Origin of the sequence: Asticcacaulis sp. (genome assembly GCF_051954415.1) — a bacterium.
Lineage (GTDB): Bacteria > Pseudomonadota > Alphaproteobacteria > Caulobacterales > Caulobacteraceae > Asticcacaulis.
The window spans coordinates 1-111476 of record NZ_JBQCHT010000022.1 but is presented as its reverse complement, the minus strand read 5'-3'; the positions used below and the strand labels follow the sequence as shown (position 1 = coordinate 111476).

Sequence of the window (111476 nt, the reverse complement as noted above, 5' to 3'; positions counted from 1 at the left end):
ATGGCCCCTTTGGGCTGAATTTAAAGCAAGAAATCCCACCACCCTCGCGCAAGGGCGCGACGGTCCCCCTCCCCAACAAGTTGGGGAGGTATAAGAACGGGGCGGTTTCCCTTGTACCTCCCCGGCTATGCCGGGGAGGGGGACCGCGCCCGCAGGGCGTGGTGGTGGGGTTTCTTGCTTATCGAAGAGAAAAAATCAGGCTTCCGGCTCGGACTTGTCTGCGTTTGGGGCGTCCATGGCAGCGACGGTTTCGGACACGACCGAACCGGGGCCGACATGCTGGATGCCGCTGACAATAATGCGTTCGCCGTCCTTGAGGCCAGAGGTGACGATGCGCAGGCCATTGGCCGTACCGCCGAGCGTCACTTCACGATAAGCGACCTTGTGATCGGTGCCGACCACATAGACGAAGCGCTTGCTTTGGTCCGTGCCGACCGCCAGTTCCGAGACCAGCAGGGCCGGCTTTTCCTGCGCCGCGCCCATATGGACACGGACGAACTGGCCGGGGATCAGCTTGCCTTCGGGGTTCTGGAAGACGGCGCGGGCGCGTAGGGTGCCGCTGGTGCCATCGAACTGGTTGTCGATCAGTTGCAGGTGGCCGGAGATCGGCTCGCCGCCATCGGCTTCCACGGTGACCGGGATGGTTTCGAGCGAGGTCGAGCCCAGATCGGCGAGGGTGTTGTGGATGACCTCTTCGTCTGCATCGAAACTGGCATAGATCGGGCTGACCGACACGAGCGTCGTCAGGATCGCCGCCTGCGGGCCTGAGCCGACCAGATTGCCGACCGTCACTTCAATGCGGCCGACCCGTCCGGACACCGGTGCGCGGACCTGGGTATAGCTGAGGTTCAGGTTGGCCGATTGCAGCGAGGCGCGGGCGGCGTCGAGATTAGCCTGCGCCGCCTTCAGGTCGTTGGTGCGGCTTTCCAGTTCCGACTGGGCGATGGCGTGATCGGCCCACAGACGCTGGGCGCGCGCCTGTTCGGACGTGGCGAGGGTCAGGCGGGCATTGGCGGCGGAAACTTCGGCTTGCGCTCTGGCGGCTTCTGCCTGGAAGGGCGCGGGATCGATGGTGACCAGCAGGTCGCCGGCTTTTACGAGTGCGCCTTCACGGAAGTGAATGGCCTTGATGGCGCCGGCGACGCGCGGACGAATTTCAACACGATCGACTGCTTCAAGATGGCCGGAAAAGTCGGTCCACTGGGCGACGTTTTGCAGGGATACAACGGAAACGGTTACAGGCGTGGGCGCGCTGGCGGCGGGCTGGTTGGCGGCCTGGGTGCTCAGGGCGGTGCCGATGCCGACGGCGGCCAGGACGGTCAGCGACACGGCGCCGGCGACGAGCATCTTGCGGTAACGCTCAAGCTTCAGGGAGGAAACAACGGGATCGAACATGACGATATCCTTTGGGGAGTAAAGGAACGGGAGGAGGAACGCATACGGTTGGGCAAAAAATTTGGCTGGCGTTTCTCGGTCGCTTCGGCTAATTTAATGCGGCGTCGCATTTAAATAGTCCCGCCATGTCATTTTGTAAACATATTTTTATGCGACATCGCAAATAAATATGTTAATGTCCCTGCAAGCGACCATTTGCCCCAGCGTTTTGGGCTTTGCTCGGCAGGGAAAAATGCTTAGACTGACAGTCTGCCAGAAACTGGCAACTGCCAGATTCTGGTAAGGAGTGTTTGTCTTGGATGACCTGAAGACGATAGACCTGCCTGACGTGACCTGCGGCGGGCAGGCGGCCGATCCGCAAGCCTGTGCCTGTGAAACGCCGCGCAAGCGAGGCCGTCCGCGTGCCTTCGATCCGGATGCTGTACTGGAAACGGTGCTGGAAATGTTCTGGATGCGCGGGTTCGCCAATACCTCGCTCGATGATATCTCCGCCGCCACCGGCGTCAGCCGGCCTTCGCTGGCGGCCACCTTCGGCGACAAGGAAGCGCTTTATCTCAAGGCGATGGAACGCTACCGCAACGGCATTTCCACCAAGCTCGATACGGTGCTGCAATGCACCGGCCGGGACGGCAGCCTGCGGGATATCATCAATCGCTATTTTGATGTGATGATCTCGTCCTATACCGGCGAGACGGAAGCCAGCGAAACCGAAGAGTGCCTGGGCTGCGCCTTTATGTGTACGGCGCTGAACGAAGCCCCGCGGCATGAATCGATCATGAGTGTGCTCCAGGGCACAATCGAGGAATTTGATGCCCGTTTCGAGCGCTTCTTCACCAGGGCGCAGGAACTGGGCCATATCGGCTCCAATCAGGATCCGAAGGTGATGTCGCAGATGATCACCTCGCTGACCTCCAGCCTGGCCGTGCGCGCCCGCGCCGGCGCCAGCCGTGAAGATTTGCAAAAGATCGTCGACGCCACGACGAGCTTTTTGTTTCCGTAAGTTCTCTCCTCCCCATCTTGATGGGGAGAGGGACCGCGAAGCGGTGGAGGGGCGCCCCTCCGTCATCTCGCTAAAGGCTCGATGCCACCTCCCCATTTAAGAAATGGGGAGGAGAGATTACCCCTCAGCCCACTGACGCATGAGGTTGTGGTAATGCGCGGTCAGGCCCAGGACTTCAGCACTGTCACCCAATTGTGCGCGCAGTTTTCGGATAGTCATATCGAGATCGAACAGCATATGGCGTTGCGTGCCATCGCGCACCAGGCTTTGCAGCCAGAAAAACGAACAGACCCGCGCGCCGCGCGTCACCGGCGTGACCTGATGCAGGCTGGTGGAGGGGTAGAGGATCAGGTCGCCGGCGGGCAGCCTGACCTCGTGCGTGCCGTAGGTATCGACCACCTCCAGTTCGCCGCCGTCATAGTCCTCCGGATCGCACAGGAAGAGAGTGCAGGAGAGATCGGTGCGCAGCCAGCCATCACCCGTTGGCAAGGGCCGCATGGCGCCATCGACATGCAGGCCATAGGTCTCGCCGCCCTCATAGCGGTTGAACAGCGGCGGCACGAACCGCAGCGGCAGGGCGGCGGCGAAGAACAGGTCGCTGGCCTTCACGGCGTCGAGCACGATCTGGCCCAGTTCGCGCGACAGGGCGCCGTGTTCGGGAAGCTGGCGGTTGTTCTTCACCCGCGCGCCCTGCGCCCCTACAGTTGTCTTGCCGTCCAGCCAGTCAGCGGTATCAAGCCGGGCGCGTATCTCACGCACCTGATCGCGGGTCAGGACATTGGGAACATGCAGCATCATGGGGCAATCTCCGGAAAGCCGGAAGCCCCGGCGATATTCACCGGGGCTCGAAGGGAAATAAGTCTAACAATCAGAAGCTGACATGGGCCGTCAGACGGAAGGTTTGTGGCGTGCCCGGCGTATAGCGGTAGCCGGACTTGTTGATCGCCGCCACATACTGTTTGTCCAGCAGATTGTAGGCATTGAGCTGGAGCTGGACGCGCTGTGTAAGCTGATACGTCGCCACGCCATCGAAGACGACATAGCCCTTGACGAAGGCCGGTGTGCCGACCGCGCCATCCCTGCCGCGCTTCATTTCGCCGTTATAGCGGGCGCCGCCGCCAATAGTGAAGCGCTTGCCGGCATAGGTCGTCCACAGGGTGAAGGCGTCGGTCGGGCTGTAGGCCAGGTCGGCTGAGCCGTCGGCGGTGACGACGGTCACATTTTTCACCTTCGTATCCATGACGGTATAGCCGGCGCTGATGTTCCAGTGCGGATTAAGCTGGCCGACCACGCCCAGTTCGATGCCGGAGACGCTCTTCTCGCCGGCATGGTAGAAGGTGCCGTCGGTATCGGTGGCGATCGTGTCGGAATATTGCGTGCGGTAGAGGGCGCCGGTCAGCGACAGGCGTTTGTGCAACAGGTCCCACTTGGTGCCGATTTCCGAAGTTTCGGCCTTTTGCGGGTCGACATTCGGATTATTGGCATTGGCGGCGTCATCGGCGGCCAGGGTGAAGCTGGCGCCGCCCGGCGGTTGCTGGGTGATGGCATAGGAGGCGTAGATACTGCCATTGGCGGCGGGCTTGTAGACCAGGCCGAACTTGCCGGTCAGCAGATCGTCTTCGGCCTTATACGCCGTGACCGCGCCATCAACGGCGACGCTTTTGTAGTCAGTTTTATAGTGATCGAGGCGCAGGCCGGCGCTGACCTGCCAGGCTTCGCTGAAACGGATCGTATCGTTGACATAGAGGCCGATCGTATCGGTCTGGCCATCGCTGTAGGCGCCGCTGTGTTTACGCGTATAGCCGCCAACATTGGCATCTGGATTGTAGACGCTGACGACCGGATAGGCGCCGGCGGTAGTGCTGTCGAAGGCCAGGCTCTTCTGTTCTTCGCTGATCAGCTCCAGGCCGGTACTGAGGCTGTGTTCCAGGCCGCCGGCACGGAAATGCGCCTGCAGATTGGTCTGGTTGGTCAGCATGGTATTGCGAACGTCCTTGTTGTTGACAAGGCGCGTCAGGGTCCAGGTCGACGGATCGGCCGGGTCGGGCGTCAGCAAGGGGCGCGTGCTGGTGGCGGCTTGGCCCATAATGGCGCTGAGCTGGTAATCCTGATCGGTCTGGCTCCAGCGCGTCAGGTTGCTGAAATGCAGGCCGTTATTGAAATCGTGTTCGATGCTGAATGTGACAACATCGGTCTGGATGTCGTCGAAATCATCCTTCGTACCATAGAAGTTCTTCGGATTGACCGGCGCGGCCGTATTCAGAAAATCGCGGCCATCCGGAGCGGAATAGCCCGGCAGGCCGATGGTCGAGACGCCGCCATCGGGCATATTATCCTGATCGACGTGCATATAGTCGAGGAAATAGCGGGTCGAGGTGCCGAGGCCGAAGCCCAGCGAGGCGGCGGCGCCCCAGCGCTTGTTCCTGATCTCGTTACGCCCCGCAATACCGGCATCCTGGGCCATCAGGTTGAGGCGCATGGCGCTGGTTTCGGCCAGCTTCCAGTTTGCATCAGCCGTGGCGCGGGTGCAATCACCGCCGCCCGCGGAAACCGAGGCACTGGCGAAGTCGTGCGGCGCGGCGTGCTTGCTGTAGAGGTTGATGGCGCCGGTGGCCGAACCGCGGCCGACATCGGTGCCCGCCGCGCCTTTCAGGACTTCGACGGACTCGATATTGAAGACATCGCGGGAAACCGAAGCCACGTCGCGCACGCCATCGACGAAGATGCTGCCGGAGGCGTCCGATCCCCGCATGTAGACGGCGTCGCCGGTGGAGGTGCTGCCGTTTTCACCGAGATAGAAGGTGCCGACGCCCGCCGAATTGCGCAGGGCTTCGGTGAGGGTGGTCGCGCCCTGTTCGCGGATGATTTCCTTGCCGATGACCTGGATGGTTTGCGGTGTATCGATCAACTCCGCCGTAGCCTTTTTGCTGGATGAAGAGTCCGCCTTGTAAGGCGCGCGGCGCTCGCCCCTGACCGTCACATGGGTGGAATCGCGGGCCGCATCGGCGGCCGCATCAGCCATGGCTGCTGAGGGTAGTGCCAGGGCGGTGAGGGCCAGGGCGTAGGGATTTACCGCATGTTTGCGGCTGCGAATGGAGGACATGTTTCTTCTCTCAGACTAGGCCGGGGAGGCGGCGTTGCACATTTGTTATTGCGAACCATTCTTAATTGCAAGCTGAATCTTGCGAATAATTTGCATTATTGCCTTTTGGCTGCCGCATTGCCGGGCAAATTGCCGCAGGTTTTTGCGTTTCATGTGCAATCGCTTGACCGGACGGGGGCATAAATGATAATCATTCGCATCATACGAGTGAGCCCTGATGAAACTGACCGACCTGCCCGCCTTTGCCCCTGCCCGTGTGACCGGCGTTATCGATACACATGACGGCGACCTGATCAGCAATCGCCTGCGCGAACTGGGCTTTGTCGATGGCGAGGAGATCCGGGTGGTCGGGCGCGGCCCGATCGGCGCCGACCCTTTGCTGATCCAGATCGGCTTTACGCGGTTTGCCCTGCGGCGTTCGGAAGCGTCACGCGTTTTGGTCGAAAAGGCCGCATAAATGGACGCTCTCACTATCGCGCTTGTCGGCAACCCGAATTGCGGGAAAACGGCCCTGTTCAACCAACTCACCGGGGCGCGCCAGAAGGTGGCCAACTATGCCGGCGTCACGGTCGAGCGCAAGGAAGGCTTTTTCAATGCCCCTTCCGGCCGCAAGGTGCAGGTGCTCGACCTGCCGGGCACCTACAGCCTGGAGGCCATGGGGCCGGACGAAATCATTACCCGCGACATCTGCTTGGGGAGACGTCCGGGCGAGACCATGCCGGACCTGATCGTCTGCGTCGCCGACGCCACCAATCTGCGCCTGCACCTGCGCTTTGTGCTGGAGGTCAAGCGCCTGGGGCGGCCGATGATTCTGGCGCTGAACATGATGGATGCGGCGAAAAAGCGTGGCATCCGGATCGATACCGCCAAACTCGAAGCCGGGCTAGGCGTGAAGGTGATCGAGACCATCGCCGTCAAGGCCGAAGGCACGGCAGCGCTGGTGGCGCACCTCGACGCTAATGTGGCGCCACATGTGCCCGAGGTGAAAGAGACGGGTGACCTGCACAGCGATGTGCGCCGCATTCTCGATGCCTCGGTGGTCATGCCGCAGCGTACCTCCCTTATCGATGACCGGCTGGACGGCATCCTGCTCAATCCCTTCCTCGGCATTCCGATCCTCGTCGCCATCATGTTCGTGGTTTTCCAGGCGGTCTTCACCTGGGCGACGCCGGCCATGGATTTCATCGAGGCCAGCATGGCCTGGCTTGGGGGCGTGGTCACCGAAACCCTGCCGGACGGTCTGCTGAAAAGCTTCATCGCCGATGCCCTGATCGGCGGTTTGGGATCGGTCATCGTCTTCCTGCCGCAGATCATCATCCTGTTCTTCTTCATCCTGATTCTGGAAGAATCCGGCTACCTGCCGCGCGCCGCCTTCCTGCTCGACAAGCTGATGTCCAAAGCCGGCCTGACCGGGCGCTCTTTCATTCCGCTGCTGTCCAGCCACGCCTGCGCCATTCCCGGCATCATGGCCACGCGGTCGATCCACGATATCCGCGACCGCATCACCACCATCATGATCGCGCCGCTGATGACCTGCTCGGCGCGCATTCCGGTTTATACGCTGCTGATCGCCGCCTTCGTGCCGGAACAACAGGTGTTCGGCTTTATCAGCTTCCGCGGCCTGATCCTCTTCGGCATGTACATCATCGGCATTGTCGGCGGGCTGTCGGTGTCGCTGGTCATGTCGGTTTTCCGCCGTGACAAGAGCGAGCATCCGCTGATCATGGAACTGCCGTCCTATCGCCTGCCGCACGCCAGGAACCTGGCCATCGGCCTGGGCGAACGCGCCATGATCTTCATGCGCCGCATCACCGGCATCATCTTTACGGTCAATACCCTGCTGTGGGTCACGACCACCTTCCCTGGCAAGCCCGACGGCGCCACCGGTCCGGCAATCGACTATTCGCTGGCCGGCATGATCGGCCATGCCATCGCGCCCATTTTTGCCCCCATCGGTTTCAACTGGCAGATCTGCGTGGCCCTGATCCCCGGCCTGGCGGCGCGCGAAGTGGCTGTCTCGGCGCTGGGCACGGTCTATGCCGTTTCCGGCAGCGATGACGCCGTGGCGTCGCAACTGGGCTCGCTGATCTCGTCGCAATGGTCGCTGGCCACGGCGCTGTCCCTGATGGCGTGGTATGTTTTCGCGCCGCAGTGCCTTTCTACTTTGGCGGTTATTCGCCGCGAAACCAATTCGTGGAAGATGGTCGGCGTCACGGCGGGCTATCTGTTCGCCCTCGCCTACATCTTCGCGTTCCTGACTTATCAGATCGTATCGAGGCTCTCATGATTTACGCTGTCATTCAGGCCGTTATCATCACAGCGATTGTCGCCTTCTGCGCCGTTCAGATGCTGCGCAGGATGATGCCGAAGCTGAGCCATGATTTGCAGGTAAAAGGCGCTAACGCTCTCAATCGCGTCGGCATGACAGGCATGGCGCAAAAGCTGGAACCGGCCGTGGCGAAGGACGACGGTTGCGGCTCGGGCTGCGGCAGTTGCAAGGGCTGCGCGCTGTCGGAACTGAAGCGGTAAGACTTGCGCCTCCGCCAGTGGAGACACAAGGCATGTCATTCCGCCGGACAGGCGGCACCGGTTTTAGTTTCAGTCAGACGGATATCCGACACAGATATATCAAGCATACCAGCCGTCTCGATACGCGCCACGGTGGGCGTGGCGGCGAGATCCTGCGCCTTAAAGCATGACAGCGGCACGGCAAGCGTGACGTAACCGGCGGAGGCGGTTTTCAGCCAGTTTGTGACCGGCACTGATGCCGATCCGACGCCCAAACGCACGTCACCGGAGGGCGCGGCATTCACGCGGATCGACAGCGCAATCATCATGGCGCCATTGGCTTCGCGGGCGATATCGGACGGCGTGTCGGCGCCGACTTCCAGCGCCGCCTTGCCCTTGCCATTCCATACGGCCTTAACCGCGCCGTCTGCCTGCGGCGAAACGGTCAGTGCCGCCGTGCCATAGAGCGTCGCCTGGCTGCCGACATAGTCCATTCGGTGCTTGTCGTCATCGGCAAGGGTCAGGTGATAGCCGTTCCAGAAGGTGCCCTTACTGAAATAGACGTTTTTTTCGCCATATCGGGTGGTATCGGCCACTTCCGGCAGTTGCGGCGTCTCGGCCGGAGCGGCGTAACTCAGGCCGTAGCCATAGGCGAACTGCGGATCGTAATTTTTGTCCCCGACATTGAGCGGCGTCTGGTCGGGACGTTTCGGCCACGAGAAACTGAGCTTGCCGGTAAAGTCGCGCTTGCCGGTCAGCACATCGGCCACGCCTTCGCCTTCAGACCCCGGCAGCCAGGCGGCGACAAAGGCATCGGCGGCATTGATCTGCGGGTTCACATAGAGCGCCCGGCCCGACAGCATCACCGCCACAACCGGAATGCCCTGTGCCTCTAGCCTTTTAATCAATTCCATAGAGTCGGAATTGTCATGGTGCAGGGCAACATCTGACTGATCGCCCATGAATTCGGCATAAGGGGTTTCGCCGAAGACGACGATGGCGACATCCGGCTTTTGCGGCGCCGTACCATCCGGGCTGTAGAGCGCCTGGCCACCGCCGGCCTCGATCTGAGATTTCAATCCCTCATAGATCGAAGTGGCGCCAGGGAAATCGGCATTGGTGTTGTCGGCGCCCTGCCAGGACAGCGTCCAGCCGCCCGACTGCATGGCGATATTATCGGCGCCATCACCGGCGATCAGGACGCGCGCATCGGCCTTCAGAGGCAAGACACCATTGTTTTTGAGCAGGACCAGCGATTTGGCGACGGCTTCGCGGGCGATGGCGCGGTGCTCCGGCGTACCGATGGGCTTAAAGGTGTCCGGACGGTTGGCCGGCGAGAGCTGATCGAACACCTTCATGCGGAACTTCACGCGCAAAATCCGCCGCACGGCATCATCCAGCCGCGCTTTCGGGATTGTACCGTCATTCACCTGCCTGACCAGGTTGGCGTAGAGTAGTTTCCAGTCCTGTGGCTGGTTGAAGATATCCAGTCCGGCATTGAAAGCGACCGGGCAGTCTGAATTGGTGCAGCCGGGGATCTGGCCATGGGCCAGCCAGTCGCCCATGATGAAGCCGTCAAAGCCCATCCGGCCTTTCAGCACATCGGTCAGCAGGGCCTTATTGGCGTGCATCTTGGTGCCATGCCAGGAATTGTAGGAGGCCATGATCGACTGCGTGCCGGCATTTATGGCGTCGGCATAGGCGGCGCCATGCAGACGGGCGAGGTCGGCCTCGGAGACGGTGGAATTGCCCTGGTCGCGGCCGCCATCGGTCGAGCCATCACCCAGGAAATGTTTGGCGGTGGAGATAACATGGTGGTCGTCGAGGAAGGCCGGGCCCGTACCCTGCACACCTGAAACCATGGCGGCGGCGTATTGTTTGGTGATGGCCGGATCTTCCGAATAGCTCTCATAGGTGCGGCCCCAGCGGTCATCGCGCGCCACAGCGATGGTGGGGGCAAACGACCAGTCCATGCCGGTGGATCGCACCTCGGCGGCGGTCGCCTCGCCGATGCGGCGGATCAGGTCGGGATCGTGCGCGGCGCCCAGGCCGATATTGTGCGGGAACAGCGTGGCGCCATAGACATTGTTATGGCCATGCACGGCATCCGAGGCCCAAATCAGCGGGATGGTCACCTTCTGGCCGGGCGCAACGGATGCCTGGTAATAGGGCTCGATCAGGTCCACCCAGTCTTTCACCGTGGCGTGCTTGTTGCCGTTCGGCACGGCGCCGCCGCCGTTCTCGATCGAGCCGATATGATACTGCGTCACCTCTTCCGGCTTGATCGACTTCCATTCCGGCTGGATGACCTGGCCGACCTTTTCCTCGATCGTCATTTGCGCCAGCATGTCGGTGATGCGTTTTTCGATAACGGGATCGAGGGCGATGGGTGATTTGGCGGCCGGCCACAGCTTGGGATGGACCCTTGCGGGCTTTTCAGCGGCGTAGGCGCCGGCACCGAGAGCCAGCCACAGGGCAACCACGGACGCGGCGGCCCGCAAAAGGGGACGATGGGACATAAGGCGCTTCTTCTCTGCTATATTTTATTTGCCTCTATGGATCACGATGACAGCGTTGTCGTCAAGGGACTATTGACACCGGTGACGAGGCATCCCTATTCAGGTTCACATATAAAAAGGAGCGGAGAGGATACCGGATGCAAACCCAACTCAATCTTGGCGAGGCCGAAGCCCGGCTGGCCATTGACGCCTGCGTGGCCGAACTGAAAAAGCGTGGCAAGGCCGGTGTGGTCGCGGTCGGTGACAGTCATGGCGAACTGCTGGCCCTGTGGCGCACCGATGGCTGCGCCCTGCCGCCGATCGTCATTGCCCAGAACAAGGTCTATACCGCCGCCCGCGTGCGCGGCCCGTCCGGCGACCTGGGCCGCAATGCCCAGGCCGATGGCTCCGATGTCCATTATCACGGCGACAGCCGCTATGTCGGCTGGGATGGCGGCGCACCCGTCATGCACCAGGGCCAGTGCCTCGGCGCGGTGGCGGTCAGCGGCCTGTCCGGCGTCGAGGATCTGGAAATTGCCCAGATCGGCATCGACGCCATCCTGGCCAGCCTTTAGCCGCCCGCTCTTTCGAGCACGGCGTCCAGCTTGTTGAAGCTGCCGCTCCAGCCCACACCGCTGCCGAGCTTGATATGGGCATCACGCATGGTGGCCATGGTGAAGGTTTGGCGCACGATAACGCGCGTGCCGGCGCCTTCGTCGGTGAAGGTGATCAGGGTGCGGATCGGATCGGCGTTATAGTCCTCCGGCCGCCCGCCGGCCTCGACAAAACCGGCCTTGACGGCTTCATGCCAGCCCTCGGAATGACGGCTGGCATCCATGATCATGACCAGGCTTTCGTTCGGCACGATCTCGCCGAAATGGCCGCCGATTGGATAGTCCTCGCCTTCGGGGCTGTGCATGACGAGTGAGATCTCGCCACCTTCGCGCACATCGATATTGACCGTGGCGGTGAAGCCTTCCGGCCCCCACCATTCGGCCAGCATGACCGGATCAACCCAGGCCATGAAGACCAGCGGGCGCGGCGCATCGAAGAAACGCGACAGGACGATATCATTCGCCTCGGTGGCGACATCTGTTTGATAACTCATGCGGAAATCTCCATCGGGAAGGATAGAAGCGTGTGCAGGCGATCGAAGCTCGACCACCAGCCGTCGCCGTGGCCTTCAGCTTCATGCGCCGACAGGAACGGCTGCTGGGTCAGTGTCAAGAGGGTCTGGTGGCCGCGATCCTGGAAGGTAATGACGACCGTATTGGCCTCGCCGCGTTCGCCGGCCTCTTCCCAGACAAAGGTGAAGACCAGCTTTTCCAGTGGCACGACCTCGGTGAAGACGCCGGTCTGCCACAGGGCCTCACCGGTCTCGACCGAGGTCAGGCCATTGCGCCACCGGCCGCCCGGCCGCACATCCATATCGAGATGTGTGGCCGGATAATGCGCCGGTCCCCACCATTGCGACAGCAGGGCCGGATTGGTCCAGGCTTCATAGACGAGGGCCCGCGGCGCATCGAACAGGCGCTCGATCCTGAGGTCACGATCCGTATGAGCGATGTTTCGGCAGGCCCCGTCCCTCATTTCGGCAGTTCCGCTTCGAGGCTGATCATCCACGGCGTGCCATAGCGGTCGGTTACCATGGCGAAGAGCGGCGTCCAGAAGGTCTCCTGCAGTTCCATCTTGACCTCGCCACCGTCTGCGAAGGCGGCATAGATGCGCCGGGCGTCTTCCGGTGCCTTCGGGTTGATCGTCACCATGAAACCGGCCGGCTTGGCGAACATATGCAGCGGCGCATCCGAACCGGCAATTTCATGGTCGCCCACCTGTAATGTGGCGTGCATGATCTTGTCTTTCCATTCCGGACCGAACATGTCCTTCATCGGACTTTCGCCGTGGGTCTGTATGAAGGTGATCTCGCCGCCGAGGGTTTCGGCGTAGAATTTGAAGGCTTCGGCGCAGGTGCCGGGGAAGTTGAGGTAGGGGGTGATTTTCATGGCAGCGTCTCCTTATACTTCTGCTTTTTGGGAAATGATGTAGGCCAGCGCCATATCGATCAGCTTTTCGGTGCCGGTCTTGCGATCTTCCGGCGTCGGGTAGCCGTCGAAATGGACGACCTGTTCGGTCAGTTTGAGGTGCGTGCCCTGGCCGTTCGGGGTGAACTCGATGGTGGCGAGCGAACAGGACAGCCGCTTGTCATTATGGTGCATGTCGTAGCTGTAGACGATGCGCTGGTCCGGCACGATGTCGCGGTATTCGCAGGTGAAATCGCTGACCGTGCCGCTTTGCCAGCGGCCCTTCAGCCGTTCGGTGCCGCCTTCGCGGAAATCGAGGTGGCGCTCGATCAGTTCCCATTTGTCGGCGGGCGCGGTGAACCACTGCGCCTTGGCGTCGGCATTGGCCCAGGCGAAGAAAACCAGGTTGGGCGGCGCGCCTATATCGCGTTCAATGGTGAAGGTATCGTGGTGGCTGGAGCGTTCAGTCATCTTAAGTCTCCTTTGGTTTCAGGGCAGGACCGGTCATTTCGGTCTCGATGGTGAAATGGACCTCATCCCCCACGCCCATGGTGGTGCCCGGCGCCGGGATGCCGTAACCCATGCCGAACTGCGAGCGCCTGAGCGTACCTTTGGCCGAGAAGCCGATGCGGGCATTGGGGTCATAGCCCGCCAGGCCGGGATAGCCGCCATTGAAGGTGACGGCCAGGGTCACCGGATGCGTGACGCCATGCAGGGTCAGATTGCCGGTGACATTGGCGGTATTGGCGCCGGTCATGGCGATATTGGTCGAGGCAAAGGTGATCTTCGGGAAGGCCGCGGCATCGAAGAAAGTCTTGCCCATCAGTTCGTCATGGAAGCCCTTGGGCGGGTTGTTGAGGTCCAGCGATTGCGGATCGATGGCCACGGTCAGCGCCGCCTTTTCGGGATGCGCCGGGTCGAGTTTCAGGCGGGCGTCGATACCGGTAAAGCGCGCGGTGAAATGCGAAAAACTCATGTGGCTGACGCTGAAGGTCAGGGAGGTGTGCGCTGGATCGGTCTTGTACTCGCCGGCCGGAATATTGGCCACCGATGGTGCGGCGGAAGCCGGTGCCGGTTCGGGTTTTTGTTCGGCCTTTTGGGGCGGTGTGCAGGCCAGATTCAGGGCGCAGAAGCTTAAGACCGCGCACGTCGTGAGCAGGCGTTTCATCATTGTCTCCTATAGTTTCAATGGCCCTAAGCGGCTTCCTGTTCGCTCAGGCGTTTCAGGTTTTCCAGCCCGCGTTCAAAATCCTTGCCGATCAGGTCGTCCATGTTCATCACCGTGCTCATCAGCTTGGACATGAAGGGCGATGGCCCGAACATCGCCCAGGTCACCACCGTGCCGTCGCCAGACGGCTGGAGCAGGAACTCGGCGCTATTGGTGGCTGGAATGGGCTTGAAGAAATCGAGATTGATCAGCAGGCGATGCGCGGGCGCAGCTTCTCTAATGGTCATGCGGCCCTTGCCGGCTTTTCCGTTACCGTCCCAGTCATAAACCGCACCAATACCGGAGGTTTCGCCGCTATAGGCGCGCTTGAGGCTGGGGTCGAGCTGCTCCCAGGGTGACCAGTCCTTCCATTTGCGAAAGTCGGCGATATGGTTGTAGACAATCCCGGCCGGCGCCTTGATCGTTATCGAACGCTGCATCCGGAAATTGTTCGGCTTGGTGATGACGACGAGCAGGAAGGTGAGCAGGGCCGCCAGAACCAGAATGACGATCAGCATTATCATTTCGCATTTTCCGGAACTGTGTTGAGATAGGCATCAAGCTTGTCCATCATGTCCCTGGTGCCGCCGATCCGGTCTTCGAGATGATCGACGCCATCGATAAACAGGATCTGCTCGACGAGTTTGAGGTGAGAGCCTGATCCTCTGGTCGAAAACTCCAGCACCTGTTGAGATACGGTGAACAGCCTGCCATCCATCGTCATATTGTACTGATGGATTATGCGCTCATCCGGCAGAATGTCGAGATAAAGCCCGTCATTGGTCATCCACGGCGCGTCGGGATTGGGGCGGCCGCGCCAGTGCTCCCAGCCGCCTACCTCGAAATCCATCGTGTGTCGGGTGACCTCCCAGGTGCCCTCACCGCCGTACCAGGCCCGCTTGGCCTCCAGGCTGGTGAAGGCCCAGAAGAGCAGCGATACGGGATGATCGTAATCGCGTTCGAGCGTAAAAGTTTCGGGCTTCGCGGCCCGGATGGATCCGGGCGTCATCATGATTTGATCCTCGCCAGATAGGTCTCGAGTTGCATGTAGGTGCCGCCAAAGCCCATCTGCATACCGGCATGACCGGCCTTAAAGACGGCGCGCTCTTCGGGCGTGGCGTTGATCGGGAAAGAGCGGCTTTCATAGATCGTCTTACCGTCTTTTTCCGTCAGGGTCTGAATGGCCAGCACCTCCAGCGGCCACAAAGGCGCCATCGGATGGCGTACCGGATCGCCGGCCTCGTTACAGAAGGACACGACATAGGCGATCTTGTCCGGCGCGCTGATTTCGCGGAACACCCACTTGCCCCACATGGTCACACCCGTCGGCATCTGCATCCCGTAAAGGAAGGTTCCGCCGACCTTGAGATCGAGTGATTTGACGATCAGCTTCATGCCGACAGGGCCGAACCAGTTGGCGAGATGTTCAGCCTTTGTCACCACATCCCACAACAAGGCCTTGGAGGCATCGAAGGTGCGGGTGATCTTGAAGACTTCATCTTCGGCGGCGGGGGCTTCCAGGGTCATTATGATTTCCTCAAAGGGTTTGCAGGTGGGCTTCAAGCCGGTCGAAATTCTGTTCGTTGGCGGCTTCAAGAAAGGGGGCAAGACCAGAATCCTGGCCGGGGGCAAAGTTCATGATCCAGGTCAGGTCGGTGGTGTCGTCGTCCACGGCATCGAAGCTCATGGTCATGACGAAATCGTGCATCGGCTCGATATGCTGCATGACGATCCGCTCAGGCGAGACTTCGAGGAATTCCTTGATATTATCAAACTCGCGGTCGTTTTCGTTGACCATGGTGAACAGCCACCGGCCGCCGGCGCGCAGATCGAAGGTGTCGATGCGATTGGTGAAGCCATGCGGCCCCCACCATAGCCTGACCTGCTCCGGGTCGGCAAAGGCGGCATAGACCTTCCCATGCGGGAAAGGCAGCCGGCGGCGGTTGAGTACCTTGTAGGCCGGGGTATCGGTTGTCTCAGTCATGCTTCACTCCCCTGGCTTGCAAGGTTTTCAGATAGGCGGCCAACCGGTCGAGGCGCGCTTCCCAGAGCTGCTTGTAGTATTGCCACCACATACCGGTCTCCATCAAAGATCAATAATTAGTTCGTCGGGCCATCCGGTTTGAGAGTCTTGAGATAGGCATCGAGACGATCTAAACGGGCTTCCCACATCTTGCGGTATTCGCCGATCCAGGCATCGACCTCCTTCAGCGGTTCCGGTTCCAGCTTGCAGGGCCGCCATTGCGCTTCGCGGCCGCGCGAAATCAGCCCGGCCTTTTCCAGCACCTTCAGGTGCTTGGAAACCGCCGGCAGGCTCATATCGAACGGTTCGGCCAGTTCGCTGACCGAGGTTTCGCCCAGCGACAGGCGGGCCAGTATGGCGCGGCGCGTCGGATCGGCCAGGGCGTTCAGGGTTTGCGACAGGCGGTCTTGGGACATGGGGTACTCTACTCAATTTAACCTATTTGTTAAATAACTTATTGGTTAAATATGGTGTGGAGTCAAGCGACTTTTTTTCAAGTCATTTTAAGCTTTGTTTTTCAAGAGATTTTTCCGGTTTTCCCCACTCGTCCCGCGTCTGCCCCCAGATATCGACGGCCATATCGGCGAAGGGATCGGGCAGGTTGGCATGGCCCATCAGATATGAGCCCAGGCTCTTCGCCACGCCGACCGAACCGGCATTGGCTGGGGCGATGGTATGGATCACTTTATCCCACCCCAGGGTATCGAAAGCGAAATCCATGGTGGCGATGGCGGCCTCCCTGGCGTATCCCTTGCCCCAGTAGGGCGAGCGCAGGCCCCACCCGACCTCGCGGTCCGGCCAACCATGCGGATGGATCGGGCCGATCCGCCCGATCCATTCACCCGACGCTTTCTCGATCACCGAGAACATGGAAAAGCCATCGAGCGCCCAGGCACCAGCCATGGCGCGCATATTGCGCCAGACCACAGGCGGCGACACCACGCCGCCCAGATGCGTCATGGTCGCTTCATCGGCGTGAAAGGCGCAGAAGCCATCGAAATCAGCATCAACCGGCGGGCGCAGAATCAGGCGATCGGTTTCCAGTGTGGGGCCGAGCGGAGAGTCATAAGGCAACGTCAAATCAGCGATCCTCGATATCCAGGGTGCGGCCGGTGCGGCGGTCTATATAGACATAGCGGGTGACCGTCGAGGCCCCACCGCCCCAGGCGCTCAGGCCCGCCAGGAAACCGAGATCGTACCAGCGGCCAATATTGGGATAGGCGTACATGCGGATGGTATCGGAAAACAGGCTGATGACGAAGGAGATCGGCGCCAGCAGGCCATCGATAATGCCGCGCACCAGGGCCGGATCATTATGCCCGCCCATCGGCCGGGTGGCGCAGGCGGTCAGCAGGCACAGGCCGGTGAGGGCGGCGATTGTCAGGATGGCTTTTTTCATGGCTTTATCTCCTCGCAAACGACCATGCCCTTGCCGGGTACGGTCCACATGACTTCATCGCCCTTGTTCCAGAATTCATACGCGCCGTCGGGCAGATCGGCGGCATAGCGCGCGCCGGAGGCGCTCTCGCTCTGCGTCAGAACCGCGCTTTTGTCGGCCCATCTGACATAGACCAGCGAACTGGCGCCATTGATAAAGGTTGAGGTCATGTCGCCGCCGGGGCAATGCCAGCCGATCGGCCCGATGCTGACGGCGGTATCGTTGCGCGCCACTGGGTAGCCGGCGCGCAGGTCGCTGATCCGGCCGGCATAGGCATTGAGCAGGCAGGTTTCGCTGCTGTCGGTGGTGGCGCAGGCGTTGCGCTTGTTCAGCCAGCCACCCTGCAGGCGTTGCAGCGCTACACGATCGATGCCAGGCGCCTGACTGATCAGGCCGTAGAGCCGCGTGACCTCGACATCGAGTTGGGCCAGTTCCGCATTGCCGCAGACCATGATCTCGGCCTTGAGGGTCGCTTTCTGGCAATTGAAACTGGGCGTGGCCGCGGCCGCCTGGGCCAGGGGCTGGACGGCCGCGCTGGCCTGTTCGGAGGCTGCGGCGGCACTGCTTTGCGCCTCCGCCTTCTGGCTGGGGGCGCAGGCGGTCATCAGGGTGGCGACGGCCAGGATCGGAATGACGGATTTGAACATGCGAAACTCCTCAGATGAGGCAGCCTAGCATATCTGCAAATAAAAAAGCCGCCCGTTTTCAAGAACAGATTTTTGCCACTTAAAGAAGAATCGTGTCACAGGCGTGCCTATGGGATACTGGCCTCTGCTTATTGTTTCCGGAAACGCAACAAGTCTGTCGCATCTCGAACCTTTCGAGTTTCAGTGCTTGCCGCGCGGTTACGTCCAGCCGATAGTGCTAAACGTCCGCTTCAATGACCATTGCTTCACGACCGGGTTCGATCCGACCAAGCATGATCCGCTGGATATCCTCCCCACGCTTCTGGTTACCAAGACAGAGAAGCGTGTATTTTGTCCGGACCGCTACAACCTGAGTTTTCAGTTACCGGAACTTATCAAAGCATTCTGCGGCAAGCGTATTGCCTCGACACGGGATGGCAATCTTGTCCGCGTGGAAAGCCCGGATGGCCAGAGCTACGCCATTTTCTTCACTATGCGAAAGCAGAGCGCTACCAGGGTGAACCTGTTTGTTGTCAGCGCTTATCCGATTGGGCCGGGCAAAAAGGTCGCCTACACGGGAGAGATGAAATTCGATATCGCCCTGGCAAAAATCCTGCGGGGTGAAAAGGCGAAATTCCCGAACCGATAGAAACGAAAAAGGGTTCCCGAAGGAACCCTTTTAAGCATCTGGCAACCGCTTGGATATCTCGCATTGCGCGTGGACCTGCTGGGGCCGAAGCTTGCACAGGCGGGGGAAGTTATCTCAGCCAGTCAACTTTCCGTATTTCACTTTATATTTGAAAATACGGCAAAAGTCAAGAAAATCGGAACTTAAGTATATAGTTTCCGGTTACGCCAGCGACGGATCGATCGTCTTGCAGGCGGCGATCAGGCCCTGCACGCTTTCAACCGACTTGGCGAACATCGCCTTTTCCTCGTCATTCGTCGAGAACTCGATGATGCGCTCGGCGCCGTCCTTGCCGATCACGGCCGGGACACCGACATAGAGGCCGCGCAGGCCGTATTCACCGTTGAGATACACGGCGCACGGCAGGACGCGCTTCTTGTCGAGCAGGTAGGACTTGGCCATGGCAATGGCCGATTCCGCCGGAGCATAGAAGGCCGAACCCGTCTTCAGCAGGGCGACGATTTCGCCGCCACCGCCACGGGTGCGCTTCACGATGGCGTCCAGTTCTTCCTGGGTGAAGAAGCCCTGGGCCACACATTCCGGCAGGGGCAGACCGCCGATCGTCGAGTGGCGCACCATCGGCACCATGTCGTCGCCGTGACCGCCCAGGGTCCAGGCGTGGATGTCCTCGACCGACACGCCGGTCTTTTCAGCCAGGAAGTAGGCGAAACGGCCCGAGTCGAGCACGCCGGCCATGCCGATAACCTTTTTGTGCGGGAGACCCGAGAACTCGCGCAGCGCCCAGACCATGGCGTCGAGCGGGTTGGTGATGCAGATGACGAAGGCGTTCGGCGCATATTGCTTGATACCTTCGCCAACGGCCTTCATGACCTTCAGGTTGATACCCAGCAGGTCGTCGCGGCTCATGCCCGGCTTGCGCGGTACGCCGGCGGTGACGATGCAGACGTCGGCATCGGCGATGGCCGAATAGTCATTGGCGCCCTTCAGGGCCACGTCCTTGCCGAAAACGGCGGTGGCTTCGGCGATATCCAGCGCCTTGCCTTGCGGCGTGCCTTCCATGATGTCGAACAGGACGACATCGCCCAGTTCTTCACGGGCGGCGATGTGGGCCAGCGTGCCCCCGATCATACCCGAACCAATCAGAGCAATCTTTGCGCGTGCCATGGGAACTCCCTTTGAAAATGCCGCAGTAATGATATTTGCGCTACCGCTTCGCGGCTTGAGCGCGGATCTGCTGGCGTCCTAGTCCTGTTAACGGCTGTGCGCAAGTCCCCTTGAGAACGGTTTGCTGCACAGCAACCGAAAAAGTGATATCCCGGTAATGGACGCATGTTTAAATGGGATTAATGGGGCAAAGAAAGAACCCCCACCACCAAAGCGCAAGAGCGCTTCGGTCCCCCTCCCCATTAAAATGGGGAGGTCTAAAAAGATGCTTAGTATCATACCTCCCCGACTTGTCGGGGAGGGGAACCGCGCCGAAGGCGGGGTGGTGGGGTATCTTACTTGTTCAATTCCCCATCCGGACCTGTGACATGGTGACCGGCGTCTTGACGCCCTTGGGGTCGAGCATATAGCCGCGCCACAACGCATCGCCGCCCTGGGTCAGGTGCAGGAGCGTGGGCGAGCGTGCGCCGCCGGCATAGTAGGTGACTTCCATGTCGCGGCCGGTCATGTTGATATCCGAGACGAAGCCCGAACTGTTCATGCCGAAACCCGCCAGCATGGAGCGCCAGGCGCCTTCGATCCGGCCGCTGACAGCGTTTTCACTGCGCAGTTCCAGGCCGAGGAGCTTCTGGCCATCGGCGCCGGCCACCACCCACGAGCCTTCCATATTGCCGACCTGGCTTTCCTTTGACCGCAGGGCCGACAGCAGGCCGGAATCATAGCTCAGTTCGCGCGAATCTTTCGGACCTTCGTAGTTGCGGCGGTAGGCATCGACACTGACAGCCGCGCTTGACATAGAGGTCTGCGGCGTTGGGGCCGGGGGTGTTGCGTTCGCTACGGCCGGTGCTTGCGGGGTCAGGGCCTGCTCCACCGTGGTGGCTGCGGGCTGGGTATCCGGCAGAAGATCATCCTGGGCGGCGCTCGGCGTCATCAGGGCGGCGGAAAGGATCAGGGCAGAAATCACTAGGCTGTACTCTCTTACTGCGGCAATGTCGGAAGGGGGAAGCTGTGCGCGGGCGATATGAGCTAATCAGGCGCAACTTAAGAAGTTATTCATCAGATAAGCAAACCATAAAAATTTGTCGAAGCTGGGGCGAAATGGGAATCACATCGTCGTGAAGCCCGTTCATGCGGATGCGAAGCGTTCGCGTAAGTGATCTGCAAAAAACGGCTTTTCGTATTGAAAGCTTGATTGACACAGCGCTTTCAGGGTCTAAAAGACCGGCAAGTGTAACGTTCCCGGCTGCGTTTTTCGCGCCGGTACAAGACATGGGTTAAGGCCACACATATGTCTCAGACTCCTCACCGCCCTTTGTCACCCCATTTGCAGGTCTGGCGCTGGCATATCACCATGTTCAGCTCGATCATGCACCGCGTTACCGGCTCGGCTTCGGTCGCCGGGGCGATCCTGGTGGCCGCCTGGCTGGTCGCCCTCGCCATGGGGCGTGAACACTACACCTGTTTTCTGACGCTGGCCTCGTCGCCGCTCGGCCTGCTGGTCTGGTTCGGCCTGTCACTTGCCGGTTTCGTTCACCTGACCGGCGGCCTGCGCCATCTGATCTGGGATACCGGCGCCGGTTTCGAGCCGAAGAAAGCCGACCAGATCGCCCTGTGGACCATGATCCTCGGCGTTGTTCTCACCCTCGTCTTCTGGGCGGTCCTGTTCTCCACCGGCAAGGTGCATTTCTGATGACTACTGATCGCAATGTCGGCGCCAAGAGCGTCAAGTCCTGGAAACAATCGGCCCATCACGGCGCCGGCGAATGGCTGGCCGAACGCGGCACCTCGCTGGTCCTGATCCCGCTCACCCTGTGGGCGGCTTACGCGGCCTTCACCGTTGCCGGCGGCGGCTTCGATGCGGCCGTGGCCTTTGCCCGCGTGCCCCTCAATGCCGGCCTGATCGGCCTGACCATGCTGATCTCGGTGTGGCATATGTATATGGGCATCAAGGTCATCATCGATGACTATCTGCAAGGCGGCCTGCGCGGCTTTACGATGTTTCTCAATATTCTCCTGAGTGCGGCTCTTCTGATTGCCACCGGCTACGCGCTCTTCGTTCTGCACCAGGGGGCGTAAAAATGGCTAAACCCTATAACATCATCAATCACGAATATGACGTGGTCGTGGTCGGCGCCGGCGGGTCCGGCCTGCGGGCCGCGCTTGGTGCCGGGCAAGCCAGCCTGAAAACCGCCTGTATCACCAAGGTCTTCCCGACCCGCTCCCACACCGTGGCCGCCCAAGGTGGCGTCGCCGCCTCGCTCGGCAATATGGGCGAGGACAAGTGGGAATGGCACATGTACGACACCGTCAAGGGGTCGGACTGGCTGGGTGACCAGGACGCCATCGAATACCTCGTGCGCAACGCACCGAAGGCCGTCTACGAACTGGAACACTGGGGCGTGCCCTTCTCGCGCACCGAGGACGGCAAGATCTACCAGCGTCCGTTCGGCGGCATGACCCGCAATTATGGCGAAGGTCCGGTGCAGCGCACCTGCGCCGCCGCCGACCGTACCGGTCACGCCATGCTGCACACGCTGTATGGCCAGTCGGTGCGCAACAATGTCGAGTTCTTCATCGAGCATTTCGCCCTCGACCTGATCATGGATGACGGTGTGTGCCGTGGCGTGACCACCTGGCAGCTCGACAATGGCGACATCCATGTTTTCCGCGCCCACCTCGTCATCCTGGCGACCGGTGGCTATGGCCGCGCCTACTTCTCGGCCACCTCGGCCCACACCTGCACCGGTGACGGCAACGCCATGGTGCTGCGCGCCGGCCTGCCGCTGCAGGACATGGAATTCGTGCAGTTCCACCCCACCGGCATCTACGGCTCCGGCTGCCTGATCACCGAAGGCGCGCGCGGCGAAGGCGGTTACCTGACCAACTCGGCCGGCGAGCGCTTCATGGAACGCTACGCCCCCTCGGCGAAAGACCTGGCCTCGCGTGACGTCGTGTCGCGCTCGATGACCATGGAAATCCGCGAAGGCCGCGGCGTCGGTCCGAAGAAGGACCATATCTTCCTGCACCTCGATCACCTGCCGCCGGAAATCCTGCACAAGCGCCTGCCGGGCATCTCGGAATCGGCCAAGATCTTCGCCGGCGTCGATGTGACCAAGGAGCCGATCCCGGTCATCCCGACCGTCCACTACAATATGGGCGGCATCCCGACCAATTATCACGGCGAAGTCCTGACCCTTAAGGACGGCAATCCGGATACGGTCGTGCCGGGCCTGATGGCTGTCGGCGAAGCGGCCTGCGTGTCGGTACATGGCGCCAACCGCCTCGGTTCCAATTCGCTGATCGATCTTGTGGTTTTCGGCCGCGCCGCCGGCCTGCGCGCCAAGGAACTGGTGCAGCCGGGCGTCGCGCACAAGGATATCGGCAAGACCCAGGTCGACAAGCATCTGGCTCGCCTCGATACATTCCGCAATGCGTCCGGCGCCACGCCGACCGCGAAACTGCGCCTTTCCATGCAGGAAGCCATGCAGAAGGACGCTGCCGTTTTCCGGACCGGCGACACCCTCAAGGAAGGCGTTGCCCGCCTGGCCGAAATCCATGCCGCATCCAAGGATATCGGCATCAAGGATCGCGGCCTGATCTGGAATACCGACCTGGTCGAGGCGCTGGAATATGACAACCTGATCAATCAGGCGGTCGTCACGGTTAATTCGGCCGTCAACCGTGAGGAAAGCCGCGGCGCCCATGCCCGCGAGGACTTCCCGAACCGCGACGACGAAAAGTGGATGAAGCACACCCTGATGTGGATCGATACCGAAACCGGTCAGGTGAAGACGGACTATCGTCCGGTCCATACCTATACCATGACCAACGACATCGCCTACATTCAGCCGAAAGCACGGGTTTACTGATATGGTTGAGCTTACCCTCCCCCGCGATTCCAAGATCAAACAAGGCAAGCGCTTCAAGGCCGCGAAGAAGACCAAGACGACGCGCACCTACAAGATCTACCGCTTCGATCCGGATGCCGGCGAGAACCCGCGTTGGGACACCTATGAGGTGGATTCGGCCGATCACGGCCCGATGCTGCTCGACTCGCTGATCTATATCAAGAATAACGTTGATTCGACCCTGGCCTTCCGTCGCTCCTGCCGTGAAGGCATCTGCGGCTCCTGCGCCATGAATATCGGCGGCCGCAACACACTGGCCTGTACCAAGGGCCACGATGAGTTCAAGGGCGACATCACCATCGCCCCGCTGCCGCACATGCCGGTGGTGAAAGACCTGATCCCGGACCTGTCGGGCTTCTATAACCAGTACGCCTCTATCGAGCCGTGGCTGGAATCGAAGACGCCTGATCCGGAAAAGGAACGCCTGCAAACCCCGGCGAATCGCGACAAGCTCGATGGTCTCTACGAGTGCATCCTGTGCGCCTGCTGCTCGACCTCGTGCCCCAGTTACTGGTGGAACCAAGACAAGTATCTGGGTCCGGCGGCCCTGCTTCAGGCCTATCGCTGGATCGCCGACTCGCGCGACGAAAACACCAAGGCCCGCCTGGAGTCGCTCGAAGATCCGTTCAAGCTCTATCGCTGCCACACCATCATGAACTGCGCGCAGGTCTGCCCGAAGGGTCTCAACCCGGCCAAGGCGATCGCCGAAATCAAGAAGATGATGCCCGCGAAGGGATAAAACCCCTTCTCCTCCCCTGCTTTAGCGGGGGAGGTGGCGCGGCGCTCGCGCAGCGAAGTCCGCGACGGAGGGGGCCGTTCCCCACCGTCTTGAATGCCCCCTCCGGCGGGACAAGCCCGCCACCTCCCCCGTTTCGCCAAGTGGCTCACAGGGGAGGAGGAAAGAAATCATGGCCAAGATCACCTATATCGAACACGACGGCAAAGAACACATCATCGAGGTCAAGCCGGGCCAGAGCGTCATGGAAGGCGCGGTCAAGAACAACATCCCCGGTATCGATGCCGATTGCGGCGGCGCCTGCGCCTGCGCCACCTGCCACGTCTATGTCGATCCGGAATGGGCCGACAAGACCGGCACGGCTTCGGTCATGGAAGAATCCATGCTCGATTTCGCTAACGACCTGCAACCAACCTCGCGGCTATCATGCCAGATTATCGTGTCCGACGCGCTTGATGGTTTGATCGTGCGGATGCCAGAGAATCAACACTAGACTGAATGAAAGTTCAATTATTTGAATCGGAGTCCAGCCTTATGCGTCGGCCGACAAATCTTAGCTAGAGCGATTAAAATAATCGAACTTTCATATTCGACTTGATAGGCTGTTTTGTTCGCAGAGCCATTTTCACTCAGCAAAAGCGCCGATTTCAGTGCGAACCGACATCACCACATTTAAGGCCTGAGCCTCAGAACCCGAGGTACAGCCGGAGCATCGAGGCGCCGACGCAGAGACCGACGACCAGCAGCGGCGGGGTGTGCCATTTTTCGAGAAGCAGAAAGCCGGCAACCGCGATGGCGACATCGTCCGGTCCGAAAACGGCGGATGTCCAGACCGGATTGTAAAGCGCTGCGCCGAGGATGCCAACCACCGCCGCATTAACCCCCGCCAGTGCGGCGCGCGCCACGAGATTATGCCCCAGCCGCGACCAGAATGGATAGACGGCCAGCACCAGCAGGACACCGGGCAGGAACAGCATGACCAGGGCGAGTGCCGCCATCATTGCGGGGCTCCAGGGTGAGGCCACCGCGCCCCCCAGATAGGCGGCGAAGGTAAATAGCGGCCCCGGCATGGCCTGCGCCGCGCCATAACCAGCGAGGAAGGCGTCATCGCCGATCCACCCGGTCGGCACCAGCGCATCGCGCAGCAGGGGCAGCACCACATGTCCGCCGCCGAAAACAAGCGTGCCGCTTTTGAAGAAGATATTGGCCAGCCCCCATTGCGTATGTCCCGGATAGAGGGCGGACGCCAGAGACAGGCTGGCCAGTATGCCGATGAAAACCGCACCGGCGGCGATACCGACGCGCCGGCGCACGGGCGGATGCGCCGCACCGGCAGAGATGTCAGGAATGTCACGGCACAGCCGCAGTCCCAGGAAACCGCCGCCGGCAATGGCCAGAAGCTGCGTCGCCGGTGATGCCACCAGCAGGATAACCAGAAAGGCGGCCAGGGCGATAGCCGCGCGCCGCCGGTCGGGGCAGAGCTTGCTCGCCATGCTCCAGACCGCCTGGGCGACAACCGCCACGGCGACCAGTTTGAGGCCATGGATCGCACTCAGGGCCACCGGACCTTTCAGGCCAGGGGCGAGAACGGAACAGGTGAACATCAAAAGGGCGGATGGCAGGGTAAAGCCCGTCCAGGCGGCCAGGGCGCCCCAGGCACCGGCGCGACGCAGGCCGATCAGCAGGCCCGTCTGGCTGCTGGCGGGACCGGGCAGGAACTGGCAGAGAGCCACTAGGTCGGCATATTCGTCTTCGTTCAGCCATTTTCGCTTCTGCACGAAAGCACGACGGAAATAACCGAGATGGGCGATCGGCCCGCCGAACGAGGTCAGGCCCAGCCACAGAAAGGCCAGCAGGACTTCCAGCGCACGACCGGCTGTGGTTGATTTCGCCGGTGCTGATGTCATGCCCGCTTCCCCCTCCTCTTCTGTCATTCCGCCGCTTAAGCCTTTTCGGCCTCGCCATAGATCCGGCACAGGAGATCGATTACCTGGCCGGCGCCTTCATCGGCCAGGTGATAATAGATGGTCTGGGCATCCCGGCGGGTGCCGACCAGGCCCTCGGCCCGCATCTTTTGCAGGTGCTGCGAGGCCGCGCCCTGGCTTAAGCCCACCAGTTCGGTCAGTTCGCCGGCGCTTTGCTCGCCCTCGCTCAGCCTGCACAGGATCATCAGCCGTTGCTCGCTGGCCATGAGCTTGAGAAGGCGGCTGGCCTTCTGGGCGCTGGCCGCCAGAGTCATGGGAGAAACAGGCTTGTTCATGGGTTACGCCTTACTGTTTTGGGAATCGCCATGCCCGGAATCACCTCGCATAACGACGTAGATGGCAGGAATTACCAGCACGGTCAAAAGCGTGGAAGACAAAAGCCCGAACAGCAGGGAAATCGCCAGCCCCTGGAAGATCGGGTCGGTCAGGATCACCGCCGCGCCGATCATGGCGGCCAGGGCCGTCAGCAGGATCGGCTTGAAGCGCGTGGCGCCGGCATCGAGCAGGATATCCTGCAGGCGGCGCGGATTGCCATTGGCATCCAGCTTGTCGGCATGGCGGATGAAGTCGACAAGCAGGATCGAATTGCGCACGATGATGCCGGCAAGCGCAATGAAACCGATCATCGAGGTGGCGGTGAAGGGCGCACGGAACAGGATGTGGCCGATGACGATGCCGATCAGGGTCAGGGGTACAGGCGTCAGGATGACCAGGGGCAGCTTGAAGCTCTTGAACTGGCCGACGACCAGCACATAGATGCCCAGCAGGGCCACGCCGAAGGCGGCGCCCATGTCACGGAAGGTGACCCAGGTGATTTCCCACTCACCGTCCCACAGGACCGTGGCGCGACTTTCATCGGCGGGCTGGCCGTTGAGCCGGATGGCGGGCGCGGGCAGATTCCCCCAATTGGCGTTCTTGATCGCCTTGTCGACCGCCAGAATGCCGTAGATTGGCGCCTCATACTGCCCGGCCATTTCGCCCAGGACCATGTCAGCGTCACGGCCGTCACGGCGGAAGATATGCGGCGAGGTCAGGCCGGGCTTCGCCGTGGTGACTTCGCCGAGCGACACCAGGCGCGTACCGGCGGCCGAGACCGAGGTCGCTACGGGCATGGATTGCAGGGCCTGGTCATAGGTGCGCTGCGATTGCGGCAGGCGCAGGGATATTTCCAGCGGATCACGGCCATCGCCGCGGTTGGAATAGCCGAGCACCTGTCCGTTCATCAGGGCGCCCAAAGAGGCATAGACCTGGCCGTCGGAGACATTGAGCGCTTCCAGCCGCTGGCGGTTGGCGACGATATCCAGGCGCGGCGCGGCCACGCCATAGCTGTCATCTACATCGACGATATAGGGGACGGACCTGTAGATCGCCTTGACCTTCTCGGCGACGGCGCGCCGCGTGGCGGCATCCGGGCCATAGACTTCGGCCAGCAGGGTGGCCATGACCGGCGGTCCCGGCGGGGCTTCGACAACCTTCAGCACACCATTGGGCGGCAGGGGTATGGCCTTCAGGCGCTGACGCAGGTCGAGCGCGATGGCGTGGCTGGCGCGCGAACGCTCACCCTTGGGCGCCAGCAGGACGTTCAGGTCGCCCTGCTCCGGATTGGTGCGAAAATAATAATGGCGCACCAGACCGTTGAAATTGAAGGGCGTGGCCGTGCCGGCATAGGAATCGATGGCCTCGACCTCCTTCAGTTGCGTGGTGATCTGCGCCGCCTGGTTGAGGATGCGCTGGGTGGTTTCCAGCGAGGTGCCGCGCGGCAGGTCGGCGATGACCTGAAGCTCGGACTTGTTGTCGAACGGCAGGAGCTTGACGGTGACGGCCTTGAAATAGAAGGCAGAACACGCGACCACGGTGGCAATGCCCACCCAGGCAAGGAAGCGACCGGCGCTCTTCTTGTCCCTGATGATGGCGGCAGCGACGCGGCGGTAAATGGCGCCGATAAAGCCTTCATGGTCATGCGAATGGCCGTGTTCGCCGGCTTTCAATGTTTTCCGGGCAAAGCGGATCATCAGCCACGGCGCCAGGATGACGGCGACAAAGAAAGAGAAGATCATCGCCGCCGAGGCATTGACCGGAATGGGCGCCATATAGGGCCCCATCAGGCCGGAGACGAACAGCATGGGCAGGAGGGCCGCCACGACGGTCAGAGTGGCGATCACAGTCGGGTTGCCGACCTCGGCCACGGCGTCGATGGTGGCGGCGGTTCGGCTTCTGCCATCATTCATGCCCCAGTGGCGCGCAATATTCTCGATCATGACGATGGCGTCATCGACCAGTATGCCGATCGAGAAGATCAGGGCAAACAGGCTGACGCGGTTGATCGTATAGCCCATCAGGTTCGAGGCGAACATGGTGAGCAGGATGGTGGTGGGGATGACGACGGCGGTGACGCCGGCCTCGCGCCAGCCGATGGTGAAGCCGATCAGGATAACGATGGAGACGGTGGCCAGCCCTAAGTGAAACAGCAGTTCATTGGCCTTTTCATTGGCGCTTTCGCCATAGTCGCGCGTGATGGAAACCTGCACATTGGCGGGGATCAGCGTGCCTTGCAGGGCCTCGACACGGGCATGGACGGCATGGGACAGCACCACCGCGTTGGCGCCCTTGCGCTTGGCGATGGCCAGGGAAACAGCCGGCGACTGGCCCCAGGTGCCGTCTTTCAGCCGGGCATAACGGAAGACATGCGACTGATCCTCGCGCGGCGCCTGGATGACGGTGGCCACATCGCGGACAAGGACATTCTGGCCCGTCACCGAAGGCAGGGTGATCAGACCGACATCCGTGGCGGTTTGCAGGGTCTGGCCGGCGCCCACCGTCACGGCCTGTCCGGCCTGGCGGATATTGCCCGCCGGGAAGCTGGTATTGGCGGCCTTGACGGCGGTCATCAGGGTTTCCAGCGAGACGCCGCGCGCGCTCATGGCGGCGGCATCGGGCTCGATGCGGATTTCTTCCGGCCGGCCGCCGACGATAAATGTCAGGCCGACATTGTCGACCTTGGCCAGTTCGACGCGAAGGCGCGCCGCCAGGTTATAGAGGGCGGTGTCGCTCAGGGCGTCGCCGCTGCCGGGCTTTGGCGACAGGGTGATGATCATGGCCGGCACGTCATTGATGCCGCGCGTCTGCACCAGCGGCGCGGCGATGCCGACCGGCAAGCGGTCCATATTGGCGTCCAGCTTTTCGCGGATGCGGATGGCGGCATTGTCCGGATCGGTGCCGACCTTGAAGCGCGCCGTTACCAGTACGCGGTCGTCATCGATGAAACTGTAGACATGGTCGACATCATTGACGCTTTTGACGATGGCTTCCAGCGGCTTGGCCACCAGTTGTTCGGCGTCCACGGCCTTCAGGCCGGGCGCGGCGACGGAGATATCGATCATCGGCACGCTGATCTGCGGCTCTTCTTCGCGCGGGATCGACATGACGGCGAGCAGGCCCACCAGAATGGCGACGATCAGGAACAGCGGTGTCAGCGGCGAGGTCAGGGTGGCCTTGGTCAGGCGGCCGGAAAGGCCCAGCTTTGCATCGCTCATTTTTCGGCTCCGAGAGAAGCGCCATAGGGGGCGACGGCATCGCCGGCAGTCAGGCCGCCCAGGATTTCGAGGCGCTGCGGATCACCGGTCGGGGCCGTCTGGACGGTGGTTTCCATGACCGTGCCGTTCTTTTGCACCAGGCGGACATAATCGAGACCGTAGCGCGTGGCGACATAGCTGCGCGGCAGGACGATCGCCGGACGCTGTCCGACGCCGACATAGGCGGTGACCTTCTGCCCGATCACGGCGTTTTCCAGACCTTGCGGCGTGACATCGGCCACCACCTGGCCGGCGGTAACGGAGGGATAGATTTCACTGATGACGCCTGTGCTGCGTACGCCATTGGCATCCAGCAGGACGTTCTGTCCGAGGCTGAGCGCAGCGGCCTGGGCTTCCGGCAATTCGATGCGCACCACACGGGCGCCGGCGGTGACCGTGGCAACGGACTGACCAGCCATGACCACCGATCCGGCCGGCACAGTGGCGTGGATGATGCGGCCGCTGGCCGGGGCCAGTATGGCGCCCTGACGTGCCGCCTCGCCACTGGCCGAGGTCTGGGCGCGGGCGGCGCGGGCATTGGCTTCAGCGGCATCGGCCGCGGCCTTGTCCTGGTCCAGTTTCGCCTGGGCGTAGATGCCCTTGTCAAAGAGGGTCTGGGTGCGCTTCAGCGCGGCGCGCGCCAGATTGGCCTGGGCCTCGGCGGCCACGGCGGCCTGGTCATAGGCGCCGGTCTGCAGGTTCAGCCTCTGGTCCTGCACGAAGCCGATCACCTGGCCCTGCTTTACCATGTCGCCTTCGCGCACCTTCAGGCTGGTCAGTATGCCGGAGACGCGCGCCGTCGCCTCGCCGGTCTGGCGTGTGGTCAGAGTGGCGGCGAGCGGCTTGACATCATCGATGGTCTGGGCGGAGACGCGCAGGGTCTGGCCCTTATAGGCGGTCACCGCCGGGGCGGGCTCCTTGCGGCCACATGAGGCCAGTCCCATGCCCGACACGGCAATGGATATGGCAATGATCGATAGTCCAGCTCGCAACATTTTGTCTGTTCGCAGCATTTGGTCTGGCCTCGGCATGTGATGCACCCCTTTACGCAATAATTATCGGATAGTCGGCAGGCCGTGAGCCTTCCAGGCAGCAATGCCGCCGGCCAGGTGATGATCGACCGTCAGGCCGCGCTTGCGGCACAATGTCACGGCCCTGGCCGAACGTACACCGCCGGCGCAGTGCATGACGATCCGCTTGCCATCGGCTTCCGGCAGCTTTGCGGTTTCGAGGCGTGACAAGGGAACACTGACTGCGCCCTTTATGCGCTCGGCATTATGCTCATTCAGTTCGCGGACATCGACAAGGACGATGTCGCCCTTTTCCATGCCGTCGCGGACTTCGGCGGGTGTGAGGTTTTTGACAGTGAACAGGCTGAACATGATCGGGTCTCCGGAAGGGCTGAAAAAAGGTATTGTATTTTCGATAATCCGAATATAAGATAATTCAAATATACAATCAAGACCCTTCACACCACATTTCGCGGTGTCCCGGTCTGGAGATGCCACCAATCGAAACGGTAAGGTTTGACGCCGATCAAACCTCACCGGCCTTTTTAAGCCTAAGGCTTGGAACCAGGCCAAATCAGGAGGACAGAGTACCATGACTACCGGTAAGACACCACGCATCGTCATTCTGGGCGCGGGGCTTGGCGGCTCCATCGCCGCCTTCGAGATCAGGGAAGCCGTCGGCGACAAGGCCGAGATCGTCGTGGTCAACAAGGGCCATACCTACCAGTTCGTACCGTCCAATCCGTGGGTGGCGGTGGGCTGGCGCAAGCGTGAGGCGATCGAGGTCGATCTGCGTCCCGTCTTCCAGAAGAAGGGCGTTATTTTCCAACCGGAAGGCGCCACGCGCATCGATCCGGCGAATAATGCCCTGCAACTGACGACCGGCGAAACCCTCACCTACGACTATCTGGTCATCGCTACCGGTCCGGAACTGGCCTTTGACGAGATCGAGGGCCTGGGGCCGCATACCGGCTTTACGCAATCGGTCTGCCAGGTCGATCACGCCGTGGCCGCAGGCACAGTCTTTGACCAACTGGCCGCCAATCCGCAGCCGGTGGTGATCGGCGCGGTGCAGGGCGCCTCCTGTTTCGGCCCGGCCTATGAATTCGCCATGATCGTCGATACCGAACTGAGGAAGCGAAAGGTGCGCGACCGCGTGCCGATGACCTTCGTCACCTCCGAACCCTATATCGGCCATCTCGGCCTCGATGGCGTCGGCGATACCAAGGGCCTGCTCGAAAGCGAGATGCGCAACCGCCACATCAAGTGGATCACCAACGCCAAGGTCAGCCGTGTGGAAGCCGGTAAGATGTTTGTCGAGGAACTGACCGAGGACGGCGTACACAAGGCCGATCACGAACTGCCCTTCGGCTTTTCCATGATGCTGCCGGCCTTCCGCGGCGTTGAGGCGGTGCGCGGCATCGAGGGCATGACCAATCCGCGCGGATTTATCCTGATCGACAAGCACCAGCGCAATCCGGCCTTCCCCAATATCTACAGCCTGGGTGTCTGCGTGGCCATTCCGCCGATGGGCAAGACCGCCGTGCCGGTGGGTGTGCCCAAGACCGGCTTCATGATCGAATCCATGGTCACGGCCGTGGCGCACAACCTCAAACAGGAACTCTCCGGGCAGGCGCCGACGCACGAGGCGACCTGGAATGCCATCTGCCTGGCCGATTTCGGCGATGGCGGGGTGGCCTTCTTCGCCCAACCGCAGATCCCGCCGCGCAATATCAACTGGGCCGCTTCCGGCAAGTGGGTCCACCTGGCGAAGGAAGCCTTCGAAGGCTACTTCATCGGCAAGGTCAAGGCCGGGAAAAGCGAAATGTTCTTTGAAAAAATGGCGCTCAACATGATGGGCGCCCACAAACTGAAAGGTGAATGATCATGTCTCTTGATAAAGCCGTTATGGCCTTTGCCGGCTTCGTCGTCCTGGCGAGCCTGGCACTCGGCCACTTCGTCAACCCGCTGTGGTATTGGCTGACCGCCTTTGCCGGCGCCAATATGTTCCAGGCGGCCTTCACCGGCTTCTGCCCGGCTGCCATGATCTTCAAGAAACTGGGCGTCAAGCCCGGCGTCAGCTTCAAGTAACCGAGTCCTCCATGACCAAGTCCTACCCCGACATTACCAAACGCATTTCCGCCAATATCAAGACCCTGCGCAAGGATATCCCGGAGACCATGAGCGGATTTTCCGCCATGGCCCAGGCCGCCGGCAAGGACGGCGCGCTCGATCGCAAGACCAAGGAACTGATCGCCCTGGCCATCGGCATCGCCACGCGCTGCGACGGCTGTATCGGCTTCCACATGGAGGCGCTCGTCCGCCTGGGCGCCACCAGGGCCGAGGTCGAGGAATGCCTGGGCATGGCCATCTATATGGGCGGCGGGCCTTCGCTGATGTACGCGGCGGATGCGATTGCCGCCTATGAGCAATATCAGACGGCCTAAACGGGCTGGCCAAGTGCGGTCATCAGCCGGTCGATAAAGACGGCCTGGCCGGGCAGAATGCGCCGGAGGGCCTCCGTCTGGTCAAACCATTCGGCGCGGTCGATTTCGGGAAAGCGGCGCATCGAGCCGGAATGCTTTGGCCACTCCAGCTCGAACAGATTGCTGCGAACATCGGCCGGATCGAAGTCGGACCGTGCGGCAAAGGCGGTGACGACCTTGCCGGAAGGCTGGCGCGCCTCGCCCAGCGGGATCAGGTCGGCGGTCAGGCTGAGGCCGGTCTCTTCCGCCAGTTCACGCCGTGCCGCCTGTTCGGGAATTTCGCCCGGCGCATATTCTCCTTTCGGGATCGACCAGGCGCCCAGATCACGCCGTGCCCAGAACGGGCCGCCGGGATGCACCAGCAGCACATGAAGGCCATCGGCGCGTTCATTAAACAACAGGATGCCCGCGCTCAGTTTAGTCATTGGGTTTAGCCATGACCTGACGGAACCCTCACCGCCTTCAGGTCAATATCCGGCCGGCACATAATGACTGTGCCGGCCGGATATATTTACATGCTCAGGCCATTTCTCAGGCCAGTTCCCGGATATCGACCTTGCGCGACTTCGTGCTGTCCTCCGCCTTGCGGGCGATGGTCAGGGTGAGCAGGCCGTTCTTCATCTCGGCCTTGACATTGTCGATATCGGCATCGGCCGGCATGGGGATGACGCGCCGGAAGCTGCCGTGGCTGCGTTCCTGGCGGATATAGTCCTTGTCGCGCGTTTCGTGCGACTCTACCTTTTCACCGGCCAGGGTGATGCAGCCATCGGTGGTCGAGACCTGTATATCCTTGGCCTGCATACCCGGCACCTCGGCCACGAGCGTGTACGCCTTGTCGCTTTCACGCAGGTCGAGTGCCGGCATTTTCATCGACATTGCACTGGTGAATCGGTCCCCAAAAAAATTATCCCATGAGGGAAAGGACAGGTCGCCGAAGAAATCATTGAACAGGCGGTTGACGTCGTTTTGCAGGCCGCGGATCGGATTATCGCCCCGGACAACGGAAACGGCCTCCTTACGAGCGGGCGTCAGGGATTGAGTAGACATGACTGGCTCCTTTCAAAATTTAAAAATCAAGCCCAAAAAATCAGGCTATCCGCAGGTGATCTTCGACCATGGTGACGCCTGGCACGGCCCAGGCGGCGCTTTCAGCGACATTGCGTTCATGCCAGGTATCGACGCTGCCATTCAGGATCACCTTTGAGCCGTTGACACCGACCTGAATGCGCTGGGCTTCGACCTCGGCATTGCGTTTCAGGGCGTCCTCGATGCGCTGCTTGACATTGGTGCCGGCCACCTGCGGCGGCAGCTTGATCAGGTTGCTGATGCCCTTGATGCCTGACAGCCTGCGCACGGCCGCCTCGGCCGCCGATTTCTGGAACTGCCAGTCGAGTTCGCCATTGAGCGCCACCCAGCCATTTTCGACCTTCACAGTGACGCGGTCGGCCGGCACCAGGGCGCTCCATTTCAGGCTGGCCAGGACGCGTTCGGCGATTTCGGCATCGCCCGTCACCTTGTCGGACGGGAACACCACCTTGATGTGCTCGACTATGCCATGCACGCCCTTGACGCGGCGGACGGCGCGTTCGGCATTGTACTTCTCGGCAAAGCTGCCGACCTCGCCGGTCAGGGTCACGATACCGTCCTCGACAGCAACGCCGATATGGGCAGCATTGATGCTGGGTTCAAAATCCAGTTCGTCCAGAACATCCTGATGCAACTGATCGTCTTTCATGATTAGCTCCTATTGACTGAGATGCGGGCGCAAGATGCGGCCTCGGATCGCAGTTTAATCGCCGCCCGGCGCCCGCCATTTGATCGCTGTCAAACCTGTCCGGCGGAATTCGCGTAGATATTTGATTGTGATCAAGGCGGGCGTCTCCCGGTCGTACACACGAGAGGAGAGATCATGTCCGGACCCGCAGAGAGGCTTCCCACCGGCCTGAGTACGCAAGAGGCCGGCCTTCGTCTTGCGCGTGACGGTGCCAACGAACTGCCGCGCCAGGCCAGGCGCACCCCTTTACGGATCGCACTGGAGGTGATCCGCGAGCCCATGCTGGCCCTGCTGATCGCCGGCGGCCTGATTTACCTCTTGCTGGGCGACCTGAGCGAAGCCGTCATACTGATGATCCTCGCCCTGTTTTCGGTGGTGATCACCGTGGTTCAGGAAGCGCGTACTGAGCGGGTGCTGGAGGCCCTGCGCGACCTCACCAGTCCGCGCGCCCTGGTCATCCGCGACGGCCAGCGCCAGCGCATCGCCGGGCGCGAAGTGGTGGCGGGCGATCTGCTGGTGCTCAGCGAAGGCGATCGGGTGCCGGCCGATGGTCGGGTGATCGACTGCCAAAGCCTGCAAACCGACGAATCCCTGCTGACCGGCGAGTCGGTGCCGGTCCGCAAGGTGGCGGCTGTCACCATGGCAGAAGAGGCGGCGGTGCCGGGCGGCGATGACCGGCCCTACGTCTTTTCCGGTACGATGGTGGTACGCGGTGCCGGCCTCGCCGAGGTGATCGCCACCGGACCGCGCAGCCAGATCGGGCGCATCGGCCAGAGCCTGGGCGAACTCATGACCGAGCCGCCACGCCTGAAGCGGGAAATGGGCCGGCTGGTCCGTGTCTTCGCCATCGGCGGCGGGGCGATCAGCCTGCTGGTTATGGTGCTTTACGGTCTTTATCGCGGCACCTGGCTGGAGGCCCTGCTGGCGGGGATCGCCGTCGGTATGTCGATGCTGCCGGAAGAATTTCCCGTCGTCGTCACCATCTTTATGGCCATGGGGGCGTGGCGCATTTCACGCGCCAGGGTGCTGACCCGGCGGGCGGCGGCAATTGAGACCCTGGGCGCGGCCACGGTACTCTGCACCGACAAGACGGGCACCCTGACGGAAAATATCATGCGGGTGGCTGAACTGCGCCGGCCCAACGGCGAGGTCTATCGGGCATCCGACGAGGCCCTGCCGGACGCTTTCCACGACCTGGCTCGGTTCAGCATCCTGGCCAGCGCGCGCGAGCCGTTCGACCCGATGGAAAAGGCCCTGCACGCCTTTCGTCCGGATGGCGCTGTTCATCAGTGGCAACTAATCCGGGCCTTTGGCCTGCATCCCGACCTGCTGGCCATGTCCAATGTCTGGCAAAGGGCGGATGACGACGAGCTGGTGGTGGCCGGCAAGGGGGCGCCGGAAGCGATCGCCGAACTGTGCGGGCTCGATGCGACGGGGCGTGCCCGACTTGCAAGCGATGCCGACGCCATGGCGGCGGAGGGCCTGCGGGTGCTGGGGGTGGCGCGGGCGGCGGCGCGGCCCGTCTTGCCTGAGGACCAGCACGGCTTCGCGTTTGAATTCCTGGGCCTGGTCGGCCTGGCCGATACTTTGAGAGCCGCCGTGCCGGCGGCGGTGGCCGAATGCCGGACGGCCGGAATCCGCGTCGTCATGATCACCGGCGATTATCCGGTAACCGCGCGCGCCATCGCCGCCCAGGCCGGGATCGACGCCACCGAGATACTGACCGGCGATGAACTGGCGGCGATGGACGACGCCGACCTCGCCCGCCGCATCGAGGCCACCACCGTCTTCGCGCGCATCATGCCGCAACAAAAACTGCGCATCGTGGAAGCGCTGAAAGCAAAGGGCGAGGTGGTGGCCATGACCGGTGACGGCGTCAACGACGCCCCCACGCTCAAGGCGGCGCATATCGGCATCGCCATGGGCCAGCGCGGTACGGACGTGGCGCGCGAAGCCTCTGCCATCGTATTGCTCGACGATGATTTCGGCTCGATCGTCAAGGCTATCCGCCTGGGACGGCGCATCTATGACAATCTGCACAAGGCGGTCACCTTCATCCTGGCCGTACATGTGCCGATCGCCGGGCTGGCTCTGCTGCCCCTGCTCTTCGGCCTGCCGATCCTGCTGGGGCCGGTCCATATCGCCTTTCTGGAAATGATCATCGATCCGGTCTGCACCCTCGTCTTCGAGGCAGAGACAGAGGAGGACGACATCATGCGCCGGCCGCCGCGCGATCCGGAACGGCCGATGTTTTCGCTGGCCTTTATCAGCCGCGGCGTCATCCAGGGCGGGCTGGCCCTGGGCGCGGTCGTCCTGATGCTGGGTCTGGCGCTCACCGCCGGGCTGCCGGTGGATGCCGTGCGCGCCGTGACCTTTGTGGCCCTGGTGGCAGTCATTCTCAGCCTGGTATTGGTCAATCGCTCGCGCGCCGCCTCCATCCTGGAAGCGATACGCCGGCCCAATCGTGCCCTGGTGCTGGTTTTCCTCGCGGTGGCGGTGGTGCTGACGCTTGTGTTGAGCCTGCCTTTTGCCCGCCACCTGTTCCGCTTTGAGGCGCCGTCCTGGCCCATGACGGCTCTCGCCCTCTGCGCCGGCGTGCTCATGCTGACGGGCCTGGAAGGGCTTAAATGGCTGACGGGGCGGTGGTATCGCTGGCGACGCGCAGGACCTTCGCCCCGCGCACCGGCTTCGACTTGAGATCGAGCAGGGCCTGGTTGGCATCCGCCAGGTCGTAGATTTCCACCTGCGGATGGAGACCGGCCTCGGCTGCCCACAGCAGGCATTCGCGCACATCTTCGCGGGTGACGTTGGCGACGCTGCGGACCTGTTTTTCCAGCCACAGGTCGCGGGCATAGTCGACCTCCAGCAGAGCCGGCTTGTCGGCGTCTTCCTTCCGGATGGCATTGATGACCAGCCGGCCGCCGGGCGCGAGATGGCGCAGAACGCAGACGACCGGCCGCCAGGCGGGCGTAGTGTCGATAATAGCGTCCAGCGGCTGCGGCGGCGTTTCATCGAAATCGCCGGCCCAATCGGCGCCAAGGTTCAAGGCGAAGGCGCGTTCTTCGGCGCTGCGGGCAAAGACATAAAACCGGCAGTTCGGCAGGCGCTGGCGGGCCAGTTGCAGCACCAGGTGCGCCGACGCACCGAAGCCGCTGAAGCCGAGCACGGGCGCATCCTGTTCGTCATCCAGCAAGCCGGTCAGCCGCAGAGCACGGAAACCGACGGCGCCGGCGCAAAGCAGGGGTGCGGCCTCGGCATCACTGAAGGATTCCGGGATGGCATGGATGAAATCGGCGGAGACGATCATTTTTTCGGCATAACCGCCATTGACGTCACGGCCCGTGGCCCTGAAGCCGGCGCACAGGTTTTCTTCGCCATCAAGGCAATGGCGGCACTGGCCGCAGGCATGGAAAATCCAGGCGACGCCGACCCGGTCGCCGACAGACAAACCCTCGACCGCTTCGCCGATGGCGTCGATGCGCCCAATCACCTGATGGCCCGGAATGATCGGCAGATGTGGCGGCAGGACGCGGCCCTCGACCTCGTCCAGTTCGGTATGACAAACGCCGCAAACCAGGACGCGCAGCCGCACTTCGCCGGGACCGGGCACGGGTATGGGAACCTCCACCGGCTCCAACGACCGGTCATGCAGGGGGCCGGTCCGTGATATCTGCATGGCGCGCATAATTACATGTCACCGCGCCGTATAGCCGCCATCGATCACCAGTTCCGAGCCGGTGAGGAATTTGGCCTCGTCAGACACCAGGTAGACGACCGCCCAGCCAATATCATCCGGCTCGCCCAGGACACCCAGCGGGTGCAACTGGCTGATGGCCGCCTTGAAATGGTCGATGCCTTCCGGATCCTGCCGGGCCACACCCTCGACCATCGGTGTCCAGATATAGCCGGGATGGATGGAATTGACGCGGATATGATCGGCCGCATACAGCATGGCGTCGGTCTTGGTCATCAGCCGCACCGCCCCCTTTGAGGCGTGATAAGGCGGATTGTCGGGCGCGCCGATCAGGCCGTAGATCGAGGACAGGTTTATGATCGAGCCGCCCCCGGCCGTGCGCAGGTAAGGGATGGCGTGCTTGGTGCAGAAGAAGACGCCCTTGACATTGACGTCCATCACCGCGTCCCATTCGGCCTCGCTCAGCTCGTGGGTCGGCTTGTTGACCCCGGCGATACCGGCATTATTGACCAGGGCATCGATGCCGCCGAAGCGGTGCGCCACCTCGGCGAAGACGCGGGCGATATCGGCTTCGTTCAGGGTATTGAGCGGCCAGAACCACGCCTCTCCGCCGCCGGCGCGGATTTCGGCCGCCACCGCTTCGCCGGTCGGGTCCATATCGACGACAGCGACCTTGGCGCCTTCGCGCGCCAGCAGAAGGCAGGCCGACCGGCCTATGCCCTTGGCCCCGCCGGTGACGATGACGACCTTGTTCTTTACCCTGTCCATTGGAATGCCTCTTCTGATTACCCGCATACCATAGAGAGGCAGTGGCGCCGCTGATTTGACCGGCGTCAAACCACCCGGCGAATTTCCTGCTATGGATCGCTGGGTATAACTGGCGGAGGATACCATGACCCGATTTCTGACCCTTGCAACTTTGACAGCGATCTGCCTGGCCACCCCGGCGTTCGGCAAGACCAGTCAGGTGGCATTGGGCGCGCAGATCTATGCCAGCAAGTGCAGCCTGTGCCACGACAACAGCCAGCATATGGTCAATGACATCGGCCCCGCTCTTTTCGGTGTGGTGGGCCGCCGCGTCGGGTCGGTCGAAGGCTTTCTTTACACGCCGGCCCTGCGGGACGCCTATGACCGCGGCGACACCTGGACACCCGCCGCCCTCAACAAATTCCTGACCAATCCCAGCCATGTCCGTCCCGGCACGGGGATGCCCTACATGATCCCGAACGCGAAACAGCGGGCCGGCGTCATCGCCTATCTCAAAACACTGCACGAGAAGCCGTGATGAACGGCGGTGATCAAAACGCCGGCCGGCGCATCCTGATCATCAACGGGAACCCCGCCCGGCAGCGCACCAGCTTCAGTTCGGCGCTGGCGCAGGCTTATCATGACGGGGCGATCGAGGCCGGCCATATGGTCCATACGGTGCGTCTCGCCGACCTGGCCTTCGATCCGATCCTGCACGAGGGCTATCAGGGTGTTCAGCCGGCGGAGCCCGATATCGCGGCGGTGCAGGCGCAGATTACCTGGGCCCAGCATGTCGTCTTCATCTACCCGATGTGGCAGTTCGGCATACCGGCTCTGCTGAAGGGTTTCTGTGAGCGCGCCTTCACGACCGGCTTCGCCTATGATGTAAAGGCGAAAAATCCGATGCAGGCGGCCCTGCTGCGCGGACGATCGGCAAGGCTGATCCAGACCATGGGTATGCCGCAGGCTTTTTACGAGATCGTCTTCCGGGCGCACGGCGGCAAGGCATTCCAGAGCCTGCTGTCATTCTGCGGCTTCAATCCGGTGCGCGCCACCTATCTCGGCATGATCGAACAGGGCCAGGCGACGCGGGAGAGGCATCTGGCGCGGGTGCGCAACCTGGGTAGTAAAGCGCTCTGACTCAGTGTGACAGCAGGAGCGGCATCCGGCTGTGCTTCAGGACATAGTTGGTGGCGCCGCCCAGGATCATTTCCCCGACATGACTGTGGCCATAGGCCCCCATGACCAGCCATTCCGCTTCAAAGGTTTCTGCCCGGTCGAGTATGGCGGCGCCCACGGTGGTCGCCTCACGGTCGATGCGGTGAATATGGGCGGGCAGTTCGTGCAGGTCCAGCCAGTGCGACAGATCGCCATGATAGTCCGCTTCCGCATCGGCATGGGCGTGGCGGACGCAGATGACCTCGATCTGTTTCGCCCGACGCAGGAAGGGCAGGGCATTATAGAGCGCGCGCGCCGCCGGCAGGCTGCCGTCCCAGGCGATGGCCGCCTTTCCGGTCACGAACGGGCTCTTTCCGGCTGGCACAGCGGATGCCGTATCGATGGAGGGAACGACCAGGACCGGCCGGCCGGTATCGAACAGGCCGCACAGCACGGATTCGAGGTCCGTCACCGCATTCGCCCGCTCACGGGGGATGACGATCAGGTCAGCCAGGCGTCCGGCCTGCGGCAGGCAGTCTTTCAGGCGGGCGGTCACCGGACAGAAGACGGCCATGGCCGTGCCGGTCGTCGTGCCCAGGCAGTCCTTGCGGCTGAACGGGACGCCATGCGCCCTGGCGGCGCTGATGACCGCCGTCTGGGCGATCTTGCGCTGGTCCTCATTGGCTTCGGCGATGGAGTCGAGCACGCCGACATCTCCGGATACCGCCTGGCCATACAGCGTGATGCCGTAGAGTTCCGGGTAGACATTGAGCGGCACGGATATGTGCAGGAACCGCGCCTCGGCCTGGAAAAATCCCGCCAGGGACAGGGTGGTATCGAGGGCGTTCTGTTCAAAGGCGACACCGCCATAGACGCAAAGGATCGATTTGATCGGCATGGGACAGTCTCCTGATCGGATGCCCGGTCACTCTAGGATCGCGGGCCCGCGCGGTATTTGACTGCGATCAAAGTCAATGGGTGCGGTGCACCCTATGGTCTTAGAAAATATCTCTCCCGCACGGAGGCACACCATGTCGATCAAATCCATCCTCTGCCTGTTCAGCGGCGAGCGTCATGACCTCAACGCCCTGGGCACGGCTTTCACCATCCGCCAGGAATACCGCGCCCGCCTGCGCATCCTGCATATCGCCGCCCCGCCCATACTGGCGGCGGAAACCCTCGGGATCGGCGGCTACGGTTTTGCGGCCTATGGTGGCGGCACGGCGGTCGAGGTGCTGGAACGGGACGCCCGTGAACTGCACGACGCGGCGCTGCGCCTGTCACGCGAATGGGCGGAGAAAAACGGCCTGGGCCTGGAGGTCGAGGACATCCCCCCTAGTGCCAAAGGCCGGGACGCGGTGGTGTTCCGCACGCGCATCGGCTCGCCCGCCGAGTGCCTGAATGCCGAAGGCCGGACTGTCGACCTGATCATAGCCGGCTTCAACAATCAAGCCGATGGCGACCAGGAAACGATCCGCGCCGGCCTTTACCAGACCGGCCGCCCCCTCCTCCTGCTGCCGCGCACCCCTGGTGCGGTGCTTTCTGATACGGGCTTCCCCGACACGGTGGCGCTGGCGTGGGATGGCAGCCTTTCCGCCGGCAGGGCCATGCGTGATGCCCTGCCCTTCCTGTTGCGGGCGAAGGATGTCTATGTGCTCATGGCCGAGGAAGAGGGCAAGTATCCGGCCCAGGGCCACCAGGCGGATGTCATGGGCTATCTGGAAAGCCACGGCATATTCCCCGAATGCCTGCATATCCCGCAGGACGGCGGTGTGGGCCGTCGGCTGTTGGAAAAAAGCGCTGGCCTGGGTGCCGGATTGCTGGTGATGGGCGCCTATGGCCGCGGACATGTGGGAGAGGCGCTGCTGGGCGGCGCGACCCGGCATGTCCTGCAGCATTCACGTATGCCCCTTCTCCTGTCGCACTGAGGGAGCATGGAGATGAACGCCATGTTGGAATCCAAAGGCGGTCCGGTGGCCGCGAATGATGGCCTGAACGAGGGCCTGCCGCGCCCCGCTTTCGCGCCGGGGCGGCGGACCATGACCATCATGGACGCCATTTACAGCCGGCGCGCCGTCCGCCGCTTTACGGCTGCGCCCGTACCGGAGACGGCGATCCATGCCCTGCTTTACGCCGCCGTGCAGGCGCCCACCCTGGCTCAGGACAGCGCCGCTCTGGGCTTCGCGGTCATTGGCGATCGCCAGGTTCTGTGCGACCTGTCAGAATGGACCGGGCGCCTTTATAATGCTGTCGAAGGCCAGGCCATGATCCCGCACACTTCTCTCCATGGGGCGGAAATGAATGATCTCGACTTCTTCCACGGCGGCAGCCTGCTGATGGTCATCTATGATCTCTCCGGCGAGGCGAGGCATGTACCGGAATGCTGGATGGCGGCGGAAAATCTGATGCTGGCCGCCTGCGGCATGGGGCTGGGGACCTGCCTGATCGCCCCGGCCGTGGATGCGCTCAACGGCGCGGAATGGAAACGCCGGCTGGCCGTGCCGAAAGCGGCGCTGGCAGTGGCGGCCATTGTGCTGGGCACGCCGGAGGGGCCCCTGCCGACCGTCAACCGCTACCCGCCGGAAGTCTTTAGCTGGTTATCCTGAGGCTGTCTGTCTGTGCCATTTGCGACAGGGCCCGATGCGTGGCGCAATCCTCCGCCATCGAACAGTTGTCGCAGACGAAATGGCCGGCCTGGTTCAGGTTGGTGAAGGCGACATGATTGCCATTCACCGAAATGCCCACCTCCTTCAGTTTCTGGAGGGTGCGCGAAAAGGTGGCCAGTTCCATACGCAGGCGTGAGGCGATCAGCGTCTTGGAATAGGGCAGATCGAACCCGTTCGGGTCGAAATCGTAAAGCACACACAGGCCCTGAAGATAACAGGCGACCATCTGGGTGGCCGACATGGTGGAGCGGTGCTCCGCCTCCATGCGCGCGCCGTGCAGCCGTTCGGAAAGGCTCTGCAACAGGCGCGGGGCCAGCCGGTCGAAATCCGACAGGTGCTCGCGCATCCAGCGGATCGGCACTTCCAGCACCTGGGCGTCATCCACCACGCGGGCGCTGGTCATGTGGGTGGGCTGGAGCGCGATCACCTCCTCGGCATTAATGCAATCGCCGGCGATGAGTATGTCGCTGGTCACTTCGTGGCCATCCGGCGTCTCGCGGAAAAGCTGTACCGTGCCGCGGCACAGGATCTTGAAATTGCGTATCTCGTCGCCGTGCAGGAAGAGAAAGGTGCCGCGTTCGCATTTGCGGATGTGGCTGTGTGACGCCAGCAACCCGACCTGGCTTTCAGGCAGGTCGCAGAATAACGGCAGGGTTTTCAGCATGTCGGTTTGCTTGCTCATCATTCGCCCCTGCGATTGAAAGCCGTTTTTTCAAAACAGGACAATATTAACCCAATAATGTTCGCTTAAATAGCGAAAAATGAGCGCCTGCACCTTTGCGTTCCTAAGTGAGGCTCTCAAATTTCCGTGCGCATCGTCATACTCATTGATTGCGATCAAACGCGCCCGCTCCGGAAAGGTTTACAAAATCCTAACAATCCGATCGGGAGGACATAATGAAAAAGCCACACCCCAGACAGGCCGGACCGGTGGAATACGCGCGCGAGGTCGGCGGCGTTGATTGCGAGCTGACCGTTACATGCCGCAAACCAGACGCCGTGCCGCCGGAAAAGACATTCAAAACATCTGAAGGAAGGTCAGACAGGACACCCTGCGCACTGACGCCCGAACAGGAATATATTTGCGATCACGCCACCGACTAAAGAAGCCAGCCCGTTAATCCGGAAGAAAATCCAGAGGAAATAGCCATGAATGCCCGCGTTGCCCCCGTTGAAATTCGCTATCCCCAGCCCCCTGTTCAAAGCCTGGACGGCCTGAGTCCGGAAAATATGTCGGCACGGACCGCTTTCCGACCGCTGCCCATTTCCATCCAGACGGAAAATGCGCGGCTGGAGCTGATCCAGGCCGGGCAGGCTTATGGCGCGCCGCTTCCGGGCGTCTACCGGCCGGCTGATGCAGATATCGCCGATGACACCGGCTGGATGTGGGCCGTCTTCACCAACCGCGGCGATCCATTGGGATTTGTGTCCCTGAATCCGGCGCCAGCGTCTTCGGATTTCGATTGCTATTTCGGCCCGCATCTCGATATCGCCTGCCGCCGCGACCGGATATTTGCCCCCTATGTGCCGGAGGTGATCAACGGCTTGCTGGGCTGGCTGCGCGACCACGACATCTGCTTTGTCATCCATGCGGAACATGCCGGAGCAGACAGCCAATTGGCCGACTGGCTGGTCGCGGCCGGTTTCCTCTACACCGGCTGCCGCAGCCGCGATGGCCGCCAGCAGATGATCTGCCTGCTGTAGGTGGAAACGAAAAAAGCCGGATCGAAAAACGATCCGGCTTTTTGCTGCGTTAGTGTCGCGTTTTTCAATCGGCCCCGCATTTAATCGGCAAAGGCGCGGAACATCCGCTCCGGACCGTCCGCCGCCCGCGCCATCAGCGGTTCGAAGGCGGTCGAGAAGGCTTCAAACAGATTGCTGTAAACCTTGCTGGAGGCTTCGTAGGTTTCGGTGAAGCCTTCCAGCGCCTTTTTCTGGAATTCGACGACATCGGCCGGGGTACGGCAGGTCAGGCAGTCGCGGCCCAGGCCGGCATAGGTGACGGCGGCATAGCTGACGGCATCGATATAGCTTTTGGTCATGTCGGTCATCAGGCGCCCGGCCAGGGCACCGGCTTCGGTCAGGGCGGCGATGTTGTCCGACCCGACGGTCATGCAGGCGGCGCCTATCCGCTTCAGGCCATCACTGGCCTGGACGAAGGTCGCGGCGCCTTCCTCCGAACGGTCCAGGCCATCCGGCCGGGGCCTGTTGCCGCCGTTCGGCTGGGGGCGGGCCTTTTCCGTGGCGGTGGCCTTTGAGGCAGCCTGTGATGCTGCCGTCTGGGCGGCAACGGCGTCAGGTGCGGTGGCCTGTGAAGGGGCAGGTCGTGAGGGGGCAATGGTATCGGCGGGCATGAGGGCTCTCCTGTTCTGTCTGTCCGGGAAAGCGGCATGGTCGCATGACAATCGCCGCGCGGTTTTGACCCCGATCAAAATCGCCCGTCATTTATTAACCAATCGCCGTAAAGCCATTATCGACATGGATGACCTGGCCATTGATGCCGGACGCGAGAGGCGACACCATGAAGGCCGCCACATCGCCGATCTGTTCGAGGGTAATGGCGCGATGCAGCGGCGTGCGGAACACATCCTCCTGCATGATCTCGTCGAACCGGCCAGGATGCGGCGATACCCGGCTGCGCACCGGTCCGGGCGACAGGGCATTGACGCGGATATCGCTGGGGCCCAGTTCCCAGGCCAGGTAACGGACGCTGGATTCCAGCGCGGCCTTGACCGGCCCCATCAGGTTATAATGCGGCATGACCTTTTCCGCGCCGTAATAGCTCATGGTCAGGATGGAGCCGCCGCCCGACATCAGCGGCCGCGCGTGTTTGGCCAACCGGATCAGCGAATGGCAGGACACGTCCATGGCGATGGCGAAGCCGCTGCCGGAGGCATTGGTCAGTTCGCCCAACAGGTCCGCGGGCGGGGCATAGGCGATGGAATGGAGCAAAAAGTCGAGCCGGCCCCATTTATCGGCGATGGTCTTGAAAACAGCGTCCATCTGGCGATGATCGGTCACGTCCAGCGGCATGACCTGCTCGGCGCCGATACGGGCGGCCAGATCTTCAACCGCGCCGCGCGTCTGTTCGTTCTGGTAGGTCACGATCAGGCGCGCACCCCGATCGTGGAAGGCCTTGGCGCAGGCCCAGGCGATGGAGTCCTCGTTGGCAATGCCGATAACGAGGCCCTTGGGAGTGTCGGTCATGAGACAGTCTCCTGATAAAAGGCCGCCATGATTTCCAGCGCCATCTGGCGCTCCTCATTGGCGGCGATGATGTGGGTTTCAAACGGCGGCAGGAAGGCGAGATGGTGGAGGATTTTTTCGCGGACCGGCGCGGCGTTTTCACCGATGCCGCCGGTAAAGACGAGGCCATCGAGGCCGCCCAGGCTTACGGTCATGGCGGCGATCTGCTGGGCGGTTTTCAAGGCGAAATAATCGAGCGCCAGGGCCGCAGCGGGTAATGGGCTATCAAGCAGGGTTTTGACGTCATTGCTGACGCCCGACAGGCCAAGCAGACCGGACTGGGTATAGAGGATATCGCTGATGTCTGTCGGTGACAGGCCAAGCTCCTGCTGCATGTAGAGCACGGCGCCGGGATCGAGGGCGCCGCAGCGTGTGCCCATCGGCAGGCCGTCCAACGCCGTCAGGCCCATAGTGGTATCGATACTGCGGCCAGCTCTCAGGGCGCACAGACTGGCCCCGTTGCCTAGATGGGCGGCGACCACCCGGCCTTTGGCCAGCGCCGGATGATCGCAGGCCAGGCGGTGCGCGATCCAGGCGTAGGAAAGGCCGTGGAAACCGTAGCGCCGGACGCCCTTGTCGCGCAGACTTTTCGGCAGGGCGAACTGATGATGCAGCGGGTCGATATGGGCGTGAAAGGCGGTATCGAAACAGCCGAACTGGCGCAGGCGCGGATCCTGCGCCCACAGGGCCTCGATGGCCGCCAGGTTATGCACCTGATGCTGCGGCGCCAGGTTATTGAACCGGCGCAGCTCATCGACCGCCTCACGGTCCAGTTCGGCGGCGTGGATGAAGTCCGGCCCGCCATGCACGATCCGGTGGGCGCAGGCGCGCAGGCGTGCCTGTCCGGCCATCTGTTTCAGCCAGTCCAGAACGAAGGCCAGGGCCTCGCCGGCATCGGTGTGCGGGGGCAAGGCGCGGGGGGCTTCGCCGGCGGTCGCCACCTGGAAAGCCGGCGAGCCGCCGATATCGCTGACCTTGCCGCCGGTAATCACCGGCAGGTCGGGCGCCAGGCCGAACAGCCGAAACTTCAGGCTGGACGAGCCGGCATTGAGAACGAGCAGGGCGTCCGTCATTTCAGGCGACCTTTCCGGCGGGCCTCGACCAGATATTGCGCCACCACGCAGGATAGCCGACGGGTCCGCAACGAGTCCGCCCGGCTGGTCAGGATGACCGGCACCCGCGCGCCGAGCCCGATGCCGGCCGCCTGGGCGTGACCCAAATAGATCAGTTCCTTGGCCAGGGCATTGCCGGCCTCGATATTGGGCACGACGATGATATCGGCGTCACCCGCCACCGGCGAGGCCAGTCCCTTGTCGTCGGCAGCCTCGCGGCTGATGATGTTGTCAAAGGCCAGGGGGCCGTCGAGGATCGCGCCAGTGATCTGGCCGCGATCGGCCATCTTGCACAGGGCAGCGGCATCGATGGTCGAGGGCATGGCGCTGATCACCGTCTCCACCGCTGACAGCAGGGCGACCTTGGGCGGACGTTCGTCGCCGAACAGGCTGCGCCACAGGCTGATGGCGTTGCGGCAGATATCGGCCTTTTCTTCAAGATCAGGGGCGATATTGATCGCCGCGTCGGTGACGATCAGCGGCTTGTGGTACATGGGGATGTCGAGAATATAGGCGTGCGACATGCGCCGTTCGGTGCGCAGGCCGGCCTCTTTCGCCACCACGGCGCTCAGCAGTTCGTCCGTGTGCAGGGCGCCTTTCATCAGGGCATCGACCTCGCCGCGCGCCGCCATGGCCGCGCCGGTTTCGGCGGCGGCATGGCTGTGCTCGACGTCCATCACCGTCCAGCCGGATATATCGATGCCATTCTCCTCGGCCGCCTTGCGGATACGGGCCTGCGGGCCGATCAGGACCGGCGTGATCAGCCCCTCGGCCTGAGCGTCCGCCGCCGCTTCCAGGGCGAGGGCGTCAACCGGATGAATGACCGCCACGGTGATGCGCGGCAGCACCCTGCCGCTCTCCAGGATGTGGCTGTAATGGTCGGCAGGATGGACAGGGGCATTCATGACAGGCCTCAGGGCTGATGGACATAGAGGCCGGGCGCGGCTTCGAGGGGCGGGAAACGGGCATTGCCGAAGGCCACCGGCGCCGGCCGTTTTGCCGCGTTGTCCTGCCGGGACAACCAGTCATCCCAGGCCAGCCACCAGGAGCCCGTGTGGCAGGGCGCGCTGGCCCGCCAGTCATCGGGGGATTGCAGCGGCGTGCCCGCCTTGTGTTCGGCCAGGCAATAGTGGCGATCGGTGCGACCAGGTTCGCTGACAATGCCGGCATTGTGCCCGCCATTGGTCAGGGCGAAGGTCACATCGCCCGCCGTGAACTGATGAACCTTGTAGACCGAGCGCCACGGGGCGACATGGTCGCTTTCGGTGCCGACTGCAAAGATCGGCAGGGTGATGTTTTCGGGCGCCACGGTTTCGCCCAGTACCCGGTAATGGCCGTTGACGAAGGCGTTTTGCAGGAAAAGCTGCTCCAGATATTGACTGTGCATCCGGTAGGGCATCCGCGTGGCGTCAGCATTCCATGCCAAGAGGTCGAACATCTCCGCCCGCTGGCCCAGCCAGTAATCGCGGACGATGTGCGACCACAGGCTTTCGCTGGAGCGCAGCATCTGAAAGGCGCCAGCCATCTGGCGCGTATCGAGATAGCCCTGGGCGCGCATCATGTTCTTGAGGTAGGCGACTTCGGAATCGGTGACGAACACGCTGAGTTCGCCAGCCTCGGTGAAATCGCCCTGGGCAGCGAAAAGCGACAGGCCTTGCAGCCGGTCATCCCGTTTCACCGCCAGCCAGGCGGCGAGGATCAGGGCCAGTGTGCCGCCCAGGCAATAGCCCGCCAGGTTGATTTTCTGGCCGGGCACGATATCGGACACGGCATCGAGCGCGGCCAGGGCGCCGTCACGCACATAGTCGTCCATGCCCTTGTCGCGGTCGGCGCTGCCGGGGTTTTTCCATGACACCATGAAGACGGTGTGGCCCTGCGCGACCAGCCAGTTGACGAGGGAACTGTGCGGCGACAGGTCGAGGATGTAGTATTTCATGATCCAGGCCGGCAGGATCAGCACCGGCGCGGCATGGACATCCGGTGTCTGCGGCGCGTACTGGATCAGTTCGATCAGGTCATTGCAGAAAACGACCCGCCCCGGCGTCACCGCCACGGTCTGGCCGGGGGTGAAGGCGTCCATGCCCTTCGGGCGCTGGCCGGTGACGCGGCGCTGCCAGTCTTCGTAGAAGTGGATCAGGCCCTGCACGAGGTTTTGTCCGCCGGACTGCCGGACGGCCTTCTGGATCTCCGGATTGGTCAGCAGGAAATTCGCCGGCGACAGGGCATTGAGCACCTGGTGCGCCACAAAATTGATGCTGCGGGCATGGGCGGGCGCCAGGCCCGGAACATCCAGCGTCGCCCGGTCCCAGAAGGCCTGTGCCAGGTGGAAATTCTGCACATATTGCCGCCACGGCCACTGCTTCCACAGGTCGGAACGAAAGCGGGAATCGCGCGGCCCCTCGGCAAACGGATCGTGAAGGTGGGTCAACGGAAACAGGGTCAGTTCGGCCAGGCGACCGGGGCAAAAGGCCAGATGCGACAGCCAGGCAAAACCGGTTTCGGCCAGTCCCGCCGGCGTCAGGCCGAAGGTGAAATGCGACAGCCAGCCCTGCCATGTCTGATCCGCCTGATCGGCCATGTCCGGCGCCAGCCATGGTATCGGACTGGGTATCGGACTGGGCATCGGACTGGGCATCGGGCTGGCGGACGCGCGCACGTCCGAGACCGGACTTTCGGGTGTGATCGGGTCGAACATGGCGCCTGTATAGGCCGACCGCATCCTCATTCATTTGATCAAACGCAAATAACGGGAAATTTTATCCGGTTGGGCCGGCGCGCATCAGGCACCCCCCTTAACCTAAAAACGCCCATAGATTGCAATTGTCGCACGCTTGCGCTTTCTCAGGGTTGTGTTAAGGGTCGCACTTTGTTAGCGCCATCATGCCCGCGTGTCAGGGAGAACCACGGAGCCACCATGCCCAAACCCAGCCGGGCCACGCCGCATATTGTTGATGTCGCGGTAGGGGCCAATATCCGCCAGCGCCGCCGGGCGCTCAAGATTTCACAGGAAGCGCTGGCCGAGGCGATCGCCGTCACCTTCCAGCAGGTGCAGAAATATGAACGCGGCGCCAATCGGGTCAGCGCGTCATGCCTGTTTGACATCTGCCGGGTGCTCAGGTGCCATCCGGCGGACCTGATGCCGCCGCCGGACTGGTATCGGGACGAAAAAGCCGCGAAATGGATGACCGACGCCCGTGCGCTGCATGTGCTGCATCCGCGCCTTTTCGAGACGCTGATGGCCCTGCCGGAGGAAAACCTGCGCCTGCTGGTCGCCGGCCTTCAGGCCCTGACGGCGGAGCCGCCGGCCAAAGAGAAGCTGATCAGCGACAGGCACAACCGGGAGCTTATTGCCTGAGGATAGTCGGGTTGATATAGGTTGATAAGGGTGATTTTTTATCGGTAGCGTTTGCGTGTGTCTCATTGATGATAGCGGCATGAGACGACACGCCGCCAAAGACCCAGCCTTCGCCGCCGCCATGAAGCTCCTGCGCCAGCGCGCCGGCAAGTCACTGGCCGAACTGCAGGCCGATGTCGGGGTTTCCGCCCAGGCCATGAGCCGGTGGGAAAATGCCGCGGTGGCCTGGCCGGAGGAGCGGGTGGCGGTCTATCTGCGGGCGGTCGGCGCCAGCGAGGCCGATCTCGACCGCGAACTCTATTCCGTGTCCGAAGACCCGTTCGCGGCGCGTTTTCAGCGCAATGCCGCATGGTGGCAAGGCTTTCCGGCCGAACTGGAGAGCCATATCGTCTCCGATGAAAGCATGGCGCCGTGGTGCGAACCGGGCGAAAAGGTCTTCTTCCAGCGCGGCCGGCCACCCAAACGCCTGGAGGGCTGTTTTATCGAAATGAGAGACGGCACCCGCCAGGTTCGGCTCTATGAACGCGAACGCGACGGCTTTCTTTATTTCAGGCGGGTCAATCCGGAAAGCACGGAGCAGGTGCTGCATTCGCAGGTGACGGGGCTGCACCGCATTGTTTTGCGCGGTGATTGACGCTGATTGATTTGGGTGATAATTTCAACTTACAGGTTGATTTTATGCCGTGGTGAATTGTGGGCGATATCGGGCGCAAAGGACCGCATATCATTGACGTGACGGTCGGCGACAATATTCGCCGGCGACGGCGCAGCCTGGGTATTTCGCAGGAAGCGCTGGCCGCCGCCGTGAACGTGACCTTCCAGCAAATCCAGAAGTACGAACGCGGCGCCAATCGGGTCAGCGCATCGCGCCTCTACGAAATCAGCCGCGTGCTGGCCTGCGACGCCGGCGATCTGATGCCGCGCGGCGAGTGGCGCACGATGAGGGTGAGCCAGGACTGGCTGCGGGATGCACAGGCCCTGCATGGCCGCCATCCGCGCCTGTTCACACAGTTGACGAAGTGGCCGGAAGATCGCCTGCGCCTGCTACTCGTCACCCTGCAGGCACTTCATCCGCAAGATGTGTGAATAGATGGTGACACTGCCTTGTAATGAAGGCGGATCGGCCTACCTGTGAAGGGCATTTCCCTTTATAACAGGACACCCCTATGTTTCGTTGCGAAGCCTATGCCGCGCCCGCGGCCGACAAGCCTCTTAGCCCACTGACCATCGAGCGCCGCGACCCGACGCCGGAAGATGTAGTCATCGATATTCTCTATTGCGGTGTCTGCCATTCCGACCTGCACATGGCGCGCAACGAATGGCATTTCACGACCTATCCGGTGGTTGTCGGCCATGAGATCGTCGGGCGCGTGTCGAAGATCGGCGCGGACGTGACCAAATTCAAGGTCGGCGACCTGGTGGGGGTCGGCTGCATGGTCGATTCCTGCCGGACCTGTCCGAATTGCCGCGAGGGGCTGGAGCAGTACTGCGATGTCGGCAATATCCAGACCTATGGCGGCATCGAGCCGCAGACCGGCAAGCCGACCGCCGGCGGCTATTCCAGGTCGATCACCGTCTATGAAGGCTTTGTGCTGAAGGTCTCGGAAAAGCTGGACCTGGCGGCGACTGCGCCGCTGCTCTGCGCGGGCATTACCACCTGGTCGCCATTGCGGCACTGGAAGGTCGGGCCCGGCATGAAGGTGGGCATTGTCGGCCTCGGCGGCCTCGGCCATATGGGCGTGAAGTTCGCCCGCGCCCTTGGGGCGCATGTCGTGCTCTTCACCACCTCACCATCCAAGGTCGAGGACGGCAAGCGGCTGGGCGCCCATGAGGTTGTCATCTCGAAGAATGAGGACGAAATGGCGGCGTACGCGCAATCATTTGATTTCATCCTCGATTGTGTCTCCGCCGATCACGATATCAATGCCTACCTCAACCTGCTCAAGCGTGACGCCACACTGTGCCTCGTTGGCGCGCCGGAAAATCCGCAGGCCATCGCTGCCTTCCCGCTGCTGATGAAACGTCGTCGCTTCGCCGGCTCAGGCATTGGCGGCATCGCCGAGACCCAGGAAATGCTGGATTTCTGCGCCGAGCACGGCATTACCTCGGATGTCGAGGTCATCGATATAAAGGATATCAATACGGCCTATGAGCGGATGCTGAAACAGGATGTCCGCTATCGCTTCACCATCAACATGGCGACCTTGGGCGAGCCAGCCTTGTAAAACTCGCAGGATTCCCCATTTAAGTGAATCAGAACGGCGGCTCCATAAGGGGCCGCCGTTCTGATTCACGGTGCTAAAACGCCCGTTTCCCCCGCACAATGCGTCATTAACCGCAGCCTGAGCATGGCTGCGCGCTTTATCCACATATGTGGATCAATCAAACACTATATATAGATATGTTGTGGACAGATGAAATTCCCCTCATACCATATATTGCGGTTTTTAACATTTCGTTTACCATCTGTTGATGACTGGGGAGCAAGTCCCTTCGGGAATATCTATATCTTGTGGCTTCATTACTTTTGAACCGCAAGCGATTATAGATAAGCATGGGAGAGTGAGAGTAATGAGCTGGACCGACGAACGCGTTGAGACCCTGAAAAAGCTCTGGCAGGAAGGCCATTCCGCCAGTCAGATCGCCAAGCAGCTTGGCGGCGTCACGCGCAATGCCGTCATCGGCAAGGTGCATCGCCTCGGCCTCTCCGGCCGCGCCGCGCCCTCGCAGCCGACGCGTCCGCTGTATAAACCCGCGCGTCCGCCGCGTCCGGCCGCGTCGACCGCTTCACATGCCGAACGCCCGGCCGCACAGGCGCCCGTCCGTCGCAGCGAGCCGGTCCTGGCCCGCCCGGTGATCAGCCAGCCCGTCACGCCCTATGTCGAAGAACCCGGCACCGCCACGGTGCTGACGCTCGGCGCCAAGATGTGCAAGTGGCCAATCGGCGACCCGTCCTCGGACAGCTTCTCCTTCTGCGGTCGCCGTTCGGATGAAGGCACGCCCTATTGCGTCGAGCACGGCCGCGTCGCCTACCAGCCGTCGCAAAAGGCCAAGAAGCGCGACAGCGGCGCGGACCTCTCCCGCAATCTGCGCCGTTATCTGTAAAGCCCGATCCCTGAAATTTTAAAAGCCCCGCAGCCTGGAGCTGCGGGGCTTTTATCTTGAGCGTGATAATCGTTATGGTCCCAAAACCCTGCTATTTCACGCCCATCTTCTTCTGCAACTCCGAAGACGAGGTCGTGTACTGGAAGCGCAGCTTCTTATCCGGATAGACATAGCGGAACGCCTGCTGTGCCATCAGCGCCGCCTCGTGGAAGCCCGACAGGATCAGCTTCAGCTTGCCCGGATAGTAGTTGATGTCGCCAATGGCGAAGATTCCCTTGGTCGAGGTCTCGAACTTCTCCGTATCGACCGGAATCAGGTTCTCATGCAGGTTCAGGCCGAACTCGGCTACCGGACCCAGCTTCATGGTCAGGCCGAAGAACGGCAGGAAGGCATCGGCGGCGATGTGCGATTCCACACCGTTCGCGTCCTCGATGGCGACCGACTCCAGGAAGTGGCCGGTCTCACCCTTGAGCGCCGTGGCCTGGGCGATGATCAGGTCCATCTCACCGGCGGCCACCAGTTCGCGCATCTTGGCAACCGAGTGCGGCGCGGCGCGGAAGTCGTCGCGGCGGTGAATGAGCGTGACGCGCTTGGCGATGGGTTGCAGGTTGAGCACCCAGTCGAGCGCGCTGTCGCCGCCGCCGGAAATAACGATCTCCTTGTCGCGGAAGGTGTCCATCTTGCGCACGGCATAGTGAACGCCCTTGCCGGCGCCGAGGTTTTCAAAGCCGTCAATGCCAGGAATTGGCGGCTTTTTGGGCTGGAACGACCCGCCGCCGGCCGCAATTACGATCGCCTTGGCGTAAACAACGGTCTTCTGGTCGGTGGTCACCTCCCAAAGGCCTTCATGCTCGCCTTCACCGACCTTGCGCACGCCCACGGCCATTTCGCCGAGGTGGTACTTGGCGCCGAACGGATGGATCTGCTCGAGCAGACGCTTGGTCAGGTCGTCGCCGGAAATGATCGGCCAGGCCGGAATGTCGTAGATGGGCTTTTCCGGATAGAGCTCGGCGCACTGGCCGCCGACCTTGTCGAGAATGTCGATCAGGTGGCACTTGATATCGAGGAGACCGAGTTCGAACACGCTGAACAAGCCAACCGGCCCGGCGCCGATAACAACCACATCTGTGGTCCAGGTGCCGCCGGCTTCGAGCGCATCGATGTGATGAAGCGGATTGGCTTCGGTCATTTTTTTCTCCAAATTCAATCGAGATAGTTTTTTTAAACTGAAAGACGCTATAAAGAAGCGTCCGGTTAAGGGCAACTGAGGCTATGTGGCCAGGTCAGGGGTTAGAATATGTCGCGTGATCGTCTGCCGCCGCTGTCGGCGCTTCGGGTTTTTGAAGCCGCCGCCCGCCATGAAAGCTTCAAGCAGGCCGCCGAAGAACTGTTTGTGACGCCGGGCGCGGTGTCGCAGCAGATCCGCTTGCTGGAAGAACATGTCGGCGTGGAACTGTTTGTGCGTGACGGCCGCCGCGTCGTGCTCAGCGATGCCGGCAAGGCTTCGGCGCAGATTCTGAAAGAAGCCTTCGAGAAGATGTTCGAGGCCACGCGCCTGATGAAACAGGGCAACCAGAAAGGCCGTGTCACGGTTTCCGCTGCGCCGAGTTTCGCCGCCAAATGGCTGATGCCGCGTCTCTATGACTTTAGCGCCGCTAACGAAGATATCGATGTCTGGGTGAGCGCCGATATGGCGCCGGTCGATTTCGCCACCAGCGACATCGATCTCGCCATCCGTTACGGCAACGGCCACTACAGCGGCCTCAATGTCGAGCACCTGCTGGCCGAGGCCGTCGTGCCGGTCTGCTCGCCGCTCCTGTACGAGGCCGCGCCGATCCGCAAGCCCGCCGACCTCAGCCACCATGTCCTGTTGCATGATGTCGGCTTCGAGACCGATCCCTCCTGCCCGGATTGGGCCATGTGGCTGAAGGCGCATGGCGTCGAGGGCGTCGATGCGACGCGCGGCCCGCGTTTCAACCAGTCGAGCATGGTCATCGAAGGCGCGGTCGCCGGCCGCGGCGTCGCCCTGGCCAAGCGCACCATTGCCGAAGCCGACCTCAAGGCCGGCCGCCTGATGGTGCTGTTCGATGAAAAGGACAAGCCGCTGGAATACGGCTATTATCTTGTGTGGCCGCAGACCCGCGAACCGACCCCGGCGCAGATGCGCTTCATGGAGTGGCTGCGCGCCGAGGCCCTGCGCGTTGATGGCGCGCCGAACGCCCACATCGAGCCGCCAGTCTTCGCTGCGATGGATATTTAAAAGAATCTCCTCCCCATTTCTTAAATGGGGAGGTGCCCCGGCTTGTCCGGGGCGGAGGGGCGCCCCTCCGTCGTCGCTGCGCCTGAAGGCGCACGCCGCCACCTCCCCACTTCGTAGGGAGAAGGGAGCATGGCTGACCACGGGCCGGTTCAATTCCACTAGTCCGCCGCCATCCACGGCGGGACCGGCAGACCCTTTTCGCGCAGGAAGGGCGGGTTGAAAATCTTCGAGGCATAGCGGTTGCCGTAGTCGCACAGCACGGTGACGATCGTCTTGCCGGGGCCAAGATCTTTCGCCATCTTCATTGCGCCGACGATATTGAGCGCGGCCGAGGTGCCCAGGCACAGGCCCTCGGTCTGGATCAGATCATAGAGCACGGGCAGCCATTCCGAATCCGCTACCTGATACGAACGATCGACGGTGATGCCTTCCAGATTGGCGGTGATGCGGCCCTGGCCGATACCTTCCGAAATCGACGTGCCTTCGGATTTCAGTTCGCCCGTGGTGTAATAGCTGTAGAGCGCGGCGCCGAACGGATCGGCCAGACCGATCTGGATGTCCGGGTTCTTGTCTTTCAGGTAGAGGCTCAAACCACCCAGTGTGCCGCCCGAGCCGACAGCGCAGATAAAGGCGTCCAGCTTGCCACCGGTCTGTTCCCAGATTTCCGGGCCGGTGCCTTCGATATGGGCGCGGCGATTGGCGACATTATCAAACTGGTTGGCCCAGATGACGCTTTCACCGGCATCGCGCAGTTCCTGCGCCAATGTGCCTGAATAGCGGACATAGTTGCCGGGATTGGCGTAAGGGACGGCATCGACCTCGATCAGCTCGGCCCCGAAAGCGCGGATGGCGTCCTTCTTTTCCTGCGCCTGGGTGCGCGGAATGACGATCCTGGTCTTGTAACCCAGGGCATTGGCAACAAGGGCCAGGCCGATGCCGGTATTGCCGGCCGTGCCTTCGACAATGGTACCGCCCGGCTTCAGCGAGCCATCGGCTTCGGCGGCACGGATGATCCAGAGCGCGGCGCGGTCCTTGATCGACTGGCCGGGATTGAGAAACTCCGCCTTGCCGTAAATCTCGCAGCCGGTCGCCTCGCTGGCGGCCTTCAGGCGAATGAGGGGCGTATTGCCGATCAGATCGACAACGGACAGGGCGCGCTTCGCGGTGACAGTCTTGGCCATGGGGGAGTCCTAATAAGGGATGCGGCTTGCTAACAGATGCGCACCGGCAACCCAAGCGATGGATTCTAAGCCGGCGATTTAGACATTCTGGCTTATGTCCACAAGGAAAAGCTTTTGGCGATCACGGCTTTATGTCTATATGCCGCCGACGCCTGATGAGCAGGCGCAGGCTTTTGAGGATCAGGACAGGGCGCGCATGGCCGTTTTTACCCCCGTATCTCTGGAGGACGCCCGTGCCTATCTGAGCGCCTATGATATAGGTGAACTGATCCATCTCGAAGGCATCGAGGAAGGGGTTTCCAACACCAATTTCAAGGTAGAGACGACCTCCGGCCTCTATGCCCTGACGCTTTTCGAGTCCGCCACGCCGGAAGACTCGCTGCCGTGGTTCATGGACTATACGCTTTATCTCGACCGCAAGGGCTATCCGGCGCCCGGCCCGGCACTAAAGCGTGACGGGCAATCGCTGGGGCGGATCAATGGCAAGCCGTGCGCCCTGATAAAGTGGCTGCCGGGCCGCTGGCCGCGCAATCCCGATACGCGACATGCCGCCTCGGCCGGGGAGTATCTGGCGAAGCTGCATCTGGTCGGCGGCGATTTTCCGCAGGTCCGCGAAAACACCATGGGCATAGCCCACTGGGAAGGGCTGATCGATCGCTGCGAACCGCGCGCCGCCACCTCGCCGCGCGCCCAGGAGATACTGGCGGACTTCCGTGAGGAACTGGCCTTTCTGCGGGGCGTTTGGCCCACTGACTTGCCGCTGGGCGCCATCCATGCCGATTATTTTACCGACAATGTCCTGATGAATGATGACGGCATCGTCACCGGCGTGATCGACTACTATTATGCCTGCACTGATTTTTACGCCTATGATCTGGCGGTGGCGCTGAATGCCTGGGGCTTCACGCCGGGCGGCCAGCCGCAGCCGCAGATGATCTCGGCCTTCATCAAGGGCTATAACGAGACGCGGCCGCTTTCGGAAGCCGAGATCAATGCCCTGCCGCTGTTTGCGCGTGGTTCGGCCGTGCGCTTTACCCTGACGCGGCTCTATGACCTATTGAACCACGACCCGTCATGGGTGGTGAAGCCGAAAGACCCGGAAGCCTTCTATCGCCGGCTGGATTATCATCGCGGCATCAAGACCGGGCACACGTATTTTTAGCCCTGAAACGCCTTGACCGCCTCCAGCGCGGCGAACTCGTCATTGCGGATCGCCTGAATGGTTTCCTTCTGGCCGTGCAGCTTCCGGATCGCTTCCGGCACTTCGGGCGCGAAGCCGAGCGCCTTGGTGACGAAATCCGGGAACTTGGCGGCGTGGGCGGTGGAAAGCGCGATGATCGGCTGGCCGTCATTGCGTTTGAGCGCGGCGGCGATCGCCACGGCGGTATGCGGACAGATGACCTTGCCCCACTTGTCGTGCGCATATTTGATCGTCTGCGCCGTTTCCTCCTCGCTGATCGTCGAGGCCGTCACTTGCGCGCGCAGGGCATCCTGCAGGTCGCCGGAAAGATGGACATTGCCGGTGGCGTTGAAATTGTCAAACACACCCTTGGTGCCTTCGGCCGAACGGTTCGAGGCTTCGAAGACCAGCCGCTCGAAGTTCGACGGCGCCTGGACGTCCATACTGACCGAAGCGGTTTCGACCGCCTGATGGCGGACATAGTGGCCGGTATTGATGGCTTGCGCCAAGGCATCATTGCGGTTCACGGCGGCGTGGATATGGCCGACATTACCGCCGATCTTGCGCCCCACCCAGCCGGCGAAAGCGTCGCCGAAATTGCCGGTCGGCACCACGAATTCCGGCTTGTCCGCGCCCGAAGCGGCGGCCGCGGCGAGATAATAGGGCACCTGGCCCAGCAGCCGGCCCCAGTTAATCGAGTTGACCGAAGAAATCAGGCCATTCTGCTTCAGCTCTTCTTCGCCCAGCAAGCGCTTTACCATGCGCTGGCAATCATCGAAATCGCCTTCGACGCCGATATTGAGCACATTATCAGCCTCAACCGTCGTCATCTGCAACCGCTGGACAGGCGAGACGCGACCGAGGGGATGGAAGACCACCAATTTCACATGTTCCGAACCGGCGAAGGCGCGCACGGCCGCGGCGCCGGTATCGCCGGAGGTGGCGGTGACGAGCGTTAGCTTCTCGCCCGTTTGCGCCAGGGCGGCGTCGGTCAGAGGGGCGATCATCTGCATCGCCATGTCCTTGAAGGCGAGCGTCGGGCCATGCCATAGTTCGAGGATCCACAGATTGTCCTCGACCTGGACCAGCGGCGTCTGTCCGGCTTCATTCAGGAAGGCGGATTTCGTGCGGGCGGCCGCCTTTTGCACGGCCTCGGCGCCCAGCACATTGACGCCGAACAGGGTCAGCAGCTTTTCGGTGAGCAGGCCGTAATCACCGGATGAAGCTGCGGCGAGATCAAAATTAGGTGTCGGATAGGTCTCAGGCACATAGAGGCCGCCATCGGGCGCCAGGCCATCGAGCAGGGCGCCGGCAAAGGTACGGGGTTCGCGGAAGCCGCGGGTGCCTATATAGTTCATTTTGTTACCAAATTTGCCAAATAACGTAAGGTCTTGCGTAAGCGCTCGCAATGCCGTTAAGAAGCGCGCGAGTTAACATCTAAAACGCCTGAGATAAAGACCTTCATGTCGCTGGATGCCATTAAATCACTGCCCGATGTGCTGGCGTCCGCTCGTCGCATTACCATCAAGGTCGGCTCGGCCCTGGTGGTCGATGCGGCGAGCGGCGTGGCCGATGCGGCGTGGATGCGCGGACTGGCGGAAGATATCGCGGCGCTGATGGCGCAGGGTAAGTCGGTTCTGCTGGTGTCTTCCGGCGCTGGCGCGCTCGGCCGCCGTTATCTCGGTCTGACGCGCAAGAAGCTGAAACTGGACGAGAAACAGGCCGCCGCCGCTGCTGGTCAGCCGCGTCTGATGAGCGCCTGGGAAGAGGCGTTTCAGACAGTTGGCCTCAAGACCGCGCAGGTTTTGCTGACCCGCGAGGATACCGAAAAGCGCCGCCGCTGGCTGAACGCGCGCGCCACCATCGATACCCTGTTCGATCTGGGATGCGTGCCGATCGTCAACGAAAACGACACGGTGGTGACCGAGGAAATCCGTTATGGTGATAATGACCGCCTGGCCGCCCGCGCCGCGCAACTGGTGCGCTCGGAGGCGCTGGTCCTGCTGTCGGATATAGATGGTCTTTATACGGACGATCCGCGCCGCAATGCTACCGCCGAGCACATTCCGCTGGTCGAAAAGCTGGATGCGAGCATTGAGGCCATGGCCGGTGGCGCCAATGCGCAAGCAGGCGTCGGCACCGGCGGAATGACCACCAAGATCGCCGCCGCCAAGATCGCCGGTTCGGCTGGCTGCGCCACTATCATCGCGTCCGGCCAGACGATCCGGCCCCTTTCCAACATGGCGCGCTTTACGGTGATCAGGCCGCAGGCCACGGCCAGCGCCGCCTATAAGGCGTGGATCGCCGGGACCGTGGTGCCGGCGGGCAAGCTGATGCTCGATGAAGGGGCGGTGCGGGCTTTGCATAATGGCAAGAGCCTGCTGCCGTCGGGGATTGTCGAGGTCACCGGCCAGTTCGACAAGGGGGACAGCGTATCGATCATTTCGCCGGCGGGCGTCGAGGTGGCGCGCGGCATCGTCACCTATTCCGCCGAAGCCATCCGTGCCATTCGCGGCCGCGGCAGCCACGACATCGAAGGGATATTGGGCTATACCTCAGGGGATGAGGTCATCCATCGGGATGACATGGCACTGGTGTGAGTGTCACATCATTAAACGCACATATTTCTCGAAATCAGAAACCGGCATATACGAGACACTCAAAACTATTTTTATGGGCAATTTCCTTTGAGTGCCGTAGCCTTTTTTATCCTCAGTAACGCATTCCAAAATCAGTTTCTCAAATTCAAATCTGTCAAATACCCAGTTTCCAACTCTGAAAGCTTTAAGATCAGGAAGGACTATGTCATGTTTCGCATAACGCCCAATTCCAATTTCTTTTAATTGCTTCCAGAGTTCAGGTGTGGGTGGATAATCTCCACTAAAAAATCTGAATTCAGGCGTTCTGCCAATATGCTTTAATTCGTAGTGTGCGGTGCCATCCCGTTTTGTCCGAATTCTTGAGAACAGTAGTTCTCGATCCTTATCTATTAGATTCAGTTCTTCTTCCTGCGGGAGAAATGTCATAAACCGTTCCTTCACAGTGATTGGGACTTTGTTCCACGGATAATGCGGATTTGGAAAAGACGCCAGAACGAACTGAATAATATCCCATGAAACGGTCGTAATTGGCGGTGATTGCGCTATATAGCCCTTGAATAACAAGGAGCCTCAAGATGGATGACCAGAGCCGCCTTTCACTGAATGACCTGATGAACGACATGGCCGCCAGGGCCAAACTCGGCGCGGAAGCTTTGCGTCTGGCGGGGCCAGAAGCACGCACCAAAGCCATTCTCGAAGCTGCCAAGGCGATCCGCCAGCGCGAGGCGCAGATCCTCGCCGCCAACGCACAGGACCAGCAGTTTGCCCGTGACAAGGGCCTGACCGACGCCATGATCGAGCGCCTGATCCTTAATCCGGCGCGTGTCGAAGCCATGGCGAAGGGGTTGGAAGAGGTCGCGGCCCTGGCCGATCCTGTCGGGCGCGAACTGGCGCGCTGGACCCGCCCCAACGGTCTCGATATCGCCCGCGTCTCGACTCCCATCGGCGTCATCGCCATCATCTATGAGAGCCGCCCGAACGTGACGGCCGATGCGGCCGCCCTGTGCATCCGCTCGTCAAACGCCGCCATCCTGCGCACCGGTTCTGAAGCGCTCAATTCGGCCCTGGCCATCTACGCCGCCTTCGAGGACGGCTTCCGCGCCGCCGGCCTGCCGGAATACTGCGTGCAACTGGTGCCGACCTCCGACCGCGACGCCGTGGGCCTGATCCTCGGTGGCCTCGACAAGGCGATCAATCTCATCATTCCGCGCGGTGGCAAGTCGCTGGTGGCGCGGGTACAGGCCGAGGCGCGCGCACCGGTGCTGGCCCATCTCGAAGGGCTGAACCACACCTATATCCACGCCGCCGCCGACCCGAAAAAGGCGCTGGAGGTGACGCTGAACGCCAAGATGCGCCGCGTCTCGGTCTGTGGTGCCACCGAAACCCTGCTGATCGACGAGGCCGTGGCGGCGAAACTGCTGCCGCCCATCGCTGAGGCTCTGAAAGCTGCCGGCTGCGAGCTGCGCGGCGATGACAAGGCGCGGGCCATCTATCCGATGTCGGCCGCCAAGGAAGACGACTGGTGCACGGAATACCTGTTGCCGATCCTGTCGGTGAAGGTGGTAAAGGACGAGGCAGAAGCCATCGCTCATATCAGAACCTATGGCTCCGGCCATACCGAGGCGATCATCACCGAAGATGCACACGCCGCCGAAACCTTCCTCAACGCGGTCGATTCCGCCATCGTCATCTGGAATGCCTCGACGCAATATGCCGACGGCGGGGAATTTGGTTTCGGTGCGGAAATCGGCATTTCGACCGACCGCCTTCATGCGCGCGGGCCGGTGGGCGTCGATCAGTTGACGACCTTCAAATACGTCGTGCGCGGTGACGGGCAAACACGCCCGTAACTTGCCCTCAAACTTGTCAGTACGCCGATTAATCGCCTGTTTACGGCCAGGTCACCAAACTGTCGTCAAATCGCTATAAACACGACGTTCTTTAAGTCATAAGATGAACGCCGCGAGGTTTGGGTACAAAATGGAAAAGCGTCAGAGCGTCTGGAAGTTCGTCCCGGTCGGCACCGTTATTGGCTGCGCGATCCTGGTCGCCATGGCCTTCCTGCCGCCGATGCATCTGTTGACCATCATCGTGGCCCTGCTGGTGATCGGTTATACAGCCATTCGCTATCTGGTCCTTCTGGGAGATGCCGAGGAGAAGATCCGCGCGCTTAAAGTCCCGGAAAAGCAGAACAAGGTCCAGCCATTGGGACCAAGCTTCCAGGAAGTCCTCCGCGCCGTGCCGGATCCGGTAATGATCGTTTCCGGTCACGAGCCGGACGATATCGCTGCGCGCCGCGTCATCTTCGCCAATGATGCCGCCCAGACTGTATTTCATCTGCGCCCCGATGGCGGCCCGCTGGTCGGCGCCATTCGGGTGCCGGAAGTGCTGGAAAATGTTGATGAAGCCCTGTTCGGCGGCATAACCGGCTCGGTCGATTTTGAGACCAGCGGCGGCGCGCGTGATCAGTTCTGGCGCGCCTTTTCCGCTCCTCTGCCGATGGAAAAGGCACATGATGGTCAAAGATTGGCCTTGCTGGTGATCCGCGATGAAACCGACGCCCGCCGCATGGAGCGGATGCGCGCCGATTTCCTGGCCAATGCCTCGCACGAACTGCGCACGCCCCTGGCCTCGATCACCGGCTTTATCGAGACCCTGCGCGGGCCGGCGCGCGATGATGAGCAGGCGCGTGACAGATTTTTGACAATCATGGGCGCCCAGGCCGATCGCATGGGGCGTCTGATCGCCGATCTGCTCTCCTTGTCGCGCATCGAAATGAGCGAACATGTGCCGCCTTCAGGCGAGGCGGACCTGGCCCTGGCCGTGCGCGATGTGGTGGACAGCCTGAGCGTGCTGGCCCAGCAGAAGGGCGTGCGCCTGCGCATCGATGCGCCCCGGCCCGGTCTGTTCCCCATCATCGGCGACCGCGACCAGATCCTCCAGGTGGTGCAGAACCTCACCGATAATGCGCTGAAATATGCGCCGCAAGGCTCGGAGGTCAGCATCACGGTCTGTTTCGATGTCACCCTGCCGCAGGCGATGTCCCTGAACGACAAACAGGCCGCGAAACTGGTTTTGCTGCGCCCCGACCGAAATGTGCATGAATATTATGCACGGGTCACGGTGCGCGACGAAGGCCCTGGAATCAAAAGGGAATTCCTGCCGCGCCTGGCCGAGCGCTTCTATCGGGTCGAAGGCCAGAAGAGCGGCGACAAGCTGGGCACCGGCCTGGGGCTGGCCATAGTCAAGCACATCATTAACCGCCACCGCGGGGGGCTGGTGGTCGAAAGCCAGGGAGCGATGTCGGCCAAGGAAGACGATATTCTGGAACGCGACGGTAAGGTGACAGCCCTCCCCCAGGCGCCCCAAAAACAGGTCGTGACCTTTACCGCTTTCAGTGCCTATTTTCCGCAGACCCGCGCCTTTGGGTCTGTCGAGCCGCCGCGTTTGGTGACGGGCACCTCGACAATTCTCAAAGACGCCGGCTGACTGCCGGAAAACCGTTAAGTATCTTTTTCAAACCCGCATTATAAAACTGTCACAAAATACGCCTATTGGGGCTATAGTTCCCGGCATCAGGCGTCGTGCGTCGGCTACCAGGAACAAGGAATTCAAAAGGTGTCGTTCAAGATGAATACCCACATCGTCAAGACCTATGGCGACGAACTGGACCAGTTGTCCGCTGAAGTGGTGCTCATGGGCGGCCTGGCCGAGGCGCAGGTGGCCGAGGCCGTCGAAGCCGTGGCCCGCCGCGATGTCGCCCTGGCGCAGAGCGTTGTGGCCCGTGACCACAAACTCGACGAACTGGAAAAGGATGTCGAGCGCAAGTGCATTCGTCTGATCGCCCTGCGCCAGCCGATGGCCGACGACCTGCGCAAGACCGTGGCCGCCATGAAGCTGGCCACGGCCCTGGAACGCACCGGCGATCTGGCCAAGAACATCGCCAAGCGCTCGATCGTCATTTCCGAAGCCGAGCCTATGACGCCGCTGACCCGCTCGATCGAACGCATGGGCAAGCTGGTTTCCTCGCGCCTGCGTGATGTGCTGGACGCCTACAAGTCCGGCAAGGTTGACCTGGCCCAGAGCGTCTGGTCGTCCGATACCGAGGTGGACGAACACTATAACGCGCTGTTCCGCGAACTGCTCACCTACATGATGGGCGATCCGCGCACCATTTCGGCCTGTACGCACCTGCTCTTCATGGCCAAGAACCTGGAGCGCATCGGCGACTACGCCACTAACATGGCGGAACACATCAATTACGAGCTGACCGGCGAGGACTATGTCGAATCCCGCCCGAAGGCCAGTAATCTGGACCAGTAACCCGTAACCGCCGCAGAGACGCATGAAGCCCTACATCATAGTTGCCGAAGACGAAGACGCCCTCAGCACCCTCCTCAGCTACAACCTGGAGAAGGAAGGGTATGATGTCGGGGTCGCCACCGATGGCGACGAAGCCCTTGTGATGGTGAAGGAACGTGCGCCAGACCTGCTGGTTTGCGACTGGATGATGCCGAAGGTATCCGGCATCGAGGTCTGTCGCCGTCTGCGCCAGCAGGCTTCTACCCGCAATCTGCCGATCGTCATGCTGACGGCGCGCTCGGAAGAAACCGATCGCATCCGCGGGCTCGATACCGGCGCCGACGACTATGTGGTCAAGCCGTTTTCGATGGTCGAACTGATGGCGCGCATCCGCGCCGTGCTGCGTCGCATTCGCCCGGCGCTTTCCGAGGATCGCGTCGAGTTCGGTGAAATCTCGGTCGATCGGCTATCTCATAGGGTTCAGCGCGCCGGCCGCGATATCCATCTGGGGCCGACAGAATATAAGTTGCTCGACTACCTGATGCAGTATCCGCGCCGCGTCTTCTCGCGCGAGCAACTGCTCGATGCTGTCTGGGGCAATGATGTCTATGTCGAGGCCCGCACGGTCGATGTCCATGTCGGCCGCCTGCGCAAGGCACTGAATAATGGCGACCAGTTCGACCCGATCCGGACGGTGCGCTCGGCAGGCTATTCCCTGGACATGCAGAACTGATAAGACGTTCTGCTGGTCTGCAACTCGCCGTCTGCCTGCGATACGGTGCTCACGTACTCAGGTGCGCTCCGCTCCGTTTCTCGTCAGCCAATGCCTTTCGACTCACGAGAACGTCTTATCTAAGGGCGGTTATACTGTGTGGTCTATCTCCACGCCGGGGGTGGGCCGGGGCGGCGCCAGGCTGATCTCGAAGCGGATTTCCTTGTTGCGGTAGTCAATCGTTACCGCCGCGAACTGGCGCAGATAGTCCATACCGATCAAGAGGGCGGGGCGCTGCGCGACCTTCCATATGGAAAAGTCAGGTATGTCGGCGATTGCCAGTGTGCCATTGGTAAAAGACAGGTCGTGCAGACGGATCCGGCCGACGGGGATGACGTCGCCGGTCACCTCGCCACCGGTCACACCGGTCAGGGTCATCCGCGCGGTACTGTACAGGTTGCGATTGCGATTTTTCAGGGCGTTGTAGAGCGACAGGTTGCCAACGGAAACTTCGGCGCCGGAATCGATGAAGGCAACCGCCGCCACGCTGTCTACCAGGCAATCAAAAACGCGCAGCCGGCCGTTCTTGCCCCGGGCGCGAACGCTGGCCATGCCCTGTGACTCCGGTGGTGCATGGTCGCGCGGCTGCTCTATCTTCAAGGCCTGATTACGGAAATCAAAGGTCACGCGGCTGCCATTTATAGCGTCGAGGCCAAGGTAGCCGTCGGCGAACAGATTGGCGCGCGGCAGGGTTGGCAGGTTGAGGCCCTCCCGTAGAAACGGTCCAAAGGTCAGGCGATCGACATGGACGGTTGTGACCGTGATCCGTCCGCCGATACCCTCCAGCGTAATGTTGCCGCCCGGCTGAAGACCCAGCGCCGTCGCCACCGTATCGGCGATGACCGTGCGTTCGGCGCCGGTATCGATGACAAAATGATAAGGCCCCTGGCCATTGATCATCACCTCTATGGTCAGGTGGCTGCTGGCGTCGGTGCGGGCAGCGAGACTGGCTGCATCCTGATCGGAATCGGGCTTCTGCAAGGAGGCATTGGCCGTGAGGGTCTGGGTCCAGCCGGGACCACCGGGCAAAAGGGAAGCAGCCAGAACCAGGCCGCCCGCCGCGAAACTCCGGCGCGAAAAAGGGTCAGACATGGCTGTTTATCCGTACGCCTGGAGATGGCAGGGGCGGCGCTTCGGTCAGTTCGAAGCGGATGGATTTCTGGCGATAGTCGATCGTCACGGCCGCGAACTGGCGCAGGAAATTCATGCCGATCAGCAGTCCGGGACGGTTATGCACGTTCCAGGAATCGAAGCTCGGCACATCGGCGATCGCCAGCCTGGAATCGGTGAAGGACAGGTCTTCCAGCTTGATGAGCGAGACCGGGATGACCTCGCTGAGGATTTCGCCCCCAGTCACGCCATTTAGAATGAGCGGTCCCAGATTTTGCAGGCCGCCGCGCAGGGCCAGCGCCGCCTTCAGCGCCCGGTTGCCGACCGAAACCTGGGCGCCGGTATCGATGAAGGCCGTGGCCCGGACATCGTCAACCAGGCAATCGGAAACACGCAGACGGCCGGAGGATCCGCTGGCCCACAGGCGCGTGGAGGTGCCCGGCCGGGCACGGTGATCTTCGCCGCGTTTACGCGGCTGCTCTATTTTCAGCGTCTTGCCGGCAAAATCAAAGGTGACGCGGCTCTCGCTGATCACATCGAGGCCGAGATAGCCGTCGGCCAGCAGATACTGTCGCGGCAGGACGGGCAGGGTCAGGCTCTTGCGTTGGAAGGGGCCAAAGATCAGGCTTTCGACCTGAACGGTTCTGGCCGGGATGCGCCGCGAAAAACCATCGACCACGACCGAGGCGCCCGGCGGCAGTCCCAATGCAAGGGCGACATTATCGGCCACGACGGAGCTTTCCGCGCCGGTATCGACAACGAAATGATAAGGGCCCCGGCCATTGATCATCACCTCGATGCTCAGATGATCGGCGTCATCCGTCCGGGCGGTCAGGGTGGCGGCGTCATGGTCCTCAGGAAGCGTATCCTTGGGCGGCGAAGTGACCTGCTGGGCGCCGGTCCGGTGCGCGATACAGAGGCCCAAAGCCGCCGCTACACCGCCTATGAGAGGGCGGCGCGACACACAGGCTGGCGACCGCGCGGGGATCCGGCTGTCAGGTTGTTTGTTCACGATGTTTCCCCCCGGACCTGTTATCTCCTGCCGGTGGCATAACAGTAACATCGTTCTTTAAAAGCGCAATCGCCGCTTTGGGTGTCTTACAGTCCGACGAAAAACGTCTTCGAGCAGTATTCGCAGGTGATATGCACACGGCCGTCGGCCTCCAGCATCTCGGCCTGCTCTTCATCGCTAAACGACTGCACCAGCCCCTCGACGCGTTCCTGCGTACAGCGGCAAAGCTTGTGAATCTGCTTGGCCGCGCTCAGGCGCACGCCGTCCTCATGGAACAGGCGGAACAACAGGCGGTCGGCTGGCAGGTCGAAATCGGTCAGTTCCTCCTCGCCCAGAGTCTCGAACAGGGCGCGGATATGCTGGAACGAGTCCTTTGTGTCACCGCGGGTCGCGTCGCCGGCAATGGCCTGGATCATAGCGCCTGCGGCGCGCCAATTCGGACCGTCTTCTCCGGCAAACTCGGTGCAGGCCAGCTTGATCTGGGTCGGCACCTGTTCCGACTGGCGGAAATAGGTCTCGGCGCACAGAGCCAGGCTCTCGCCCTCGATCGGGGTGATGCCCTGGTAGCGCTCGCCGTGGTTTTCCGGGTCGAGCGTCATGATAAAGGTGCCCTTGCCGAGCAGGGCCTGGGCGCCCAGGCTCTGGAAGCTGCCCTCATTGGCCGCCACCAGCGCCGCCAGTTCTTCCGGATCGAAACGGCAGAAGCCACGCAGGCCGCCCTTGGTGTCGTAATCGGCCACGACATAGCGCACCACGCCGTCGCCCTGAGCCTGAAGGATCAGTCGGCCCTCGAATTTCAGCGAAGCGCCCACCAGTACAGCCAGCACGCAGGCTTCACCCAGCAGGTTGGCGATCTGCGGCGGATAGTCGTGCGCCTTCAGTATCTGGTCGAGGGTCTCCCCGAGACGGACCAGCCGCCCATGCACGGGATGGGCTTCGATAACGAAGCGGGCGGAATAGTCTTCTGTGGGGTCAATAAGTTCGGGCATATATTCGCGCAGGAAATCAGAGGTTTTGGTTTCAGATTTTACGGGTTTGGCAGGTTTAGCGGTCATTCGTCTACAGTTTTAAAGAATTAAGCCGCCACATGCCATAATAAATGGCGAAGGCGGTTGTGCGGGGGGCACTTTTGTCTTATTTGCGGCGCATCTTTTGAAGTGGGCGGACGGCCCCTGGCGCCGGATCAGCCCTTAAATGGGCGTGACCGCTATGAATGCAAGCTTTCCTCAACCGAACCTGGCCACCGTCGTTCTCGACTTCGACTCGACCTTCACCTCGGTCGAGGCGCTGGATGTTCTGGCCGAGCTGCTGTCCGCCGCCGATCCCGCCCGTCATGCCGATGTCGCCCAGATCAAGACCCTGACCGACCAGGCCATGTCCGGCGAGATCAGCTTCGCCGAGGCGCTAAATCGTCGTGTCCAGTTGCTCAAGCCGACGCGTGACGACATTGCCGCCCTGATCGAGGTGCTGAAGACCAAGGTCAGCGCTTCGGTGATCCGCAACAAGGCGGTGTTCGCCGAGAACCCCGGCAAGTTCCGCATCATCTCAGGCGGCTTCCATGATTTCATCGACGCCGTGGTCGCCGATTACGGCATCGAGCCCGAATACGTCCTGGCCAATCGCCTGATCTGGAATGACGACGGTGTGGCTGTCGGCGTCGATCAGGCCAACCCGCTGTCGCAGGATGGCGGCAAGGTCGTGGCCCTGTCGGGCCTCGGCGTTGCCGGTGCGGTCGCCATGGTCGGCGACGGCTGGACGGATTTCGAGGTCTACAAGGGCGGTGCGGCCGAACGCTTCTATGCCTTCACCGAAAACGTGGTGCGCTCCAAGGTGGTCGCCGCCGTCAATGGCGATACCAGCCTGATCGCCGCCTCGTTCGACGAGGTGCTGCACGCCGAAGGCTATCAGGGCCGCTATTCCTTCCCGCGCTCCAAGCTGAAGGTGCTGCTGCTGGAAAACATCCACCCCGATGCCGTGCGCGCCTTCCGCGAGGAAGGCTATGACGTCACGACCGTCAAGGGCGCGCTTGACGAAGATGACCTGATCCAGGCGCTGCAGGGCGTTCATATCCTCGGCCTGCGCTCCAAGACCAACCTCACGGCGAAGGCCGTCGACGCCGCCGACAAGCTGATGGCGGTGGCCGCCTTCTGCATCGGCACCAACCAGATCGACCTCAAGGCGTGCTCGCAAAAGGGCATCGCCGTCTTCAACGCCCCCTACTCCAACACCCGCTCGGTGGTGGAAATGGTCATCGGCCTGATCGTCATGCTGACCCGCAATATACCCGACAAGTCGATCGCCATGCACAAGGGCAAGTGGGACAAGTCGGCCACCGGTGCCCATGAGGTGCGTGGCAAGACGCTCGGCATCATCGGCTATGGCGCCATCGGCTCGCAACTGTCGATCCTGGCGGAAGCCTTCGGGATGCGCGTCATCTATTTCGATCTCGCTGAAAAGCTGACTCTCGGCAATGCCAAGCGCTATCGCTCGCTCGATGCTCTGCTGGCCGAGGCCGACGTCATTTCGCTGCATGTCGATGGCCGGGCCGACAACAAGAATCTGTTCGGCGCGGCTCAGTTTAACCGCATGAAGGACGGCGCCCTGTTCATCAACCTGTCGCGCGGCCATGTTGTCGATATCGATGCCCTGTCAACGGCGTTACAGTCCGGCAAGATCTATGGCGCGGCCATAGATGTCTTCCCGCAGGAACCGCGCACCAATGACGATCCGTTTGAATCGTCGCTGATGGGCCTGAAAAACCTGATCCTGACCCCGCATATCGGCGGCAGCACGGAAGAAGCGCAGGAGGCCATTGCTGAGTTTGCTTCCGAACGCCTGCTGGGCTTCCTCAATCGTGGCGACACCACCTTCTCGGTCAATATGCCGCATGTTCAGTTGTCGGAAGTTTCCGGCCGCCACCGCTTCCTGCACCTGCACAGGAACGTGCCGGGCGTCATGGCGGCGATCAACGCCATCATGGCCAAGTACGACCTGAACGTCCTGGCCCAGCACCTGAAAACCAACGAGACCCTGGGCTATGTCATTGTCGATGTCGACAAGGGCTATCCGAAGGAAGCGCTGGAGGAGCTGAAGGCGGTTAACGGCACCCTGAAGTTCCGCTCACTCCAGTAGCGTTCTGGCGGGCTACAAATTGTCATCTCGCTGCGATACGGTGCTCACGTACTTAAGTACGCTCCGCTCCGTTTCTCACGAGCTAACAACTTTCGCCGCGCCATAACGCTCTGGGTTAATTTGGGATCAGTCGAAATAGAGCACATCGTCATCCGGATCTTCGTCCGGCGTGGCGGTGGGCTGGCTCAGGCGTTTCCATGCCTCGAAGACTTCCGGCGGCACCTTGGCCGGCCGCTTGCCGTCATCCGGCATTTTCTGGATGAAATTGAATTTCAGCCCCATGCGGTTGGCCATCGACCAGGCCGGCGATCCGCGTTTGACCATGGCGGTATCGAGATCGATCAGCCAGATTTCAGCCGGAATATGATCCAGGTTTTCCATGGCGACACGGGCGCCGCTGGCGCTCTGGTCAAGGATGCGGCAATTGATCACCTGACGGCTGGAAAGAAACAGCATGGCGCCACGATCATCGCACTGGGTTCGGGGTTCAGAACGGCGGTCGGCATATTGATCCGGCATGATGACCTCTACGGCCGACCGCACCGGCGCAGGCTGAGCTGCGGTAACGGGCGGGGCGGGACGGCGGATAGGCGGGGTCATGATCAACCTGAAAGCAGAAATGGGCAAAGGGCCATGTGACGGGCACATGGTGCATACGCATACGCGGCACTAAAGGATCACTGGGCACTCACCCGGCCGTCGTTAACGCGGCGGCTTGCGGGTTTTCGCGTATGACTACGCTGTTGGCCAATACTATAGGTGCCTTTGGTTTATAAAAAATGAGTGAGTCCACAAAAGGGATGCCGGCGGCGCAACAGGATGTGGATATTTTGTTTTGCAGCGCAAATGAGTGTCGCAAATTGCAACCCTTGACATTGCATTTGCAAACGGGCATTTAGCGTCTTCGCTTATGCGAAATAATTTTAATACGTCTTCCGCTTCAGCGGAAGCGCTGCCCTATATATCGGGCGCTGGCCGCGTGAGGTATGCTTCTTTACAGGGAAGTACATACCGCCAGTGATTTAAGACCGCCATTTTTGGCGATCTGCCATCTATAAAAATGACCGAAGTCCGTGACACGCGAACGCTTCGACCCTCAACTCCCGAACCGGCATGGGCCGGATGCGGGTAAGGGCCGCTGCGAAGGCGTGTGCTTTCGTGATGCCCGAAGCACATGAAAGTATGACGTGACCAAACTGTTTTCCGATCTCGGCCTCTCATCCACCCTGCTGATCCAGCTTGAAAAGGCCGGCTATACCCAGCCGACCCCGATCCAGGCCCAGGCCATCCCCATCCTGCTCGCCGGCCATGACCTGCTGGGCATCGCCCAGACCGGCACCGGCAAGACGGCGGCCTTTGCCCTGCCGATCCTGCAAAAAATCCTCTCGGACCGCAAGATGCCCACGCCTAAGCAGACGCGCGTGCTGGTACTGTCGCCGACGCGGGAACTGGCCTCGCAGATCGCCGAGAGCTTCCAGCAATATTCGCGTGGCACCGGCCTGCAGATCGCCACCATCTACGGCGGCTCGAAATACGGTCCGCAATACAAGGCCCTGAACGGCGGTATGGATATCCTTGTCGCCACGCCGGGCCGTCTGGTCGATCACATCGAGCAGAAGACCATTGACCTCTCCACCGTCGAATTTTTCGTCCTTGATGAAGCCGACCAGATGCTCGACCTGGGCTTCGTCAAGCCGATCCGCCAGATCGCCTCGCGCATCAAGGGCAAGCGTCAGAACCTGTTCTTCTCGGCTACCATGCCGAAGGAAATCGGCATCCTGGCCTCCGAACTGCTGAACGAACCGAAGAAGGTCGAGATCACGCCGGAAGCCACCACGGCCGAGCGCGTCGAGCAGACCGTCCTCTTCATCGAATCCCAGCGCAAACGCGCCCTGCTGACCGAGCTTTACGCCTCGGACGACCTGTCGCGCACCCTCGTCTTCACCCGTACCAAGCGTTCGGCCGACAAGGTGGCCGCCTATCTACAGGCCGGCGGCATCGAAGCGGCCGCCATCCACGGCGACAAGTCTCAGGGCCAGCGCGAGCGCGCCCTGCAGGCCTTCAAGGCCGGCAAGGTCCGCGCCCTCGTGGCAACCGATATCGCGGCGCGCGGCATCGATGTCGATAACGTCTCGCACGTTATCAATTACGAACTGCCGAACGTTTCCGAAGCCTATGTCCACCGTATCGGTCGCACCGCCCGTGCCGGCAAGAGCGGCATCTCGATCAGTTTCTGCTCGGATGACGAGCGCCGGATGCTGAAGGATATCGAGCGCATGACGCGCCAGCGCATCCCCTCCTACGATCGCCGCAAGGACCAGGCGCTGAAGCTGCTCGATGAAGCCATGCTGGCCTCGGGCGTGGCGGAAAAGCCGACCACGCCGGAGCGCATTCCCGTCAAACGTGAAGCCCGCCATATCGATCCGCACGCCGAAAACGTCCATAAGCGCAGCCGCAATCGTCCGGGTAAGTCCAATGCCGAGGGCTCGGACCGCGGTGACCGTTCGTTCGCCGACCGCAAGTTCGGCAAGAAGCCGGGTGGCAAAAAGGATTTCGGTCCTCGCCCGGCGGCCTATGATCCGATGGCTGCCGAGCGTCCGGCGCCGGTCAATACCGATGCCTTCTTCGAGAAGCGTGCCGAAAAGAAGCCATTCGGCAAGAAGAAGCCGTTTGACCGTAATGCCCCGCGCGGTGGCCAATACGGTGAGCGCGCTGAACGCAGCTATGATCGTCCGCGTTCGGAACATGTCCATGCCGAACGCCCGCGCGAATACACCCCGCGTGACGATCGTGGAGCTGATCGCCCCGCCCAGGAACGCAACAAGGCCCGTCCGTCCAGCCGCAAGGACAATGCCAAGGCCGGCGCCTCCAAGGGCGCCTTCAAGCCCGCCAACCCGCATTACAGCGACGCCCCGAAGGCCCGCACGGAAGGTGCCCAGTTCAAGCGCCGCTCGCGGTTGTAAAACCGGAGCCAAACCCCTGAATCGCCAAGAGCCGCGTGTGACCTTTGCACGCGGCTCTTGTGCTATTTTCACAGTTGTGTGAAGACGGGTTTTCCCGTTTAATAGAGGCGTGCCGAACAACGGCGCCAGTTACCCGAGGATGCCGATCGATGCCCGCTCTTTCGAGGATTGCCAAAGCCGCGACCAAAGCTGCCAGACAACCGATCGGCCTGATCACCTGCCTGATTGCGGCCCTGACCCTTTCGACGGGCTTGCTGATGACCGGCTGTACGCCGAAGGATAACGAAGCCGCCGCCCCCCTGGCCATCGTCGCCAAGACGGTCGATGACCATTCCTACGCCCGCCCGCAGGAGGCGCGCGTCAGCCATGTCGATCTCGACCTGACCGCCGACTTCAACCAGAAGATCCTCAAGGGCACGGCGACGCTCACCCTCGTCACCGAGGCTAATGCCAAGCAGGTCATCCTCGATACGCGCGCGCTCGATATCCAGTCGGTGACCGATGCCTCCGGATCTCCGCTGAAATTCACCCTTGGCAAGGGTAACGACATGATGGGCAAGCCACTGACCATCGAACTGCCGCAGGGGGCGCAGAAGATCGTCGTCCATTATGCCACGACGAAGGACGGCACCGCCCTGCAATGGCTCTCGCCCGAACAGACCGCCGGCAAGAAGCTGCCCTTCGTCTTCAGCCAGGGTGAGGAAATCCACACCCGCACCTGGATCCCGACCCAGGACAGCCCCGCCATCCGCCAGACCTACAGCGCGCGCATCGTCGTGCCGTCCAATCTGGTGGCGGTGATGAGCGCCGATCGCCTGACGCCGGAAGGCGAAAAGGTGGCCGGCCATCCGGCCCAGCGCGCCTTCCGTTTCGACATGAAAAAGCCGATCGCGCCCTACCTGATCGCCATCGCCATCGGCGATATCGGTTTCAAGGCCGAGGGCTCGCGCACCGGCGTCTATGCCGAAAAGGCAACGCTTGCCGCCGCCGCCAGTGAATTCAGCGACATGCAGTCCATGCTGGAAGCCGCCGAAAAGCTCTATGGTCCCTATCAATGGGGCCGCTATGACGTGCTGGTTCTGCCGCCGTCCTTTCCCTTCGGCGGCATGGAAAACCCAACCCTGACCTTCGCCACCCCCACGGTCATCGCCGGCGACAAGTCGCTGGTTTCGCTGGTGGCGCACGAACTGGCGCATAGCTGGTCCGGCAATCTGGTGACCAACGCCACCTGGGAGGATTTCTGGCTCAATGAAGGCTTCACGGTCTATTTCGAGGGCCGGATCATGGAAGAGGTCTACGGCAAGGAGCGCGCCGACATGCTGCGCGTCCTCGGCTGGCAGGATTTGCAGGGCACGCTGAAAGACCTGACCGAACCCGGCAGCAAGACCGCCAATCCGGATTTTACCCGCCTGCATCCGGATCTCAAGGGCATCAATCCAGACGATTATTTCAGCGACGTGCCCTATGAAAAGGGCGCCGCCTTTCTGCGGATGCTGGAAGCCCATTTCGGCCGCAAGAAACTGGATGCCTATCTCAAGGGCTATTTCCAGCGTTATGCCTTCCAGAGCATGACGACGGATGCCTTCGTCATCGACCTGCGCACCCACCTGCTGCACAATGACGCCGACCTCGAAAAGAGTCTCAAGATCCATCAGTGGCTTTATGACAAAGGGATGCCGGATAATGCCGTGGCCCCGACCTCGGCCCTGCTGGACGAGGTATCGGCCCAGGTGCTGGCCTTTACCGAAGGCACGCCCGCGAAGGATCTGAAGGTTGCGGATTACAGTTCGCCGCAATGGCAGTATTTCCTGACGCACCTGCCGGAAACCCTGACGGTCGAACAGATGGCGCAGCTAGATGATGCCTATGGCTTCTCGAAGACGCACAATTCGGAAATCCTGTTTGCCTGGCTGCAACTGGCGATCCAGCATCATTACCAGCCCGCCATGCCGGCGCTGGAAAGCTTCCTGACCGGGCAGGGGCGCCGCAAGTTCGTTGTGCCGCTGTTCAAGAGCCTGATGGCGCAGGAAGGCTGGGGCGTCGATATGGCTAAGGCCGTCTATGCCAAGGCGCGGCCCGGCTATCACGATGTCACCCGTCATACAGTCGACGACATCGTAAAGTAGCGGAAGCTACCAGGGCCTGAAATGCTTGCTCAGCTTCAGGCCCTGCCTCTGGTAGTTCGAGCCCAGTTGTCCGTAGAGCTTATCCGGACGGGCGGTCAGGGGTTCATAGACCAGCCTTGCTACGGTCTGGCCGTCTTCCAACAGGAAGGGCGTTTCATGGCAGCGCACTTCCAGCACGCCTTTTGAACCGGTGCCGGCCGCTTCCGCCGTGCCGAAGCCGGGATCGAAAAAGCCAGCATAATGGACGCGGAACTCGCCGACGCCCGGATCGATCGGCAGCATTTCCGCCGCCTCCATGGCCGGGATTTCGACATCGGTCTTCGAAGCCAGGATATAGAACTCACCGGGATCGAGCAGCAGTTCGCCGCCAGCGTGCCAGAGCGGTTCCCAGAACTTCTTCGGATCGTGGCCGTCGATATGATCGAGATCGATGATGCCGGCATGGCGGCGGGCGCGGAAACCGACCAGCTCGCCGGTCAGGTCGACCCCACAATCGGACGTGCGCAGCTTCGGCGACACGCCGCGCTTGAGGCGCAACTGGTTGAGCCGCGTGCCCGATCGCGCCAGCACCGAAAAGGTTTGCGGCGCAATTTCGATATAGAGCGGGCCGGAATAGCCCTCCGCCACGTCATCAAAGGCCACGCCGTAATCGGTCAGCAGACGCACAAAGACATCCACCCGGCCGGTGGAGGATTTCGGATTGGCGCGCGCCGAAATGCCCTTAGGCAGGTTCAGGCTTTCCTTCAGCTCGGCGATATAGACGCAGCCCGATTCAAACACGGCGCCGCGCGTCAGGTCCATTTCGTGCATCTGCACATCGCGCAGGCGGTCGGCCACGGTACGGGCGCGCGGCAGGTAGGAGGCGCGCACTCGCCAGGCGCGGTCGCCCAGGCGCAGGTCGATACTGGCGGGCTGGATCTGGTTGTCGTCAAGCGCGGACGTGCTCATCACCGCGCCCTGTTCGACAAGCGCCGCCAGGCTCTGCATCGGCAGTATGCCTTGCGGTTCGGGCTGGTCGGCGGGAACGGGTTTCAGGGACATCAGAGCGCTATTCTCTTTTCATGATCGGGCGCACCATTTAAGAGAGCTTATCCGAGTGAGCAAGCGATAAACATGTTTTACCAGCACACCAGCCACGATATTACCGTCCGCGTCGAGGTCGAATATGTGCCGCCCGAGGCCCACAGGCGCGGGGCGGACATGCGCCACGTCTGGGCCTATCATATCACCCTGATCAATGGCGGCGACGAGACGATGCAGCTCAAAACCCGCCACTGGACGATCATGGATGCGCGTGGTCATGTCGAATATGTCAATGGCCCCGGTGTGGTCGGCGAAACCCCGGTGCTGAAGCCTGGCGAGACCTTCAGCTATTCCTCCGGCTGCCCCTTGAGCACCGCCTCCGGTTCCATGAGCGGCTACTATATATTTGAGAATGAAGACGGCCGGCCCCTGAAGGTCATCATCCCGACCTTCTCACTTGACCTGCCGGACGCAAAACGAACACTGAACTAGGCTCAAAAGTTATTAAAACCAAAAGCCTAAAATAACATCACTTACGGCCTGAAAAACAGCCCTAGTTTCAAACTCTCGCCGATCCGATTGGCGCGGACCATGAAATATTCCACGGCCTCATCCGAGGGCGCAATATCGCGCAGGGTCTGCTCAAAGAGATACAGCCACTCGCCGAAATGCGCCGGTTCGATGGATTTGACCTTCATGTGCGCCTGCATCGGACGGCCAGAATAGACCCCGGCATTGAGCGCTACGGATTCCCAGAACTGCTTGAGCTTCGCCAAGTGATCCGGCCAGTCATCGACCGCATTATTGAACACCGGCCCCAGTTGCGGATGGACGCGGACACGGCTGTAGAATTCATCGACCAGCTTCGAGATAAAGGCTTCATCCACACCGATAGCGGCGGCGTCTGCGCGGATCTTGCGTCTAGCTTCAAGGGCATGTTCATTTGGGGCATGTTCTGAACTCATGGCCGCTTTATAGCATACTGACAGGATCGGGTCGCTGCGACCGGTTGTCTCCCGCATTGTTTTCTTATGCCTTCCAGACAAGATTTCCCTCAAAGGAGAGACATCATGCTGCACCAGGGAAGCTGCCATTGCGGCCACATCGCCTTTGAGGTCGAGGGCGATTTCAATGAGGGACTGGATTGCAACTGCTCGATGTGCCGGCGGCGCGGCGGGCTGCTGGCCTTCGTGCCGGCCGATGCCTTTAAACTCAAAACGCCGGAATCGGGCGTTTCGACCTACAATTTCAACACCCGCCGCCTGCACCATCATTTCTGCTCGACCTGCGGCATCGCTCCCTATTCCGAAGGCCAGGGACCGGACGGCAAGCCCATGCGCTGCATCAATCTGCGCTGCATTCCGGCCATTGACCTCGATGCGCTCAAGATCACCAAATGGGACGGCGCCAGTCATTAGGTGCCGTTTAGCCGCCCTAAACCGACGCACGACAAACCATCGCTTTATTTCGCGGGCGCAAAACCTTAAATAAGGGGCTGCAGAGGGCATCATATTGTATGGTCCCTCTTTTGGTTTGGCTCATATGCTTGCTTTGCCCCTGTCATGGCCGCTGGAAAACCGTCAGGTCGTCCTGATCGGTGCCGGCGCGTGGGCGATCCGCAAGCTGACCCTGCTGAAGCGCACCCCGGCGACAGTGACCGTCTTTGCGCCGCTGGCCGACTTGGCCGACGCTCTACCGCGCTGGCCGGAAGCCGCCGAACTGACTGATGCCGCGCTGATCATCGTCGCCATCGAGGATCGCGCGCTGGCAGAAAAGGGCGCGGCCCTGGCCCGCACCTCACGCGCGCCGCTCAATGTGGTCGATTTCCCCGATCTCTCCGATTTCCATGTGCCGGCCATTATCGATCGCGGCTCTTTGAGCATCGGCGTCGCCACCGGCGGCACAGCCCCGGTGCTCGCCCGCGAAACCCGCCGCAAGATCGAAGCCGCCGTGCCGCCTTCAGAGACGGACGTCGCCGCCTTCGCTACGGCCCTGTCGCCACGTTTACGCGAACTTATTCCGAACACGGATGATCGCCGCCGCGCCTGGGAAAACATCCTGTCATCGCCGGCCGCCGAATTGGCGCGCACAGGCCGGATCGATGACGCCGTGGCACTGGCTCTCACCCTGGTCAACACCCCGCGCACCGGCGTGGTTCATCTGGTTGGCGCCGGTCCGGGCGATCCGGAACTGCTGACCCTGAAAGCCCTGCGCCTGCTCTCCGAGGCCGATGTCATCGTCTATGACCGCCTGGTTGGTGACGGCATTATGGATCTGGCGCGCCGCGACGCCGACCGCTTCTATGTCGGCAAGGAACGCTCCAACCATTCGGTGCCGCAGGAGCAAATCCACGAACTGCTGGTCGAACAGGCCCGCCTGGGCAAACGTGTCGTGCGCCTCAAGGGCGGCGATCCGTTCGTCTTCGGTCGCGGCGGTGAAGAGGTCGAGGCCCTGCGCGCTGCCGGTATAGACGTCCATATCACGCCGGGCGTCACGGCGGCCCTCGGTTGCGCGGCCTCGGCGGCCGTACCGCTGACCCACCGTGATCATGCGCAGAGCGTTACCTTTATCACCGGCCATGCAAAAGACGGCGACAGCGATAACAACCCGCTCATGTTGGACTGGTCGGCATTGTCCGCGCCGCATCATACGCTGGTCGTCTATATGGGCGTCGCCACGTCGAAGATCATTTCCGGCAAGCTGATGGCGCACGGGCGGCTGCCTGATACGCCGGCCCTGGTCATCGAAAACGGCACCCGCCCGAACGAGCGCCGCACCCTCACTCATTTGGGCGTGCTGGCCGACACCATAGCCGCCAACCCGCCGAAAGGCCCTACCCTCGTCATCATCGGCGAGGTGGCCAGCCTCTATCAAGACCAGACCGCGCTGACCGGCGTGATCGAAGAAGCCGTGAAAGCCAACGCATGAAGTTACTGACCGCCAACCGCCTGACCGACGGCCTGACCATCTGGTTTTCCGAAACTGGATGGGTCGAGGATGCCGCCCATGCCGCGCGCCTGAGTGACGAGCAGGCCGAGGCCGCCCTGGCGGAGTGGCAAAAGCGCGAGACCGAGGTGGTCGCGCCCTATCTCATTCCGCTGACCGACGCCGGCAATCCGGTGCAACGCGAGCATGTGCGTGAATTTGTCCGCGCCAACGGCCCGACGATCGGCCAGACCGCCGACGCCCTTTCCAGCGCCTTCAATCGCGCAGATATTTTCGAGAACTAAGATGTACGTTTACGACCAGTTCGACCATGCCTTCGTGCAGGACCGCATCGGCGAATTTTCCGACCAGGTGAAGCGCCGCCTCGCCGGTGAGATCAGCGAAGACCAGTTCAAGCCGCTGCGCCTGATGAACGGCGTCTATCTGCAACTGCACGCCTACATGCTGCGCATCGCCGTGCCCTATGGTGTGCTGTCCTCGGCCAAGATGCGCAAGCTGGCCTATATCGCCCGCACCTATGACCGTGATTTCGGCCACTTCACCACGCGCCAGAATTTGCAGTTCAACTGGATCAAGCTGGCCCAGGTGCCGGAAATCCTGAAGCACCTCGCCGAAGTGGAGATGCACTGCCTGCAAACCTCGGGCAACTGCATCCGCAACACCACGACCGACCAGTTCGCCGGCGCCGCGCGTGACGAGCATGACGATCCGCGTCCGTGGGGCGAGGTCATCCGCCAGTGGTCTTCCAACCATCCGGAATTCAATTTCCTGCCGCGCAAGTTCAAGATCGCCATCACCGGCGCTGACAAGGACCGGGCCGCCATCCGCCTGCACGATATCGGCCTGCACCTGACGCCGCAGGGCTTCGATGTCTATGTCGGCGGCGGCATGGGCCGGACCCCTTCGCTGGCGCACTGCATCCGCAAGGGGCTGCCTGGTGACAAGCTGCTGAGCTATCTCGAAGCCTGTTTGCGAGTCTATAACCGCTATGGCCGCCGCGACAACAGCTACAAGGCGCGTATCAAGATCCTGGTCGCCGCCTTGGGCCCTGACGAATATAAGCGCCAGGTGGAAGAAGAGTGGGAAACCTTCGACAAGGCCGCCATCGACGTGCCCGCCGCCGAGGTGGCGCGCATCAAGAGCTATTTCCCCGATCCGGCCTATATCGATGCGCCATTCGACCGCGTGGCCCTGGAGCGCCAGCAGACGGCCGATGGCGCCTTTGCGCGCTGGGTGAAGAACAACACCAACCCGCACAAGCGCGACGACCATGTGTCGGTGACCATTTCGCTGAAGCCAATCGGCCTGCCGCCGGGTGATGCCTCCTCGGCTCAGATGGACCTGATGGCCGATGTCGCCGATGAATTCGGCTACGGCGAACTGCGCGTCAGCCACGAGCAGAACATTATCCTGCCGCACGTCGCCAAACGCGATCTCTATGCGCTGTATGCGAAGCTCGACACGGTCAATCTGAGCACGGCCAATGCCGGCAAGATCACCGACATGATCACCTGCCCCGGCCTCGATTACTGCTCACTGGCCAATGCTCGCTCGATCCCGCTGTCGCAGGAAATCTCGAAGCGTTTCGAGGACGCCAACCTGACCGACAAGATCGGCGATCTGCAGATCAAGATTTCCGGCTGCATCAATGCCTGCGGTCACCACCATGTCGGCCACATCGGAATTCTGGGCGTCGACAAGCAGGGCATCGAATTTTACCAGATTCTGTTGGGCGGCCGCGCCGACGAGAAGGCCGCGCTCGGCCAGATCACCGGCAAGGGCCTTTCGGCCGAAGCCGTGCCCGCCGCCATCGAGCGCGTGGTCCAACTCTATCTCACCTTGCGGACTTCCGACGCAGAGCGCTTTATCGATACGCTCGAACGGGTCGGCCGTAACACCTTCGCGGAGGCGCTGCATGAGCCCGCTTAATTCGGCGCATGAAGCGCAACTCGTCACCAATGACGGCGAAATCATCCCCGACGGCTGGACGCTGCTGGCCGACGAAGAGACCACCGGCGTGGATGGTCCCTATGTGCTCGGTTTCGACCGCGCCCTGCGTGAACTCGATGGCCTGAACGGTCATTACGGTGTCCGCATCAATCCCGGTGACGATGTGCGGTTGTTGCTGCCCTTCATCGAGAAGATCACCCTGATCGAGGTGGCTTTCCCTGGCTATCGTGATGGCCGCGGCTATTCCACCGCACGTATCCTGCGCGAAGCCGGCTACAGCCACGTCATCCGCGCGGTCGGCGACGTGCTGCGCGACCAGCTTTTCCAGATGCTGCGCTGTGGTTTCGATGAGTTCCTGGTCAAGGACAAAGACCCGGCACAGGCTATTGAAGCGGCCAAATCCCGTTTCAGCGTATTTTACCAAGGGGCGGCGGACGACAAGCGCCCCGTATGGGCTCTGCGGCACGCCGCCGAGGGCTAGGAATATTCCCGTTATGACGATCCTGATCGACATACTGAAAGACCAGAAAAAAACGCACGGCTCGCTGCGCGCCGAAGCCCTGAGCGCGGCCTGGGAACACCTGACCGCGCAGGAAATCCTGCAAAAGGCGATTTCTGAAGAGTTCGTCGGCGATATCACCCTGTCGTCGTCCTTCGGCGCCGATTCCGCCGTACTGCTGCATATGGTGGCGCAGATCGAACCGAACCTGCCGGTTATCTTCCTCGACACCGATCGCCATTTCTTCCAGACCATCCAGTACCGCGATGAGCTGGTAAAAAAGCTCGGCCTGACCAACCTGGTCAACCTGAAAGCCGATGCGGAAGAGGCCGGCGCGGAAGACAGCAAGAATACCCTGTGGCGCACGAACCCCGATCAATGCTGCGATCTGCGCAAGGTGCGGCCGCTCAATCGCTTCATGGAAGGCTATGGCGCCTGGATTTCCGGCCGCAAGCGCCACCAGAGCGCCACGCGCACCAAGCTGCCGATCGTCGAATTCGATGGCAAGCACTTCAAGGTCAATCCGCTCGCCACATGGACGGCGGAGGACATCGAGGCCTATTTCCGTAACCACGACCTGCCGCCGCATCCGCTGGTCGAGCAGGGGTTCCCTTCGATCGGCTGCTTTACCTGCACCAAGCCGGTGGCCGCCGGCGAAGACGCGCGTTCCGGCCGTTGGGCGGATTCGGAAAAGGTCGAGTGCGGCATCCACAACCCGATCTATGGCGGCGAGGGGATTTAATTACCGAACGTGCAGGCCAAGCTCTGACAGCAGTTCTGCCGCCTGGGCGCGGGAAATGGTCGCGCCCTTGAAGCGGCGGGCATCTTCCAGACGTACGCCGCCGATATCGGTGCCGCGCAGGTCGGCGCCTTCAAAGCGCGCATCGGTCAGGACGGCATCGCGCAGGGAACAATCCTCAAAGACCACGCCGCGGAAATCGCAGCGCTGCAACTCGGCATTGGTCAGGTCGATGGATTTAAGGGTCTGCTTGTTGAAGGCGAAATTGCGCAGTTTGGCGTCGTTCAGGCGGGTTTCCTCGAACAGGACATCAAGCGCCTTGGCGTCGTTGAAATTGGCGCCGGTCAGCTTGCAGCGGCGGAACTGTGCCTGTGAAACCGTGGCGCCGCGAAAGCGACTGTTGTTAAAATCACAGGCGGTGAACCTGGCCTCGGCCAGGTCGGCGCTGGTGAAATCGGCGTGAGCACCCTTGCAGGAGATAAATTGCGCGCCGTCCAGCCTGGCGCTGACAAACTTCGCCTTTCGGAACAGGCATTGATCAAACACCCAGCCATTGAGGATCAGGTCGGACAGATCGACCTCATCCAGTTCGCAACCGACGAGCGTGACCGGCTCGCCCTTGTTAGCCAGCAAGAGCACGGCATTACGGTCAAGGATTTGGTCGGTGAGGGTGGTCATGGTTATACCGAAATGTTGATTGTCCGATTGATAACAGTATAATGTTGCTATAATGTTCCGAAATCAGCCAATTCGGATCGTACAATGGATAATGAAAAGAATGAACCCGTACATCTGATTGAAGATGCTGAAACAGGTGACAGATTTCTTGTCTACGGCACAGACAAGGGACTACGGTTGGATATACGCTATCAGGGTGATAGCCTTTGGATGACGCAGGCTCAGATCAGTGATCTGTTTGGCATAGACCGTTCCGTCATCACCAAACATATTGCTAATGTGTATGCGGAAGGCGAATTGGATGCAGAAGGAACAAGTGCAAAAATTGCACAAGTTCGACAAGAGGGGAACCGGCAGGTCGTTAGGCACATAGACCACTACAATCTGGATATGGTCATTTCAGTTGGTTATCGCGCATCGTCCAAACAAGCGACAATTTTTCGCCGTTGGGCGACGACCATACTGGTTCAGTTTGCCACCAAGGGCTTTGTTGTCGATTCCCAACGCCTCAAGCAACCTGAAAATTTTGATCGGATTGCCGAACTCCGCGAAATCATTCGGGATATCCGCTCCGATGAAGCCAACCTTTATAGGGAACTGCGCAACATCTGCGCCATGTGCCAGGACTATGACGGTACAAACGATAGCGCCCGCGAATTTTACCAGCGCACACAGGCCAAGCTGGTTTACGCCGTGACTTCGCTGACGCCCTCGGAACTAATCGCGCGGCGCGCCGATCACAACGCTGAAAATATGGGACTGCAAACCTGGCCCAATGACAATATCCGGAAAACGGATGTCAGTGTCTCCAAGAATTATCTCATGCAGAGCGAGATAAAAGAGCTAAACCGCCTGACCAGCATCCTGTTGGATATATTTGAGGATCAGCTTGATATCGGGCGTCTCGTTGTCATGCAGGATGCTCAGGTCTTGCTTGATCAACAGCTTAAGCAGCTTGGCCGGTCTGTTTTATCGACTGGCGGCTCAATCAAAGCATCCGATGCCAAATTAAAAGCCGAAAAGCAGTACGAAAAATTCGACGCGCTCCGAAAACAGGAGCGGCATGATGAAGCCGACAAAAATATTTCGGCATTAGTGCAAGAATTCAAAAATTTACCAAAAAGACTGCACAAATAGCCGTCCGCGCTGTCGAGTTATGGGGTTGAGGGGTCCGTGACCCCTCACCTTGCATTAAAAAAGCCTGCCATCCCTCAAAAGGAATGGCAGACTTTTTTAAGATAAAAGACGAAGGGGCCACAGGCCCCTTCACCCCTAACTCTTAGTCGCGGCGCGGACGGCGCGGGCGACGCGGACGATCACCGCCTTCACGCTCGCCACCTTCAGCGGCTTCCAGTTCCGGCTCTTCGCCCGAAGCGATGCGGGCAGCGTTGCGCTCGGCGCGCTCAGCTTCCAGCTTCTCGGTCAGGTCCTCGCCAGTTTCCTGATCGACCACCTTCATGGACAGCTTGGTCTTGCCGCGATCGTCAAAGCCCAGGAACTTCACCTTCACTTCGTCGCCTTCATTGAGAACATCAGAGGTCTTGCCGACCTTTTCGTTCTTGATCTGCGAGATGTGGACCAGGCCGTCCTTGGCGCCGAAGAAGTTCACAAATGCGCCGAAATCGACGACCTTCACGACCTTACCCTTGTAGATGGCGCCCACTTCCGGCTCCGAGGCGATGGACTTGATCCAGTCGCGCGCGGCGTCGATCTTGGCCTGCTCGGAAGCGGCGATCTTGATCGTGCCGTCGTCGGCGATGTCGATCTTCGCGCCCGTCTTTTCGACGATTTCGCGGATGACCTTGCCGCCGGTGCCGATCACTTCGCGGATCTTGTCCGTGGCGATCTTGATGGTTTCGATCTTCGGCGCGAACTCGCCCAGCTCTTCACGAGCGCCCGAGATGGCCTTGTTCATTTCGCCAAGGATGTGCAGACGGCCGGCGTTTGCCTGACGCAAAGCCTTGGTCATGATTTCCTCGGTGATGCCGGCCACCTTGATGTCCATTTGCAGCGAGGTGATGCCGTTGGCCGAACCGGCGACCTTGAAGTCCATGTCGCCGAGGTGATCTTCGTCACCCAGAATGTCGGACAGGATGGCGTATTCGCCGGAGGGCTCAAGGATGAGGCCCATGGCGATACCCGAAACCGGCGACTTCAGCGGCACACCGGCGTCCATCAGGGCCAGCGAAGACCCACAGACGGTCGCCATCGAGGAGGAGCCGTTCGACTCGGTGATTTCCGAGACCAGGCGGATCGTATAGGGGAAGTCTTCCGCGGCCGGGAGCATCGGACGAACCGCGCGCCAGGCCAGCTTGCCGTGGCCGAATTCGCGGCGGCCGGGCGAACCCATGCGGCCGGTTTCGCCAACCGAGTACGGAGGGAAGTTGTAGTGCAGGAGGAACTTCTCCTTGTACGTGCCTTCCAGGGCATCGATGAACTGCTCGTCATCGCCGGTGCCGAGCGTAGCGACGACCAGGGCCTGGGTTTCACCGCGGGTGAACAGGGCCGAACCGTGGGTGCGCGGCAGGATGCCGACTTCCGAGACGATCGAGCGGACCTTGTCGACGGCACGGCCGTCAACGCGCTTGCCGTGCTCGATGATGTCGCGGCGCAGGACTTCGGCTTCGCATTCCTTAAAGGCGGCGCCGAACTTGGCGGCGTCAACGCCATTCGGATTGGCTTCCGAGACGACGAGCGCTTCGGCGGCCTTGGACTTGGCGGCACCGACGGCTTCGTGGCGCGGGTGCTTTTCCTGGATGGTGTAGGCGTCGCGGATGTCCTGGCCAACCAGCTTCTTGATATCGGCAACGATGCCCGAGAAATCTTCGGCTTCGAAGTCGAACGGTTCCTTGGCGACATGTTCAGCCATTTCAAGAATGGCGTCGATCATCGGCTGCATGCCGCGGTGGGCAAACATCAGGGCGCCGAGCATCTTGTCTTCCGACAGTTCCTTGGCTTCCGATTCGACCATCATCAGGGCGTCCTGGGTGCCGGCGACAACGAGGTCGAGTTCCGATTCCTTCATCTGGTCGAGGGTTGGGTTCAGGACGTATTCGCCATCGATCACACCGACGCGGGCGCCGCCGATCGGGCCCATGAAGGGTACGCCGGAGAAGGTCAGGGCAGCGGAGGCGGCGACCATGGCGACGATATCCGGATCATTTTCCATGTCGTGCGACAGGACGGTGCAGACGACCTGCACTTCGTTCTTGAAGCCCTTGACGAACAGCGGGCGGATCGGACGGTCGATCAGGCGCGAAACCAGGGTTTCTTTTTCCGACGGACGGCCTTCGCGCTTGAAATAACCACCGGGGATCTTGCCGGCGGCGAAGGTCTTTTCCTGATAGTTGACGGTCAGCGGGAAGAAGTCCTGGCCGGGCTTCGGCTTGCGCGCGTAAACGACGGTGGCCAGAACGGTGGTCTCACCGTAGGTGGCCAGCACGGCGGAGTCGGCCTGACGGGCGACACGGCCGGTTTCCAGGGTGAACTTGCGGCCCGCCCAGTCGATGGATTTTCTTTTGATGTCGAACATTTCGTTTCTTTCATTCGGCTCCGGAACAGCCCCATGCTGTTCGGGAGGCGGCCGCTTATCGATTAAGCGGCGCGTGTAAGGGGCCTTTTCGTTTTGGCCCAGCGTATAAGCGAAACCGGTGTTTCGCGGGGTGTATAAGCATATCAGAACAGGTCTGATCGAGGTGTATAAATCGCCGATTGGCGAGTTTTTTAGTTGCTCTACCGCTATCGCTGCTTGAGAGCGGCTAATCATGGAGAAGGGCCTGAGGTTGCCCCCAAGCCCTTGGTAGTCGCAAAACCTAGCGGCGCAGGCCGAGGGTTTCGATGATCGCCGCGTAACGGTCGGCGTGACGGTTCTTCAGGTAGTCGAGAAGGCGACGACGCTGCGATACCATTTTCAGGAGGCCGCGGCGGCTGTGGTTGTCCTTCTTGTGTTCCTTGAAGTGCTCGGTGAGGTTGGCGATGCGTTCCGAGAGGATCGCGATCTGAACTTCGGCGCCGCCGGTGTCATTGGCGGTACGAGCGTGGGTCTTGATGACTTCCGACTTGCGGTCAGCAGTAATCGACATCGGGTTTCTCCTTATTGAGAAGCTATAGGTTCAATAGACGCGTCGGATGCAATGTCCCGCCGCGCAGTTCGCACAAGGCCAGGACCTGTCCGTTCAGTACCGCCTGAACCGTATCGGGAAACTCCAGATAGCCGTCGTCATGACGGGCTTTCAGAGCCGCTCGAAGCTGTTCAATCTGGCGGGGCAGAAGGGCAAGGTCGCGTCCCTGCTTCAATCTTGCGGCCTCGTCTTGCGTCACAGGCAGGCCCGGGATGTCGTCCAGTGCCGTCTCTACGCCAAGCAAAGCCTCAAGATGGGCGCCTCTATGCACTAATTCCTCAAGCTTTTCCAGTGTTATTGAGTCTTTTGTCTCAAACGCACCCACGGCTTCGCGGCGCAGGGTGGTGACATGGCCGCAGACGGCCAGCTCCAGGCACAGATCGCGGGCGATAGAGCGGACATAGGTGCCCTTGCCGCAATGAAGCGTGAAGCTGGCCGTCTCGCCGGTGAAAGCGTCAAGCGCCAGATCAAAAACCTCGATCTCGCGCGCCTTCAGCTCGACCTCGACGCCTTCGCGGGCCAGGTCATAGGCGCGCTTGCCATCGACCTTGATGGCGGAAAAGGCCGGCGGCACCTGTTCGATCAGGCCGATAAACTGGGGAATGGCGGCTTCGATGGCTTCCTTCGTGGGACGCGCATCGGATTCGGCAATGGTGCGGCCTTCGGCGTCGTAGCTGTCGGTCGTGCGGCCAAAGGTGATGGTGAAGCTGTAGACCTTGTCGGCTTCCATCAGGTAGGGGACGGTCTTGGTCGCCTCACCGAGCGCGATAGGCAGGATGCCAGTGGCCAGCGGATCGAGCGTGCCGGCGTGACCGGCCTTCTGCGCCTGGAACAGCCAGCGGATCTTGCCGACCGCCGAGGTCGAGGTCATTTCCAGCGGTTTATCGAAACAGATCCAGCCGTGGATTGCCTCGCCTTTTTTCTTACGTGCCAAGTGGCCTCCAAATGTAAGAAAGCAAGAATCCCCACCACCACATCTAGCCGCTTCGCGTCGTTGTGCGGTCCCCCTCCCCAGTAAACTGGGGAGGTACAAGAAAAGAAAACCTTATACCTCCCCGCTTGTCGGGGAGGGGGACCGACGCGCTCTTGCGCGTTGGTGGTGGGGTTTCTTACTTAATTATTCTTCGTCCTCATCATCGTGATGCAGGTCGCGTGCAATATCCGGACGCATGAACAACGCATCGATGCGCGCGGCTTCATTGAAGCTTTCGTCATGCAGGAAGCGCAGGTCGGGCGTGAATTTCATCTCGATATGCTTGCCGAGAATACCGCGCAGGAATTTCGAATGCCGATTCAACGCATCAACCGCCGGGCCGATCTGCTCTTTCGTAATCGTCACGCCACCGAGACCCGCACCGAGCGGTTCAACAAACACAGTAGCGTGGCGCAGATCAGGTGAGCAGCGCACTTCGGTAACCGTGATCGAGACATTATGCAGCGCCTCGTCGTGAATTTCTTCCTCGCGGAGGATTTCGACCAGGGCGTGGCGCACCAATTCGCCGGCGCGCAACTGGCGCTGGGATGGCCCCAGTTCGGCTGGCGCGCGGCCGTGGTGCTTGTCTTTAAAGGAACGTTTCATCCGGTCCATATAGGCGTTTCTGCTGATTTTTCTATTCAAAAATACAATTCCTGCGCTATGCAGGGAAAAACCATACTGACAACGGGGGTAAACATGGCTGCGCTGAAACCGGATTTCGTGCCTCGCATGGAGGGGCTGGACGCCCTGCGCGGCTTCGCCCTGATGGGGCTGTTCCTGGTGCATATGCCGGAGCTTTATGAACTCTATTGGGCGCACCCGACCACAGACCCGACGCAGCTTCTGTGGCATAACATCATCTTCACCACCTTCGCGGGCAAATCCTTTTCGCTGCTAGCCCTGTGCTTCGGCGTGTCCTTCTTCATCATCATGGATCGCGCCGCCAAGCGCGGTGTTGATTTCACTGTCCGTTTCCTGTGGCGGCTGGCCCTGCTGGGCCTGATCGGCATCATCCACGGCCTGTGGTATCGCGGCGATGTGCTGGAAGTCCTGGCGCTGATGGGGGTCTTCCTCGTGCCCTTTTATCGCCTGAAATCAAATACCTTGCTCGTGGCGCTCGGCGTCTTCTTCCTGCTGCAACCTATCCAGATTTTCCAGATCATCAGCGCGCTGAATGGCGCCGCCTGGGCCAACAAGGCCCCCGGCTTCTGGACCGCCGCCACACCCGAAGCCTATCTCACCGGCAAGAGCCTGCTGGAAACCATACGCATGAACTGGGTGGACGGCCATCCCTTCAAGTGGTCCTTCATGTATGAGTCCGGCCGCCTGAGCCAGATTTTGGGCCTGTCACTGATCGGCATGGTGCTGGGCCGCATCCACTTCTTCAGCCAGCCGCAGCGCTTTATCCGCTTCCGCCTGGTCGCCCTGGCCATAGCCGGACTCTGCGCCATCGGCCTGACATACGGCAAGCCAGTCCTGGTGGCGCTGATGCCGACATCCGAGGCCGTATTCATGCCGCGCAGCCTGTGGGATACCATGCTTTCCGGCTGGTTCGACCTGAGCCTGATGACCGTGCTGATGATGGGCTTCCTCTGCCTCTATTACGGCTTCGCCCACGGCCTTTTGAACCTGCTGGCCCCGGCCGGTCGCATGACCCTGACGCTTTATGTGCTGCAGTCGGTTGTCTTCGTGCCGGTCTTTTACAGTTTCGGCCTGGGGCTGCACGCCACCATGCTGCAATCGACCGCCGTGCTGATCGCCATACCGGCCTTTATCGCACAGGTCATTTTCGCCCATCTGTGGTTCAAGGGCTTCCTTTATGGCCCCCTGGAATGGCTATGGCGTGCCGGCACCTATCTGACCCTAAAAGTGCCTTTCATCCGAAAGGCATCGGCGGCTTGAAGTATTTATTGCTTTGCAGTGATCAAGTATCAATGCACGCATAAAATCGGCACTCCAGTATTCAAAAGCGCCTGACTGGTAAAGAGATACAAGCAATGCTGCATCGCAGCACCGTCTTGGTTGCGCAAAAAAATTTGATATTGGATAAAGGTGCGGCCATGTCCGGAAAACGAAGAATCAGGGCTCACTATTTCAAAGTGAGGGCGCCGGTATTAAGACAAAATTTACCTGAAAGAGGCTCTCATCTGGTTAATTTTTTGACTCTGGCGAAAAATTAGCGTATTTGGTGTATTATAGTGTTAGTGGAGTACCTGTTTTGGCGAAATATGTTCCGAGCGAAACCTTCGGTTTTGACGATACGGTCAAAAAGAATGAAGCATCATACCTGTTGAGCTATACGCCCCTGCCTTCGCAATCCGAAGCAGACCAGGGCATTCAGGATACGGCTGAAAAGAAAATTCCATTTGCCATCACATTGGCCGCCACATTTATTATCTGCAGCGCGGTGTGGTTTGGCATAGCCTACGCAATCATCAAGCTTTTGAACCGGTAACAAACCCAAGTCAGATTGGGAGATTTTGTCATTGAGACCGAATCGCTATGGGCGCTTTTGACAAAAGTATTAATTTTTTATGACCAATTTCTTTTTTAAACCCAAAAAAGCCAGATTCCGCGCGCGTAATACCCCAAATAAGCGTTTTTCGTCCCTCTAGCCCCCAGACCCTTATGCAAAGTACTTCCCGCCAGTCCGCTACGGCCATCTGCTATGCACAAGCGCCCTATATATCAGCCTTCATGGCACAGCAGGATTTTGACCGTATATTCGGCAGCCGCGCACATGTTCGCACCGCCACCGACGATCGCAAGTATCCCTTTATCTATACACTTGCGGGACTGACGGTTTATTGCTCGATCTTCTGGATCGCTGTTTTCAAGATTATCTTTTAGCTGAAAACAACCGTCTTCGCGCCGTTGATAATCACCCGGCGCTCGGCGTGCCAGGTTACGGCCCGCGCCAGCACCCTCGCCTCTATATCCTGGCCAATGGCCACCAGTTGCTCCGGCGTCAGGCCGTGATGGACGCGCTGGACGTCCTGCTCGATGATCGGGCCCTCATCCAGATCTGATGTGACATAGTGCGCCGTGGCGCCAATGATTTTAACCCCGCGAGCGTGCGCCTGGTGATAGGGCTTGGCGCCCTTGAAGCTGGGCAGGAACGAGTGGTGGATATTGATACAGCGCCCTTCCAGCCGGCGCGCCAGGTCGTCCGATAGAATCTGCATATAGCGCGCCAGCACCACCAGATCGGCCTGATAGTCTTCGATCAGCTTGAGAAACTCGGCCTCCTGCTCCGACTTGCCAATACCTTTCGTCGGCAGGCAGACATAAGGAATGCCACTCCATTCGACCAGGGAACGCATATCGTCGTGGTTTGACATCACGCAGACGATATCGACCGGCAGCAGGCCGGACCGCCAGCGATAGAGAAGCTCATTCAGGCAGTGACCGAACTTCGATACCGCGATCAGCACCCTGGGCTTATTGGCCAGGCTGTGAATCTCCCAGTCCATTGAGAAACGATGCGCGATCGGCTTGAAGCCGTCACGCAGGGTCGCCATCGGCGGCATCTTCGGACCGGCCTGCCGGAACACAACGCGGACATAGAACATGTCACCCAAAGCATCGTTGAACTGGTTGGATTCAACGATCGAAATGTCGTTGTCATTCAGGTAGCCGGAGACGGCCGCCACGATGCCTCGCGTATCCGGGCACTTGATGATCAGGACATAATGGGCGGGGTCAAAATCTGTGGTGTCGAGCATAGCCAGGGTTTCTAAAAAGAAGATGTGGGGTCACAGACCCCACACCCCATAACACATCAGGAATGAAAACAAACACCTAACCCTTAAAACGAATTTGGCCCGGAATGATCCGGGCCAAAAGCGTTTTAAAAGATTAGAGCGTGCGCTTGATTTCCTCGACCGTAAAGCATTCGATGAAATCGCCCTTCTTGAGATCCTGGAAGCCGTTGAAGGCCATGCCGCATTCCTGCGATACCTGCACCTCGTTGACCTCGTCCTTGAAGCGCTTGAGCGTCGAGAGAATGCCCATTTCCTGGATGACGACGTCATCACGCAGGATACGGATACGGGCGCCCTTCTGCATCTTGCCTTCCTTGACGATACAACCCGCCACCTTGCCGACCTTCGAAATATCGAAGACTTCGAGGATTTCGGCATTGCCGAGGAAGGTTTCGCGCTGGATCGGCGCCAACATGCCCGACAGCACGCCCTTGATGTCGTCGATCAGGTCATAAATGATCGAATAGTAGCGGATTTCGACGCCTTCGCGCTCGGCCAGATCACGCGCCTGCTTGCCCGCACGAACGTTGAAGCCGATGATCGGTGCGCCCGAGCCCTTGGCCAGTTGCACGTCGGATTCGGTGATGGCGCCGGCAGCCGAATGGATGATCCGCGCACGGACCTCGTCGGTGGCCAGCTTTTCCAGCGAGCCGACAATGGCTTCACCAGACCCCTGCACGTCCGACTTGATGATCAGCGGCAGCTCCTTGACCTTCTTGTCGGCCAGCTTGCTCATCATGTCGGTGAGCGAGACAGCGCCGACCGGAGCGACGGTCTTTTCGCGGCGGACACGTTCGCGGTATTCCGTGATTTCACGGGCACGGGCGTCATTCTCCACCACAGCGAAGGCTTCACCCGGCTCCGGCGCGCCATCGAGCCCCAGCACTTCCACCGGCTCCGAAGGACCGGCTTCGCTCAGTTGCTCATTGCGCTCATTGATCAGGGCGCGGACGCGGCCGAAGCTCGAACCGGCGACCAGGATATCTCCGCGCTTCAGGGTGCCGCGCTTGACCAGGACGGTAGCCACCGGACCCCGGCCCTTGTCGAGCTTGGATTCGATGACAATGCCCTCGGCCGTGCGATCCGGATTGGCGCGCAGGTCGAGCACTTCCGCCTGAAGCAGGATGGCTTCGATCAGTTGATCAAGGCCCTGCTTGGTCTTGGCCGAAACCTCGACCACCTGGGTGTCGCCGCCGAGGCTTTCCACCACCACTTCGTGCTGGAGCAGCTCGTTGATGATGTTCTGCGGCTTGGCGCCCGGCTTGTCGATCTTGTTGATCGCCACGATCATCGGCGTCTTGGCGGCGCGGGCATGGTTGATGGCTTCGATCGTCTGCGGCATGACGCCGTCATCCGCCGCCACGACCAGCACCACGATATCCGTGACATTGGCACCGCGGGCCCGCATGGCCGAGAAGGCGGCGTGGCCCGGCGTATCGAGGAAGGTTACCTTGTCACCCGAGGGCAGGCGGACCTGATAGGCGCCGATGTGCTGGGTAATGCCGCCGGCTTCACCGGAGGCGACATCCGCCTTGCGCAAGGCGTCGAGCAGCGAGGTCTTGCCGTGATCGACGTGACCCATGACGGCCACGACCGGCGGACGCGGCGCGGTGTCGTCCGAATGGTCCTCGGCATCGATGAAGCCTTCCAGGACGTCGGATTCCGACACGCGCTTGACGGTGTGGCCGAATTCCGAAGCCACCAGCTCGGCGGTATCGGTATCGATCACGTCGTTGATCTTCAGCATCATGCCCTGGCGCATCAGGAACTTGATGATGTCGACGGCGCGGACAGCCATACGGTTGGACAGTTCCTGCACGGTGATGATGTCGGGGATGACCACTTCGCGGGAGACGCGCGCCTGCTCGGTGGTATGGCCCTTACGCTTTTCACGCTCACGTTCGCGGGCGCGGCGGACCGAGGCCAGCGAGCGCATGCGGTCGGCCGTGCCCTCGTCGTCACCGACAACGGCCTGAAGGGTCAGGCGGCCTTCGCGGCGCTTGGGCTCGCCACGGGTCTGCGACACGGCCTTGACCGGTGCCCCGGCCTTGCCGCGCTTGGTGCCGCGATCATCGTCATCCGTCTTGCGGGTATCGAGCGCCTTGCCGGCCATCCCCGTGGCGCCACGCGACGAACGAATACGATCGACTTCCGGCGTGGCGGGCGCATTGGCGGAAACGCCCTGACCAGGACGCGGCGGGCGCGGCGAATTAACATTGTAACGCACCGTTTCGCCGCGTTCGGCACGCGGCGCATTCGGGTCACGCGGGGTACGCGGGGCGTTGGGATCACGCGGCGTGAACGGACGATTAGGATCGCGCGGGGTGCGCGGCGCATTCGGATCACGCGGCGTATAGGGACGATCGCCGCGCGGCGCGCCATCACGTTGGCCTTCGCGTTGTCCGTCTCTTGGCGGATAAGGCGGCCGCGAGGTATTCGGATCGCGTGACGGATAGGGCGTCCGCTCGCCGCGAGGCGCGTCGGAACGCTGGCCCTGTTGCGGACGCTCTGCCCGCTGGTCATAACGCGGGGCACGCTCGTTGCGGAAAGCCGGCTGCTGCGGGGCAGGCGCCGGCGCGGCGGGGGCGGGTTGCGGCGCCTGGGGCGTCACGGCCGCCGGCTCAGAAGCACGCGGGCTTGCGTCTGCGGCCGGGGTGGCCGGCTGGGGCGCCTGCGGAACAACCGGCGCCGGTTTGGCGGCTTCGGCACGGGCCGCGGCGGCGCGCGCTTCGGCGGCCTTGCGTTCCTGATCGGCCAGCGCGGCGGCGATGGCGCGCTGACGCGCTTCCTGCTCTTCCTGACGCAGACCGCCAGCGCTGCCGCCTTGCGGGCGCGGAGCGCCTTGCGCCGGACGTGGGGCCTGGGACTGTTGCGGACGGTTGATTTCAGGCGCGGCGGGACGCACATGACCGGTTCCCGCGCCGGCAGGCGGGGCGCCGATGCGGCGCTTGGTTTCCACCACCACCGTCTTGGAACGGCCATGGCTGAAGCTTTGCTTGACCGTACCTGTCGAAACATTGCCACCGACACGCGGCTTCAGCGTCAGCGGCGCGCGCTCACGATTGGCAGGCTGGTCGTTGTTCTTGTCGTCTTTTCCGTCGCTCATCCGGCTTGTCTACTAACCTTTTGCGAAGCCTGACCCGAGTGCCCGACTTCTGTTTCAATAATATCGTCATTCGGGCGCCCGATCAGAAATCAGCCGTCCGCGTCACGAGCGCTCGATCATTACCGTGGCCGTATACAGTCAGGGCAGAAGAACCAACACTCACAGTCTCTTGCCCGATACTAACCGGGCGTTTCGGGCGGCAGCCTTCTTACCCAGCCTTCCGGCACCAGGGGTTCGAAGCCCGACAGTCTTTTCATTTCCAAAGACCAACGCTGCACGCGCCGCCCCGACAGGAGTGCGACGTGTATGGCATTTTCTGTGCCCAAAGCCAAACTTAATTCGGCGTTACTAAAGCTTCCGCAGACGTTTGGCGAGGGGCTTTGCTGGCTGCCGGCGTATAAAATGCGCCTGCGGCCGTCTTCCGCACCATCCGAAGCCTCGATGATCCAGCCGGCCTTGCCCGACTTGACCGCAGCCAGCGCTTTTTCGAAGCCATTGACGAGCCCGCCTTCACGCCGGGCCAGACCGAGAAGATCAAGGCAGCGGCGGCGCAGCAGATCATGCACCAGAGGAATGAGATTGGACTCGGCCTTCACCTGTCGCTTGGCCGCCCGACTGAATATGTTCTTTTTCAGCACGATTTCAAGGGCACCGCGTTCCGAAGCGACCCACAGGCCGCGACCCGGCAGCTTGTGGGCGATATCCGGCGTCAGCATCCCTTCCGGAGACACGACAAAGCGGATGAGACCGTCCGCGGGGACGGTCTCACCGCTCGATATGTCGCGGCGCATGGGTAGGCCCCTGGCGGTTTCGCCAAGGACCAGGGCGTCGTCAATGTCGGTTAAAAGCGCGGGCTCATTGTTCGGAGTCGGCGACATCTTCGCCCTCCTCAGCAAATGCACCGGCTTCCTCGTAAGCCTCTTCTTCGGCCTCCTCGACAACCGGAGCCTCGATCCAGCCGGCGGCAACGCGGGCATTGAGGATCAGAGCCTCGGCATCAGCCACCGACAGGTTGAACGATTCCAGGGCGCCGGGGACGCGCACGCGCTCGCCGCCCTTTTGCTCGAAGCCGCCACGGATTTCATCGGTCGCCAGGTCGGCCAGGTCTTCGATCGTCTTGACGCCGGCCTGACCGAGGGCAACCGCCATCGGCAGGGTAACGCCCCGGATATCCAGAACGCCGTCCTCGACGCCCAGCTCCTTGCGCTTGTTGTCCTGCTCGGTGGCTTCGCGTTCGAGATAGTCACGGGCGCGGGCCTGGAGCTCGGAAGCGGTGTCTTCGTCAAAACCTTCGATGACGGCGATTTCGTTTTCATCGACGAAAGCGAGATCCTCGATCGAGCTGAAGCCTTCGGTGACCAGAAGCTGCGCGATGACCTCATCGACATCGAGCGCTTCCTGGAACAGGGCGGTGCGCTCGGCGAATTCCTTCTGGCGGCGCTCACTGTCCTGCGACTCGGTGATGATATCGACCTGCCAGCCGGTCAGTTGCGAAGCCAGGCGGACATTCTGACCGCGACGGCCGATGGCCAGCGACAGTTGTTCGTCCGGCACCACCACTTCGACGCGGTCCTCTTCTTCATCGAGCACGACCTTGGAGACTTCGGCCGGGGCCAGGGCGTTGACAATGAAGGTGGCTTCATCGGGTGACCACTGGATGATGTCGATCTTTTCGTTCTGCAGTTCGGCGACAACGGCCTGGACGCGCGAACCGCGCATACCGACGCAGGCGCCGACCGGATCGATCGAATTGTCATTCGACAGCACGGCCATCTTGGCGCGCGACCCCGGATCGCGCGACACCGACTTGATCTCGATCACGCCGTCATAGATTTCCGGCACCTCTTGAGCAAACAACTTGGCCATGAAGCCACCGTGGGCGCGCGACAGCATGATCTGCGGGCCCTTGGTCTCGCGGCGCACGTCATAGATATAGGCGCGGATGCGATCATTGACCTGGAAAGCTTCGCGCGGGATCGACTGGTCACGGCGCATGATGCCTTCACCCTTGCCGAGATCGACGATGACATTGCCGTATTCGACGCGGCGGACGGTGCCGTTGACGATTTCGCCGACGCGGTCCTTGTATTCGTCATACTGCTTTTCGCGCTCGGCTTCGCGCACCTTGTGCGTCACCACCTGGCGGGCCATCTGCGTCTGGACCCGGCCCAGCTCGAACGGCGGCAGGACTTCGGAATATTCCTTGCCGACAAAGGCTTCCTTGTCGTCGCGCAGGGCTTCGGTCAGGGTCTTCTGGGCGTATTCGTTTTCCAGCTCTTCATCAGGCACCACGGTGATGTGGCGGGTGATGGTCATTTCGCCGGTGCGCGGATCGATATAGACGCGGATGTCGTGCTCGGCGCCATAGCGCGAACGGGCGGCCTTCTGGATCGCTTCCTCGATAGAGGCGATAACCACGGTCTTGTCGATCGACTTTTCACGCGCCACGGCCTCTGCGATCTGCAGCAATTCCTGGCGGTTGGCGCTGATTCCGGTGAAGCTCATCTGAGTTCCTTACTTATCGTCGTTAGCGGGTTCATCGTCTTCAAGGTCTTCATCGTCCTCGAAGTCGTCGTCAAAATCTTCGTCGTCTTCTTCGTCTTCATCGCCGCGCGAAGCCCTGGCCTCGGCGCCGCGCTTCATCAGCTCGTCATTGAGGATCAGCTTGGCGTCGATCACCCAGTCGAACGGGATCAGCGCGGTCTCTTCCTCGCCTTCGAGATCGATGGCGATATGATCATCCTCAATCCCGGCCAGGATGCCGCGGAAACGCTTGCGCCCCTCGGCCAGACGGTCCAGTTCGATGCGCGCTTCCAGACCTTCGTAGGTCTCGAAATCCTTGAGGCGCGTCAGCGGGCGATCGATACCAGGCGATGACACTTCAAGCGTGAATTCACCGGGGATCGGATCGACCTCATCGACATAGGCCGAGATGGCGCGCGACAGGCGGGCGCACTGGGTGACATTGATGTCGCCATCCGACTTGCGCTCAGCCATGATCTGCAGGAAGCGCGAACCGCCGGGCTCACGCGAACCCTGCAGGCGCACGCGCACGATATCCAGCTCCAGCGCTTCGGCAATGGGGTCGAAGGCTTCCAGCAGCTTGCGTTCTTCAGTCGTCTTGGCGCGCAAATGGGGTCTCTAAAGCAATAAAAAAGGCGGCAGGCTCTGTGGCCGCCGCCGTCGCCTTTCGGCAATCGGTCATGTTGGCAAGCTATATAGGCCCGCTTTTTTATTTTGCCAAGGAGAATTTAAAACAGGTGCTGGTAGGCGTCCGGAATGGTGACCGGATACAGATGGCCGGAATACATCAGCATCAGGAGATATGTGGCATAGCCACCCACCCCCAGCGTGGCGATCAGCAGCAGCCACCCCACCGGCTTGCTGGTCTTTTTGAAGACGTCATAGAGAATGCAGCCGAAGTGGACAAACAGCGCAAAGACCCCGGCGCCATAAAACCCATAGGCGGCATAGGTCAGGGGCGGCGTAAAGGTGGCCGCCGCAAATTCGAAATTGGTGTCGAGATTGAAAACCATCCGCGCAATGGCGATCACACCGACATGGACAAGGATGAAGATCACCATGACCAGGCCGGACGCCGCCTGAAGCTGGTGGATGAAATCCTTTTTCTTCGCCCAGATTTCGATCATCAGGGGAATGCCGGTCAGGATCTGTACGAAAAAAGCCAGCATGATCGCCATTTCGACGACCGGATGACGGTAGACCAGCCGGGCGGCGTCCATAAACTGCGCATGAGCCCCGATGCCCAGCAAGCCGACAAAATGATTGGCAAAATGCAGGCACAGAAAGGCGAAGACGAAGCCCGCCGATAGCTTATGCAAACGCTCCATACGCATACCCCCCGGTTAGGAGGTTAACCATGTCTTACTTTTTCCGGTTTGGCCAGAGGGCACATCACACGGTTGTGAAGACGACTATTTGCGCACGAAATCGAAAAACACCGGCTTGCAGTCGCCCAAGCCCTTGGTCTCATAACGCGTGGTGACATGATCGGCGGGCGGCGTATTCCAGTCGGATTGCGATTGCGCCGGCCAGTTGAAATCCGGACTGGCCAGGAAGCGTTCCAGCGCCCAGTCGGCATAGTCCGCCCAGTCGGTGGCGAAACGCACCGTGCCACCGGGTTTCAGCGCGCGTGCGAAGGCAGCGATGGTTTCCAGCTGGATAAACCGGCGCTTGTTGTGCCGCGCCTTGGGCCACGGATCGGCAAAGAGGATAAAAATACGGCTCAAGGACGCTTCCGGCAGTCTGTCGAGCAGGGGGCGCGCATCACCGGGCAGGATCAGCACGTTTTCCAGCCCTCCGTCCGCGATATGGCGCAAAGCCGAGCCGACGCCATTGAGAAAGGGTTCGCAGCCGATGAGGGTGACATCCGGATTCCGGGCCGCCTGCGCCGCCAGGTGCTCTCCACCACCGAAGCCGATCTCCAGCCACAGGTCATGGCCGGAATCCAGGGCGGCCTTCACATTCGCCTCTGTCGCCTCGATCCGCGGCAACAGGGTATCGAACAGGCTTGCCTGCTGCGGTTTCAGCTTGCGCGACTTGATCCGTCCGAAAGAGCGCATCGGGCCCCATTCGGCAGGCGGTGTATTTTCTTCGGACATCTTACTCTGAATGCAAAAGAGGGGATTATACGGCGCCGTATAACCCCCTCCGTTCTGTTTGCCAAAGCGAATTGATCAGAATGCGCCTTTGAGGGCCTCGACCAGGTCGGTGTTTTCCCACGAGAAACCGCCATCAGTATCCGGTTTCTGGCCGAAGTGACCATAGGCCGTGGTGCGTTCATAGATTGGCTTGTTGAGGCCAAGATGCAGGCGGATCGATTTCGGCGTCAGGCCGCCGATCAGCTCCGGCAGGATTTCCTCCAGCTTTTCCTCGGAAACCTGGCCGGTGCCGTGGGTATCGACATAGAAGGACAGCGGACGCGACACGCCGATGGCGTAGGACACCTGGAGCGTACACTTTTTCGCCAGGCCAGCGGCCACGACGTTCTTGGCCAGATAGCGCAGGGCATAGGCGGCCGAGCGGTCGACCTTGGTCGGATCCTTGCCGGAAAAGGCGCCGCCGCCATGAGGCGCCGCGCCGCCGTAAGTATCGACGATGATCTTGCGTCCGGTCAGGCCGGCGTCGCCATCCGGGCCGCCGATGACGAAATTGCCGGTCGGGTTGACCAGCCACTCGGTATCGGCCGTCACCATGCCGGCCGGCAGGACTTCGAGGGCGTAGGGTTTGATGATGGCCTCGACATCGGAAGGGGTGAGCCCGTCCTGATGCTGGTGCGAAACGAGGATCTTCAGGATGCGCGACGGCACGCCGTTTTCATACTGGACGGTCACCTGTGATTTGGCGTCCGGCTCCAGGCGATGTTCGCCGGCGTGACGGGCCTGGGCCAGGCGGCGCAGGATATTGTGCGACCATTGCAGCGGGGCAGGGGTCAGTTCCTCGGTTTCGTCCGTCGCGTAACCGAACATGATGCCCTGGTCGCCGGCGCCTTCGTCCTTGTTGTCGCCGGAATCGACGCCCTGGGCGATATCGGCCGACTGGGCGTGCAGGTGGCAGGCATAGTCAGCCATGGCCCAGTGGAAGCCCTTCTGCGCGTAGCCGATATCCTTGACGGCATGGCGCACCTTTTCTTCCAGGCCGCCAATGATCTCCTCGATCTGGTCATCGCCGGCGCGTACCTCACCCGCCAGAACGATACGATTGGTCGTTACCAGGGTTTCGCAGGCCACGCGCGCTTCCGGATCACGCGCCAGAAAGGCATCGACTACAACGTCCGAAATACGATCGGCAACCTTGTCCGGATGGCCTTCGGAGACACTTTCGCTGGTGAAGATATAGTTGGGGCGCATGGTTCAGAACTTTCAGCAAGGCTTTCGCATTCCCCATAACCATATAAAGATATGTTTATATGATCAAGCGCCTTTTTAGATATTGTTCGGTCGCGCCTGCCTGACCCGGACAGCAAAAGGCCCCGCTTCCGGAAAAGCGGGGCCTTAATCATTCCGAGATCCGTAAATCTTACGCGTCGTCGTCTTCGGCGAGGCTGCGCACCAGTTCGAGAATGCGGCGGCGATGCTTGGCGTTTTTGATGCGCGGAAAGGCTTCGGCCAGTTCGATGCCCTCGGTCGTCATCAGGAAACCATGAACGAACTGTTCGGATTCCGATTCCGAAAAGCCCTCGACCGCCTCGTTTTCACCATAGCCCTCAAAGAAATAGGCCACAGGGGCCTTGAGGGCCTTGGCAATTTCCCAAAGCTTCGAGGCGCTGATACGGTTGGAGCCGCGCTCATACTTCTGCACCTGCTGAAAGGTCAATGAGATGGTCTCGGCAAGGCCTTCCTGGCTCATGCCCAGGAATTTGCGGCGCATTCTGACGCGGGCGCCGACGTGCAGATCGACGGGGTTCGGGCCACGTTCAGCCTTCAAATTATCGTCCAACTTATGCCTCTTACTTTTTACCTGGCCGATGGGGGAAGCCGGCCAAACTGTATATTATACGTTAGCGCATAGCGAAACTGTTCACTTTGGGCTACATCTTTTTGCAATCAGGCCCGTTTTTTCGCAGATAAAGGCCTGTTTCCGACAGAATAAGTCCCGCCAAAAACAATCAGACCCAAGCAAAGCATGATAGCAAACATAGGATAAGCATACCTTTGTTGAGCAAAAGCGGTAACATTTGCCTCGCCCGGTAAAGTTACGTCCATGTATCCCGCTACACCTAAACCTATTGCCGTGCCCGGAACAACTCTTCCCAGGGGATCTATAACGCCCGATATTCCCGTGGGGGTTGATCGGACCATGGGCAGCCCCTCCTCAATGGCGCGGAAGCTGGCGAGGTTGAGGTGCTGCACAGGCCCTGTGGTCGGGCCGAACCAGGCGTCGTTGGAGATGTTAATGATCCATTTGGGCCGCATTATGTCGTTTGGTCTGTAACTGGTCATATCCAGCGCCGGGAATATGCCTTCGTAGCAAATCAATGGCAAAACCCTCGGAATGCCGGGGAAGCTGTGCGGCCGCGTGCGTTCGCCGGGCGTGAAGCTGTCATCGAAATGCGTCAGGGCCGACATGCCGAGCGGATTGAGAATGTCCTGATAAGGCGTGAACTCACCAAATGGCACCAGCTTGAACTTGTTGTATGATCCGATGATGCGTGTACGGCCATTCTGGCGGTGCAGAGCCAGCATCGAATTACGGTAGATCGGCTTGCCCGCCGGGCTCTCGCCGTCTTCGCGCGAGGTGCCAATCAGCAGGGACTGACCGTCGGTCAGCAGATCGGCCATGTCCTCGACCGTACCCGTTCGCGGGTCCATCAACTGTTCCCACATGATCGGCAGGGCACCTTCCGGCCAGATGATCAGGTCGGGCGCGCGATGACCAGGCTTCGGCGGCGCCTTGCTCAGGCCGATATAGGAAAAGAACAGGTGGCTGAAATTGGCGTTGTCCCACTTGGCGGCCTGGCTGACCGCCGGCTGCACATAGCGGATGGCGTAACCGGTATCGCTGATATGGGTGGTCATCAGCCGCGTCTGGCCGACGCCGAAACAGCCCAGAAGCGCCAGAGCACCGAAGATCGCCGGGGCGTAACCCACAGCGCCTTTCCCCCGCCGGATCACCCCGATACTGCAAAAGGCCAGGACGGTGACGAAACCCAGGCCATAGACCCCGACATAGGCCGCCATCTGCGACATGGCGCTGCCAGCTTTCCAGGTCGAGCCGGCCGGATTCCACGGAAAGCCGGAGAGCACCATGCCGCGCGTCATTTCAAACACCGAGAACAGGGCCGCGAAGAACACAAACCTGATCCAGCCCTTTGGGGCCAGCTTCAGATAAAGCACCGCGAAACCGCCCCAGAACAGGCCGATCCCGGCGGGCAACAGCGTGGCAGCGGGGATGGCCATCCAGCCATAGGTCTCGGCATCGACCAGGAAGGCTTCCGCCACCCAGAAGCACGAGACGAGGAAGTAACAGAAGCCGGCCAGCCAGCCCATGAAGAAGGCGGTGCGTTTCGGCCAGTTACCGAGATGGCATTCCAGTGCATAGAGCAACAGACCATAGCCGAGCAGGCCGGGCAGGAAACCGAAAGGCGGCTGCGCAAAGGCAATCAGCAGGCCGGATATCGCCGCCAGCATACGCGGGCGCTTGCGCGGATCACCCATGAAGGTGACCACCGGCGCCAGAAACGGGTGCTTCAGGAACGCGGCCAGGCTAGTCATCGGCGGACATGATATCAGGTGCCGGCAACCGGCGATGCAGGCGCAGGCGCTTGATGCGGCGCGGATCGGCATCGAGCACCTCGATATCGAAACCGGCATCGGCGTAGGGCACGACCTCGCCACGCTGGGGCACGCGCCCCGCCAGCACCGCCACCAGGCCGGCCAGGGTATCTATTTCTTCCTCGGATTCCTCAGGGTAAAGCTTGAGGCCGAGCTTTTCTTCCAGGGTCACCAGCTCGACGCGACCATCGATCTCATACTGGCCGTTCGGCAGTTCGCGCATTTCCTCATCGCCAGCCTCGTCATATTCATCGTCAATATTGCCGACCACGGCCTCGATCAGGTCTTCGAGCGTTACCAGGCCATCCGTGCCGCCGAATTCGTCGATCACCAGCGCCATATGGATGCGCTGGGCCTGCATCCGCAGCATCAGGTCGGCCGTGGTCATGGAGGAGGGGACGTAAAGCAGTTCACGGCGCAGGCGGTGCAGCACCGGTTCGGCCCAGTTCGGCGCCGCGCGGCCCGGTTCCGGCGCCAGAAGCTTGAGAACATCCTTGATATGAACCACGCCAACCGGATCATCCAGGCCGTCGCGGTAAATCGGCAGACGCGAATGCTCGCTCTCGATGCAGATGCGCACAACATCGGCAAGCGTGCTCGACAGCTCGATGGCGACAATATCGACACGCGGCGTCATGACATCGGCGACACTCAAGGACTGAAAAGCGCGGGCATGGTCGATGAGGTTGGCCGCAGCGGCGGCACTGTTTTCGCTCTCCGTGGAATCGGGGCCGGACTTTGCCGCCGGTTTCGGCCCGATTCCGAAAAAGGACAGAAAGGACTTCTTAGACGAGTCGTCTGGCTCAGCCATGGGTGTGTTCAGGTCCATAAGGATCGGCAACATTGAGGCTTTTCAGAATGTCGCGTTCGAGATTTTCCATCTCTTCAGCCTCTTCATCGGTCATATGATCATAGCCCAACAGATGCAGAGTGCCATGAACCGACAAATGGAGCACGTGATTTTTCAGCGTCTTCTGCTGTTCCTCGGCCTCGCGCACACAGGTTTCAAGCCCAAGCGCGATATCGCCGAGATGCGCCATGCCCTTCATTTTCGGGGCCGGGAAGCTGAGCACATTGGTGGGTGCGTTCTTCTGGCGGTATTCCTTATTGAGCGACTTCATCTCGGCATCATCGCACAGCAGCACGACAATATCGCTCTGTTCGGTCACGTCAACGGCGTTGAGTGCCGCCAATATGCCGGTCTCAACCACCGACCGGGCATCCGGCAAGGCATCAAGCCAGCCGTCTTCCTCAACCTCAATGTCGATCAGATGTGTAACTTCAGCCATCAGCTTTTATACTCATTATCGTAAGCCCGGACGATACGCGCCACCAGTTCGTGGCGGACGATATCCTCGGCCTTGAGTTCGGCCTTGCCAACGCCCTCGACCTGATCGAGCAGATGAACGGCATGGACCAGGCCGCTGTCACCGCGATTAGGCAGGTCGATCTGCGACGGATCGCCGGTGACGACCATTTTCGAGCCTTCGCCGAGGCGCGTCAGGATCATCTTCATCTGCATCCGCGTGGTGTTCTGCGCTTCATCGATGATGACATAGGCATAGGAGAGGGTGCGGCCACGCATATAGGCCAGAGGTGCTACCTCGATTTCCCTGGTCTCGCGCTTCTTGGCGAGCAGTTGCGGCCCCAGAATATCATCCAGCGCGCCCCAGATCGGCGTCAGGTACGGATCGATCTTCTCATTGAGATCGCCCGGCAGGAAACCCAGTCGTTCACCGGCCTCCACCGCCGGACGGGTGATGATCAGCTTGTCGACGGCCCCCTTGAGCAGAAGCGAAACGCCATGCGCCACGGCGAGGAAGGTCTTGCCGGAACCGGCCGGCCCAAGGGCGAAGACGAGATCGTTTGTTGCCAGTTCATGGAGATAGGCCGCCTGGCCGGCGGTTTTCGCGGCGATGGCGCCGTGCCGGCCCATGACGATGGTATTGCGCTGATCAAGCGGTACAGCGGATGCTTTTTCAATCTTGCCGGATTGGGCCGTCAATTGCGGCTGGTTGATCAGGCGGCGGACATCATCCTCGGCGATATCAACGCCCTGGTCGTACATGTCGGCCAGGGTTACGATCACCGCCTTCGCCTTCTGGCGCGCGCGGGCATCACCGGAGATGGCCAGGCCGCCACCCGGCATTTCAACCAGCACCTTGAAGGCCCCCTCGATCATGGCGAGGTAGCGCTCCGAAGGCCCGACCACAGCCAGAACGCAGGGGTCGGTCAGGTTGATAAAATCGTCCTTCACGGCGGCCATCAGGCGAGCTCACCCTTCAAGCTGTTATTGCTGTTGGCGATGATTTTCACCTTGTGAATCTGGCCGATCAGGTGGGCGGCGTCTTCGACGAACACCGATTGCAGGTAGGGCGAGCGGCCGATGGCCTGGCCCGCCAGACGGCCCGGCTTGTCAAACAGGATGTCCAGCGTCTGACCGATCAGCTTTTCCTTGAAGGCCTGCTGCTGTTCTATGATCAGGGCCTGCAGGGTTTGCAGGCGGGCATCGGCCACGTCATCCGGCACCTGGCCGGGCATACCGGCGGCGGGCGTACCCGGACGTGGCGAATATTTGAACGAGAAGGCCGAGGCATAACCGACGCGGCGGATCAGATCGAGCGTGTCCTCGAAATCCTTGTCGGTCTCACCGGGAAAGCCGACGATGAAATCACCGGAAAGCGCCAGATCCGGACGCGCCGCCTTGATGCGATCAATCAGGTCGAAATAGGCTTGCCGGCCGTGCTTGCGGTTCATGGCGCGCAGGATCTTGTCCGAACCGGACTGCACGGGCAGGTGCAGATAGGGCATCATGGCCGGGAGATCGCGGTGCGCATCGATCAGGTCCTGGCCCATGTCGTTGGGGTGCGAGGTGGTGTAGCGCAGGCGATCAATACCTTCGATATCGGCCAGAGCGTACATCAGCTTCGCCAGGGTCGATTCCTGTCCATCGGCATCCAGGCCGTTATAGGCATTGACGTTCTGGCCCAGCAGGGTCAGTTCGCGTACACCCTTGGCGGCCAGGCCCCTGGCTTCATCGAGGATAGAAGCGACCGGGCGTGACCATTCGGCGCCGCGCGTATAGGGCACCACGCAGAAGGTGCAGAACTTGTCGCAGCCTTCCTGCACGGTGAGAAAGGCGGCCGGACCGGAGACCTCACGATCAACGGTCAAGGCATCGAACTTGGCTTCCGGCGCGAAATCAGCGGAAAGACGCTCCCCCTTGGAACGGTGCGTGCGGGCAATGAGTTCGGGCAACTGGTGATAAGCCTGCGGCCCGACCACCAGATCGACCGCCGGGGCGCGGTGCATGATTTCCTTGCCCTCTGCCTGGGCCACGCAGCCGGCCACGGCGATGGTCATGCGGCCTTCGCCACGCGCTTCCTTTTCCTCGCGCATTTCACGCAGGCGGCCGATCTCGGAATAGACCTTTTCGGCGGCCTTTTCGCGGATATGGCAGGTATTGAGCAGAACCAGATCAGCCCCCTCAGCCTTGTCGGACACCTCATAACCTAGCGGCCGCAGGATATCGACCATGCGCTCGCTGTCATAGACATTCATCTGACAGCCGTAAGTCTTGATATGGAGCTTCTTTAGGGGGACGTGATCGTTCATCAGGGCGTTATGGGGATTCATTGGAGAAAAAGCAATAAGACGCAGGAGGCACAGCCTCCTGTACCTCGAAACTATTCTTTGAGAATAACAAAAAAACCGGGCCCAAGGGTCCGGTTTTTTGTTATTTTAAGGACAAGTTCTGGGGTGAAGGGGTCCGTGACCCCTTCGACTTACTTCTCTTCGCCCAATGGCACCCCATAAAGCTCCAGCTTATGGCCGACCAGCTTGTAGCCCAGCTTTTCCGCCAGAGCTTCCTTCATCTTCTCGATTTCGGCATCGAAGAACTCGATTACCTGGCCCGTCTTGATATTGATCAGGTGATCATGGTGATCGCTGCCGGCTTCTTCATAGCGCGAACGGCCATCGCCGAAATCATGGCGTTCGACCACACCGGCCTCTTCAAACAGGCGCACCGTGCGGTAAACCGTCGCCAGCGAAATATTGGGATCAACCGCAGCAGCGCGATGATACAGTTCTTCCACGTCCGGATGGTCTTCGGCAGCCGACAAAACGCGCGCCACAACCCGGCGCTGGTCGGTCATTCGCATACCTTTTTCGATACATTGTTGTTCTATGCGGTCCATGGCCGTAAGCTCCGGTATAGGCAAAAAGTCCCGCAAATGTATGGTGTTGCGCCTCAGAGCGCAAGCCTCAAGATATGGGCGTCCACCGGCGGTTTGTCCTTGCGGCTGTAATAGGCTTTCCGCCGGCCGGTCTTTTTGAAACCGACGCTTTCATAGAGGCGCAGCGCCGCCGGATTATCGATGGCGACCTCCAGGAACAGCGATTCCGCGCCTTCTTCCCGCAGAGCCTTGATGACCTGCTGAAGCAGCATCCGCGCCAGGCCGCGCTTCTGGAAATCCGGATCGGTGCAGATGGTCAGGATTTCGCCCTCGCCGGCCACCACCGTCATCACCACGAAGCTGACGATCTCGCCCTCGACCTCGAACACATAGGTGCGGTGGTGCGGCTTGATCAGCAGGTCAGCGAAAACGCCTTCGCTCCAGCCATAATCGAAGCACCGCGTATGGATGTGCTCCAGTTGCATGGACGGTGCGTCAAGCTGGCGGATCAGGGTCATAAGCGTCAGGCGTTCAGGCTGATAATACCGCGGGTCGAGGCAATGGCGTCGGCTTCGCGCATATAGAGCGGGGTCAAATCATCGTGGCCCGCATCTACGGCCAGCTTTGAAATGGCGTCAAGCGATGGCCACGTTTGGGGGAATTCAGCCGCTTCGGGCCAATAGCCGGAAAGCAGGGCGGCGGACGGCCCGGTCAGGATATCGACAGGGTTCGCGGTAGCAAATTCGGCGATATCCTCCGGTGCATTGGTATCGAGCGTAACCGCCACACCTCGCGGAAACCGCTGGACATAAATCTGCCCGCGGCCGCCGTTCACCACCGCCAGACGGATTTTATCCCGCAGGTCCGCGTGATGACCGAGCGCCTCCAGCGTACCGATGCCCTTCAGCGGCACGCCAGAGCCCGCCGCCAGCCCCTTGGCGAAGGACAGGCCAACCCGGACGCCGGTAAAGGAGCCAGGGCCAAGAGTAACTACTATAGCGGTCAGGTCTTTGGCTTTGATCCCCGTCGCCTGAAACGCTTCCAGCGCCATGACCGGCAGGCGTTCCTGCTGGCCGCGCGTCATGCCTTCGGTGATGTCAAACAGGCAGGTCTCGCCATCGAACAGCCCAAGGCCGCAGGCATTCAGCGAGGTATCGATGACGAGTTGCAACTAGAGCACCTGCTCGATGGACTTCACTTCCGGCACATAATGCTTCATCAGACTTTCGACCCCCTGGCGCAGGGTGGCGGAAGACGACGGACAACCCGAACAGGCGCCGCGCATATGCAGGTAAAGCGTGCCGGAATCGAGGTCGAAGCGGTCGAATTCGATATCGCCGCCATCCTGCGCCACCGCGGGGCGGACGCGGGTATCGAGCAGATCCTTGATCTCGGCGACAATCTGGCCGAGTTCGCCTTCATAGACGATCTCGTCCCTGGCGGTGATTTCGCGCAGAATTGGCTGGCCTGATGAGTAGAAATCCATGATGGCGGCCAGGATCGGCGGCTTGAGCTGGGCCCAGATCAGATCTGACTCCGGCGACCGCCGCACCGTCAGGAAATCGCCGCCGAAGAACAGTCCGGCCACGCCATCGAGCGCAAACAGACTCTCGGCCAGAGGCGAGGCTTTCGCCTCATCGGGTGAGCGAAATTCCTTTGTGCCGGTTTCAAGCACGACCTCACCGGGGATGAACTTGATCACATCGGGGTTCGGGGTGGATTCGGTCTGGATAAACATGGCGGCGCCTTAAGCTGTAACTGAGCCGTAAATGGGCCTAAAGCGCCGGGATGACAAGGGGCTTGTCAAGGTCTGCTGATATCCTGGCCAAAACTAAGCAGGTAGCCGTTATTATCCCTGATAGCGAACTCCAACATGTCGTAAGACATACGCTCCGGCCCCCATTCGACCGTCACCCTGTGCTTGATATCGTCATAAAGCGCCATGACATCGTCGACAACAACATACTGCGTCGCCGTCGCCTGTGGCTTTCCCAGATGATCATTGGTCATGAACATCAGTTCGACCTTGTCTTTCACCAGATGGCACCAGTGGTCATCCGGCTTAGAAACGCATGTGAATCCGAGCGCCTCGGCATACCATTGTTTGGTTTCCGGGATACTTTCGGTTTGCAGCATTGGTGTCAGGCTTAACAGCATAATGAGTCTCTACAACTTAGCCGCCCATTCGCGCAAAAGCGCATTGACGATGGTCAGCTTGGCGAAACTCCAGCCGCCAGTTTCCATATCTGTCATCATCTGCTGCAACGGCTCGATCAGCGTCTTGTTTTCGGTTTCCCAGTTCTCGATGATCTGGGCCGGGCTTTCCGACGGCGACATGCGGGCCATCATGGTCTTCACCACCGTTTTCTGCTCGGCCA

The 111476-nt window shown here is 61.0% G+C and carries 118 protein-coding genes; 47 read left to right on the top strand and 71 right to left on the bottom strand.

Features of this window, described 5'->3' with window-relative positions:
• Window positions 1–195: 195 nt before the first annotated feature.
• Window positions 196–1395, bottom strand: coding sequence for an efflux RND transporter periplasmic adaptor subunit (locus tag ACTHND_RS07615; RefSeq protein WP_440177348.1), 1200 nt, complete (start codon window positions 1393–1395; stop codon window positions 196–198).
• Window positions 1396–1690: 295 nt separating this feature from the next.
• On the opposite strand from ACTHND_RS07615, the gene ACTHND_RS07610 reads away from it, so the two are divergent.
• Window positions 1691–2395 (top strand): TetR/AcrR family transcriptional regulator, encoded by a 705-nt coding sequence (locus ACTHND_RS07610; RefSeq protein WP_440177347.1) that lies wholly within the window; start codon window positions 1691–1693, stop codon window positions 2393–2395.
• Window positions 2396–2512: 117 nt separating this feature from the next.
• On the opposite strand, the gene ACTHND_RS07605 is transcribed toward ACTHND_RS07610, so the two are convergent.
• Both ACTHND_RS07605 and ACTHND_RS07600 read right to left on the bottom strand, forming a co-directional pair.
• Window positions 2513–3193: a Fe2+-dependent dioxygenase gene (locus tag ACTHND_RS07605; RefSeq protein WP_440177346.1), complete on the bottom strand. Its 681-nt coding sequence runs from the start codon at window positions 3191–3193 to the stop codon at window positions 2513–2515.
• A 70-nt stretch (window positions 3194–3263) separates the two neighbouring features.
• A complete protein-coding gene (locus ACTHND_RS07600; RefSeq protein WP_440177345.1) occupies window positions 3264–5498 on the bottom strand; it encodes a catecholate siderophore receptor Fiu in 2235 nt (744 codons plus the stop codon).
• A gap of 217 nt (window positions 5499–5715) precedes the next feature.
• Here ACTHND_RS07600 and ACTHND_RS07595 point away from each other — a divergent pair, with 217 nt between their 5' ends.
• The 3 genes from ACTHND_RS07595 to ACTHND_RS07585 are packed head-to-tail and all read left to right on the top strand — an operon-like array spanning window position 5716 to window position 8027.
• Window positions 5716–5955 carry a FeoA family protein gene (locus ACTHND_RS07595; protein ID WP_440177344.1) on the top strand — a complete coding sequence of 80 codons (240 nt, stop codon included), beginning with the start codon at window positions 5716–5718 and terminating at the stop codon, window positions 5953–5955.
• Complete coding sequence (gene feoB, locus ACTHND_RS07590; protein ID WP_440177343.1) at window positions 5956–7785, top strand: ferrous iron transporter B; 1830 nt, start codon at window positions 5956–5958, stop codon at window positions 7783–7785.
• Entirely contained in the window at window positions 7782–8027 is a 246-nt protein-coding gene (locus ACTHND_RS07585; RefSeq protein WP_440177342.1) for a DUF6587 family protein, read from the top strand. The genes feoB and ACTHND_RS07585 overlap by 4 nt, the downstream gene beginning before the upstream one ends.
• A 35-nt stretch (window positions 8028–8062) precedes the next feature.
• On the opposite strand, the gene ACTHND_RS07580 is transcribed toward ACTHND_RS07585, so the two are convergent.
• On the bottom strand, window positions 8063–10525 hold the full coding sequence (locus ACTHND_RS07580) for a glycoside hydrolase family 3 N-terminal domain-containing protein (protein WP_440177341.1): 2463 nt from the start codon (window positions 10523–10525) through the stop codon (window positions 8063–8065).
• A 137-nt stretch (window positions 10526–10662) separates the two neighbouring features.
• Here ACTHND_RS07580 and ACTHND_RS07575 point away from each other — a divergent pair, with 137 nt between their 5' ends.
• Window positions 10663–11079 carry a GlcG/HbpS family heme-binding protein gene (locus ACTHND_RS07575; RefSeq protein WP_440177340.1) on the top strand — a complete coding sequence of 139 codons (417 nt, stop codon included), beginning with the start codon at window positions 10663–10665 and terminating at the stop codon, window positions 11077–11079.
• Here ACTHND_RS07575 and ACTHND_RS07570 read toward each other — a convergent pair.
• The 13 genes from ACTHND_RS07570 to ACTHND_RS07510 all read right to left on the bottom strand — a co-directional run bounded on the left by ACTHND_RS07570 (window position 11076) and on the right by ACTHND_RS07510 (window position 17840).
• Complete coding sequence (locus ACTHND_RS07570; RefSeq protein WP_440177339.1) at window positions 11076–11612, bottom strand: SRPBCC domain-containing protein; 537 nt, start codon at window positions 11610–11612, stop codon at window positions 11076–11078. The two genes, ACTHND_RS07575 and ACTHND_RS07570, sit on opposite strands and share 4 nt — an antisense overlap.
• Window positions 11609–12094 carry an SRPBCC family protein gene (locus ACTHND_RS07565; RefSeq protein ID WP_440177338.1) on the bottom strand — a complete coding sequence of 162 codons (486 nt, stop codon included), beginning with the start codon at window positions 12092–12094 and terminating at the stop codon, window positions 11609–11611. The genes ACTHND_RS07570 and ACTHND_RS07565 overlap by 4 nt, the downstream gene beginning before the upstream one ends.
• Window positions 12091–12507, bottom strand: a complete 417-nt coding sequence (locus ACTHND_RS07560; protein WP_440177337.1) for a VOC family protein — start codon at window positions 12505–12507, stop codon at window positions 12091–12093. Before ACTHND_RS07560 ends, ACTHND_RS07565 begins: the two co-directional genes overlap by 4 nt.
• Before the next feature lie 12 nt (window positions 12508–12519).
• A complete protein-coding gene (locus tag ACTHND_RS07555; protein WP_440177336.1) occupies window positions 12520–12996 on the bottom strand; it encodes an SRPBCC family protein in 477 nt (158 codons plus the stop codon).
• Between the two features lies 1 nt (window position 12997).
• Window positions 12998–13693, bottom strand: a complete 696-nt coding sequence (locus ACTHND_RS07550; protein WP_440177335.1) for a YceI family protein — start codon at window positions 13691–13693, stop codon at window positions 12998–13000.
• A 26-nt stretch (window positions 13694–13719) separates the two neighbouring features.
• Window positions 13720–14256, bottom strand: coding sequence for an SRPBCC family protein (locus ACTHND_RS07545; RefSeq protein ID WP_440177334.1), 537 nt, complete (start codon window positions 14254–14256; stop codon window positions 13720–13722).
• On the bottom strand, window positions 14253–14744 hold the full coding sequence (locus ACTHND_RS07540; protein ID WP_440177333.1) for an SRPBCC domain-containing protein: 492 nt from the start codon (window positions 14742–14744) through the stop codon (window positions 14253–14255). Before ACTHND_RS07540 ends, ACTHND_RS07545 begins: the two co-directional genes overlap by 4 nt.
• On the bottom strand, window positions 14741–15259 hold the full coding sequence (locus tag ACTHND_RS07535; protein ID WP_440177332.1) for an SRPBCC family protein: 519 nt from the start codon (window positions 15257–15259) through the stop codon (window positions 14741–14743). Before ACTHND_RS07535 ends, ACTHND_RS07540 begins: the two co-directional genes overlap by 4 nt.
• Window positions 15260–15269: 10 nt before the next feature.
• Window positions 15270–15716: an SRPBCC domain-containing protein gene (locus ACTHND_RS07530; protein ID WP_440177331.1), complete on the bottom strand. Its 447-nt coding sequence runs from the start codon at window positions 15714–15716 to the stop codon at window positions 15270–15272.
• A gap of 116 nt (window positions 15717–15832) precedes the next feature.
• A complete protein-coding gene (locus tag ACTHND_RS07525; protein ID WP_440177330.1) occupies window positions 15833–16171 on the bottom strand; it encodes an ArsR/SmtB family transcription factor in 339 nt (112 codons plus the stop codon).
• 82 nt (window positions 16172–16253) lie between these two features.
• Window positions 16254–16835 (bottom strand): GNAT family N-acetyltransferase, encoded by a 582-nt coding sequence (locus ACTHND_RS07520; protein ID WP_440177329.1) that lies wholly within the window; start codon window positions 16833–16835, stop codon window positions 16254–16256.
• Window position 16836: 1 nt separating this feature from the next.
• Window positions 16837–17154: a hypothetical protein gene (locus ACTHND_RS07515; protein WP_440177327.1), complete on the bottom strand. Its 318-nt coding sequence runs from the start codon at window positions 17152–17154 to the stop codon at window positions 16837–16839.
• Entirely contained in the window at window positions 17151–17840 is a 690-nt protein-coding gene (locus ACTHND_RS07510) for an MliC family protein (RefSeq protein WP_440177325.1), read from the bottom strand. The genes ACTHND_RS07515 and ACTHND_RS07510 overlap by 4 nt, the downstream gene beginning before the upstream one ends.
• 103 nt (window positions 17841–17943) lie before the next feature.
• On the opposite strand from ACTHND_RS07510, the gene ACTHND_RS07505 reads away from it, so the two are divergent.
• Complete coding sequence (locus tag ACTHND_RS07505) at window positions 17944–18468, top strand: hypothetical protein (RefSeq protein ID WP_440177323.1); 525 nt, start codon at window positions 17944–17946, stop codon at window positions 18466–18468.
• A 201-nt stretch (window positions 18469–18669) separates the two neighbouring features.
• On the opposite strand, the gene mdh is transcribed toward ACTHND_RS07505, so the two are convergent.
• Window positions 18670–19632, bottom strand: a complete 963-nt coding sequence (gene mdh, locus ACTHND_RS07500; protein WP_090650147.1) for a malate dehydrogenase — start codon at window positions 19630–19632, stop codon at window positions 18670–18672.
• Between the two features lie 343 nt (window positions 19633–19975).
• Window positions 19976–20596, bottom strand: a complete 621-nt coding sequence (locus tag ACTHND_RS07495) for a hypothetical protein (RefSeq protein WP_440177321.1) — start codon at window positions 20594–20596, stop codon at window positions 19976–19978.
• A gap of 324 nt (window positions 20597–20920) precedes the next feature.
• Between ACTHND_RS07495 and sdhC the strand changes: the two genes are divergently transcribed.
• The 5 genes from sdhC (at window position 20921) to ACTHND_RS07470 (ending at window position 24769) form a co-directional block, all read left to right on the top strand.
• Entirely contained in the window at window positions 20921–21322 is a 402-nt protein-coding gene (gene sdhC, locus ACTHND_RS07490; protein ID WP_440177319.1) for a succinate dehydrogenase, cytochrome b556 subunit, read from the top strand.
• Window positions 21322–21708 carry a succinate dehydrogenase, hydrophobic membrane anchor protein gene (gene sdhD / locus ACTHND_RS07485; protein WP_440177317.1) on the top strand — a complete coding sequence of 129 codons (387 nt, stop codon included), beginning with the start codon at window positions 21322–21324 and terminating at the stop codon, window positions 21706–21708. Before sdhC ends, sdhD begins: the two co-directional genes overlap by 1 nt.
• Window positions 21709–21710: 2 nt before the next feature.
• The gene (gene sdhA, locus ACTHND_RS07480; protein WP_440177315.1) at window positions 21711–23501 is read left to right on the top strand and encodes a succinate dehydrogenase flavoprotein subunit; all 1791 of its coding nucleotides are present in this window, start codon (window positions 21711–21713) and stop codon (window positions 23499–23501) included.
• Window position 23502: 1 nt separating this feature from the next.
• Window positions 23503–24279 carry a succinate dehydrogenase iron-sulfur subunit gene (locus ACTHND_RS07475; protein ID WP_440177313.1) on the top strand — a complete coding sequence of 259 codons (777 nt, stop codon included), beginning with the start codon at window positions 23503–23505 and terminating at the stop codon, window positions 24277–24279.
• Window positions 24280–24448: 169 nt separating this feature from the next.
• On the top strand, window positions 24449–24769 hold the full coding sequence (locus ACTHND_RS07470) for a 2Fe-2S iron-sulfur cluster-binding protein (protein ID WP_090649080.1): 321 nt from the start codon (window positions 24449–24451) through the stop codon (window positions 24767–24769).
• Between the two features lie 193 nt (window positions 24770–24962).
• Here the strand turns inward: ACTHND_RS07470 and chrA are convergent, their stop codons facing one another.
• From chrA to ACTHND_RS07445, 5 genes are read right to left on the bottom strand one after another with little or no spacing between them, the layout of a single operon-like run.
• Window positions 24963–26183, bottom strand: a complete 1221-nt coding sequence (gene chrA / locus ACTHND_RS07465; protein ID WP_440177311.1) for a chromate efflux transporter — start codon at window positions 26181–26183, stop codon at window positions 24963–24965.
• Between the two features lie 35 nt (window positions 26184–26218).
• Window positions 26219–26536: an ArsR/SmtB family transcription factor gene (locus ACTHND_RS07460; RefSeq protein ID WP_440177309.1), complete on the bottom strand. Its 318-nt coding sequence runs from the start codon at window positions 26534–26536 to the stop codon at window positions 26219–26221.
• Between the two features lie 3 nt (window positions 26537–26539).
• Window positions 26540–29794 (bottom strand): efflux RND transporter permease subunit, encoded by a 3255-nt coding sequence (locus tag ACTHND_RS07455; RefSeq protein WP_440177307.1) that lies wholly within the window; start codon window positions 29792–29794, stop codon window positions 26540–26542.
• Window positions 29791–30828, bottom strand: a complete 1038-nt coding sequence (locus ACTHND_RS07450) for an efflux RND transporter periplasmic adaptor subunit (RefSeq protein WP_440177305.1) — start codon at window positions 30826–30828, stop codon at window positions 29791–29793. Before ACTHND_RS07450 ends, ACTHND_RS07455 begins: the two co-directional genes overlap by 4 nt.
• Before the next feature lie 60 nt (window positions 30829–30888).
• On the bottom strand, window positions 30889–31215 hold the full coding sequence (locus ACTHND_RS07445; protein ID WP_440177303.1) for a rhodanese-like domain-containing protein: 327 nt from the start codon (window positions 31213–31215) through the stop codon (window positions 30889–30891).
• Between the two features lie 220 nt (window positions 31216–31435).
• On the opposite strand from ACTHND_RS07445, the gene ACTHND_RS07440 reads away from it, so the two are divergent.
• From ACTHND_RS07440 to ACTHND_RS07430, 3 genes are read left to right on the top strand one after another with little or no spacing between them, the layout of a single operon-like run.
• On the top strand, window positions 31436–32728 hold the full coding sequence (locus tag ACTHND_RS07440) for an NAD(P)/FAD-dependent oxidoreductase (protein ID WP_440177301.1): 1293 nt from the start codon (window positions 31436–31438) through the stop codon (window positions 32726–32728).
• A 2-nt stretch (window positions 32729–32730) separates the two neighbouring features.
• The gene (locus tag ACTHND_RS07435; protein ID WP_440177299.1) at window positions 32731–32934 is read left to right on the top strand and encodes a YgaP family membrane protein; all 204 of its coding nucleotides are present in this window, start codon (window positions 32731–32733) and stop codon (window positions 32932–32934) included.
• Window positions 32935–32945: 11 nt separating this feature from the next.
• On the top strand, window positions 32946–33290 hold the full coding sequence (locus tag ACTHND_RS07430; RefSeq protein WP_440177297.1) for a carboxymuconolactone decarboxylase family protein: 345 nt from the start codon (window positions 32946–32948) through the stop codon (window positions 33288–33290).
• On the opposite strand, the gene ACTHND_RS07425 is transcribed toward ACTHND_RS07430, so the two are convergent.
• The 3 genes from ACTHND_RS07425 to ACTHND_RS07415 all read right to left on the bottom strand — a co-directional run bounded on the left by ACTHND_RS07425 (window position 33287) and on the right by ACTHND_RS07415 (window position 35064).
• Complete coding sequence (locus tag ACTHND_RS07425) at window positions 33287–33754, bottom strand: NUDIX domain-containing protein (protein ID WP_440177295.1); 468 nt, start codon at window positions 33752–33754, stop codon at window positions 33287–33289. The two genes, ACTHND_RS07430 and ACTHND_RS07425, sit on opposite strands and share 4 nt — an antisense overlap.
• 106 nt (window positions 33755–33860) lie before the next feature.
• The gene (locus ACTHND_RS07420; RefSeq protein ID WP_440177293.1) at window positions 33861–34376 is read right to left on the bottom strand and encodes an Hsp20/alpha crystallin family protein; all 516 of its coding nucleotides are present in this window, start codon (window positions 34374–34376) and stop codon (window positions 33861–33863) included.
• Window positions 34377–34416: 40 nt separating this feature from the next.
• Window positions 34417–35064, bottom strand: a complete 648-nt coding sequence (locus ACTHND_RS07415; protein WP_440177291.1) for a BON domain-containing protein — start codon at window positions 35062–35064, stop codon at window positions 34417–34419.
• Window positions 35065–35238: 174 nt separating this feature from the next.
• Here ACTHND_RS07415 and ACTHND_RS07410 point away from each other — a divergent pair, with 174 nt between their 5' ends.
• Window positions 35239–37800 (top strand): cation-translocating P-type ATPase, encoded by a 2562-nt coding sequence (locus tag ACTHND_RS07410; protein ID WP_440177289.1) that lies wholly within the window; start codon window positions 35239–35241, stop codon window positions 37798–37800.
• On the opposite strand, the gene ACTHND_RS07405 is transcribed toward ACTHND_RS07410, so the two are convergent.
• Window positions 37727–38779 (bottom strand): zinc-dependent alcohol dehydrogenase family protein, encoded by a 1053-nt coding sequence (locus tag ACTHND_RS07405; RefSeq protein WP_440177287.1) that lies wholly within the window; start codon window positions 38777–38779, stop codon window positions 37727–37729. The two genes, ACTHND_RS07410 and ACTHND_RS07405, sit on opposite strands and share 74 nt — an antisense overlap.
• Window positions 38780–38797: 18 nt before the next feature.
• Window positions 38798–39565 (bottom strand): SDR family NAD(P)-dependent oxidoreductase, encoded by a 768-nt coding sequence (locus ACTHND_RS07400; protein WP_440177285.1) that lies wholly within the window; start codon window positions 39563–39565, stop codon window positions 38798–38800.
• A 124-nt stretch (window positions 39566–39689) separates the two neighbouring features.
• Between ACTHND_RS07400 and ACTHND_RS07395 the strand changes: the two genes are divergently transcribed.
• Together ACTHND_RS07395 and ACTHND_RS07390 are read left to right on the top strand one after the other, a co-directional pair.
• Window positions 39690–40082 carry a c-type cytochrome gene (locus ACTHND_RS07395; RefSeq protein WP_440177283.1) on the top strand — a complete coding sequence of 131 codons (393 nt, stop codon included), beginning with the start codon at window positions 39690–39692 and terminating at the stop codon, window positions 40080–40082.
• Entirely contained in the window at window positions 40082–40684 is a 603-nt protein-coding gene (locus ACTHND_RS07390; RefSeq protein ID WP_440177281.1) for an NAD(P)H-dependent oxidoreductase, read from the top strand. Before ACTHND_RS07395 ends, ACTHND_RS07390 begins: the two co-directional genes overlap by 1 nt.
• Before the next feature lies 1 nt (window position 40685).
• On the opposite strand, the gene ACTHND_RS07385 is transcribed toward ACTHND_RS07390, so the two are convergent.
• Window positions 40686–41600 (bottom strand): universal stress protein, encoded by a 915-nt coding sequence (locus ACTHND_RS07385; protein ID WP_440177279.1) that lies wholly within the window; start codon window positions 41598–41600, stop codon window positions 40686–40688.
• 133 nt (window positions 41601–41733) lie between these two features.
• On the opposite strand from ACTHND_RS07385, the gene ACTHND_RS07380 reads away from it, so the two are divergent.
• A complete protein-coding gene (locus ACTHND_RS07380; protein ID WP_440177277.1) occupies window positions 41734–42630 on the top strand; it encodes a universal stress protein in 897 nt (298 codons plus the stop codon).
• Between the two features lie 21 nt (window positions 42631–42651).
• Window positions 42652–43308, top strand: a complete 657-nt coding sequence (locus ACTHND_RS07375) for a nitroreductase family protein (protein WP_440177275.1) — start codon at window positions 42652–42654, stop codon at window positions 43306–43308.
• On the opposite strand, the gene ACTHND_RS07370 is transcribed toward ACTHND_RS07375, so the two are convergent.
• The gene (locus ACTHND_RS07370) at window positions 43292–44050 is read right to left on the bottom strand and encodes a Crp/Fnr family transcriptional regulator (protein WP_440177273.1); all 759 of its coding nucleotides are present in this window, start codon (window positions 44048–44050) and stop codon (window positions 43292–43294) included. The two genes, ACTHND_RS07375 and ACTHND_RS07370, sit on opposite strands and share 17 nt — an antisense overlap.
• 215 nt (window positions 44051–44265) lie before the next feature.
• Here ACTHND_RS07370 and ACTHND_RS07365 point away from each other — a divergent pair, with 215 nt between their 5' ends.
• Both ACTHND_RS07365 and ACTHND_RS07360 read left to right on the top strand, forming a co-directional pair.
• Entirely contained in the window at window positions 44266–44472 is a 207-nt protein-coding gene (locus ACTHND_RS07365) for a hypothetical protein (RefSeq protein ID WP_440177271.1), read from the top strand.
• A 45-nt stretch (window positions 44473–44517) separates the two neighbouring features.
• Window positions 44518–45072 carry a hypothetical protein gene (locus tag ACTHND_RS07360; RefSeq protein ID WP_440177269.1) on the top strand — a complete coding sequence of 185 codons (555 nt, stop codon included), beginning with the start codon at window positions 44518–44520 and terminating at the stop codon, window positions 45070–45072.
• An 80-nt stretch (window positions 45073–45152) separates the two neighbouring features.
• On the opposite strand, the gene ACTHND_RS07355 is transcribed toward ACTHND_RS07360, so the two are convergent.
• The 5 genes from ACTHND_RS07355 to ACTHND_RS07335 all read right to left on the bottom strand — a co-directional run bounded on the left by ACTHND_RS07355 (window position 45153) and on the right by ACTHND_RS07335 (window position 50451).
• Window positions 45153–45722, bottom strand: a complete 570-nt coding sequence (locus tag ACTHND_RS07355) for a hypothetical protein (RefSeq protein ID WP_440177267.1) — start codon at window positions 45720–45722, stop codon at window positions 45153–45155.
• A 94-nt stretch (window positions 45723–45816) separates the two neighbouring features.
• The gene (gene fabI, locus ACTHND_RS07350; RefSeq protein ID WP_440177265.1) at window positions 45817–46575 is read right to left on the bottom strand and encodes an enoyl-ACP reductase FabI; all 759 of its coding nucleotides are present in this window, start codon (window positions 46573–46575) and stop codon (window positions 45817–45819) included.
• Window positions 46572–47687: an acetate/propionate family kinase gene (locus tag ACTHND_RS07345; RefSeq protein ID WP_440177263.1), complete on the bottom strand. Its 1116-nt coding sequence runs from the start codon at window positions 47685–47687 to the stop codon at window positions 46572–46574. The genes fabI and ACTHND_RS07345 overlap by 4 nt, the downstream gene beginning before the upstream one ends.
• Window positions 47684–48631 carry a bifunctional enoyl-CoA hydratase/phosphate acetyltransferase gene (locus ACTHND_RS07340; protein WP_440177261.1) on the bottom strand — a complete coding sequence of 316 codons (948 nt, stop codon included), beginning with the start codon at window positions 48629–48631 and terminating at the stop codon, window positions 47684–47686. Before ACTHND_RS07340 ends, ACTHND_RS07345 begins: the two co-directional genes overlap by 4 nt.
• A gap of 8 nt (window positions 48632–48639) precedes the next feature.
• Window positions 48640–50451 (bottom strand): PHA/PHB synthase family protein, encoded by a 1812-nt coding sequence (locus ACTHND_RS07335; protein ID WP_440177259.1) that lies wholly within the window; start codon window positions 50449–50451, stop codon window positions 48640–48642.
• Between the two features lie 189 nt (window positions 50452–50640).
• On the opposite strand from ACTHND_RS07335, the gene ACTHND_RS07330 reads away from it, so the two are divergent.
• The 5 genes from ACTHND_RS07330 (at window position 50641) to gcrA (ending at window position 54186) form a co-directional block, all read left to right on the top strand.
• Window positions 50641–51081 (top strand): helix-turn-helix domain-containing protein, encoded by a 441-nt coding sequence (locus ACTHND_RS07330; RefSeq protein WP_440177257.1) that lies wholly within the window; start codon window positions 50641–50643, stop codon window positions 51079–51081.
• A gap of 79 nt (window positions 51082–51160) precedes the next feature.
• Window positions 51161–51715 (top strand): helix-turn-helix domain-containing protein, encoded by a 555-nt coding sequence (locus ACTHND_RS07325; RefSeq protein WP_440177255.1) that lies wholly within the window; start codon window positions 51161–51163, stop codon window positions 51713–51715.
• Window positions 51716–51774: 59 nt separating this feature from the next.
• The gene (locus ACTHND_RS07320) at window positions 51775–52167 is read left to right on the top strand and encodes a helix-turn-helix domain-containing protein (RefSeq protein WP_440177253.1); all 393 of its coding nucleotides are present in this window, start codon (window positions 51775–51777) and stop codon (window positions 52165–52167) included.
• Between the two features lie 80 nt (window positions 52168–52247).
• Entirely contained in the window at window positions 52248–53306 is a 1059-nt protein-coding gene (locus ACTHND_RS07315; protein ID WP_440177251.1) for an NAD(P)-dependent alcohol dehydrogenase, read from the top strand.
• A 346-nt stretch (window positions 53307–53652) separates the two neighbouring features.
• Entirely contained in the window at window positions 53653–54186 is a 534-nt protein-coding gene (gene gcrA / locus ACTHND_RS07310; protein ID WP_440177249.1) for a cell cycle sigma 70 cofactor GcrA, read from the top strand.
• 91 nt (window positions 54187–54277) lie between these two features.
• On the opposite strand, the gene ACTHND_RS07305 is transcribed toward gcrA, so the two are convergent.
• Complete coding sequence (locus ACTHND_RS07305) at window positions 54278–55375, bottom strand: NAD(P)/FAD-dependent oxidoreductase (RefSeq protein WP_440177247.1); 1098 nt, start codon at window positions 55373–55375, stop codon at window positions 54278–54280.
• Window positions 55376–55483: 108 nt separating this feature from the next.
• Between ACTHND_RS07305 and gcvA the strand changes: the two genes are divergently transcribed.
• A complete protein-coding gene (gcvA, locus tag ACTHND_RS07300; RefSeq protein ID WP_440177245.1) occupies window positions 55484–56446 on the top strand; it encodes a transcriptional regulator GcvA in 963 nt (320 codons plus the stop codon).
• Window positions 56447–56604: 158 nt separating this feature from the next.
• Here gcvA and ACTHND_RS07295 read toward each other — a convergent pair whose 3' ends face one another.
• Window positions 56605–57627, bottom strand: a complete 1023-nt coding sequence (locus ACTHND_RS07295) for a cysteine synthase A (protein WP_440177243.1) — start codon at window positions 57625–57627, stop codon at window positions 56605–56607.
• A gap of 94 nt (window positions 57628–57721) precedes the next feature.
• Here ACTHND_RS07295 and thrB point away from each other — a divergent pair, with 94 nt between their 5' ends.
• Window positions 57722–58789 (top strand): homoserine kinase, encoded by a 1068-nt coding sequence (gene thrB, locus ACTHND_RS07290; protein WP_440177241.1) that lies wholly within the window; start codon window positions 57722–57724, stop codon window positions 58787–58789.
• On the opposite strand, the gene thrC is transcribed toward thrB, so the two are convergent.
• On the bottom strand, window positions 58786–60165 hold the full coding sequence (gene thrC, locus ACTHND_RS07285; protein ID WP_440177239.1) for a threonine synthase: 1380 nt from the start codon (window positions 60163–60165) through the stop codon (window positions 58786–58788). The genes thrB and thrC overlap by 4 nt on opposite strands.
• A gap of 105 nt (window positions 60166–60270) precedes the next feature.
• Between thrC and proB the strand changes: the two genes are divergently transcribed.
• Entirely contained in the window at window positions 60271–61407 is a 1137-nt protein-coding gene (proB, locus tag ACTHND_RS07280; protein WP_440177237.1) for a glutamate 5-kinase, read from the top strand.
• A gap of 3 nt (window positions 61408–61410) precedes the next feature.
• Here the strand turns inward: proB and ACTHND_RS07275 are convergent, their stop codons facing one another.
• The gene (locus tag ACTHND_RS07275) at window positions 61411–61833 is read right to left on the bottom strand and encodes a hypothetical protein (RefSeq protein ID WP_440177235.1); all 423 of its coding nucleotides are present in this window, start codon (window positions 61831–61833) and stop codon (window positions 61411–61413) included.
• A 149-nt stretch (window positions 61834–61982) separates the two neighbouring features.
• Between ACTHND_RS07275 and ACTHND_RS07270 the strand changes: the two genes are divergently transcribed.
• The 4 genes from ACTHND_RS07270 to phoB all read left to right on the top strand — a co-directional run bounded on the left by ACTHND_RS07270 (window position 61983) and on the right by phoB (window position 66442).
• Entirely contained in the window at window positions 61983–63257 is a 1275-nt protein-coding gene (locus ACTHND_RS07270) for a glutamate-5-semialdehyde dehydrogenase (RefSeq protein ID WP_440177233.1), read from the top strand.
• Window positions 63258–63387: 130 nt separating this feature from the next.
• Window positions 63388–64896 carry a sensor histidine kinase gene (locus ACTHND_RS07265; protein ID WP_440177231.1) on the top strand — a complete coding sequence of 503 codons (1509 nt, stop codon included), beginning with the start codon at window positions 63388–63390 and terminating at the stop codon, window positions 64894–64896.
• A 141-nt stretch (window positions 64897–65037) separates the two neighbouring features.
• Window positions 65038–65730, top strand: coding sequence for a phosphate signaling complex protein PhoU (gene phoU / locus ACTHND_RS07260; protein ID WP_090649932.1), 693 nt, complete (start codon window positions 65038–65040; stop codon window positions 65728–65730).
• 22 nt (window positions 65731–65752) lie between these two features.
• Window positions 65753–66442, top strand: coding sequence for a phosphate regulon transcriptional regulator PhoB (gene phoB, locus ACTHND_RS07255; protein WP_090649933.1), 690 nt, complete (start codon window positions 65753–65755; stop codon window positions 66440–66442).
• Window positions 66443–66571: 129 nt separating this feature from the next.
• Here the strand turns inward: phoB and ACTHND_RS07250 are convergent, their stop codons facing one another.
• The 3 genes from ACTHND_RS07250 to ACTHND_RS07240 form a co-directional block, all read right to left on the bottom strand.
• The gene (locus ACTHND_RS07250; protein ID WP_440177229.1) at window positions 66572–67573 is read right to left on the bottom strand and encodes an aspartyl protease family protein; all 1002 of its coding nucleotides are present in this window, start codon (window positions 67571–67573) and stop codon (window positions 66572–66574) included.
• Complete coding sequence (locus ACTHND_RS07245; RefSeq protein WP_440177227.1) at window positions 67566–68603, bottom strand: aspartyl protease family protein; 1038 nt, start codon at window positions 68601–68603, stop codon at window positions 67566–67568. Before ACTHND_RS07245 ends, ACTHND_RS07250 begins: the two co-directional genes overlap by 8 nt.
• Window positions 68604–68689: 86 nt before the next feature.
• Entirely contained in the window at window positions 68690–69592 is a 903-nt protein-coding gene (locus ACTHND_RS07240) for an Hsp33 family molecular chaperone (RefSeq protein ID WP_440177411.1), read from the bottom strand.
• A gap of 220 nt (window positions 69593–69812) precedes the next feature.
• Between ACTHND_RS07240 and serA the strand changes: the two genes are divergently transcribed.
• A complete protein-coding gene (gene serA, locus ACTHND_RS07235; RefSeq protein ID WP_440177225.1) occupies window positions 69813–71735 on the top strand; it encodes a phosphoglycerate dehydrogenase in 1923 nt (640 codons plus the stop codon).
• A 126-nt stretch (window positions 71736–71861) separates the two neighbouring features.
• Here the strand turns inward: serA and ACTHND_RS07230 are convergent, their stop codons facing one another.
• Window positions 71862–72335, bottom strand: a complete 474-nt coding sequence (locus ACTHND_RS07230) for a hypothetical protein (RefSeq protein WP_440177223.1) — start codon at window positions 72333–72335, stop codon at window positions 71862–71864.
• A gap of 587 nt (window positions 72336–72922) precedes the next feature.
• On the opposite strand from ACTHND_RS07230, the gene ACTHND_RS07225 reads away from it, so the two are divergent.
• Both ACTHND_RS07225 and ACTHND_RS07220 read left to right on the top strand, forming a co-directional pair.
• A complete protein-coding gene (locus tag ACTHND_RS07225; protein WP_440177221.1) occupies window positions 72923–74698 on the top strand; it encodes a DEAD/DEAH box helicase in 1776 nt (591 codons plus the stop codon).
• Between the two features lie 149 nt (window positions 74699–74847).
• Complete coding sequence (locus ACTHND_RS07220) at window positions 74848–76824, top strand: M1 family metallopeptidase (protein ID WP_440177219.1); 1977 nt, start codon at window positions 74848–74850, stop codon at window positions 76822–76824.
• Between the two features lie 6 nt (window positions 76825–76830).
• Here ACTHND_RS07220 and ACTHND_RS07215 read toward each other — a convergent pair whose 3' ends face one another.
• A complete protein-coding gene (locus tag ACTHND_RS07215; protein WP_440177217.1) occupies window positions 76831–77865 on the bottom strand; it encodes a 2'-deoxycytidine 5'-triphosphate deaminase in 1035 nt (344 codons plus the stop codon).
• A gap of 72 nt (window positions 77866–77937) precedes the next feature.
• Between ACTHND_RS07215 and apaG the strand changes: the two genes are divergently transcribed.
• The gene (apaG, locus tag ACTHND_RS07210) at window positions 77938–78339 is read left to right on the top strand and encodes a Co2+/Mg2+ efflux protein ApaG (protein WP_440177215.1); all 402 of its coding nucleotides are present in this window, start codon (window positions 77938–77940) and stop codon (window positions 78337–78339) included.
• A gap of 41 nt (window positions 78340–78380) precedes the next feature.
• On the opposite strand, the gene ACTHND_RS07205 is transcribed toward apaG, so the two are convergent.
• Window positions 78381–78812, bottom strand: coding sequence for a group III truncated hemoglobin (locus ACTHND_RS07205; protein WP_440177213.1), 432 nt, complete (start codon window positions 78810–78812; stop codon window positions 78381–78383).
• Window positions 78813–78917: 105 nt separating this feature from the next.
• Between ACTHND_RS07205 and ACTHND_RS07200 the strand changes: the two genes are divergently transcribed.
• From ACTHND_RS07200 to ACTHND_RS07175, 6 genes are all read left to right on the top strand, one after another.
• Entirely contained in the window at window positions 78918–79265 is a 348-nt protein-coding gene (locus ACTHND_RS07200; RefSeq protein WP_440177211.1) for a GFA family protein, read from the top strand.
• A gap of 124 nt (window positions 79266–79389) precedes the next feature.
• Window positions 79390–80775: a siroheme synthase CysG gene (cysG, locus tag ACTHND_RS07195; protein ID WP_440177209.1), complete on the top strand. Its 1386-nt coding sequence runs from the start codon at window positions 79390–79392 to the stop codon at window positions 80773–80775.
• Window positions 80772–81077, top strand: coding sequence for a DUF2849 domain-containing protein (locus ACTHND_RS07190; RefSeq protein WP_440177207.1), 306 nt, complete (start codon window positions 80772–80774; stop codon window positions 81075–81077). The genes cysG and ACTHND_RS07190 overlap by 4 nt, the downstream gene beginning before the upstream one ends.
• A gap of 1 nt (window position 81078) precedes the next feature.
• A complete protein-coding gene (locus ACTHND_RS07185; RefSeq protein WP_440177205.1) occupies window positions 81079–82722 on the top strand; it encodes a nitrite/sulfite reductase in 1644 nt (547 codons plus the stop codon).
• The gene (locus ACTHND_RS07180) at window positions 82709–83224 is read left to right on the top strand and encodes a DUF934 domain-containing protein (RefSeq protein ID WP_440177203.1); all 516 of its coding nucleotides are present in this window, start codon (window positions 82709–82711) and stop codon (window positions 83222–83224) included. The genes ACTHND_RS07185 and ACTHND_RS07180 overlap by 14 nt, the downstream gene beginning before the upstream one ends.
• 13 nt (window positions 83225–83237) lie before the next feature.
• Window positions 83238–83984 carry a phosphoadenylyl-sulfate reductase gene (locus ACTHND_RS07175; RefSeq protein ID WP_440177201.1) on the top strand — a complete coding sequence of 249 codons (747 nt, stop codon included), beginning with the start codon at window positions 83238–83240 and terminating at the stop codon, window positions 83982–83984.
• Here ACTHND_RS07175 and ACTHND_RS07170 read toward each other — a convergent pair whose 3' ends face one another.
• On the bottom strand, window positions 83985–84659 hold the full coding sequence (locus tag ACTHND_RS07170) for a pentapeptide repeat-containing protein (RefSeq protein ID WP_440177199.1): 675 nt from the start codon (window positions 84657–84659) through the stop codon (window positions 83985–83987).
• An 84-nt stretch (window positions 84660–84743) separates the two neighbouring features.
• Between ACTHND_RS07170 and rhuM the strand changes: the two genes are divergently transcribed.
• Window positions 84744–85796 (top strand): RhuM family protein, encoded by a 1053-nt coding sequence (gene rhuM, locus ACTHND_RS07165; protein ID WP_440177197.1) that lies wholly within the window; start codon window positions 84744–84746, stop codon window positions 85794–85796.
• Between the two features lie 142 nt (window positions 85797–85938).
• On the opposite strand, the gene pnp is transcribed toward rhuM, so the two are convergent.
• From pnp to rbfA, 4 genes are all read right to left on the bottom strand, one after another.
• Window positions 85939–88191: a polyribonucleotide nucleotidyltransferase gene (pnp, locus tag ACTHND_RS07160; protein WP_440177195.1), complete on the bottom strand. Its 2253-nt coding sequence runs from the start codon at window positions 88189–88191 to the stop codon at window positions 85939–85941.
• A gap of 280 nt (window positions 88192–88471) precedes the next feature.
• Window positions 88472–88741 (bottom strand): 30S ribosomal protein S15, encoded by a 270-nt coding sequence (gene rpsO, locus ACTHND_RS07155; protein ID WP_440177193.1) that lies wholly within the window; start codon window positions 88739–88741, stop codon window positions 88472–88474.
• A gap of 22 nt (window positions 88742–88763) precedes the next feature.
• On the bottom strand, window positions 88764–89714 hold the full coding sequence (gene truB, locus ACTHND_RS07150; RefSeq protein WP_440177191.1) for a tRNA pseudouridine(55) synthase TruB: 951 nt from the start codon (window positions 89712–89714) through the stop codon (window positions 88764–88766).
• 183 nt (window positions 89715–89897) lie between these two features.
• Window positions 89898–90359: a 30S ribosome-binding factor RbfA gene (rbfA, locus tag ACTHND_RS07145; RefSeq protein ID WP_090650157.1), complete on the bottom strand. Its 462-nt coding sequence runs from the start codon at window positions 90357–90359 to the stop codon at window positions 89898–89900.
• 93 nt (window positions 90360–90452) lie between these two features.
• Between rbfA and ACTHND_RS07140 the strand changes: the two genes are divergently transcribed.
• From ACTHND_RS07140 to ACTHND_RS07130, 3 genes are all read left to right on the top strand, one after another.
• Window positions 90453–91658, top strand: a complete 1206-nt coding sequence (locus ACTHND_RS07140) for a DUF418 domain-containing protein (protein WP_440177189.1) — start codon at window positions 90453–90455, stop codon at window positions 91656–91658.
• Between the two features lie 316 nt (window positions 91659–91974).
• A complete protein-coding gene (locus ACTHND_RS07135; protein ID WP_440177187.1) occupies window positions 91975–92211 on the top strand; it encodes a hypothetical protein in 237 nt (78 codons plus the stop codon).
• Between the two features lie 173 nt (window positions 92212–92384).
• Window positions 92385–92606: a hypothetical protein gene (locus ACTHND_RS07130; protein ID WP_440177185.1), complete on the top strand. Its 222-nt coding sequence runs from the start codon at window positions 92385–92387 to the stop codon at window positions 92604–92606.
• On the opposite strand, the gene purU is transcribed toward ACTHND_RS07130, so the two are convergent.
• The 20 genes from purU to ACTHND_RS07030 all read right to left on the bottom strand — a co-directional run.
• Window positions 92603–93481 carry a formyltetrahydrofolate deformylase gene (purU, locus tag ACTHND_RS07125; protein ID WP_440177183.1) on the bottom strand — a complete coding sequence of 293 codons (879 nt, stop codon included), beginning with the start codon at window positions 93479–93481 and terminating at the stop codon, window positions 92603–92605. The genes ACTHND_RS07130 and purU overlap by 4 nt on opposite strands.
• Window positions 93482–93614: 133 nt before the next feature.
• Complete coding sequence (infB, locus tag ACTHND_RS07120; protein WP_440177181.1) at window positions 93615–96626, bottom strand: translation initiation factor IF-2; 3012 nt, start codon at window positions 96624–96626, stop codon at window positions 93615–93617.
• Between the two features lie 179 nt (window positions 96627–96805).
• Window positions 96806–97417, bottom strand: coding sequence for an RNA-binding protein (locus ACTHND_RS07115; RefSeq protein WP_440177179.1), 612 nt, complete (start codon window positions 97415–97417; stop codon window positions 96806–96808).
• A 64-nt stretch (window positions 97418–97481) separates the two neighbouring features.
• A complete protein-coding gene (gene nusA / locus ACTHND_RS07110) occupies window positions 97482–99131 on the bottom strand; it encodes a transcription termination factor NusA (RefSeq protein ID WP_440177177.1) in 1650 nt (549 codons plus the stop codon).
• Between the two features lie 9 nt (window positions 99132–99140).
• Window positions 99141–99758, bottom strand: coding sequence for a ribosome maturation factor RimP (rimP, locus tag ACTHND_RS07105; protein ID WP_440177175.1), 618 nt, complete (start codon window positions 99756–99758; stop codon window positions 99141–99143).
• A 119-nt stretch (window positions 99759–99877) separates the two neighbouring features.
• Window positions 99878–100477 (bottom strand): hypothetical protein, encoded by a 600-nt coding sequence (locus tag ACTHND_RS07100; RefSeq protein WP_440177173.1) that lies wholly within the window; start codon window positions 100475–100477, stop codon window positions 99878–99880.
• An 84-nt stretch (window positions 100478–100561) separates the two neighbouring features.
• Window positions 100562–101248, bottom strand: coding sequence for a tRNA (guanosine(46)-N7)-methyltransferase TrmB (gene trmB, locus ACTHND_RS07095; RefSeq protein ID WP_440177171.1), 687 nt, complete (start codon window positions 101246–101248; stop codon window positions 100562–100564).
• Between the two features lie 75 nt (window positions 101249–101323).
• Window positions 101324–102496 (bottom strand): methionine adenosyltransferase, encoded by a 1173-nt coding sequence (metK, locus tag ACTHND_RS07090; protein WP_440177169.1) that lies wholly within the window; start codon window positions 102494–102496, stop codon window positions 101324–101326.
• A 169-nt stretch (window positions 102497–102665) separates the two neighbouring features.
• Window positions 102666–103085, bottom strand: a complete 420-nt coding sequence (locus tag ACTHND_RS07085) for a helix-turn-helix domain-containing protein (RefSeq protein ID WP_440177167.1) — start codon at window positions 103083–103085, stop codon at window positions 102666–102668.
• A gap of 107 nt (window positions 103086–103192) precedes the next feature.
• Window positions 103193–104860 (bottom strand): apolipoprotein N-acyltransferase, encoded by a 1668-nt coding sequence (lnt, locus tag ACTHND_RS07080; protein WP_440177165.1) that lies wholly within the window; start codon window positions 104858–104860, stop codon window positions 103193–103195.
• On the bottom strand, window positions 104853–105764 hold the full coding sequence (locus tag ACTHND_RS07075) for a hemolysin family protein (RefSeq protein ID WP_440177163.1): 912 nt from the start codon (window positions 105762–105764) through the stop codon (window positions 104853–104855). The genes lnt and ACTHND_RS07075 overlap by 8 nt, the downstream gene beginning before the upstream one ends.
• Window positions 105724–106209 carry an rRNA maturation RNase YbeY gene (gene ybeY / locus ACTHND_RS07070; RefSeq protein WP_440177161.1) on the bottom strand — a complete coding sequence of 162 codons (486 nt, stop codon included), beginning with the start codon at window positions 106207–106209 and terminating at the stop codon, window positions 105724–105726. Before ybeY ends, ACTHND_RS07075 begins: the two co-directional genes overlap by 41 nt.
• Entirely contained in the window at window positions 106209–107186 is a 978-nt protein-coding gene (locus ACTHND_RS07065; protein WP_440177159.1) for a PhoH family protein, read from the bottom strand. Before ACTHND_RS07065 ends, ybeY begins: the two co-directional genes overlap by 1 nt.
• Window positions 107186–108535, bottom strand: a complete 1350-nt coding sequence (miaB, locus tag ACTHND_RS07060; protein ID WP_440177157.1) for a tRNA (N6-isopentenyl adenosine(37)-C2)-methylthiotransferase MiaB — start codon at window positions 108533–108535, stop codon at window positions 107186–107188. The genes ACTHND_RS07065 and miaB overlap by 1 nt, the downstream gene beginning before the upstream one ends.
• 170 nt (window positions 108536–108705) lie before the next feature.
• On the bottom strand, window positions 108706–109119 hold the full coding sequence (locus ACTHND_RS07055) for a Fur family transcriptional regulator (protein WP_440177155.1): 414 nt from the start codon (window positions 109117–109119) through the stop codon (window positions 108706–108708).
• A gap of 53 nt (window positions 109120–109172) precedes the next feature.
• Window positions 109173–109616, bottom strand: coding sequence for a ribosomal protein S18-alanine N-acetyltransferase (rimI, locus tag ACTHND_RS07050; protein WP_440177153.1), 444 nt, complete (start codon window positions 109614–109616; stop codon window positions 109173–109175).
• Between the two features lie 5 nt (window positions 109617–109621).
• Window positions 109622–110269: a tRNA (adenosine(37)-N6)-threonylcarbamoyltransferase complex dimerization subunit type 1 TsaB gene (tsaB, locus tag ACTHND_RS07045; protein ID WP_440177151.1), complete on the bottom strand. Its 648-nt coding sequence runs from the start codon at window positions 110267–110269 to the stop codon at window positions 109622–109624.
• Window positions 110270–110836 (bottom strand): NifU family protein, encoded by a 567-nt coding sequence (locus tag ACTHND_RS07040; RefSeq protein ID WP_440177149.1) that lies wholly within the window; start codon window positions 110834–110836, stop codon window positions 110270–110272. It abuts the gene before it with no gap.
• Window positions 110837–110901: 65 nt separating this feature from the next.
• Window positions 110902–111255 carry a VOC family protein gene (locus ACTHND_RS07035; RefSeq protein ID WP_440177147.1) on the bottom strand — a complete coding sequence of 118 codons (354 nt, stop codon included), beginning with the start codon at window positions 111253–111255 and terminating at the stop codon, window positions 110902–110904.
• Window positions 111256–111264: 9 nt separating this feature from the next.
• On the bottom strand, window positions 111265–111476 hold a 212-nt coding region (locus ACTHND_RS07030), incomplete at its 5' end, for a hypothetical protein (RefSeq protein ID WP_440177145.1).

Excerpts from the sequence above, each read along its gene's own strand:
- ACTHND_RS07615 (WP_440177348.1), bottom strand. The coding sequence starts at position 1,395 with ATGTTCGATCCCGTTGTTTCCTCCCTGAAGCTTGAGCGTTACCGCAAG.
- ACTHND_RS07605 (WP_440177346.1), bottom strand. The coding sequence starts at position 3,193 with ATGATGCTGCATGTTCCCAATGTCCTGACCCGCGATCAGGTGCGTGAG.
- ACTHND_RS07600 (WP_440177345.1), bottom strand. The coding sequence starts at position 5,498 with ATGTCCTCCATTCGCAGCCGCAAACATGCGGTAAATCCCTACGCCCTG.
- ACTHND_RS07595 (WP_440177344.1), top strand. The coding sequence starts at position 5,716 with ATGAAACTGACCGACCTGCCCGCCTTTGCCCCTGCCCGTGTGACCGGC.
- feoB (WP_440177343.1), top strand. The coding sequence starts at position 5,956 with ATGGACGCTCTCACTATCGCGCTTGTCGGCAACCCGAATTGCGGGAAA.
- ACTHND_RS07585 (WP_440177342.1), top strand. The coding sequence starts at position 7,782 with ATGATTTACGCTGTCATTCAGGCCGTTATCATCACAGCGATTGTCGCC.
- ACTHND_RS07580 (WP_440177341.1), bottom strand. The coding sequence starts at position 10,525 with ATGTCCCATCGTCCCCTTTTGCGGGCCGCCGCGTCCGTGGTTGCCCTG.
- ACTHND_RS07575 (WP_440177340.1), top strand. The coding sequence starts at position 10,663 with ATGCAAACCCAACTCAATCTTGGCGAGGCCGAAGCCCGGCTGGCCATT.
- ACTHND_RS07570 (WP_440177339.1), bottom strand. The coding sequence starts at position 11,612 with ATGAGTTATCAAACAGATGTCGCCACCGAGGCGAATGATATCGTCCTG.
- ACTHND_RS07565 (WP_440177338.1), bottom strand. The coding sequence starts at position 12,094 with ATGAGGGACGGGGCCTGCCGAAACATCGCTCATACGGATCGTGACCTC.
- ACTHND_RS07560 (WP_440177337.1), bottom strand. The coding sequence starts at position 12,507 with ATGAAAATCACCCCCTACCTCAACTTCCCCGGCACCTGCGCCGAAGCC.
- ACTHND_RS07555 (WP_440177336.1), bottom strand. The coding sequence starts at position 12,996 with ATGACTGAACGCTCCAGCCACCACGATACCTTCACCATTGAACGCGAT.
- ACTHND_RS07550 (WP_440177335.1), bottom strand. The coding sequence starts at position 13,693 with ATGAAACGCCTGCTCACGACGTGCGCGGTCTTAAGCTTCTGCGCCCTG.
- ACTHND_RS07545 (WP_440177334.1), bottom strand. The coding sequence starts at position 14,256 with ATGATAATGCTGATCGTCATTCTGGTTCTGGCGGCCCTGCTCACCTTC.
- ACTHND_RS07540 (WP_440177333.1), bottom strand. The coding sequence starts at position 14,744 with ATGATGACGCCCGGATCCATCCGGGCCGCGAAGCCCGAAACTTTTACG.
- ACTHND_RS07535 (WP_440177332.1), bottom strand. The coding sequence starts at position 15,259 with ATGACCCTGGAAGCCCCCGCCGCCGAAGATGAAGTCTTCAAGATCACC.
- ACTHND_RS07530 (WP_440177331.1), bottom strand. The coding sequence starts at position 15,716 with ATGACTGAGACAACCGATACCCCGGCCTACAAGGTACTCAACCGCCGC.
- ACTHND_RS07525 (WP_440177330.1), bottom strand. The coding sequence starts at position 16,171 with ATGTCCCAAGACCGCCTGTCGCAAACCCTGAACGCCCTGGCCGATCCG.
- ACTHND_RS07515 (WP_440177327.1), bottom strand. The coding sequence starts at position 17,154 with ATGAAAAAAGCCATCCTGACAATCGCCGCCCTCACCGGCCTGTGCCTG.
- ACTHND_RS07510 (WP_440177325.1), bottom strand. The coding sequence starts at position 17,840 with ATGTTCAAATCCGTCATTCCGATCCTGGCCGTCGCCACCCTGATGACC.
- mdh (WP_090650147.1), bottom strand. The coding sequence starts at position 19,632 with ATGGCACGCGCAAAGATTGCTCTGATTGGTTCGGGTATGATCGGGGGC.
- sdhC (WP_440177319.1), top strand. The coding sequence starts at position 20,921 with ATGTCTCAGACTCCTCACCGCCCTTTGTCACCCCATTTGCAGGTCTGG.
- sdhD (WP_440177317.1), top strand. The coding sequence starts at position 21,322 with ATGACTACTGATCGCAATGTCGGCGCCAAGAGCGTCAAGTCCTGGAAA.
- sdhA (WP_440177315.1), top strand. The coding sequence starts at position 21,711 with ATGGCTAAACCCTATAACATCATCAATCACGAATATGACGTGGTCGTG.
- ACTHND_RS07475 (WP_440177313.1), top strand. The coding sequence starts at position 23,503 with ATGGTTGAGCTTACCCTCCCCCGCGATTCCAAGATCAAACAAGGCAAG.
- ACTHND_RS07470 (WP_090649080.1), top strand. The coding sequence starts at position 24,449 with ATGGCCAAGATCACCTATATCGAACACGACGGCAAAGAACACATCATC.
- chrA (WP_440177311.1), bottom strand. The coding sequence starts at position 26,183 with ATGACATCAGCACCGGCGAAATCAACCACAGCCGGTCGTGCGCTGGAA.
- ACTHND_RS07460 (WP_440177309.1), bottom strand. The coding sequence starts at position 26,536 with ATGAACAAGCCTGTTTCTCCCATGACTCTGGCGGCCAGCGCCCAGAAG.
- ACTHND_RS07455 (WP_440177307.1), bottom strand. The coding sequence starts at position 29,794 with ATGAGCGATGCAAAGCTGGGCCTTTCCGGCCGCCTGACCAAGGCCACC.
- ACTHND_RS07450 (WP_440177305.1), bottom strand. The coding sequence starts at position 30,828 with ATGTTGCGAGCTGGACTATCGATCATTGCCATATCCATTGCCGTGTCG.
- ACTHND_RS07445 (WP_440177303.1), bottom strand. The coding sequence starts at position 31,215 with ATGTTCAGCCTGTTCACTGTCAAAAACCTCACACCCGCCGAAGTCCGC.
- ACTHND_RS07440 (WP_440177301.1), top strand. The coding sequence starts at position 31,436 with ATGACTACCGGTAAGACACCACGCATCGTCATTCTGGGCGCGGGGCTT.
- ACTHND_RS07435 (WP_440177299.1), top strand. The coding sequence starts at position 32,731 with ATGTCTCTTGATAAAGCCGTTATGGCCTTTGCCGGCTTCGTCGTCCTG.
- ACTHND_RS07430 (WP_440177297.1), top strand. The coding sequence starts at position 32,946 with ATGACCAAGTCCTACCCCGACATTACCAAACGCATTTCCGCCAATATC.
- ACTHND_RS07425 (WP_440177295.1), bottom strand. The coding sequence starts at position 33,754 with ATGACTAAACTGAGCGCGGGCATCCTGTTGTTTAATGAACGCGCCGAT.
- ACTHND_RS07420 (WP_440177293.1), bottom strand. The coding sequence starts at position 34,376 with ATGTCTACTCAATCCCTGACGCCCGCTCGTAAGGAGGCCGTTTCCGTT.
- ACTHND_RS07415 (WP_440177291.1), bottom strand. The coding sequence starts at position 35,064 with ATGAAAGACGATCAGTTGCATCAGGATGTTCTGGACGAACTGGATTTT.
- ACTHND_RS07410 (WP_440177289.1), top strand. The coding sequence starts at position 35,239 with ATGTCCGGACCCGCAGAGAGGCTTCCCACCGGCCTGAGTACGCAAGAG.
- ACTHND_RS07405 (WP_440177287.1), bottom strand. The coding sequence starts at position 38,779 with ATGCAGATATCACGGACCGGCCCCCTGCATGACCGGTCGTTGGAGCCG.
- ACTHND_RS07400 (WP_440177285.1), bottom strand. The coding sequence starts at position 39,565 with ATGGACAGGGTAAAGAACAAGGTCGTCATCGTCACCGGCGGGGCCAAG.
- ACTHND_RS07395 (WP_440177283.1), top strand. The coding sequence starts at position 39,690 with ATGACCCGATTTCTGACCCTTGCAACTTTGACAGCGATCTGCCTGGCC.
- ACTHND_RS07390 (WP_440177281.1), top strand. The coding sequence starts at position 40,082 with ATGAACGGCGGTGATCAAAACGCCGGCCGGCGCATCCTGATCATCAAC.
- ACTHND_RS07385 (WP_440177279.1), bottom strand. The coding sequence starts at position 41,600 with ATGCCGATCAAATCGATCCTTTGCGTCTATGGCGGTGTCGCCTTTGAA.
- ACTHND_RS07380 (WP_440177277.1), top strand. The coding sequence starts at position 41,734 with ATGTCGATCAAATCCATCCTCTGCCTGTTCAGCGGCGAGCGTCATGAC.
- ACTHND_RS07375 (WP_440177275.1), top strand. The coding sequence starts at position 42,652 with ATGTTGGAATCCAAAGGCGGTCCGGTGGCCGCGAATGATGGCCTGAAC.
- ACTHND_RS07370 (WP_440177273.1), bottom strand. The coding sequence starts at position 44,050 with ATGAGCAAGCAAACCGACATGCTGAAAACCCTGCCGTTATTCTGCGAC.
- ACTHND_RS07365 (WP_440177271.1), top strand. The coding sequence starts at position 44,266 with ATGAAAAAGCCACACCCCAGACAGGCCGGACCGGTGGAATACGCGCGC.
- ACTHND_RS07360 (WP_440177269.1), top strand. The coding sequence starts at position 44,518 with ATGAATGCCCGCGTTGCCCCCGTTGAAATTCGCTATCCCCAGCCCCCT.
- ACTHND_RS07355 (WP_440177267.1), bottom strand. The coding sequence starts at position 45,722 with ATGCCCGCCGATACCATTGCCCCCTCACGACCTGCCCCTTCACAGGCC.
- fabI (WP_440177265.1), bottom strand. The coding sequence starts at position 46,575 with ATGACCGACACTCCCAAGGGCCTCGTTATCGGCATTGCCAACGAGGAC.
- ACTHND_RS07345 (WP_440177263.1), bottom strand. The coding sequence starts at position 47,687 with ATGACGGACGCCCTGCTCGTTCTCAATGCCGGCTCGTCCAGCCTGAAG.
- ACTHND_RS07340 (WP_440177261.1), bottom strand. The coding sequence starts at position 48,631 with ATGAATGCCCCTGTCCATCCTGCCGACCATTACAGCCACATCCTGGAG.
- ACTHND_RS07335 (WP_440177259.1), bottom strand. The coding sequence starts at position 50,451 with ATGAGGATGCGGTCGGCCTATACAGGCGCCATGTTCGACCCGATCACA.
- ACTHND_RS07330 (WP_440177257.1), top strand. The coding sequence starts at position 50,641 with ATGCCCAAACCCAGCCGGGCCACGCCGCATATTGTTGATGTCGCGGTA.
- ACTHND_RS07325 (WP_440177255.1), top strand. The coding sequence starts at position 51,161 with ATGAGACGACACGCCGCCAAAGACCCAGCCTTCGCCGCCGCCATGAAG.
- ACTHND_RS07315 (WP_440177251.1), top strand. The coding sequence starts at position 52,248 with ATGTTTCGTTGCGAAGCCTATGCCGCGCCCGCGGCCGACAAGCCTCTT.
- gcrA (WP_440177249.1), top strand. The coding sequence starts at position 53,653 with ATGAGCTGGACCGACGAACGCGTTGAGACCCTGAAAAAGCTCTGGCAG.
- ACTHND_RS07305 (WP_440177247.1), bottom strand. The coding sequence starts at position 55,375 with ATGACCGAAGCCAATCCGCTTCATCACATCGATGCGCTCGAAGCCGGC.
- gcvA (WP_440177245.1), top strand. The coding sequence starts at position 55,484 with ATGTCGCGTGATCGTCTGCCGCCGCTGTCGGCGCTTCGGGTTTTTGAA.
- ACTHND_RS07295 (WP_440177243.1), bottom strand. The coding sequence starts at position 57,627 with ATGGCCAAGACTGTCACCGCGAAGCGCGCCCTGTCCGTTGTCGATCTG.
- thrB (WP_440177241.1), top strand. The coding sequence starts at position 57,722 with ATGTCCACAAGGAAAAGCTTTTGGCGATCACGGCTTTATGTCTATATG.
- thrC (WP_440177239.1), bottom strand. The coding sequence starts at position 60,165 with ATGAACTATATAGGCACCCGCGGCTTCCGCGAACCCCGTACCTTTGCC.
- proB (WP_440177237.1), top strand. The coding sequence starts at position 60,271 with ATGTCGCTGGATGCCATTAAATCACTGCCCGATGTGCTGGCGTCCGCT.
- ACTHND_RS07275 (WP_440177235.1), bottom strand. The coding sequence starts at position 61,833 with ATGACATTTCTCCCGCAGGAAGAAGAACTGAATCTAATAGATAAGGAT.
- ACTHND_RS07270 (WP_440177233.1), top strand. The coding sequence starts at position 61,983 with ATGGATGACCAGAGCCGCCTTTCACTGAATGACCTGATGAACGACATG.
- ACTHND_RS07265 (WP_440177231.1), top strand. The coding sequence starts at position 63,388 with ATGGAAAAGCGTCAGAGCGTCTGGAAGTTCGTCCCGGTCGGCACCGTT.
- phoU (WP_090649932.1), top strand. The coding sequence starts at position 65,038 with ATGAATACCCACATCGTCAAGACCTATGGCGACGAACTGGACCAGTTG.
- phoB (WP_090649933.1), top strand. The coding sequence starts at position 65,753 with ATGAAGCCCTACATCATAGTTGCCGAAGACGAAGACGCCCTCAGCACC.
- ACTHND_RS07250 (WP_440177229.1), bottom strand. The coding sequence starts at position 67,573 with ATGTCTGACCCTTTTTCGCGCCGGAGTTTCGCGGCGGGCGGCCTGGTT.
- ACTHND_RS07240 (WP_440177411.1), bottom strand. The coding sequence starts at position 69,592 with ATGCCCGAACTTATTGACCCCACAGAAGACTATTCCGCCCGCTTCGTT.
- serA (WP_440177225.1), top strand. The coding sequence starts at position 69,813 with ATGAATGCAAGCTTTCCTCAACCGAACCTGGCCACCGTCGTTCTCGAC.
- ACTHND_RS07230 (WP_440177223.1), bottom strand. The coding sequence starts at position 72,335 with ATGACCCCGCCTATCCGCCGTCCCGCCCCGCCCGTTACCGCAGCTCAG.
- ACTHND_RS07220 (WP_440177219.1), top strand. The coding sequence starts at position 74,848 with ATGCCCGCTCTTTCGAGGATTGCCAAAGCCGCGACCAAAGCTGCCAGA.
- ACTHND_RS07215 (WP_440177217.1), bottom strand. The coding sequence starts at position 77,865 with ATGTCCCTGAAACCCGTTCCCGCCGACCAGCCCGAACCGCAAGGCATA.
- apaG (WP_440177215.1), top strand. The coding sequence starts at position 77,938 with ATGTTTTACCAGCACACCAGCCACGATATTACCGTCCGCGTCGAGGTC.
- ACTHND_RS07205 (WP_440177213.1), bottom strand. The coding sequence starts at position 78,812 with ATGAGTTCAGAACATGCCCCAAATGAACATGCCCTTGAAGCTAGACGC.
- ACTHND_RS07200 (WP_440177211.1), top strand. The coding sequence starts at position 78,918 with ATGCTGCACCAGGGAAGCTGCCATTGCGGCCACATCGCCTTTGAGGTC.
- cysG (WP_440177209.1), top strand. The coding sequence starts at position 79,390 with ATGCTTGCTTTGCCCCTGTCATGGCCGCTGGAAAACCGTCAGGTCGTC.
- ACTHND_RS07190 (WP_440177207.1), top strand. The coding sequence starts at position 80,772 with ATGAAGTTACTGACCGCCAACCGCCTGACCGACGGCCTGACCATCTGG.
- ACTHND_RS07185 (WP_440177205.1), top strand. The coding sequence starts at position 81,079 with ATGTACGTTTACGACCAGTTCGACCATGCCTTCGTGCAGGACCGCATC.
- ACTHND_RS07180 (WP_440177203.1), top strand. The coding sequence starts at position 82,709 with ATGAGCCCGCTTAATTCGGCGCATGAAGCGCAACTCGTCACCAATGAC.
- ACTHND_RS07175 (WP_440177201.1), top strand. The coding sequence starts at position 83,238 with ATGACGATCCTGATCGACATACTGAAAGACCAGAAAAAAACGCACGGC.
- ACTHND_RS07170 (WP_440177199.1), bottom strand. The coding sequence starts at position 84,659 with ATGACCACCCTCACCGACCAAATCCTTGACCGTAATGCCGTGCTCTTG.
- rhuM (WP_440177197.1), top strand. The coding sequence starts at position 84,744 with ATGGATAATGAAAAGAATGAACCCGTACATCTGATTGAAGATGCTGAA.
- pnp (WP_440177195.1), bottom strand. The coding sequence starts at position 88,191 with ATGTTCGACATCAAAAGAAAATCCATCGACTGGGCGGGCCGCAAGTTC.
- rpsO (WP_440177193.1), bottom strand. The coding sequence starts at position 88,741 with ATGTCGATTACTGCTGACCGCAAGTCGGAAGTCATCAAGACCCACGCT.
- rbfA (WP_090650157.1), bottom strand. The coding sequence starts at position 90,359 with ATGAAACGTTCCTTTAAAGACAAGCACCACGGCCGCGCGCCAGCCGAA.
- ACTHND_RS07140 (WP_440177189.1), top strand. The coding sequence starts at position 90,453 with ATGGCTGCGCTGAAACCGGATTTCGTGCCTCGCATGGAGGGGCTGGAC.
- ACTHND_RS07130 (WP_440177185.1), top strand. The coding sequence starts at position 92,385 with ATGCAAAGTACTTCCCGCCAGTCCGCTACGGCCATCTGCTATGCACAA.
- purU (WP_440177183.1), bottom strand. The coding sequence starts at position 93,481 with ATGCTCGACACCACAGATTTTGACCCCGCCCATTATGTCCTGATCATC.
- infB (WP_440177181.1), bottom strand. The coding sequence starts at position 96,626 with ATGAGCGACGGAAAAGACGACAAGAACAACGACCAGCCTGCCAATCGT.
- ACTHND_RS07115 (WP_440177179.1), bottom strand. The coding sequence starts at position 97,417 with ATGCGCCGCGACATATCGAGCGGTGAGACCGTCCCCGCGGACGGTCTC.
- nusA (WP_440177177.1), bottom strand. The coding sequence starts at position 99,131 with ATGAGCTTCACCGGAATCAGCGCCAACCGCCAGGAATTGCTGCAGATC.
- ACTHND_RS07100 (WP_440177173.1), bottom strand. The coding sequence starts at position 100,477 with ATGGAGCGTTTGCATAAGCTATCGGCGGGCTTCGTCTTCGCCTTTCTG.
- trmB (WP_440177171.1), bottom strand. The coding sequence starts at position 101,248 with ATGTCCGAAGAAAATACACCGCCTGCCGAATGGGGCCCGATGCGCTCT.
- metK (WP_440177169.1), bottom strand. The coding sequence starts at position 102,496 with ATGCGCCCCAACTATATCTTCACCAGCGAAAGTGTCTCCGAAGGCCAT.
- lnt (WP_440177165.1), bottom strand. The coding sequence starts at position 104,860 with ATGACTAGCCTGGCCGCGTTCCTGAAGCACCCGTTTCTGGCGCCGGTG.
- ACTHND_RS07075 (WP_440177163.1), bottom strand. The coding sequence starts at position 105,764 with ATGTTGCCGATCCTTATGGACCTGAACACACCCATGGCTGAGCCAGAC.
- ybeY (WP_440177161.1), bottom strand. The coding sequence starts at position 106,209 with ATGGCTGAAGTTACACATCTGATCGACATTGAGGTTGAGGAAGACGGC.
- ACTHND_RS07065 (WP_440177159.1), bottom strand. The coding sequence starts at position 107,186 with ATGGCCGCCGTGAAGGACGATTTTATCAACCTGACCGACCCCTGCGTT.
- miaB (WP_440177157.1), bottom strand. The coding sequence starts at position 108,535 with ATGAACGATCACGTCCCCCTAAAGAAGCTCCATATCAAGACTTACGGC.
- ACTHND_RS07055 (WP_440177155.1), bottom strand. The coding sequence starts at position 109,119 with ATGGACCGCATAGAACAACAATGTATCGAAAAAGGTATGCGAATGACC.
- rimI (WP_440177153.1), bottom strand. The coding sequence starts at position 109,616 with ATGACCCTGATCCGCCAGCTTGACGCACCGTCCATGCAACTGGAGCAC.
- ACTHND_RS07040 (WP_440177149.1), bottom strand. The coding sequence starts at position 110,836 with ATGTTTATCCAGACCGAATCCACCCCGAACCCCGATGTGATCAAGTTC.
- ACTHND_RS07035 (WP_440177147.1), bottom strand. The coding sequence starts at position 111,255 with ATGCTGTTAAGCCTGACACCAATGCTGCAAACCGAAAGTATCCCGGAA.